This window comes from Allobosea psychrotolerans (assembly GCF_002917105.1).
GTDB lineage: Bacteria > Pseudomonadota > Alphaproteobacteria > Rhizobiales > Beijerinckiaceae > Allobosea > Allobosea psychrotolerans.
Genome location: NZ_PQFZ01000009.1, coordinates 1 through 113,717 on the forward strand (window position 1 = coordinate 1; position 113,717 = coordinate 113,717).

Sequence of the window (113,717 nt, forward strand, 5' to 3'; positions counted from 1 at the left end):
GAACGTCGAGGCGATCCTTGGATACGTCGATGCCGACGAAAACAGCGAGAGCTTCATCCATGACCCATCCTTGCAAATGCGGGCTCGGGCCCAAGCGGCTGTCCGGGTTCGGGACAAAAAGGCGGAAGCCGCACCTCGCTCATCCACGGGCTCAACTCACCCAAGGGGGGACCGGGCTGACTTCCGCCTCAAACCTCGCCGGTACAAAACCGACTGGCAAATCAAAGATACAAGGGGGCGCCGTGCCTTACCCGGCTGGCGTCGTGTTCGGTTAGTCGGAAAGCTCACAGCACCCCCTCATCCGTCTCAGCTGCGCCGATCCACCTTCTCCCGCGAGGGGAGAAGGGATTTCCGCACCTCATCCCGACGGGAAACACCAGACTGCTGACAGGCTTTTGCGTTGGCCACGCCAACAAGCATGGACCGGCTCGCCCTGCCCGAATAAGGTCCGCGCCATGAGCGAGACAGCCCCGAAGACCACCGCCCCCGACCTGAAGCCCGGCGACCACCTCTTCCTGGTCGATGGCTCAAACTTCATCTTCCGCGCCTATTTCCAGTCGATCAACCAGGACCGGAAATACAATGCGCGCTCGGACGGCCTGCCTTCCGGCGCGGTGCGATTGTTTGCGACGAAAATGTTCCAGTTCGTGCGCGAGGGCGTGCTCGGGGTGAAGCCGACCCATCTCGCCATCGTCTTCGACAAGACCGAGAACTCGTTCCGCAAGGCGCTCTACCCCGCCTATAAGGGCAACCGCTCCGAGCCGCCGCCGGACCTGATCCCGCAATTCCCACTGATGCGCGAGGCCGTGCGCGCCTTCGGGCTGATCCCGGTCGAGCAGGATGTGTACGAGGCTGACGACCTGATCGCGACCTATGCCAGACAGGCGCGCGAGGCCGGGGCCGACGTGCTGATCGTCTCGGCCGACAAGGATCTGATGCAGCTCGTGGGCCCGGGCGTGGCGATGTATGACCCGGCCTCGGGCGACGCCAAGAAGGGCGCCGGCTTCCGGGCCGAACGCCGGATCGGCGAGCCCGAAGTGGTCGAGTATTTCGGCGTGATGCCGAACAGGGTTGTGGATGTGCAGGCGCTGGCCGGCGATGCGACCGATAATGTGCCGGGCGCGCCCGGCATCGGCATCAAGACGGCGGCCCAGCTCATCGGTGAATATGGCGACCTGGAGACGCTGCTGGCGCGGGCCGGCGAGATCAAGCAGCCCAAGCGCCGGGAGACCCTGACCAATCCCGAGGTGATCGAGAAGATACGCATCTCGCACAAGCTCGTGACGCTGGTCGACGACGTAAAGGTCGAGACACCGCTCTCGCATCTGACGCTGGCCGATCCCGATCCGGCCAGGCTCGTCGCCTTCCTCAAGGCGATGGAGTTCACCACCATCACCAAGCGCGTCGCCGAGGCCTATGGGGCCGATGTCGCGGCGATCGACGCCGACGAAGCGCTGGCCCCGGGCGGCGCGCGCGCGGCTGAATTGAAGGCGCTCTATGTCGGCGCCGATGCCGCCGAAGGCGGCTTCGCAGCGCCGACCACGGCCTCTGACGCCGGCGCCGAACCCGCCAGCGCACAGCCATCGAACGGCGACGGCTGGATGAAGCCGTCCGACCTCGCAGCCGCCCGCAAGAACGAAGCCATCGGCGGGAAGATCGGCCGCACCGCTTACGAATGCGTGCGCACGCTCGCCGATCTCGAGCGCTGGATCGGCTGGGCCTATGAGGCCGGCCAGGTCGCACTCGACACCGAGACCAATTCGCTCGACGCGATGCAGGCCGATCTCGTCGGCGTCTCGCTTGCAGTCGCGCCCGGACGCGCCTGCTACATCCCGCTGCAGCATCGCGGCGGCACCGATTTGTTCGGCAGCGGCATGGTCGAGGGCCAGATTCCGCTCGACCAGGCGGTGGCAGCCCTCAAGCCGCTTCTGGTCGATCCAGGCGTCCTGAAGATCGGCCAGAACCTGAAATACGACCTGCTGATCCTCGAACGGCACGGGCTTTCCGTCGCGCCGATCGAGGACACGATGCTGATTTCCTATGCGCTCGACGCCGGCAACAACAATCACGGCATGGACCGGCTCTCCGAGCTCCATCTCGGCCATGAGACGATCCCGTTCTCGCAAGTCGCGGGCACCGGCAAGGCGCAGGTGACCTTCGACAAGATCGCGCTCGACAAGGCGACGGATTATGCCGCCGAGGATGCCGATGTGACGCTGCGGCTCTGGCGCGCGCTCAAGCCCAGGCTCGCGGCGGAGGGCAAGACCACCGTCTACGAGACGCTTGAGCGGCCATTGATCGCCGTGCTCGCCCGCATGGAGCAGCGCGGCATCGCCATCGACCGGCAGATCCTGTCGCGGCTCTCTGGCGAGTTCGCGCAATCGCTCGCCCGGCTGGAAGACGAGATCTACGAGGTGGCGGGCGAGAAATTCCTGATCGGCAGCCCAAAACAGCTCGGCGACATCCTGTTCGGCAAGATGGGGCTTTCCGGCGCCAAGAAGACCGCGACCGGACAATGGGCGACCGGGGCCGGCGTGCTCGAGGAGCTCGCCGAGCAGGGCCACCCACTGCCCTCGAAGATCCTGGAATGGCGCCAGCTCGCCAAGCTGAAATCGACCTATACCGACTCGCTGCCGACCTATCTGCACCCGCAGACCAACCGGGTGCACACCTCCTATGCGCTGGCGGCAACGACGACGGGGCGGCTCTCCTCCTCCGAGCCCAATCTGCAGAACATCCCGATCCGCACCGAGGCCGGCCGCAAGATCAGGACCGCCTTCGTGGCCGAAAAGGGCCACAAGCTGATCTCGGCCGATTACAGCCAGATCGAGCTGCGCCTGCTCGCCCATATCGCCGACATACCGCAGCTCCGGCAGGCCTTCGCCGACGGCATCGACATCCATGCGATGACGGCCTCGGAAATGTTCGGCGTGCCGGTCCAGGGCATGCCGAGCGAGGTGCGTCGCCGCGCCAAGGCGATCAATTTCGGCATCATCTACGGCATTTCCGCCTTCGGCCTCGCCAACCAGCTCGCCATCAGCCGTGAGGAGGCCGGCGCCTATATCCGGAAGTATTTCGAACGTTTCCCGGGCATCCGCGACTACATGGACCAGACCAAGACCTTCGTGCGGGCCAACGGCCATGTCACGACGATCTTCGGCCGGGTCTGCCATTTCCCGGCGGTCGCCTCGAAGAACCCTTCCGAGCGCGCCTTCGTCGAGCGCCAGGCGATCAATGCGCCGATCCAGGGCTCGGCCGCCGACATCATCCGCCGCGCCATGATCCGGATGGAGGGCGCGCTCGCCGCCGCCAGGCTCGACGCCCGCATGCTGCTGCAGGTGCATGACGAACTCGTCTTCGAGGTGCCCGAAGCCCAGGTCGAGGCGACATTGCCGGTGGTCCGCCAGGTGATGGTGGAGGCACCGCACCCGGCCGTGCAATTGCGCGTGCCCCTGCAAGTCGATGCGCGGGCGGCGAATAACTGGGACGAGGCGCATTGAGGCGCCGACGTTTCGACCCCAGAAACCTGGCCTGCAGGAACCTTGCCGGCCAGTGCCACGTTATAGGTCTGACGCGCCGGGGGGCGCGCTTTGCGCGTTGGATATCGTCACATGCTCAGTTCGTCCGCCTGGAGACCGTTTCCGCGCTATATGGCGGAACCCGAGATCGAGGAGATCCAGGACGAGGTCACGCCCTATGAGCATGATCTCATCGTCCGCTACGCCACTGTCGGCATCTTCGTCATCCTGGCGACCACGACGCTCTATCTGACCAAGGTTATCGCCCTGCCGGTGACGGCGGGCGTCATCTTCGGCCTGGTGCTGGGACCGCTGGTCGACTGGCTGGTGCGCCGCGGGATACCTCAGCATCTGGCCGCAGCCATGGTGGTCCTGCTCGGGCTCGGCCTGATTCTCTTCGCGATCACCCTGCTCGCCGTGCCGATCGCCGGCTGGAGCGACCAGGCTCCCGCGATGATGGCGGCGTTGAAGGCCAAGCTCGCCAGCGTCTTCGTCTTCATGGACGAATTCAAGCGGGCCGCCGCTACGCTGACCGGCAAGAGCGGGGCGGAACTCAACGTCTCGCAAGGGAATCCGCTGCTCGATATCGCGGTCTCGTCTTCGGCGGCGGCGGGCGGCCTGCTGATCTTCGTCGCGACGGTGTATTTCTGGCTGGCCACGCGGCGCCATCTCAAGGCGCGCGCACTGCGGTTTTGCCTCGGCCGCGGGGCGCGAAAATCCGCCGGCGCCTTCTTCGAAGAAATCGAGACGCGGGTCGCGCGCTATTTCGGGCTGGTGACGCTGATCAATCTCGGCATGGGCTTGATGAGCCTGGCGATCGCTACCCTCGCAGGGCTGCCATTCCCCATATTCTGGGGCGCGCTCGCCTTCCTGCTGAACTATCTCGCCTTCATCGGGCCGATCATCGTCACCGTGCTGCTGCTTGCAGGGGCGCTGCTGGACGCACCCTCTCTCCTCGCCGCGATCTGGCCGGCAGCGGCGTATTTCGTCCTGCATCTGATCGAAGGCAATGTCGTGACCCCGGTTTTCGTTGGGCGCAGGCTCACCGTCTCGCCATTCCTGGTCTTCATCTGCTTCATCTTCTGGCTTTGGCTCTGGGGGCCCGTCGGCGCGGTGCTCTCGACTCCGATCCTGCTGGTAGCCATGGTGGCGCAGGAGGAATTCGCCGCATACCGCAAGGCGCAGCAGGACGAGGCCACGCCCCAGGACGAGCCCGCCCAGCCGCAAGTGGCCGGTGCAGGCTAGAACGTTTGCGAGCAAAGAGGACATCGGTTCGCGTGACGAAGACAGGTTAAGGCAAGGGGCGAGAACGGGCGAACGATCCAACGAGATCGGAAACCGCTCTAGCCGGGTACAAGGAACCCGCGCGCCATGCGTGCGTTAGGTCACCAAGCTCCGGTTTCATTCGGAGCGCACCCATCCATTCGCAGTATCGAGAGGGGGACATCAGACATGGCCAGCACCACTTCCGCGAAACGCCAGGCGGCTTCGGCGGTCAAACGCGCCAAGGATGAAGCCGTCGCGGGCGCCGAGGACATCGCTGCTGACGCCAAGGCCTCCGCGCAGAAGACCAGCCGGCGCGTCAAGCGCGAGACGAGCGAACTCGAAGCCAGTCTGACGCGCAGCGCCGAGGACCTGGCTGCAACGGTCACCGAAACGCTTCGCGCCGTCGGCGTCGACACCGACAAGATGGTCGGCGTCGCCAAGGAACAGGCGACCGATCTGCAGCGGATCATTGTCCAGGAGATCCAGGAGCGGCCGCTGCGCGCGCTCGGGGTGGCCGCGGCGGTCGGCCTGTTCGTCGGCTTCCTGTCGGCGCGATAAGCCATGTTTGGGGGGCTGGGAAACTTCATTACGTCGGAAATCTCCGGCGCGGTCAGGCGGAATGTCATCATCTACGGCCTGTACGGGTTTTCGGCCCTGCTGGTGCTGTGCGCCGCGGGCTATGCCCTGAACGCGCTGCACACCGTTCTGGCGCTGCGCTACGACCCGATCACTGCGAGCCTCTGGATCGCGGGCGGACTGTTCCTCGCCGCCTTGCTGAGCCTGGGCGTCGCGACCTATGTCAAGAATCGCCGGCGACCGCCGCGGCCGCTGGCGACCACGGCCTTGGCCGCCGCGCCGATCGCAGCCAAGCTGCTCGGATCGTCGCGCTTGGGCTGGCGCACGGCCGTCATCGGAAGCGTCGCCATCCTCGGCGCCCTGATCGGCTGGCAGTTCTTCAACCGCGACGGGGGCGACGAGGACGAAGCGTGACGGTCAGGGCAAGGCGCTAGAACAATTGCTCTATTCCTTTGTTTTGGCGCGTTTTCTTCACACGAACCGGTGTCCGCTTCGCTCGAAAGCGCTCCAAGGCGAATGCGGAGATCGCTCGACCGCCCCTGTCTTTTTACATAGGGATTGCGGATTCCGTCCTGTATCACGGTATCCATGTCCACTGAGGTAAGGCCCCGCAGCCGCTTGGCGCTGCCCAGCATTCCCGCCCTAGGCGCCCGCCTGCGATCGGCCACGACGACGATCATCGCGATCGGCGTCGTTGGCGTGGCGGTCATCCTGGCGGCCTGGATCAATGCGCAAGCGCGCGCCACGGCGGAGCGCGTCTCCCATTCGATCGAGATCCGCGAGCGTTCCGAGCGGTTCCTGGGTCATATGCGCGACGCCGAGACCGGACAGCGCGGCTATCTCCTGACCCATGATCCAGCCTATCTCGGCCCCTACACGAACGGCCGAGCCGCCGCCCTCCCGGAACTCGACGCCCTGACGCAACTCGTCGAAGGCGATGCCGCGCAGACCGAACGCGTCGCCAAGGCGCGCAGCGAGGCTATCGCCAAGCTGGACGAGCTCGACTCCACGATCGCGCTCGCGCGGGCAGGCCAGTTTGATAGGGCTATCGCACGCGTGAAGGGCGGCAATGGCTTCTCCGTCATGGACGCGTTGCGCGGCACCGTGCAGCAGCTTCAACTCGGCGAGAACATCCGCCTCGTCGCGCTGAATCGCAGCGAGGAGCGCAGGCGGCTTTTGGCCAGTATCGGCATCGTCGTCGCGCTGGCCGGACTTGCCTTCGCCGCCTGGCAGCAATTGCGCACGCGGCAGCGCCGCAGCACCCTGCTGGCCTCCAGCAACGCGCAGCTCGAGCGGATCGTGAGCGAGCGAACCCAGCAGCTCGAGAACGAGCGGCTGCGCATCGAGGCGTTGCTGCGCGACGTCAACCACCGCGTCGGCAACAATCTGGCCATGGTCTCGGCGCTGCTCAACGTCCAGAGCCGGCAGACGCGCGAGCCTGCCGTGCGCGACGCCCTCTCCCAGGCGCAATCGCGCATCCAGGCGATCGCCGCCGGGCAACGCCGCCTGCGCCTCGACATCGAGACCGACGAGATCGACGCCCAGCCCTATATGGAGGATCTCCTCGCCGAGATCGGCAAGGCGGCCGAGGGCCGGCCGATCGAGATTGTATTGGAGATGGATTCGATCCGCCTGCCTGGACGCGACGCGGTGTCATTCGTCGTGATCGTCAACGAGCTCGTGACGAACGCAATCAAACACGCCTTCCCCGACAATGCGCCGGGGCGAATCGTCATCCGTTTCAGCGAGCATGAGGAGGACGGGGCGACCAGGCTTGTGCTGACGGTCGAGGATGACGGCGTCGGACTGCCGGTGGTCGAACCGGATACCAAGGGTCTGGGTCAGACGGTGATCGCCAGCCTGTTGCGCAGCATGCGGGCAACGATGACCAGCGAACCGCTTTCTCCCGGTTCCGCGCGCCCCGGCTCCAAGATCACGTTGACCTTCCCGAAACGGGACTGAGTGCGGCCTGAGGGCCAGCCGTCAACGCGCTTTCTTCGTCGGACCGGCATCCATTTCGCTCGAAGACGCTCTAAGCCACCTTGATCGCGCTCGACACGAAGCTCGCGATCTCGCGCGTGGAAAAGGGCTTGCGCAGGAAGCGTACGTCCCGCAGCGATTTGGGCACATCGTTTGGGAGCGAGCCCGAGACGAACGCGAAGGGGGTACCGCTCTGGAGCAGGCTGGCGGCGACATCGAAGGTCTTGCCACCGACGACGTCGATATCGAGCAAGGCGCAGGACAGCTGCGACGCAGCCGCCACGCGCGCGCCGGCAACCGATTCGACGACGATCAACTCGGCGCTTTCACCGAGTTGTTCCGCCACGGCGGCTTCGATGTCCATTGCGATGAACGGGTCGTCTTCGACGATCAGGATGCGGATATCGGACATCAATCCAGCCTCCCTTCCTCTACTCTCTTGTCGTAACATGCCGAGAGAACGTCAGAATGCTTGCGATGTTCCGACAGTGTCCTCCGATGAGGTTGGGAAATCGTCAAATACGACTCAAATTGCAGCGATAAGGTTAGCGAATCGTTGCGAACCTTCGCAGGCGCCAGTCATTTGGACCTCAGCGACTGCGACCTCAGCGACGTCTGGACTTCGCCAGCGTGAGCTCGAATCCGGTCACGCCGATCGCCACATTGATCCCGCGGGTGCCCTGAAGCGAAAGCGGCTGCAGGGTGACATCGCCGTCATTGCCGCCGACGAGCAGATTGCCGGAGCCGCCCGTCCCTACGGAGCCGCCTACCGCCGCTCCGCCATAGCGGCCGGCAAGCGCGCCCAGCGGCGCCCGGGCATAAGGACCATAGACCCGCCACGACATCGTGCTGCTGCGGATCGTGCCGAGATCGAGGCCGAAACTCCTGACGACGCCGACATAGCGCTGCACCGGACCGCGGCGCGGCGTGAAGCGGCACTCCATCGGGCGTTGCGATGTCACCACCAGCCCCAGCCCCGCGCCGACGCTGCAGTTGAGGCGCCCCGCCGGCGGGCCTGACTGAGCGAAGGCCGGAGCCTGGAATGCGAGCAGGCCCGCAGCCGCGGCAGCAAGGATCGCAACAGTTTGAAACCGGGGAAGCGGGGCAGCCATATTGAAACTCCTCACGATCGAATGACGCTGAAACGCCGCAAACGCTCCACAGTTCCTCATTAGACGGAACCTGCTCGGAGATGTTGCGTTATGCTCGGCGTCGAGACGGAAAACCCACATGCTCATCAGCTTCCTCCAGGATGATGCGTCTGCCAAGGGACTAGCCTGCAAGGGACTGGCTTGGCGAGGCGAGTTGGGCACGCCGCCGTTCTGGGAATTGGAAGAGCTGATCGCACAGGGGCATGACACCGGGACGGCTCTGGAGATCATCGCGGTGCGGCGCAGCGAAGCCGAAGGGCAGGACCGCCCACCCGCTTGCGACGCAGCCTCCCCCGCGCGCATTCCCGCCTGAAGCCAGCGGGTTCCAAATCCCTCCTGGTGCAGGACACAAAAAAGCGCGAGCCGGCTTTTAGCATCCTCCTCCAACGCTTTGCCCAGAGACGGATTCATTGGCAGAACCGTGTCGACGGCGAACGGCGCGCCTGGATGTCCAGATGCAGGTGATTGGCATGGGCAGCATCCGCACCGGGCCCTATGCTGGTGGTGAATGCACCGCAGGCGGCCTGCCTCACAGCCGAGAGGAACCGCTGCTGGACGCCATCCTCGGGCCGTTCGACGCCGACCGTCAGGCCGCCAGCCTCCCCCGCCAGGACAAAGGCGAAGACATCGAGCGCCCGACCTGTCGCATGCTCGCTCAGCGGCCCAGTTGCCGCCCTGTTGCGACGCCGGCATTCCTGACCGCCTCCAACCCGCAGGCCAACCAGATCCCGGCCGAAATAGCCTTTCGCCAGCGGCTGGACGCTGCTGGCGAGAAATTCAGCCGCCCTTGTCGCCATCTCGCAACTCAAGGTGACAGGTGGCTCGAAGACGACCGGCACCGACCCCATCTCGAGCGCCTCGACCAGGACGGGGCTCTCGACGCGGCAGGCGGGATCCTCGGATTTGGCGGCGTCGGCATCAGCTGCACGCACACGCGTGCCATAAAGCGCGCGCAGCTCCGCCAGGCAGGCGGCGCCATCGTTAGAATTCGGCAGCTCCGCTGGGCTCGCGCCAGTGGGGAGCGCAGGGGGGTCGGCGGGCTTCGACGGCTGCTGCGGGCGCAGATCAACCGGTCGCGGAGGCGGCAAGGCCTTGATCCCTGCCTCGCTTTGGCTGTTGTTTTCCACGCCATGAACGTCCGGGGCATGGACTTCCGCGCCATGAACGCCACCTGCCCAGATCGCGACGGTCAGGACGCCCAAGGCGAGCCGGCCAACGCTTCGAGGCCATAGAGCATTGCGCGAAGAAGCGGGTCCCGGTTTTTCGCGGGAACAATGCTCTAAACTGCAGGAATCGATGACGTTTTTCGCATTCGGACGGAACCGTCCGAATGCGACGTGATCTAGCGATGGATGTGCCCGCACCGCCCCGGATGACGCGCCTATCCCGGCCAGGTCGCGGAGGGCTGTGATGTGCGGATTCAGCTGTCGAGGGCGGCTGCGCTGAGCACGGCCAGGACCGTGGTAGCCGCCAAAGCGAGCGACAGGGCTTCCCCCGTCAGCGCGCCGGCTGACACGGCGCCACCAAACAGAACCAACGCCATCGAACCGCCCGTGATCAGGGCTGCAACAAACGTCGTCGCCATGGACCAAGACCTCCCGAAAGGCGGCCGGTTTGGTCCAGCCTGCCGTTGCGCGTAACGCCGGAGGGACCCGCCGGTTCCCGCCTGGTTCATGCGTCTTGATCGGCTCACCTATGCTTCCCGGGTCGGCCTGGAGCAGGATGCGAAAAAATGGGAACCGGTTTTCGCAGCCTGCACTCGCCCTGAGATGAGAGCAGGCAAGCCCGAACGACAAAAAGCCGGCGGCATGAGGATACCGCCGGCCCCCCGGATCGTGGACGCCGAGAGCCCGCTCAGGCTGCCTTGCGGCCGGCCCGGCGATCGAAGAACAGCGCCTGGCTGATCGCAGCCTTCACCGCCTCGGGCTGGAACGGCTTGGTGATCAGAAAGGCCGGTTCCGGCCGGTCGCCGGTCAGCAGGCGCTCCGGATAGGCGGTGATGAAGATCACCGGCACATCGATCGAAGAGAGGATCTCGTTGACGGCGTCGAGGCCCGAGCTGCCATCGGCGAGCTGGATGTCGGCGAGGACGAGGCCGGGGCGCTTCTTGGCGACGAGCGCGATCGCCTCGCGATGCGTGCGGGCAACGCCGGTCACGGTATGGCCGAGCTCCTCCACCATGGTCTCGATGTCGAGCGCGATGATCGGCTCGTCCTCGATGATCAGCACATCGGTCGCGACCTGCTCGGCGATCTCCTGACCTGCCGCCTGGATCAGGTCGGCGGCGTCGGGCGCTGAAATACCCATGATCGTGGCGACCTCCTCGATCGAGAAACCTTCGACGGTGCGCAACAGGAAGGCCTGGCGCGGCCGCGGCGTCAGCGCTTCGAGATTGCGCTCGGCCGAAGGCCGGTCGGGCTCGGCGGAGCCGGTGCTGGCGGCGTTGAGGCTGACCGAAGACCACAGCTTCAGAAACGTATGATAGAGCCCCAGCCTGGGATCGAACCCGCGCGGGAATGAAGAGGGATCGGCGACGAGCGCTTCAAGCATCGCGACGACATAGGCGTCTCCGCTCGCCTGCGTCCCGCTCAGCGCCCGGGCAAACCGGCGCAGATAAGGCAGGTGCGGTGCAATTTCTTTCGCAATCGACATGCAAGGGTCCCTTGTAACGTGCCGAAAATGAGCACCCGCAGCGGCTTTCTGACAAGCGTTTTATTTTTTGTTCTTCCTGGAACCTTTTCGGGCGAAGCCTGTTATCAGGCCGTATGAATGCCTGCTTGGGCGAGCCGGCATGATCAAGCGCGAGACCCGCTGGAAAAGCAGGCTCGCTTTCGTTGCGAGGGCTGAGATGAACAACGCGAGCGTCCCGATGACGGAACCCGGTGGGAGTGACAATGACGAGGCCGAACTGATCCTCGATCCCAGGGTGCAGGAATCGATCGGGCGGTCGCTGAAGGCGCATTACGACGATATCGTCAACGCGCCGGTGCCCGACAAATTCCTCGTGCTGCTCGCCCAGCTCGAAGCTCAGGAAATCCGCGCCGCTTCCGGGGACATGTCCGATGAGCGCCTCTGATTTCAAGGACGGGCTGATCAAGGAGATCCCGAATCTGCGCGCCTTCGCGGCCTCGCTCTCGGGCTCGATGCAGCTCGCCGACGATCTCGTGCAGGATACGCTGCTCAAGGCCTGGGGCAATTCGGAAAAATTCGAGCCCGGCACGAGCCTGCGCGCCTGGCTCTTCACGATCCTGCGCAACACCTACTACTCGCTCTACCGCAAGCGCGGTCGGGAGGTTCAGGACAGCGAGGGCACCTATGCCGAGCGCATGGCGACACATGGCAACCAGGAAAGCCATCTAGACCTCGCCGATTTCCGCAAGGCGCTCGCCAAGCTGCCCGAAGAACAGCGCGAAGTGCTGATCATGGTCGGCGCGACCGGGCTCTCCTATGAGGAAACCGCCGAGATCTGCGGCGTCGCCATCGGCACGATCAAGAGCCGGGTCAACCGCGCCCGGACGAAGCTGGCCGAACTGCTTTCGATCGGCGGACTCGACGATCTCGGGCCAGACCGCAAGACCGCCGCCGCCATCCAAAGGGTCGGTTCCGAAATCGTCGGTCTCTGATGCGGCTGGCGCGCTTCAAGACCGTCAGAGGGCGCCTGCTCGCACTGCTGATCGGCATAGCGCTGCCAATCGCCGGCCTGACCGCGATCACCGCCATCACCACCTACCAGACCGTCACCGCCGCGATCCGCACATCCCAGATGCGCACGGTCGAGGACTACGCCGTGCGCACCCGCGTCTGGTACCGCGGCGCCTTGCGGTCGCTGCTCGCCGGCGGGTCCGCACTGGCCCTGACCGCTCGCGATAGCAGCGATTGCGGCAAGGTCGGCGGCCAGACGCTCGCTCGGGTCGCCGGCTATCGCGCCATCCATGTCCTGCCGCGGGGCGGGGACGCCTGCGCCTTCTCGCTCGATCCCGAGGTCAGCGCTGCCGATCTCGCCGCAGCAGCGGCAATGTTGCAGGCAAAACCTCCGGTCCAGAGCTGGGCCGGGACGGAGCTCGCCCAGGTGCGCTACGACCATGTGACGCTGGGCGGCAAGCGCTATCTCGCCGTCTACGCGCAAAGCGACGAAACCGGCAGCCCGCTGCGGGAAGGCCTGCTGCTGGTCGATCCGGAGTTGCTGGACCAGGTCTTCGACCTGGGTGACGGCGAACCCGGGCTCGTCGTCGCCCTGGTCGGCCGCGGCGGCGACATCATCGTCTCGCGCGGCACCGCGCAGCCAGATGACGCGTCCTGGCTGCCGGCGCGGGACCTGGCGCCGGCGGCGAAGGAGCCCTCGCAGGTGCAAAGCCGCGCCGGCGTCTCGCGCGTCTACGCCACCCGCATCGTCGCCGACCCCGATTTCTACATCATCGCCAGCTTCGACGATGCGCTGGGGCAGGCGGCCCGGACACAGTTTCTGGTGCTGCTGCTGGCGCCGCTGCTGACGCTGGCTCTGCTCTGCGTTGTCTATCTGCGCGCGATCGACAAGCATTGCGTGCGCTGGCTGCGCGGCATCGAGGCGGCGGCCAGGACACGCTCGACCCTGACGACGGCACGCGCGGTGATCGCCGACGACATGCCAAGCGACATCCGCAGCGTCGCGGAAGCCTTCAACACCATGGTCGAGGAGCAGGAGGTCAGGCAGCGCAAGCTGCAGACCGCGCTCGACGACAACCGTTTCCTCGTTCGCGAACTGCATCACCGCGTAAAGAACAGCCTGCAGGTGGTGCAGAGCTATATCGGCCTGACCAAGCGCGACTACCGCGGCGATGCGCGGATGGCCTTGGCCGACGCCGAATGCCGCGTTCACGTGCTCTCGGCCGCCTATCGCTTCACGCTCGCCGATGGCGAGATGCAGCCCGTGCGCATCGACCTCTTCGTCGACGATGTCGTGACGATGATCTCGAACCTGCTGCGCCGCCGCGACCAATGGGTCACCAGCATCGTCGACACGCGCGCCTCGCTCTCGGTCGACCGGATCATCCCGCTCGGATTCCTGATCGTCGACGTGATGTCGCGTGCGCTGCGCAGCACGCCGGGCGTCAGCATTCAGATCTCCGTCTCCGACATCGACGACGGCACGGTCGAGATCGCCATCGAGGCCGATCGCGAGATCGCCCATAGCGCGCCGCCCAAGCTCTTCGCCGGCCTCGTCACCCAGATCGAGGCGATTCAGGCGGGTGCGCCGGAAGGAGCGCGGCTCGGCGCCTGGAGGGTCGCCCATTTCACCTAAAGCAATTGTTTTGACGCGTTTTCTCCGCGCAAACGCTTCGCGTTTGTCGCGATGGAACCGGTATCCATTCGCCCGAAAACGCTCAAGATCCGGATGATTTCAGATGGAACCACAAAGTGATCCCATCTGAAATCTGAATCCGTCTCTCATCTAAGAGTGAGAGCAGGATTGATGCGAAAAACCGGTTTCCACTTTTTCGCATCCTGCTCTGAGGAGCGCCGCGCCATCAGGCAGGCTTGTCGATCGGTTCGATATTGACACCGACGCTCAGCCCGAGGAACGAACCCGTCCCCCCGGTGAAACTGCCGGAGACGGGCGAGGCGTCCTCGGGCACGCGCGCGACGGCGACGCGCAGAAGCTGCCTGTCGGCGACGAGATCATTGGTCGGGTCGAATTCCACCCAGCCATCGCCGGGGATGAAGACATCGGCCCAGGCATGGGTCAGACCGATGCTGGAGACCAGCCCGGCCGCGTCGGGCGAGCGGTCGTGGATATATCCCGTCACGAAACGCGAGGCGAAGCCCATGCGCCGGGCGAGCTCGATGAAAAGCCAGGCATAGTCGCGGCAGGAGCCGGCCAGTGAGCGCAGCGTATCGGCGGGGTGCTGCGTGCCTTCGTCGAAGCGCACCGCATAACTCAGCCCAGTATAGATCGCATGGGCAAGGTCGCGCAGCAGATGCCCGGACCCATGGCCGATGCGGGCGCGAAAATCCGCCAGCCATTGGTCGAGCAGGCCGTCAGGGTCGGCGGCAGCGAGATCGAGATAGGGCTGGAGCACGGCACGCTCCGCTTCGCTGTAGACCACGCCGGTCACGCCAGCGGAATGCTCGATCTCGGTACGCAGCAGGGCCGAACCGAAGCGCTGGATCACCAACTCGCTGACGATGTCGAGCGTATTGGCGGGCGCGTCGAAATTCGCGATCGCGACCGAATTGCCGTAGGCGTCGTGCATCCAGCGCAGCCGCGCCCGGGGAGCGATCGACAGGGCCGTGTCGACAACCCGCAGATCGAAGGAATCGCGCGGGCGCAGCATCAGCCGATGCGGCCCGAATTGCACCGGAGCGGCATAGCGATAGGTGGTGGCGTGGCGGATGCGCAGATACATCGGTCCCCCCAGGCGTTTTCGTCAGCAAATCCGCGCCGGCCTCCGCGACGACCAAAAAACAAGCCGCCCGGAGGCGGCTCGAAGTGCATCGCGCGAGGGAGCGCTGGATTGTCAACGTGCAATCTTGAGAACGGTTCCCGCCGCGAGAACAAATCGGTTCAGCGGATGATCACCCTTGGGCCGCTCTCCAGCATGGCCTGCTGCGAACTGGCGATGGCGCGCTTGGTGCGATCGACGACCTTCTGGCCGGAATCCACGGAAGCGAAACGGATATCGGTCGGCTCATGGCGCTGAATCTTGACCTGCGCGACCGTGCTCGAGCTCTGGTCGTCGAGGTGCTGCCAATCCGCAGCCATTGTCAGGCTGGCGACGGCCACGCCCATGAAGCCGAAGAAGAGGCCAGCGCGTTTGATGGGGGCAAGGCTGTCATTCAACATCTGTCTCTCCCAACGCCACAACCAGCCACCATCAGCCGGCTTCTGCAGGAGTTAACGCAGGGATCGCCTCGCAGTTCCATTTCGGCACGATCGGGGCGCGAACCGGCGATCACGTCGACGTGAACCGTCTTCGCTCAAGCCGCATCGTCATTGGCGGAGTTGCGGCTGCGGAATAGCCGCCAGAGCGACTTGCCCAGTCGCCGCGAGCTCAGATGAGCGCCGGCCAGGCGCTTCTCCAGCGTGATCTTGCGGTCATGGAACTCCTCGAGACCGACCCGGTGGCCGACGCTGATCACCGTCGCATGGGCAAGGTCGCCCTCGAACAGACCCAACAGCGAATTCTGGCTGTCCTCGTCCAGCGCCGAAGTCGCCTCGTCCATGATGACGATATCGGGCTTCTGGATAAGCAGACGGGTGAAGGCGACGCGCTGACGCTCGCCGCCGGAGAGGATCTGATCCCATCGATCCTCGTCATCGAGGCGCTTGGCCATATAAGCCAGCCCGCAGCGCTTCATGGCGGCGACGACGACATCGTCGGGAACCGGCAGATCCGCTTGCGGATAGAGCAGCACGGTGCGGAAGCTGCCCATCGGCAGATAGGGCTTCTGCGGCACGAAGGCGATCGACTTGCCACGCGGCACCTCGATCCTTCCAGAACCCCAGGGCCACAGCCCCGCCAAGGCCCGGATCAGCGTGCTCTTGCCGGAACCGCTTTCACCGACGATCAGCACCTTCTCTCCCAATTCGATCACCACCGAGGCATCGGCGATGACCACGCGGCCATTGCTGTGGGCGATCGAGAGATTCTCGATATGGATCGCGCCATCTTCGCTCTCGCCGAGGCTGATCTGGGTTTCGCCCTCCATGATCGTGCCGACATCGAGCGCTTCCAGCGCCTCCTGGAGCTCGTCGACGCGGGCCACGGAGGCAAACCACTCGGCCAGCCGCACGAAATTGTCGACGAACCAGATCAGGGCCGCTTGCACGGCGCTGAAGGCCGCGACGACCTGCATCACGGCGCCCAGCGTGACCTCGCCCGAAAGATATTTCGGCGCGATCAGCAGCAGCGGCACGATCGGAAACAGCGCGCCATTGGTGTTGAGCACCAGCGCGATGACGCCTTGCTGGCGGATGACGCCCAGCCAGGCCGCGACGACGCGGCCATAATTCTCGCCGACGGAGGTCCGTTCGTCAGCGTCGCCGCGGATCAGCGCGATGCTCTCGGCGTTCTCGCGCAGCCTTGTCATCTCGGCGCGAAACTGCGCCTCCGCCTCGTTCTTCGCCGAGATGCGGCCGACCAGCGGCCGGCCGGCAAAATAGGCGGCGAGCGAGGCGATGATCGCATAAAGGATCGCCGCGATCGCCATATAGCTCGGGATCACGATGTCCGCACCGCCAAGCACGAAGTGGGCCGAGCCTGCGACATGCCAGAGGATGGTGGCGAAGGTCGCGGCGGTGACGGCCGCGCTGATCAGGCCGATCGCGAATTCGACGAGCGGTTCGACGGAGAGGCGGACATCCTCCGCGATACGATATTCCGGTGCGCTCTGCTCCCTGGCGGTGAACTGCATCCGGTAATAGCGCTGGTCGGCGATCCACCAGCCGGCGATGCGGCGCGTCAGATCTTCACGCCAGCGCATCTGCAGCAGCATGCGGCTGATCACCAGCGCCGACAGCGTCAATGCCGAGACCGCGATGAGCAGCGGCAACCAGGCGATCGTGGCCCAGACCGCAGCGACATCGCGCTTTTCGAGAGCGTCGAAGAACAGCCGGTTCCAGGCATTGATTCCGACGGCGGTCGCAATCTGCGCCGCGACGAAGACGAGTACGACGATCGTCAGCCCCCAGGCGCGCAGCCGGGTTTTGCCTGTCCAGAATTTCAATGCCGTCGCGAAAAAGCTGCGCATACGCGAGCGTTGCGGCGCACTCAGCGTGTCAGACATGCACCGGCCACTCCAGAATCGTCACGGCACCATGACGGACGCTGATCGAGAACGTCCTGCTGCGGCGCAAGTTCCCTTGCCACTTCATGCATGCAGCGCCGCGCAAGATCGAGAATTCGAGCGGGAAATATCTGCAAGACGGGAACAAGTGGCGGGATGCCGGGTTGTCTTGTCCGGCCAGACGCGTATGCCGGCAGCCATTGCAAGAACGGATCAATCGAGACGATGGCGACGAGCGCGAATCCGAGCCGCATCGGCGTGCCCTGCCTGGCCTGCCCGCTCAGGCTCAAGCCGGCCTTCAAGGACAAGACCGACGACGAGGTGCGCTTCATCCAGGCGATGAAGATGGAGCATCGCCAGTTGCCGGCCGGCGCCGACATCATCCAACCCGGACAGGAGGACGCGGCGCTGTACACGCTCTTCTCCGGCTGGGCATTCCGCTACAAATCCCTGCCCGACGGCCGGCGCCAGATCCTGAACTTCCTGCTGCCGGGCGACCTCGTCGGCTTGCAGGCCTCGCTGCTGAGCGCCGCTCAGCACGGCATCGAGGCCTTGACCGAGGTCGAGCTCTGCGCATTTCCGCGCAAGCGGGTCTGGGACCTGTTCGTGCGGATGCCGAGCCTGTCCTATGAGATCGCCTGGCTCGGCTCGCGCGAGGAGAGCTTGATCGACGAGAACCTGACCTCTGTCGGCCAGCGCAATGCCGCCGAGCGCATCGCGGCGCTGCTGATCTCGCTCCATCGCCGCGCCGACGCGCTTGGCCTGGTCAGCGAGAACAGCTTCCGGTTCCCGCTCTCGCAGCAGCAGCTCGCCGACGCGCTCGGATTGTCGCTCGTCCACACCAGCAAGACATGGTCGAAGCTGCGCCGGGCCGGCCTTTTTGCGATCTCGGGCGGACGATTGACCTTGCTCAATCCGCGCCTGACCGCCCGCATGGCCTCGCTTTTCGAGCGGGAACTCGAGCCGAGACCGCTGATCTGAGGCACCTCCTGCCTCGGCGAGTGGCACATCTTCGTGCCCTCAAGGCTCTTGAACCCTATATGTCTGGCAGGTAACGTCATTATTTCGTCATGGTTGCCGCATGTTGCGTCAACACCAGGGGTCAAATGTCTCAAACTCTCCACCATCGTCGCCCGCGCACCGGCTCTCTAGCTGCAAGGCTAGGCCAGTCGAGCATGGCGGTGCGTATCGAGGATGAGGTGCGCGTGACCGCTGCCGACCTCGTCGACAGCATGGCCGAGGCACGCTTGAGGGTCGCCGCCGTCCGCTACAAGGTCGAAGGCGAGGTTCGCCAGAAGGCCGAGAAGTTCAAGACCCATGTGTCCAGGGTCGCCGGCGAAGCCAAATCGAAGCTGAGCGACGAAGCCCGTTTCATCAGGTCCTGGATCGACGACCCCGGCCGTACCGGCTCCGTGACGCCGTCCAGCCCGTTCCTGGCGCGGCGCATGGCGTCCTTCGTCGACCCCGCCATTCCCGGACCGGTGATCGAGATCGGCCCCGGTACCGGGCCGGTGACCGAGGCGCTGATCGAACGCGGCATCAGCGAGGACCGGCTCATCCTGGTCGAGTACAGCCCGGAATTCTGCGCGCTGCTGCGCCAGCGCTTTCCACGCGCGACCGTGGTGGAGGGCGACGCCTATGCGCTTTCGACGACGCTGGCGGGCCATCTCCAGGAGAAGGCCATCGCCGTGGTCTCGAGCCTGCCCCTGTTCAACCGGCCGCCGGCGATGCGCAGCGCGCTCGCCAAGGACGCCTTCACCTTGCTGGTCGACGGCGCGCCCCTGATCCAGTTCACCTATTCGGTGATCTCGCCCGTGCCTCGCAAGGGCTCCGGGTTGAAGGCCTTCGCCTCGGATTGGGTCTTGCGCAATATCCCGCCCGCGCGCGTCTGGGTCTATCGCCAGGCGACATAGGGCTCGGGAGGCGGCCCTCCACGACGATCTGATCGCTCGGACATGAGCACGCCTTCATTGCACCTGCGCAATCGTGGCATCGCACTCGGCGGTCTTGGCGTCGCGGGCGCAACGGCATAGCCTCCGTGCCAGTCGCTCCCGACCGTCCTGATCCGACCGAGGCCGTCATGTCCGCACCCAAGATTCTCGTTTTTTCCGGCTCGTCGCGCCCCGGCTCGCTCAATGCGAAGCTCGCGGCCCTGGCGGCAAAGAAGCTCACGGCGGCGGGAGCGCAGGTCACGCTGATCTCGCTCGCCGATTATCCCCTGCCGCTGGTCGATGCGACAGGTTTCGGCAACGCGCCGCAGCCGGCCCATGATCTGCGTGCCCAGATCGACGCTCATGCCGGCCTGTTCATCGCCAGCCCCGAGTATAATGCGGGCTATGCGCCGGCGCTGAAGAATGCGCTGGACTGGGCGAGCGTCGCCAAGCCCGGAGCGCCTGCAACCGGCCTCGCCGGCAAAGTCGTGGCGCTCGGCGGCGCCTCGCCGGGCGCTCTGGGAAGCTATCGCGGTCTGACGCAGTTGCGCACCGTGCTGGAGCTCGGTTTCGGCGCGCTGCTGATCCCGGAAATGGTCGCGGTCGGCGGCGCCGACAAAGCCTTTGGCGAGGATGGCGAGATCACCGACGGCCGCACCAGCGGCTTCCTCGACGCGGCTCTGGAACGATTGATCAAGCTGTCCAGCCAGGCGGTCTGAGCCCTACCGTCTCCACTGCAACTCGCAAAATCTCTTTCGCGAGCGAGAGCCGCCAGAGCATGTCGCCGGGCTTGCGCGGAATCTTGGCCGCCTTGTCCGCGCTTTCTTCGGCATCATAGCGGTCGGGGGGCGACGATGCCGTCGCCTCTGACGTCAAGCGTGCCGCCGGGGCCGGCATCGATGCGCGAGGACCCGACCTCCCATTCCGGCCGGCAGCACAGGCCCTTGCCGTTTGGCCGGCAGAAGCCGCCGAGCTGATAATCCCAGCCTGTCGCCGCAATGCTCCGGCGCAGGTTGATGTAGAACTGGACCGAGCTGCCGCCTGGTTCCGGCGGTACGGCACCGGGCAGGTGAACCAGCCGGGCGCTCGCCACGGCTGCGCCGGATGCGCCATGAGATCGGCAGCGTCGGAGTCTCGCTCCCGGCAAGTGGGCGCTGTGTGCTTTCCACCTGGCCGAACACGATGCCAACCTGACAGGGCTGGCGCCCCCTTATTCAACGCCCGATTACCCCCGGCATTCCGCCAGCAGCCTGCGCATGAAAGCCTCGCCGGCGGCGAACTGCTCCAGCGTGATGAACTCGTCGGGCTGATGGGCCTGGTCGATCGAGCCCGGGCCGCAGACGATCGTCGGCAGTCCGGCGCGCTGGAAATGGCCGGCCTCGGTGGCATAGGCGACCGCGATGGTGCTGTTGCGGCCGGCGAGGCGCATCACCAGCGTCTCGGCTTCCGACCCCGGATCGGGCGCGAGGCCCGGCACATCCGAGCTCATCACCGTCTCGATGGTCGCCGAGGGCGCGGTCTTGCGCATGCGGCCGAGAACCTCGTCCGAAAGGGTCTTGAAGCGCGCCGGCACATCGTCTGGATCCGAGCCCGGCAAGGTGCGCACCTCCCAGGACAGGTCGCAGCGATCGGCCAGGATGTTGCGGGCGATGCCGCCATGGAATTTTCCGACATGGACGGTGTCGTAGGGCGGATCGAAGCGGCCGCTCGGGTCGAGCCTGCCTTCCCGCTCATCGGCCATCGCCACCAGCCCGGCCGCCAATCGCGTGCCGGCATGGACGGCGCTGGCGCCCAGATGCGGCTTCGACGAATGCGCCGCGACACCGGTGATCGTGGTGAAGAAGGTGCGGATGCCCTTATGCGCATCGGCGAGGTCGAGCGAGGTCGGCTCGCCGACGATGACGGCGCGCGGCCGCGGCAAGTCCTGACCCATGCGCGCGATGCCGTCGACAACGCCGAGGCACGTGACCTCCTCGTCATAGGAGAAGAACAGATGGATCGGCGTCTTGAGATCGGCGGCGAGGAAATCCGGCACCAGCGCCAGCGCCAGCGCGATGAAGCCCTTCATGTCGACGGCGCCGCGGCCATAGGCCCGGCCGTCCGCGACATGCAGCGTGAACGGATCGCGGCTCCAGGCCTGACCCTCGACCGGCACGACATCGGTATGGCCCGAGAGCAGGACGCCGCCGCGATCCTGCGGGCCGATGGTGGCGAAGAGCGCCGCCTTGTCCCCGCTCGCATTGGGGATGCGCACGGAGGTGACGCCCCAGCCGGCGAGGTAGTCCTCGACGAAGGCGATCAGATCGAGATTGGATTTATGGCTGACCGTGTCGAAGGCGACGAGGCGGGCAAGCATGTCGAGCGGCGCATAACGCTGCCCGGTCGGCTGGGAGGAAGCAGTCAATGCAGAACCTTCTTCACATAGGGCGAATCGAGCGGAAAGAGCGGCACGACGACATCGAAGATCGCGCCGTCCTCGCCAAGCATGGCGTAAAAGCCGCTCATCGAGCCATCCGGCGTCGTCAAGGGGCAGCCGGAGGTATAGCTGAAGCTCTCGCCCGGGCGCAGCACCGGCTGCTGGCCGATGACGCCGTCGCCACGCACTTCATGAACCTCGCCGCGGCCGTCGGTGATGAACCAGTGCCGGGTCATCAATTGTACGGTTTGAAGCGACAGATTCACGATCTCGATGGAATAGGCCCAGAAATAGCGGCGCTGTTCATGCGAGGATTCCCCCTCCATGAATTTCGGCGCGGCGGTCACGCGCACGCCATGCGTCTCCGCTTGATACATCGTGACGGCTCCCTCGACGACGCGGGCGCCGCGCGGCCCGATCGTGGCCGGCGGGCGATGCCCCTGTTATGAACCGGGCGACGGCGGCGTCAATCCTGACGCGGCCGAACAGGCAAGCGCAAGCCCGCAGCCACGCCCAAGGAGCGGTTCACAGCACCGGCAGCCAGGCCGGGCGATGCCGATCCAGGACCCAGCAGGCGCATTCAAGCGCCGATTTGCCGCGTCGAGACGCCCAAAACAGCCAGGACAGCCAAACAGCACTGTGGATGGCTGCGCGGGAAGCACGGATTGCGCTTTGCTTTCGCTGTAAGCTCTCGCCGAGCCCTTGAACGGACATCTGAGTATGAATTACGGAATTTGGCCCTCGCAGACCATTCGCTCGGCGATCGCGAACGGGACCATACGTGCGAGTTCTCCGATCCATGAGGATCTGATCCAGCCCGCGAGTCTCGATCTGCGGCTCGGCGCCACGGCGTTCAGGGTTCCGACCAGCTTCCTGCCGGGCAAGGGCAAAGCGGTCTCGGAGAGGCTGAAGGATCTCGCGACGCATGAGGTCGACCTGTCCAAGCCGCAGGTGCTCGAACGCAACTGCGTCCACATCATCCCGCTGCAGGAGCGCGTCTCGCTGGGGGCGGATACGAGCGCCCGCGCCAATCCCAAGAGCTCGTCCGGCCGCCTCGACATCTTCGTCCGCTTGATCGCCGATGGCGGCACGTCCTTCGACGAGATCCCGGCGGGCTATGACGGGCCGCTCTATGCGGAGGTCGTGCCGCGCTCGTTTCCGATCATCGCGCGCGCCGGCGACACGCTGAGCCAGTTGCGCTTCCGACACCACGCCTCCGACGCGGCGCAGCCGGCGAACCGGACGATCTCCGTCTCCATCGACCTGGAGGGCGCGGCGGCCGACGGGGTCATCGCCTACCGGGCCCGCAAGACCACCGGCCTGATCGATCTGCAAAAGGTCGGGGAATACGATCGGAACGATTTCTGGGAGCCGATCAAATGCCGCCCGGGCCGGCGCGAACTCGTCCTGGTCCCGGACGAATTCTACATCATGGCCTCGCTCGAGGACATCGTCATCAATGAGAACGAGGCGGCCGAGATGATCGCCTATGACACGGCGGTCGGAGAAGTGCGGGTGCATTATGCCGGCTTCCTGGACCCGTTCTTCGGCCGGATCACCGATTCTTCCGGCAAGAGCAAGATCGTCCTCGAGATCAGAAGCCACGACGTTCCGTTCATGCTCGACCATGGCCAGAGGGTCGGCACGATCGTCTTCGAGAACATGATCGAGCGCCCCGACAAGCTCTATGGACAGTCGATCAAGTCGAACTATCAGGGCCAGGGGCTGAAGCTCGCGAAGCAGTTTTTCTAAGCTCCTGGGATTCGCCTGTTGAATCATGCTGGGAGCCAACAGGGCGGTCCTATTTGGACAGCCTGCCCTCGTCGTCGATCAGGATGAGTTGGGCAGGTGGGGCATCGCTCCAAGCCCAGAGTACGAGGTTGAGATCATTCGCTCCGGCCCCGGCAGCGAAGCTGCGGACCAAGAGCCCGCGATAGCCCTTCGCCATCAATCGCTGCGCGAAGGATTGCGTTCGAGACTTGCCATTCGCCTTCACCTCGTCGCGCCAGCTTGGCGCCGCGAGCAGATCGGCGTCGAAGTCCTCTGCAGCGATTGCCGGGGTGTCGCGCGTGTCGAAGACCTGCTCGATCGCTGCTTCATAGGAAACGAGCGTGGTTGGTTGGAGGCTCCCGACCTGGTTGGCCTCGCGCAGTGCTGTCATGACAGACAACGAGGTATAAAGCGCCGGCACGCCCTTTGGGTTGAACCGTCCGCCGTATAATTCCGCTCCACGGCCGGACAGCGGTTCGCGCGCATAAAGCGGATTGAGCGCGCGATAGAGCTTCCCCTGGTAGTTGAGCGCCATCGTCAGGCGTGGACGCCTGCATCCACAGCGTCGACGTAGTCGAGAACATCTTCGGCACGACCCGCGCGCACAAGCTGCATGGCGGTCTGGCCGGAAAACCCGGGCAGTGGTTCCGAACGATACCAGGCATAGGCGATCAGCGCTGAGCCAAAGCGCGGCTCGACCTTGTTGATCACCTCGATCATCTCGCGCAGCCGGCTTTGCGTCCGGTCCGATTGAATCCGGTCACGGCGCTGGACGGCGTCCTTGCCGAGACCAGCGGTGCGGGCAACCTCTTCACTGGTGGTGCGGAAAACGTCGGCGATTTTGCGAGGAGCAAAAATGCCGTCATCTGCATACTGCGCGAGACCCATGACGCTCTCCCTTTCTCCGCTTATTCTGACGCTATATTGCGTCAGAATAAGCGGAATGCAAGAGCGTCGGGCCGTCCATCCTATAGAAACCCGATCGAGATCCACGGGATGAAGGTGATCAGCAGCAGGCCGAGGAAGAGCCAGGCCAGGTAGATCCAGATGCGGCGCATGCCGGCGTCGGGCGGCACGTCGCCGATGATGCAGGCGGCGTAGTAGCAAAGTCCGAAAGGCGGCGCGAACAGCCCGAGCCCCATCGCGAGGATGACGACCATGCTGTAATGCACCTCGTGGATGCCGAACTGCTTGGCGATCGGGAACAGCAGCGGTCCGAACAGCACTATCGCGGGAATGCCTTCCAGCACGCTGCCGAGCACGATGAAGGCGATCACCGAGATCAGCAGGAAGCCGTTGGCGCCGCCGGGCACGCCGGCCATGCGGGCCGCGAGTTCATGCGAGAAGCCCGATTGCGCCAGGGCCCAAGCCATGGCGCTGGCTGCGCCGACGATGAACAGGATCGCGCCCGACAGCGAGGCCGTCTGCACCAGCATCGGCAAGGCGTTCCGCCAGACCAGGCCGCCGCGATAGATCAGGAGGCCGAGCACGAGGCTGTAGGCAATGCCGATGGTCGAGACTTCCGTGGCAGTGGCGACGCCCTCGACCACGGCGCTGCGGATCAGGAAGGGCAGGATCAGCGCGGGAATCGCGATCCAGAGCGTCTTGGCCACGAGCGACATCGGCGCACGCTCGATCTTGACGCTGGCATCGTCCTCCTTGCCGGCGCGATAGCGTGCCACCAGCGCCAGCACGAAGGCGAGCACCAAGGCCGGCAGGATGCCGGCGGTGAACAGCGCCGCGATCGAGACGCCGGTGACCGAGGCGATCGCGATCAGCACGATCGAGGGCGGGATCGTCTCGCTCATCGCGCCGGAGGCGGCAAGCAGCGAGACCAGCTCGCCGTCCTTCATGCCGCGCTTGCGCATCTCCGGAAACAGCACCGGGGCGATCGCCGCCATGTCGGCGGTCTTCGAGCCTGAAATGCCCGAGACCAGCAGCATCGCGCCGAGCATGACATAGGACATGCCGCCGCGGACATGGCCGAGCACCGAGGCCAGGAAGGCGACCATCACGCGCGCCATGCCGGTCGCCTCGACCAGTTGCCCGAGCAAGACGAAGAGCGGCACCGCAAGCAAGATGAGCGAGCTCATGCCCTCGTCGATGCGCCCGACCACGACCAGCAATGGCGTCCGCGTCGTGATCAAAAGGAAGGCCGCCGTCGCCAGGCAGAAGGAAAAGGCGATCGGCACGCCCGCCATGACGGCAAGCCCGAGCAGCCCGACGAAGAAGATCAGCAGGTTCCAGTTGCCGAGCCCCTTGAGCGAGGGGCCGATGAGATAGAGCGCACCGGCGATCAGCGCATAGAGCGCCGCAACTGAGAGTACGTCGCGCCAGGAATGCCGCGCCAGGCTCAGGAGCACGCTGACCAGCGCGATCAGGCAGCCCACCGGAATGGCGGCGGCGCGGATGGTGCCGGGCCAGCCGAGCGCGGGCGTCTCAACAAAGGACTGGTCCTCCATATACTCCCAGGTCGGATGCAGGATCAGGGCGAGGAAGATCGCCACGCCGCCGGCGGCGAGCGTCGCCGCCCAGGCCTCGGCGCGCGGTGAGAGGAAGGAGACGAAGAAGGTCAGCCGCATATGCGAGGCGCGCTGGACGGCGATGGCGCTGCCCAGCATGGCGAGCCAGAGGAACAGGATCGAGGCCAGTTCGTCCGACCAGATCAATGGCTGGTGGAAGGTGCGGGCGAGAATGCCCAGGAACAGGATCACGACCTCGGCGACGACGACCGCCGCGGCTGGGATTTCGACGAGCAGGCGCAAGCCGCGCTCGATCCTCCCGATCAACCCGGAGCTGCGCCCCGGGTTGAGTGCGACCAAATGCGGATCGCCGGTCGCCGCGCTCATGCCAGCGCCCCGACCACGGCCTCGAGCGCCTTCCAGTTGTCCTCGCCGAACTTAGCCCGCCACTCCTTGTAGAAGCCGGCCGCGCTGAGGCCCTTGCGGAAAGCCTCCTTGTCGGCAGCCTCGAAGGTCAGGCCCTTGGCGACAAGCTCACCCTTCAGCGTGGTGTTGAGCTTGGTCGTATCCTCGCGCTGTTCCAGCGCGGCGCGGTCGAGTTCGCGCCTGACGACCTCCTGCAGTGCGTCGGGCAAGGCTTTCATCGAGCGCCGGTTGCCGAGGATGAAGAACGGATCCCAGATGTGGTTGGTCTCGGAAACGTATTTCTGGACCTCGTAGATCTTGCCGGCCTCGATGGTGACGAGCCCGTTTTCCTGGCCGTCGACGAGGCGGGTCTGCAGTGCCGTGTAGAGCTCGTTGAAATTGATCGAGGTCGGGCTGGCGCCGAGCGACTTGAACAGCGAGGTGAAGATCGGCGAGACCGGCACGCGGATGCGATAGCCGGCGAGGTCGGCCGGCGTCCTGATCGGCTTGGCCGAGGAGGTAATCTGCCGGAAGGTGTTGTCGGCCGGCTTGGCGACGACGAGCGCGCCGGTCTTCTCGATCTGCGTGGCGATCAGCTTGCCGAGATCGCCATCCATCGTCTTCCAGACCTGGCCGTAATCGGCGAAGGCGAACCCGACATTGGCGATGCCCGCCAGCGGCGCGACGGTCGAGAGCACCGAGCCGGCAATGTTGAGGAAATCGACGCCGCCGCTCCTGATCTGCGTCAGCAGATCGGTATCGGAACCGAGCTGCGAGGCGGGGAAGAAGCGGATCTCGATCCGGCCGCCGCTCGCTTCCTTGATCCGCAGCGCGGCTTCGCCGAGCCGGGTGTTGATCGGCTGCGTCAGGGATTGTCCGGTTGCGAGCTTGTACTCGAATTCGGCAGCGCGCGCCGGCCCGGTGCGGATGGCGACGAGCGGGATGGCGGCCGCGCCGGCGAGGAGGCTGCGCCGGGTCAGCGTCGCGCATGGCGACGATGCGGGTGTGGATGACGGCTTCTGGTGATCTGGCATGGACGGTCCTCCTGAATATTGTCTCCAACGTCGCTGATGCGCGTCGGTATCCTGTTCGAGTCTGGCTGCGCCTGGCCTGAAACCCACGCCCCGACTGAGCGCCGGCCGCGTCGAGCGGCGCGCATGGCGGCGCCGGCACATCCCGCAGCGGGACATGCGCGTATTCGGCTATGACGGGGGCTGTTCGAGCGGTCCTCTTCCTTGGGCGGTCCGACCTTTGGCCGGTATCCAGCGTTCCTGACGCCTCTCTGACCGGAGGCTTTCCCTTCTGGCGCCGACCTTGCGGCCGTCTCCAGCAGCGTCAGCCTAGATTGCTGGCCACTGCGCACAATTGAGTTATATTTCGCGTCCTTTTAGCTGACCTTAAAGGTTCGCGATGCAGATTCCGTTCCGCTCGATCATCGTCTTCCATGCGGTGGCACGCGCCGGCAGCGTCTCGCGCGCCGCCGAGGAACTGCGCGTCACGCCGTCTGCCGTCAGCCAGCAGATCCAGGCGCTGGAGCTGCATCTGGGAACGGCGCTGACCCTGAAGGTCGGCCGCAACATCACGCTGACCGAAGCCGGCGAGCGCTATTTCCAGATGGTCGGGCGCGAGATCGAGCATATCGCCGATGTGACGCAGCATGTGCGCGGCATCCGCTCGGCCACGACCCTGACGGTACGGGCCGCGCCCAGCGTGTCGAGCAAATGGCTCCTGCCGCGCCTCCACAGCTTCGTCGACGCCAACCCGGATATCGAGTTGCGGCTCGACGGCACCAATGAACCGACCGATTTCAGCAAGGAGAACGTCGATATCGAGATCCGGCATGGCGAAGGCGTCTGGCCCGGCCTGTTCATCGAGGGGCTCGGCAAGGAGCGCTTCTTCCCGCTCTGCTCGCCCGCGCTGCTGCCGGCTGCCAGCATCACCGCCGCGGATCTGCCCGAGCAGCGCCTGATCCACTCCGTCAAGTCGCAGATGCAATGGCCGCGCTGGTTCGCCGAGGCCGGCGTCGAGCCGGAGCGGCGCTGGCATCGCGTCCTCTTCGACCGCAGCCATATGGCGATCGATGCCGCTGCCAGCGGCATGGGCATCGCGCTCGAAAGCGAATTGCTCGCCTGGCGCGAGCTTGCCGACGGCTCCCTGATCCGCCCGGTCCGTGACGCCCCCGAGGTCATGGTCGCGACGCAATGGATCGTCTGCCCGCACAATCATCTGCGGCACCGCAAGACCCGCACCTTCCTCGACTGGCTCCGGGCCGAGCGGGAGCGTTCGCTAGAGCCGGATGATTTCAGACGGAGTCACAAAGTGGCTCCGTCTGAAATCTGAATCCGTCTCTCACCAAAGTGTTAGAGCAGGATCGATCGCGAAAAACCGGTTCCCACTTTTTCGTATCCTGCTCTAGTGCAGCATGCGGAAACGGCGACAGTTTAGCCGTTCTACATCGTTGGTGCAGATAATCTGAATTGCCCCGATGCCGGCCGCTCCCTAACCTCAGGGTCGTAGCAAGGCGGGGCATATTGACCTCTGGTCGCGACAACCCGCCGCTCGACAGGGAAGCGCAATGACCAAAGAGGATGTCGCCTCAAGCCCGGCGACGGCCGCGGCGGCTGTCTGCGCCTCTCCCGGCCGAGCCTTCGCGACGCTTTTCCCGAAGACCGCTCGCGATCCGGCCTTGCGGCCGGCGCGGTTGAATCCGCTCTAGGCCTTTGTTTTAACGCGTTTTCTTCACGCGAACCGGTACCCGCTTCGCTCGAAAACGCTCTGGAGGACACGTCATGAATCTGCATCGCATGCTGCTGGAGCGTCAGGCCGCGGGTAAGCCGGTCACCGTCGGACTGATCGGAGCGGGCAAGTTCGGCCTGATGTTCCTGTCGCAGGTCCGCTCGACCGACGGCATGCATCTCGTCTGCGTCGCCGATCTGAACCCCGCCCGCGCCCGCTCGCAGCTCAAGCTCGGCTGCTGGCCCGAGCAGCAATACGCCGCGACCTCTGTCGAAGACGCGCTCAAGAACGGCTCAACGATCGTCACCGACAATGCCGAGGCGCTGATCACGCATCCCGGCATCGAGGTGATCATCGAGGCGACGGGCGATCCCGGCGCGGGCATCCGCTTCGCGCTCAAGGCGATCGAGCACGGCAAGCATATCATCATGGTCAATGTCGAGGCCGACGCGGTCGCCGGGCCGCTCCTGGCGCGCAAGGCGAAGCAGGCCGGCGTGGTCTATTCGCTCGCCTGGGGCGACCAGCCGGCCCTGATCGCCGACCATGTCGACTGGGCCCGCGCCGCCGGTTTCAAGGTGGTCTCCGCCGGCAAGGGCACGCGCTACCACCCAACCTACCACCAGTCGACGCCCGACACGGTCTGGGACATCCTCGACAAATACATGAAGATCAAGGATCGCAATTCGATCAATCCGAAGATGTTCAACTCCTTCGTCGACGGCACGAAGTCGGGCATCGAGATGACGGCGGTCTGCAACGCCACGGGGCTGCATTCACAGGCCGACGGCCTGTCCTTCCCGCCGGCGACGCGCTTCGAGCATGCCGAGATCTGCAAGCCCAAGGCGGATGGCGGCGTATTGGAGCGCAAAGGCGTCACCGAGGTCACCTCCTCGGTCTATCGCGACGGCAGCGACGTGCCGCACTCGCTGGTCATGGGCACCTATGTCGTCTTCGAGAGCGACAGCGCCTATAGCGAGGAGTGCTTCCGCGAATACAGCATGCTGCCCGACAAGACCGGCAAATACGCCTCGCTCTATCGCCCCATCCATATGATCGGCCTGGAGCTCGGCATCTCGGTGGCCTCGGCCGCGCTGCGCAAGGAGCCGACCGGCGCCCCGATCTGCTTCAACTCCGACGTCGTCGCCACCGCCAAGCGCAAGCTCGCGCCCGGTGAGATGCTCGATGGCGAAGGCGGCTTCTGCGTCTGGGGCAAGCAGACCCCGGCCGATGCCTCGCTGAAGGAGGGTTATCTGCCGCTCGGCCTGGCTCACAACGTCAAGCTGAAGACCGAGATCGCCGAGGGCCAGCGGATCAAATGGGACGATGTCGTCTATGATCCCGACAGCCAGGCCGTGCGCGTCCGGCGCGAGATGGAGGCGGCTTTCCGCCAGCCCAACGCCGTGTGACGGCCATTCGAGCATGGCGGGCGCTAGCCCTGCACAGCGCCGGGCCCTGTCGAGAGACGGGGCCCGGTCTGCATGTGATCAGCTGCTATGCTCGAACGCCGCATCGATGATGTCGCAGCCCATCCGCGTCAGGGCTTCGTCCGCATAGGCCGAGCGGTCCCATGTGCCCGACGCGATGCTTTCGCGAGTCTTGAGCTCCTTGGCGAGCTTGCCCTTGGCGCGCTCGAGGATGGCCTGCGCCTCGCGCGGCGGAACGATCAGGACGCCGTCGCCATCGCCGAGCACGATATCGCCGGGATTGACGACGACACCGCCGCAGGAGATCGGCACATTGATCTCGCCCGGCCCGTTGCGATGCGGGCCGCGAGGGGTGGCGCCGCGCGCATAGACCGGAAAATCCAGCTCGCGGATGGCGTCGACATCGCGCATCGCGCCATCGATCACCAGGCCGGCGAGGCCGCGTTTGCGCGCCCAGAGCACCATATTCTCGCCGGCGAGCGCCGTCGTGAGATCGCCGCCATCCTCGACGATCACGACATCCCCGGGCGCGGCCATGTCCAGCGCCTTGTGGACCAGGAGGTTGCAGCCTGGCCGGGCCCGCACCGTGAAGGCACAGCCCGCCATCAGCGCCCGGTTCCACGGCCGGATCGCGGCATCCAGACAGAACAGCCGGTTCATCTCGTCGGCGATGTTGGCGACCGGGATCACGGCCAGTGCTCGGACCAGGCCCGGATCGGGGCGGTTGATCCTTCGGAAAATCCGGAAGCCGACATTGCTCATAGCGGGGTGCCCAGTCTCAAGGGGTTGTGAAGCGAAATGGCTGCGATCTCAGCCGAAACCATAAAGCTCTGCGGGATTGTCGACGAGGATGCGCCTGCGCACCGCCTCGGCGCCGGACCAGCCGTCGAGGAGATCGAGCAGGACGGCGTCATCGGGCTTGTGCCCGGCCGGCTCCGTGACATGCGGCCAGTCGCTGCCCCAGACGAGCCGCTCGGGCGCGAGACCGACGAAGGCGCGCGCGATCGCGCCGGCGTCGGGGTAATCCGGCGCGCCGATCTGCGTGTTGAGATAGGCGCCGGCGAGCTTGACCCAGGCCCGGCCCGCGGCGAGCAGATCGCCGATCACCGCGAAGGCTGCGTGCTGCGGTCCCAGTGACGGCGGCAGCCTGCCCATATGGTCGAAGACGATCGCGCATGGCAGGCGCTTGAGCAGCGCGGCATGCGCGACGATCTGGTCGCCCATCATATGCAGCTGCGCATGCCAGCCGAGATCGGCAATGCGCCGGGCCAGCGGCTCGATCATCGCGATGGTCGTGACGGTGTCGGCCGGATTCCAGACGCTGAAGCGCAGACCGCGCACGCCGCCCGCGTCGAGTCGCTTCAGCTCGGCGTCGCTGACGCCGGGATCGAGCACGCCGATACCGCGACCGGTCCCATCGAAGCGGCGCAAGGCGTCGAGCAGGCAGGCATGGTCCTGGCGATGGAACTTGGACTGCACGACCACCGCCCGCTGCGTGCCGAGACGCACCTGCAGCAGCCGGTAGTCGTCGAACGTCATGCCGGACGGCTTTTCCGCATCCGGGCTCGGAAAGCGCGGATCCAGGATATGGCAATGCGCGTCGCAGGCGCCGGCCGGCACGGCGGAGCGAGGCGCCGCCATGCCTGCGGAGTTGGGGACCGGACCATCATCCGCCATCGGCGGCTCCTCCGCGTAATCGATGGGCTTCAATCGAGCTTGATGTTGCGGGATTTGACGGTGGCGGCGGCGCGGCCGATCTCGTCGTCGAGGAAGCGTGCAAAGGCGTCTGGCTTGTTGCCGACCGGCTCGAGCCCGAGCTTTTCAAGCTTCGCCTTGATCTCCGGATTGGCGACCGCAGCGACGATTTCGCGCGAGAGACGCTCGACGATCGCCGGCGGCGTGCCCTTCGGCGCGAACAGCCCGTTCCATTCCTGCGTCTCGAAATCCTTGAGACCGCTTTCGATCAGCGTGGGAACCTCGGGCAGCAATGGCGAGCGCTTCGGGGAGCCGATGGCGAGCGCCCGCACGGAGCCCGACGTGACCTGGCCGAGCGTGGAGGCCGTGTTGCCGAAATAGAGCGAGACGCGGTCGCCGATGACATCGTTGAGCGCCGGCGCCCCGCCGCGATAGGGCACATGCACGATGTTGAGACCCGCAGTGTGGTTCAGCGCCTCACCGGCCAGATGAGAGGCCGATCCCGCGCCTGCCGAGGCGTAGGTCGCCTTCTCCGGGTTCTTGCGCGCGAAGTCGAGCAGCTCCGCAACCGTCTTGTACGGCGCCTTGGGGCTGGCGACGAGAATGTTGGGCGCGATCACGACCAGCGAGACCGGGATGAAATCCGCCTTGGGGTCGAAGGGCAATTTGCGCAGGGTCGGATTGGCGGCGAAGGCCGAGGCATCGAAGAGCAGCGTGTAGCCGTCGGCCGGGGCCTTGGCGACGAAATCAGCGCCGATCACGCCGCCGGCGCCCGGACGGTTCTCGATCACGATCTGCTGGCCGAGCGCCTGGCTCATCTGCTGGCCGACGATGCGGGCGGTGCTGTCGGCGCCGCCGCCGGCCGCATAGGGCACGACCATCTTGATCGGCCTGTCCGGATATTGCGCGAGCGTCGGCACTGGCGACAGGGCAAGGAGTACAGCGGCGATACGGAGCAGCGTCTGATTCATTCTGGATGTCCTTGCTGGATCTGCATGGTCTGGGAATATCGACGGGCTGGGATCAGCCGCTATGGAGCACGCCGGCCTGCGCCAACTCGGCCAGGGCGTCCTCGGTCAGGCCGAGCCCTGCCAGGATCTCGCGGTTGTGCTCGCCCAGGCGCGGCGCCTTGGTGCGGATCGAACCCGGCGTGCCCAGCAGGCGCGGAACGACATGGTGCATGGGCAATTGGCCCATCTCCTCATCGGGATAATCGGCTACGAGTTCGCGGGCGATCACATGCGGATCGGCCATGATCTGCGGCGTGTCGTAGATCGGGCCGATCGTGACCTCGGCCTTCTCGAAGAAGGCGACGTTCTCGGCCTGGCTTCGCTGCGCGATGAAGGCGCCGATGATGGCGTCCAGCTCCTCGACATGGCGCAATCGGTCGGCATTGCTGCGGAAGCGGGGGTCCTCGATCAAGTCCGGCCGGCCGATCGCGCGGAAGAGCCGCTCGGTCATTTTCTGGATCGAGCCGGACAGGCTGACATAGGCGCCGTCGCTGCAGCGATAGGCATTGCGCGGGGCGGAGTTGGTCGAGCGGCTGCCGGTGCGCGGCTTGACCTTGCCGCTCAGGCGGTAATTCGCGGCTTGCGGGCTCAGGATCGCAAAGAGCGGGTCGAGCAACGGCAGGTCGACGACCTGGCCCTTGCCGCCATTGATCTCGACCTCGCGCAACGCGATCATCGCTGCCGAGACGCCATAGAGCCCGGCGATGCCGTCAGCGAGATACATCGGCGGCAGCACGGGCTCGCGATCGGCAAAGCCGTTGATCGCGGCGAAGCCCGAAGCGCCCTCGATGACCGTGCCGAAGCCGGGGCGCTGCGCATAAGGCCCGTCCTGCCCCCAGCCGGAAATGCGGATGATGACGAGGCTGGGATTGATCGCGAGCAGCGCTTGCGGCGAGAGCCCCATCTTCTCCAGCACGCCGGGCCGGAAGCTCTCGATCAGGACCTGGGCGCTCGGGACCAGGTCGCGGATCAGCGCGCAGGCGCGCGGGTCGCGCAGGTTGAGGCAGAGGCTCTTCTTGTTGCGCGCATAGACCTTCCAATGCGTCTCGACGCCCTCGGTCTTCCAGGCGCGCAAGGTGTCGCCCTCGGGCGGCTCGACCTTGATGACCTCGGCGCCGAAATCGCCGAGCACCTGGGTCAGCACATTGCCGGCGAAGAGGCGTGACAGATCGAGGATGCGGATGCCGTCGAGGCTGCCTTTGGCAGCCGGCTCATAATCGCGGCGATGAAGTTCGCTCATGTCTCAGATGTCCGGACTGGTTTGCGCTTGCTCGGCCGCATCGGCCAGGGCGACGATGGCGCGGGCGCGGATCAGGAAGGGCGCATCGATCATCTGGCCATCGACCAGATAGGCGCCGACGCCTTTGGCTTGCGCCTCCTCGGCTGCCGCCAGGATCGTCCGGGCGCGGGCGATCTCGGCGGCCGCAGGCATGAAGCTCTCATTGGCGATCGCGATCTGGCTCGGATGAATGCAGCTCTTGCCGGCGAAGCCATGGCGCCGGGCCGCCGCGCATTCGGCGCGATATCCGTCGGGGTCATTGACCGCGCCGAAGGCGCCGTCATAGGCCGCAACGCCCGCTTCGGCGGCGGCGAGGCGGACGGCGATGCGGATATGCGCCAGCGCCGCCTCGTCGCGCCGGTCGATCCCGGTCGGTTCGAGCAGATCGGCATAGCCGATCTGAAGCCCGGCGACGCGGGGATGGGCTGTTGCGAGCTCGGCCGCCCGGCGCAAGGCCTTCGGCGTCTCGATATTGACCAGCAGCCCGGTGGGCTCGCCACGACCGGCCGCAGCGTCAAGCGTGTCGAGCAGCAGGGCAGCCTGCCGCACCGTCTCGGCATCCTCGACCATCGGCAGATTGACGAGGTGCACGCCGGGCATGACCATCGCCGCCATATCCGCCTGGAAATGACGGGTGCCGAGCGCATTGACGCGGACGACAACCGTCTTGCCGCGCAAGGCCTCGGGAGCGCGCAGGAACGCCGCGAGCTGGGCCCGGGCCTCGTCCTTGCGCTCCTCGGCGACGGCATCCTCCAGATCGAAGGACAGCGAATCCGCGGCCGAGGCGGCCGCCTTGGCGAAGAGCTCCGGCCGCGAGCCGGGGACGAAGAGCTTGCTGCGCATCAGCATGACGATGATCCCTTGTTCAAAGCGGGTCCCTTGTTCAAAGCGCCTGGGGGCCGTTCTGGAAGATCATGATCGCCTCCGGCGGGATGCGGACCAGCACCTCGGGAGAGCTCACCGCCCGGCTGGTCTGGACCCGCAGCCTGAAGCCTTGCCCGGCCATTTCGTGCTCATGGACCGAGCCGAGATAGGCGCTGTGCGTGATCCGCGCCCCGAGCACATTCGCACCGGGAGCATCGGTCAGTTCGATTCGCTCGGGCCTGATGGCCAGGACGAGCTTGCCGCTAACCGCGTCGGGGCAGGAGCTGGCGACGAGCTGCGTGCCGTCGCCGAGCCGCAATTGCGCCTGCCCGGCGGAGCGGCCGACAAGCTCCGCCTCGATGAAATTGGCCGAGCCGATGAAGTCGGCGACGAAGGCATTGGCCGGGCGCTCATAGATGTCGGTGGGCGTACCCAGTTGCTGGATCTTGCCCATGCTCATCACCGCGATGCGATCGGACACCGCGAGCGCCTCCGACTGGTCGTGAGTGACGTAGATCGTCGTGACGTTGAGGCGCTCCTGCAATTCGCGCAGCCAGATTCGGGCCCGCTCGCGCAGTTTGGCGTCGAGATTGGACAAGGGCTCGTCCAGCAACAGCAGCCGCGGCCGGTAGACCAAGGCGCGCGCCAGCGCGACGCGCTGCTGCTGGCCGCCGGAGAGCTCGAAGGGATAGCGCTCGGCATATTTGCCCATCTCGACGAGCTCGAGCCCTTCCTTGATGCGGCTGTCGCGCTCGGCGCGCCCGACCTTGCGCAGCTCCAGCGGGAAGGAGAGGTTCTCGGCGACCGTCTTGTGCGGCCAGAGCGCGTAGCTCTGGAAGACGAGGCCGATATTGCGCGCCTCCGGCGGCACGGCGATGCCCCTGGCGCCGTCGAAGAAGACCTTGTCGCCGATGCGGATCGTGCCGGAGGTCGCTTCATTCAGGCCCGAGATCGCAAACAATGTCGTCGATTTGCCGCAGCCGGAGGGGCCGAGCAGCGTCAGGAACTCGCCGGAGGGGACGGTGAGCGAGATGTCGTCGACGGCGTTGACGTTGCCATAGGCGATGGTGAGACGGTCGAGAACGAGATCAGCCATAGATTTTGGCTCCCAGGACGCGGCGTGCGACGAGCACGAAGATGGCGGTGATGACGACCTGGATGGTCGCGAGAGCCGAGACGGGGCCGTTATCGCCCTGGGCCCAGAGCTGCAGCATCGTCGTGCCGATGATCTCGGAGCCCGGCTGGAACAGGAAGACGGCCGTCACATACTCCTTGAAGAAGTGGATGAAGAGCAGCGCGAAGGTCGAGAACAGCGCCGGCTTGAGCAGCGGTGCGATGATCCGCGTCACGGTCGTCCACCAGTCGGCGCCGGAGATGCGGGCGCCGCGATCGAGCTCGTCGCCGATCTGGGCCAGCGCCGGCGCGATCGTGCCGAAGCCGACCGGGATGTAGCGCACCATGAAGGCGAGGATCAGGATCCAGATCGTGCCGCGGATCGCATCGAGCCCCGGCACCCAGATCACCGCGTAGAAGAAGCCGAGGCCGGCGATGATGCCGGGCAGCGAGCGCGGGAACAGCGCGATATATTCCAGCGGGCGCGCACCCTTGAACTCGGAACGGCGCGAGACCAGCGTGATGATCGCGACCAGGACGGTGCCGATGACGCCGCCGATCAGCGAGATCAGCACCGAATTGCCGATCGAGCGCATATAGTTCGGCGTCTGCAGGATCAGGTCGAAATTCTTCGTCGTCAGCAGCGTCCAGAACGGCACGAGCGGGGTCAGGAAGCTGACGCTCGCACGCATCAGCGTGCCGGCGAAGACAAGGACGATGGTGAAGAAGACATAGGCGAACACCGCCGCGAAGACGAACCAGCGCCAGCGGCCGAGATCAAGCAGAGCAGGCCGGCTCGCCTTGCCGCGCACGGTGACGAAGCGGTTGCTGCCGACCATGAGGCGGCCCTGGAGCCAGACCAGGAAGGCAACGATCGCCAGCAGGATCAGCGCGGCAGCGCCGACGATGCCGTAATCGGGCTGGACGGCGGCGTTGATGCCCTTGTCATAGAGGAAGCTGGTGATGGTCTCGATCTTGTTGGGAGCGCCGAACAAAAGCGGGATCGAGAGCATCTCGATCGCGACGACGAAGTTCAGCACGGTCGAATAGATCAGGGCCGGGCGCATCATCGGCACGGTGACGCTCCACAGCGCTCGGAACGGACCGGCGCCGACCGAGCGCGCGGCAGCCTCGAGCTGCGCATCGGCCTTGCTGACGGCGCCCAGGCACATGAGATAGGCGAGCGGCGCCTGCGACAGCCCGGCGACGACGCCCATGCCGGAGAGGGAATAGAGATCCCACGGCGTCACACCGGTCCAGCTGCGCACCGCGAGCGTGACGTAGCCCGAGGGGCCGTACATGGTGAGCCAGCCGAAGGCGATGACGAGATGGCTGACGAAGAGCGGCCAGACCAGGACCTCGCCGAGCCAGCCCCGGCCCGGCAGATTGGTGCGCCCGATCACGACGGCAGCGAGCGCCCCGAAGACCTGGGCGAAGATGGTGGAGAGAACCGCGAAGATCACCGTGTTGAGCGCGATCTCGCCGATGCCGGCCTCGGTGACGAGGCGGCCGAAATTGGCCGCGGTCAGCGTGGCCGAAGCGTCATAGAGCGGCTTGTTCAGAAAAGCCTGCATCGCGATCGGCGCGATCGGCCCGATGACGAGCAGCGTCGTCAGCGCGGCGACGCTCCAGAAGATCAGGCGCGAACGGTCGAAGCCCGTTCGCTCGAGGGCGGCATCCATGATGGGGCGAACCTTGTGATCGGCAACCTTGCGGTCGGCAACCTTGTGATCGGAGAGTGTGGCCGCAGCCACCGGGGCGGCTGCGGCGTGCGGACGGCCTCAGCGGCCCTGCATGGCGGCGTTCCATTTCTCGACGAAGGGCTTGGCCTCATCGATCAGCGCCTTGCCGAAGCCGACGACGATCATGTTCTTTTCGCCGACCTTCTGAGCGATGCCCTGATAGGTGTAGCGGACCTCACTCTCCGCCACGTCCTCGCGATAGGGCACGAGACCGCCCTTGCCGAGCAGGGTCTGGCCCTTGTTGCTGAGCAGGAAATCGAGAAACAGCTTGGCGGAATTGATGTTGGCCGCCTGCTTGGGAATGCCCATGCCGCGCAGCATCACCGGCGTGCCGTCATCGGGGAAGGCGAAGCCGAGGATCTTGCCGCCCGGTTCGTCGAGGCGCGGGAAGATGGTGATGCCGGAGACCGCGATGCCGACGACATATTCGCCGGCCGCGATCTTCTCGTTCATCGGCCCGCCCGAGACCTCTCCGCGGATCATCGGCCCGATCGTGCGCAAGGCCGTCCAGCCGGCATCGCCCTTCTCGTGCAAGGTCTGCCACCAGGCCGCGAGGCCGAAGGAGTTGCGCGCCGCGTCATAGGTGGTGATCCGGCCCTTGTAGGTTCCGGGATCGGCCGCGGCCATCTTGGCGAGCGAGGCGAGGCCGGTCGGCCGCTGGCCCTCCTTCAGGAGAGCCGTGTTATAGGTCAGGACCAGCGGATCGGACGAGGCCACGAACACGCCGGGATAGGGCTTGCCGAAGGCGGGCAGTTTCTCGGCCTCGGGGCTCCTGTAGTCGAGCATGCGCCCGTCCAGGCCATAGGCGGCCCAGCGGTCATTGGCGCCGGAGACCAGCAGATCGGCCGTGCGCGCGCCGCTGCCGGCCTCGGCCTCCCAGCGCGAATGCACGGTGCCCGAACCGAGATCGAGCGTCTCGACCTTGATCCAGGGATAGCTCTGGCGGAAGCCGTCGAGCACCGGCTTCCAGTTGTTGTTCGCCATGTTGGAATAGATGACGAGCCCGTTTTCCTTGCGCGACGCCTCGATCGTCGCGCCGTAGTCGGCGGGGTAATAGCTCGGCGTGGCAGGCGCCTGCGCCGAGCCGATGCCGGGCGAGGCCACCAGCGCGGCGGCAGCGAGCAAGCTAGTCAGAAGGCCCTTGATCACGGTCGTTTCTCCCTGTGTTTTTCGCAAAGGACGCCGAGCGCTTCGCAAGCTCGTGGCTTGCCTGCGCGGCGGCGGCGATGGTCAGCGCCTTCAGGCGCTCTTGGTCTTGCGCGATCCGCTCACGCGGTCCCGAGATGTTGAGGGCGGCGACGACCCTGCCGTCCTGCGACAGGATCGGCGCCGCAATTCCGGCTGCGCCTTCGACGACGCCCTTGAGATTGACGAAGGCGCCGTCGCGCTGGGCGGCTTCGACATGCGCCCGCACGGTTGACGCCGTCGCCTCATCGAGCCCGGCGAGATAGGCCTCGCGCTCGCCTTGGCTCATTCCAGCCAAGAGGACGATGCCGCTGGCGACTTCGTGCAGGGTGCGCGCATGCGAGATATCCCGGTCGTAGCGGATCTCGCGCATGGGCAGGAGCTTGTTGAGGTAACGGACCTTGCCTTCGGTCAGGATGGCGATGAAGCCCGACTCGCGCGCGGCGTCGACGGCTTCACGCAGGACGGGTTCGACGACCCGCAGGATCGTGCCCCAGCCCTGCTGCCCGGGAGAAGGCTCGCCCGGCAGGCGGATGAGCACATAAAGCCCGTCGGGCTGCCGCAGCACATAGCCGGCCGAAACCAGCGAGCGCAGCAGCAGCAGGGCGCTGCTCTTGGGCACCGCCATCGCCTGCGTGATCTCGGCAAGCGTCGCCGGCTCGTAGCGGCGCGCCAGCCATTCGATGAATTCGAGGATGCGCTCGGCGCCTCGCCCACTCATCTGTCGCCTCGTCCCATCGTTCAGTATTTTGAACGTGTTTTATTTTATGAATGAGGCATAGCGCCCTGATGCCGGGGCTGTCAAACCCCGCGAGATCGGAAGCGCCTCGGTTGCCGGCGTGGCGCAGGGCGTCTTCTCGGCCTTGTCGTCCTGGTTGTGGGAACGCGCATGATCGTGAGGGCTTTGAGCGCCCCATCGCGATGTCACAGGCCTGCAGGCCAGCGAGAAGCGCGCTAGACGAGACGTTTCGTCTCGTCTAGCCTTGGCTCATGACCTCCGCCGCCGTCACCGCTCCCCGCCGATCGGCACAGTCCCATGAGGCCGTGCTTGCGGCCGCAGCCGAGATCGCTGGCCGGCGCGGCTATGGCCTTGCTCGGATCGAGGACATCGCCGCGCAGGCTGGCGTCGGCAAGCAGACGATCTATCGCTGGTGGCCCAACAAGGCCGCGCTCTTCATCGAGGTCTATGGCAGGCTCGTCCCTACCGGCCTTGGGGCCGAGAATGCGGGCAGCCTGGCCAACGACCTCACGAGGCTCCTGCAGCGACTATCGGCGTTGTATGCGGACACGCCTGCCGGCAACATCCTCTCCGGGCTGATCGCCGAAGCCCAGACCGATCCCCGCCTCGCCAGCCAATTGCACGACGCCTATGTCGCGCCGCGCCGCGAGATTCTGCGCTCCATCCTGAAGCGGGCCGCCGCGCGCGGGGACATCGCCTTTCCCGACAATGCCGACTTCGTCATCGATCTGTTCTCGGGCGCCGTCTGGTTCCGGATCCTGCTCGGCACGCGCCGGCTGGACCCGGCATTCATACAGCAGCTCGTCGATGCGCTGCTGCGCATGGTCCAGCGCGCTGAGCCTGCCCCGGCGATGCTGGCGGATATCCAGGCGAAGGATTGATCAGGGAGGGTTTGTGCCATGGCGCGCATCGATCCGCTCAATGTAACCCATTACTGGCGGGACCAGCGCCTGGATGGCCTGAGCCTGATGCGCGCCGACTTCCGGACGCAGCACTACGCCCCGCATCGCCACGAGGCTTTCGTCATCGCCGCAACCGAGTTCGGCGGCTCCGTCTTCAGGAGCAGGGGGCTTGTCGAGCAGGCGAGCGCCTCCACCTTGCTGGCCTTCAACCCCGCCGAGCCGCATTCGGGCGGGATGGGAGCGAGCCGGAGATGGCGCTACCGCTCGCTCTATCTCGAGCAAGCGGCGATCGACGCCGTGGCGCGAGGGCTCGGCATCCAAGCGGTGCCCTATTTCACCCGCAACCTGCTCCCCGATCTCGACCTCATCTCGCGCTTCCTCCTGCTGCACGGCGTGCTTCAGGATGGGCGCGACGTGCTCCGGGCCAATGAGCTGATGATCTCGACCTTCGCGCTGCTGTTTACGCGCCATGGCAGCGGCGGCGGCCGCATCGAGCCCGCACCGCGCGATCGCGCCCGGCTGAAGACGGCCCTCGACATGATCCGGGCGCGGCTGAACGAGGCCCTGTCCCTGTCCGACCTCAGCCAGACGCTGGCGCTGACCCAGTATCAGGTCATCAGCCTGTTCAAGCGGACGACGGGGCTGACACCCCATGCCTATGTCACGCAGCTTCGCCTGGACGTGGCTTGCCGCCGCCTCGCCCAAGGCGCTGGTATCGCCGATGTCGCGGTCGATTGCGGCTTCTACGATCAGAGCGCCCTGACCCGGCATTTCAAGCGCTGCTTCGGCCTGACCCCGCTGCAATTCGCCGCTGCGACCCGCAGCTGAATGGGCCGGGAGGCTCGCCCCTCGGCCCTTGATCGATATCAGCCTTCGCGACCGGCCGAGACCGGTGTCAGGATCGGATCGGGCACACCGCGGCCTATCGAGGTCCGCGGGCGGCCATGCAGCGCCAGGATGATCGCGGCGCTGAACGCCACCGCCGCAGTCACGTACCAGGCCGGCGACAGGCCGTTGCCGGTCCTGGCGATCAGCCAGGTGGCGATGAACGGCGCAAAGCCGCCGAATATCGTGACGGCAAGGTTGTAGGCGATCGAGGTCCCGGTCGAACGGATCTCTGCCGGGCATATTTCCGCGATCGCGGCCGGCGCCGTTCCGGTGAAAGCCGCGATCAGGGTGGCGAAGACGAGCTGGAAGGCGAGCAGCGACCCTAGCGCCGGCGACGCGCTGAGGAGCGCGAGCAAGGGATAGGTCAAGACCACGATGGCCAAAGCGGGACCGAGCAGAAGCGGGCGGCGGCCGATGCGATCCGACAAGGCTCCGAAGACCGGCGCCAGCACGAGCAGCACGACCAGGCTGACCGCATTGGCCAGGAAGGCCGTGCTCTGCGGCAGGTGGAGCTGGCGCACCGCATAGGTCGGCATGTAGATCAGGAAGAAATAGGTGCAGACGGTCCAGGTGATCGTGATGCCGAAGCCCGTGGCGATGCTGCGTTTATGGAAGCGCAGCGCCTCGCCAAGCGGCGAACCAGGCAACTTGCTGGCAGCCTGGGTGAACTCCTCGGCCTCCTCGGTCTGTGCGCGGATATAGAAGCCGACGGGACCGATCAGCAGGCCGAGCAGAAAGGGGATGCGCCAGCCCCAGCTCTCCAGCGCCTCCTGGGAGAGCAGGCCGGTGACGGCGGCGCCCAAGAGCGAGCCGAGCAGCAGGGCGCAGGCCTGGCTGGCCTGCTGCCAGCTTGCGAAGAAGCCCCGGCAACCGGGTGGCGCGTGCTCGACCAGGAAAGCCGTCGCGGCGCCGATCTCGCCCCCGGCGGAGAAGCCCTGGATCAGGCGCGCGAGCACGATGATGGCGGGAGCCCAGGCGCCGATGCTGGCATAGGTCGGCGCGAACCCGATCATGGCGGTGCCCAGCGCCATCAGCAGGATCGTCACAGACAGCGCGAATTTGCGCCCCCTGCTATCGGCCATGCTGCCGAGCACGATCGCGCCGACAGGCCGCATGAAGAAGCCGACGCCGAAGGTCGCGACCGTGAGAAGCAGCGACACCGTCTCGTCGCCGGCGGGAAAGAAAAGCCTGGAGATGATGATCGCGAAGAAGCCATAGACCGCGAAATCATAGGTTTCGAGCATATTGCCGATCGTCGCCGCGACGATGGCGCGACGGGATTTGGCGTGCATGGTCGCCGATACCGGCCCGGACTGCCCGAGGCCCGCTTGCATCTGTTCTGCCGACATGAAGATCCCCTTGTGCTTTTGTTGCCTTAAGCCTCGGCCCACTGCGTCGCGCGAGCGAGGAAGCGGGTCGCTCCCTCCAGCTGTTCCGCCGCGATCCATTCATCCGCCTGATGCGCCTGCTCGATCGAGCCCGGGCCGCAAACGACCGTCGGGATGCCCGCCGCCTGGAAGAAGCCGGCCTCGGTGCCGAAAGGCAGGTCCAGCAGCGGCAAGGCGCCGCCGAGTTCCTGCGCGATCGCAAGCGCCGGATTGTCCGGCTCCGGCCGCAGCGGCGGGATCGTCACGGTTTCCCGGGTTTCAGGCGGCAGGCCCGGCGGTGCGGCGCGCGCAATGAAAGCCTCGGTCGTGCTCCTCAATGCGGCGATGTCGGCGCTCGCAGCCGGCCTTATCTCCCAAAGGACCTCGCAGCGGCCCGGCACGATATTGATGCCGGTCCCACCGGAGATCTGGCCGACATTGAACGTCGTCCGGTCGTCGCCTTCGGCGTCGTGAGCCCCATGCCCGTCGAGAAGGCCGACGAAACGCGCCGCGGCCGCGATGGCGCTCACCCCCTTGCCGGGATTGCCGGAATGCACGGCATGGCCGTGGAAAACCGTCCGGAAGCCGAGATAGCCGCGATGGCGATCGCCGATGCGCATGCCGGTGGGTTCGCCGACGACGACGAGGGCCGGCCTGGACAGGTTCGCGACGAGATCGGCGACGAGGCTGGGCACGCCGAGGCAGCCGATCTCCTCGTCATAGCTCAGGGCCAGATGGACCGGGCGCTTCAACCTTGCCTGCCCCCATTGCGGCGCGAAAGCCAGGCAGCAGGCGACGAAGCCTTTCATGTCGGTCGCGCCGCGCCCGTAGAAGCGGCCGTCGCGCGGCGTCAGCTCGAAAGGGTTGCTGCTCCAGCTCTGGCCGTCGACGGGCACCGTGTCGGTATGGGCGGAGAGCACGATTCCGCCCGGCACGTCCGGACCGAAGCTGGCCAGCAGATTGGCCTTGGCGCCACCGGCGTCATGCGTGAGCCGGATCCTGGCGCCGGACGTTTCGAGCAGGGCCGCCGCCCAGCCCACGAGCGCCAGATTGGAGTTGCGCGAGGTCGTGTCGAAGGCGACGAGGCAATGGAGCAAGCCGGCGGGCGTCATCGGGTCGCTCATGCCGCGCGCGCCCTGGCCGATGTCAGTCGCGCCTTTGATCCTCCGGGCAGGGCGCAGCCGGAGCCGACGCCCAAGAGCTTTGCAGCCGGTCTCGGCTTATCGAGGTCGCGATGGTGGAAACTGTGCGCCATGCCCTGCCAGCCATTTCGAGTGTGCCGGGCAGCGTGATGCGGAGACGCCTGATGCTATTGGCGAAAATCGAGGGTTTCAGAAAAGAAGCGCCGCCGCGTCATCTCCCTGGCGAACCGGCGATGCTGCTTTGCCAGGGAGATGACCGCGCGAATCGAGATCGTGCATTGGCGCTTATTGGGAGATGACTCGCGCCGGCGATCCCGCTATGGAGGGCAATGTCGGCGGCAGGCGCATGCCCGCGAGCCGGCATGCGGGCGTAGTTCAGTGGTAGAACGTCAGCTTCCCAAGCTGAATGTCGTCGGTTCGATCCCGATCGCCCGCTCCAACATTTCAATGATTCAGCTTAGCCTCGACCGCGAGACGGTCCGCGGGAGCTACAAGCGCGAGCCACTCGTCGCCAGGCCGCGCTCTCTCGGCAATCGCGCAAAATTCTCCCTGATCAGGTTGCGCCTGTCCATGCGCCTGGAGCTGGCAAGATCCGAGGCGCTCGATACGCGCTTCCTTCTGCGGCCTCACCCAGGCAGCGCGCGCATGGCCGCGCCGATACAGATGATCAGCATCATCGCCGGCAGCGCCCAGCGCAGATGCCAGCGCAGATCGGCCGCATGGCCACGCCAGCGGGAGCTCGGCTGGGCGATGGCCACCGACAGGGCGATCTCGAACATCAGGACCGCGACAAGATAGAGGTAGCCGAGCGAGATCATCTCCGCCACGGGCGTATTGAGGGAGATCGAGCCCGGGAAGGAGGATTCGAAGGTGAAGCTGATCGCGGCCAGGGCCAGCAGCGAGGAGAAGATCAGCCCGCCCTTGTCCTGTTCCTTCAGCCCCGGAGACCAGAGCACGAACAGCGAGACCGCCAGCACGGCGATGATGGGGACGAAAATGCGCAGCAGGTAGCGCTCTGCATAGCGCGCGATCGTCACCGTTGCGTTGAGACGCGAGTAGGAGCGCGCGTTCCAGCCGATCACCTGGTCATTGGCGAAACGCAGTCCGATGGGGCGCCAGTCGACGACCGAGAGTGTGCTTTCGATGCCGGAGAAGGGGCGATCGGCTTCCGTGGTCAGGACGATCGCCTCCTGCTGCGCATAACGCGGCAGCGAAAGGCCGATCGTCAGATTCTGCCTGTCGAAGGGAAAGGCGTCCATGTTCATCCGGAAGCGGAAATCGCTTTCGAAGCGCTCGATCAGGACGGCTTCGCCGTCGGCATGCACGGAGAACGCAACGGTGCGCGCGTCCTTCTCCCCGATCTGGTTGTCGAGCGAAAGCCCGGGCGACCAGATGGTCTTGAGGCTGTCGTCGGCCTCGTCGCCCACCTTGTCCTCGCGTGCGAGGCCGCGCGCGACGGCGTCGAAGGCGAGGCGTGGATCTCGCCAGCGCTGGGTCAATTCGAGGTGGAGGCGCCCCTGCCCGGACACCTCCTTGATCTCCAGGATGTTGAGGACGCGCAGGGCCACGTGAACGCGCACGGGCAGGCCGGCGGCTTGGGGCAGGCTGGTCTTGCCGCCATTTGGCGGTTCGTCGGCCGAGGCTCCGCGCATGAGGCCGATGAGCAGCAGAAGCGTCAGGGTGAGGAGGCGAGTCATGCGTCGAGCCGTCGCCTTTGACCCGACAGCACGAGAAATCCGACGAAGGCCAGTATCCCGCCGCAAAGAGCGATGACCCAAAGCTCCGTGCCGAGGCGGCGCCAGTCGGACTGGGAATCCTCCTTGAGCATCAGGACCGTCCCGACGAGCTTCCCGGAGAAGTCGACGAGCGGCTGGCTCATGAACGCATAGCTGCGCTCGCCGATCTGCTTCTGTCCGATCTCCACATCCCGCAGCGGCTTGATCGTCTGGGAACGCAGCAAGGCCAGAAATATCGGATCATCAGTCGATGCCATGATCGTCAGCTCGCCGACCGAGGGCAGCTTCGGATCGAGCGCAACGCCGGTCAGGGACGCGGCTGCTATCACCGCGATCTCGCTATTGGTGGTGGTTTTGACGAGTTCGATCAGCGGGCGCAGGTCGAAACCGATCTCCATCGTGCCGAGAAAGTCTTCGCCGCGCTGGACGAGCGCGACGCCGCGGATGCCGATGCCCGCGATGCCGATCTCGACCCCGGTCTGGGCCCGCCGAAGCCGATTGGCCGCAACGATCATCGCGCGAAAGGCGGAGATGTCGTCGCCGTGCTGATCCGGTCGATGCATGCGGAGCAGATAGCGCAGGTCTTTGCCGTGATAGCCGAAGATCTGTACGTTCGCCTGGCGGCCCAGATACTGGTAGGCCTCGTTCGACAAGGCCTGCAATCGGGCGCGATCTTCGGCCGCCAGCGCGTCGCGGATCTCGGCGTTGCGTGCGAAGGATTCGGCGAGCGACAGCGAGAATTTGGCGGCCTGTTCGAAGCTGGAGCTCAGCAAGGTTCCAACCAGCCGCATCTGCGCCTCGCGACCGCGCGACGCTGCGCCTTCGAGGCTGCGCTGCTGGTGCCACAGCATCGCCCCGAGAATCAGGGCGATGAGAAGCGCTGGCAGCCCTGCGATCAGCAGGCGCTTCCTGGAAACCGATAGCATTGAGATGCCCCCACATCTTTTGCGCGGGGCTGGACACTCTGCCAGCCGGCCGGCGCATTACGTGGCGATATGGCAGCCTCTGACGCGAGGCAAGGGGCGGTCCGCGCCTTCCCGCGGATTTTGCCAGGCTCGCTCACCGCGGGCGGTTCGGGCGAGGCCCGGCTCGACGCCGCGCGCGACGTATATCTGCGTCAACTCGGCGAGTTCGGTCTCGGGCTGCCCGGCGAGCTCACGGCGTTCTTGGCCGCGGCCGCGACGCGGACGGCCAGCCTCGGCGTCGAGATGATGCCGTCATTGGCGCCCAGCACAGCAGCACGAAGCCGGCCGATCCGCTCGACGGGGTGATTGTCGCGGTGGAGTCGATGCATGATGGCGGTCATTCCGGCTCGTCGCAGGCGTCAGGCGCCAGGGCTGGAGCGGCGCGGCGTCACGAAGGGCACCATCCGCGCGAGCGTGGCATCCCTGAGGACGAGATGATGCCCGATCGCAGCCAGCGCATGTCCGCCGGCCAGGATCATAAAGGCATGCGCGGCGACGCCATGGGCGTCCTCGAGCGTCTTGGCCAGGGCGATATCGAGTGCGAACGGAGAAGGGATGACGACCAAGGAAAACAAACCGACCACACGGCCCTTCATCCAGGCTGCAGAGAGCCCGATCAAGGGTATGGCGAACATGGCGCCGTAGAGGCCAAGATGCGCCATCCTGGCAGCGAAAGCGGCCATTGGCGCTGCCGCGATCGCCTTCGGCGCAGGCGTCATCGCGCGCCATCCGATACGCATGATCGTCAACGCGATCACGAGCAAGCCGATCGACATGTGCAGCGTGAGCAGCCCCGCTCGAAAATCGCCCTTGGGCAGCTCTTCGCGCACAAGACCGATCGCATAGGCCGCGAAGACTGCGAGCGCGATGATCCAGTGCAGGCTTATGGTGACGGGGTCGTAACGGCGGGTCGGCATGGGGTATTCCTTCTCGTGAAAGGGGCGTGGCCGAAGACGGCGGGTCAGTCGTCATCGCCGTCCCGCGCGACCCGTTCCAGCGTTGCGGGATCGAACTTCGCCTTGATCCGTCGCCCCTGGGCATCGGTGGCGCGAACCTTGTAGCAACCGTCGTCGGTCTTGATCCGGCGGATGGTCCAGCCTTCGGCGTGCAGCTTTTCGACCAGCGCTTCGCGCGGCTTCCACTCTGTCATGGGCGCGGAACAGCGCTGGCTGGCGATCGCGGGAGCCGCCACGCCGACGATGATCGTCAGCGCTGCAATTGGCAGGATGCGCTTCATGGGATCTGTCCTCCCCGGACGGCGATGAATGGCCCTTTTCATCATGCCAGGCTGACACCCACCTGAATGGCAGGCGCGATTGCGTTCAGCCTGCTGTCAGCTTCGTGCCATAAGCGGGCGACGGCTCCCGGAGGTTGCCCCCTGCCATGCGCGTGCTACTCGTCGAGGACGATCCGATCCTGGGGCCGGCGGTGCGCGACCAGGTCGCAGCCGATGGGAACGGTGTCGATTGGGCGACACGGCTTGACGATGCGGCCGAATTCGTCCGCCTAGCGGCCTATGATTTGATCCTGCTCGACCTGATGCTGCCCGATGGCCGCGGCCTCGATTTCCTGCGCGCGCGGCGACAGGCCGGCGACACGACCGCGGTGATCATCCTGACGGCGCGCGACCAGGTTTCCGACCGTATCGCGGGGCTCAATGCCGGCGCCGACGACTATCTGGTCAAGCCCTTCGACCTTGCCGAACTGTCCGCACGCCTGAGCGCCGTGGCGCGCCGCTATGGCGGCAACCCGAACCCGCTGATGCAGATCGGCGGGCTGACGGTCGATCTGGCAGCGCGCAGCATCGTCAGGGACGGCCGCTCCGTCTCCCTGACCTCGCGCGAATGGGCCCTGTTTGACGCCTTCATCCAGCGCCCGACCATGCTGCTCTCCAAGGCGCTGCTAGAAGAGCGGCTCTACACCTTCGACTCCCAGGTCGAAAGCAACACGATCGAGGTCTATGTCGGGCGCCTGCGCAAGAAGCTCGGCGCGGGGGTGATCGAGACCGTGCGCGGCATGGGCTACCGGCTCGGCGCCGTCGCCGTGGCGGGGTCGAGCCGGAGCCGGCCATGATGCGCATCGCCGTGCCGCCCAAGGGAAGCTTGCAGCGCCGGCTTGCCTTCGCGCTCACGGGTGGGGTCATGGCGTTGTGGCTCCTGGCGACGGTGGGCGCAGGCCTGCTCCTGCGCCGTGAGATCGACGAGGTCTTCGACAGCGCCCTGCAGGAGGTGGTGCAGCGCGTGCTGCCGCTGGCCTATGCCGAGGTTCTCAACCGCGAGGCGGACGCGGAGCCGGGCCTGCAGCAGGTCGCATCGGTCGGCGCCCATCGCGAATACATCACCTATTTGGTGCGTGACGCGGCAGGCCGCAGCCTGCTCCAGTCCCATGACGCAGACCCGGCGCAGTTTCCGCCGAATCCGCCCCATGGTTTCAGCGACGGGCCAAGCTCGCGGCTCTACACGGAGGTGGCTGTCAGCGGGACGCTGGTCGTCACGGCCGCCGAGCGTCCGGGCCATCGCCAGAAGGCGGTGCGCGATGCCATCAAGGTGCTCGCCTGGCCGCTGCTCCTGCTGCTGCCGCTCGGCATTGCCGGAACCTGGGCGCTGGTCGCAGTCACCTTGCGTCCGATCGCGGCGTTCAGGCGCGAGATCGAGGCGCGCGGGGACGGTCATCTGGCACCGGTCTCCGTCGCCGCCTTGCCCTCCGAGATCGCTCCGGTGGCGGAAGCGGTGAACGCGCTGATGGCGCGGGTGCGGCGGGTGCTAGACGCCGAGCGCAGCTTCACGGCCAACAGCGCTCATGAACTGCGTACTCCGGTCGCTGCCGCCCTCGCACAGGCCCAGCGCCTCAAGGCGGAGCTTCCCGAGGGGCCGGCTCGCGCCCGGACAGTCGAGATCGAGACGGCCTTACAACGGCTGGCGCGCCTGTCCGAGAAGCTGCTTCAACTCGCCAAGGCCGAAGGCGCCGGGGTGCGGTCGGAGGTGCCCCAGGACCTCGTGCCGGCGCTTCGCATCGTCCTGCATGACCTCGAGGCCCAAGGCCTGGTCGAGGTCTCGTTACCGAGACGAGGCCGGTTCTTCTCGACACTGGACATGGACGCGTTTGCGATCCTCGCGCGCAACCTGATCGAGAATGCGCTCAAGCACGGCGATTCCAGCCGGCCGGTGGGCGTGAGACTGACGGATGACGGGCGCTTCAGCGTGACCAGTCCCGGCCCGGTGCTGTCGCCGGAGATTATCGCCGGCATGACACAGCGCTTCGTGCGTGGCGCGACCACGGCCGATGGCGCAGGCCTGGGCCTCTCGATCGTGCAGGCGATCATGCGCGGTGTCGGCGGCGAGATCGCGCTCTCCTCGCCTGCCTCGGGGCAGGCAGATGGCCTCGAGGTCTGGGTGCAACTCCCCGTCTCGAAGCTGGCAGCCGGCTGAACACCTTTCGCCACCGTCTTCAGGTCCCTGTCAGCTTCGCGGCGCATCTCTCCTCGCATCGTTTCCGCAATCCGGAGAGTTGCCATGAGACATCTCGCACGCGCTTTTGCCTTAGCCGTTCCGCTTGGCCTCGCCGGCGCCATCACGCAGAGCGCCGTCGTCGAGGCGCGGCCGGTCCGGATTGCCACGACCCTGAAGCCCTATGGCGGCAACGGCGCCTATCTCGCGATCTACATCACCGACCCGCAGGGCAAGCTCCACAAGACGGTCAGGATCGCCGGCGGCAAGGCCAAGTACTACAAGCATCTCAGCGCCTGGAACCGGCTCTCGGGCGGCCGTATCGACGGCACGACCGGCGCCAGCGTCGGCAGCGGGCAGTCGCTTTCGGTCAGCGTCGAAATCGCCGATGCGCTCATCGACGCCGGCTACCAGATCCGCGTCGACAGCGCCGTCGAGGACGGGAACGACGTCCCCGGTGACGCGGTCGCGCCGCTCGCCCAGTCCGATGCGGGCAAGCCCGTCGCTGGCAGGGGTTATGTGAAGTCCCTGACCTTCGACATGTGATCGGGGCCAGGTGTCACATGCTGCGCCAGATCCACTCCTTGCCCGGCCTGATCGCCGCATTGCTCGTAGCGGTACTGGCGCTGACCGGTGCGATCCTCTCCGTCCAGCCCGCGCTGGAACATGTCGCGGCGCCGTCGGTCGCCACAGATACGATCAGCGTCGCCGCCCTGGCGGGAGCCGCGCAGGCGCAGCACGCCGAAATCGACAAGATCGTCAAGACAGCCTCCGGCTCGGTCCTCGTCAGCTATTTCGAGGGCGACAAGGCCGGCGTCGATCTCGTGGACCGCGCCACGGGCCAGGTCATCGGCCCGCATACGCCGTCCGCGACCATCCGCTTCGTCACCGACCTGCACCGCTCGCTGCTGCTGGGTACGGCTGGCCGCGTCGCGGCGGGGCTGGGCGCGCTGGCCATGGTGATCCTCACCATCACTGGCGCCATGATGCTTGCCGCGCGCCTTGGCGGCTGGGCCGCGCTGCTGAAGCCGATCCGCGGCCGTTCGCGCCAGCGCTGGCATGCACAGGCGGGGCGGCTGGCCATGGTCGGGCTGCTGCTCACGGCCCTGACGGGCTGCTACTTGTCCCTGACGAGCTTCGAACTGGTTCCTGACGGCTCGACCCAGCAGTCGCCGGCGGCATCTGGAAGCGGCGCCGACCGCGCTCCCGTCGGCAGTCTTGCCGCATTGAAGGCCATCGACCTCGCCGATCTGCGCGAACTCGCCTTTCCTTACGCGGCGGATCCGACCGACACCTACCGGCTGACCACGGCGGCTGGTGTCACGCAGATCGATGCCGCCACGGGCGAGGCCCTGTCGTTCCAGCCGCATTCGGCGGCCAGGCAGATCTACGAGCTGATCTACATGCTCCATACCGGCCAGGGCCTGTGGCCGCTGGGCCTGCTGCTGGGGTTGTCCGCGCTGGCTGTGCCGGTCTTCGCGGTCACGGGCGCGATGATCTGGTGGCAGCGCCGCCGGTTCCTGCCGCGCTTCGAGAGCAACAGTCCTGCCTCCGCGGCCGACACGATCATCCTGGTCGGGAGCGAGGGAGGCAGCACATGGGGTTTCGCAAAGACGCTCCATGTCGCCCTCACGCGAGCCGGATACAAGGCGCATGCGGCTTCCATGAACGCACTGGCACCTTCCTATCCGAAGGCGGCGCGCATGCTGATCCTGACCGCGACCTATGGCGACGGGACGGCCCCGGCCAATGCCAACGCCTTCCTGACCCGTCTTGCTCGGCACAAGGCGAAGCTTCCCGTCGCTGTGCTCGGCTTCGGCGACCGCTGCTTCCCGAAATTCTGCCGGTTCGCCGATGACGTCGCGGCTGCCCTCGCCACCAAAGGCTGGCCGGCACTGATCGAGACCGACCGCATAGACCGCCAGTCGGCACAGTCCTTCGCGCTCTGGGGCGAACAGCTCGGGGCGGTGCTCGGCCACAAGCTGGCGCTCGCCCATGTCGCGGAACGACCCAGGACCACGGCGCTCGAACTGGTGAAGCGCCTCGATTTCGGTTCCGAAGTCCAGGCTCCGACGGCGATCTTGACGTTCGCTCTGCCGAGTCTCCCGGCTGAGCGAACGGTCTGGAGACGCCTTTTCCCTGCGTCGCTCCCGCACTTCGATGCCGGCGACCTCGTCGGCATCGTCCCGCCGGGAAGCACAGTGCCGCGCTATTATTCGCTCGCCTCGTCCTCGCGCGACGGCTTTCTCGAGATCTGCGTGCGCAAGCAGCCCGGCGGCCTCTGCTCGGGCTTCCTCAACGACCTTCCGTTCGGCGGGCGGATCGACGCCTTCATCAAGAGCAACCCAGCCTTCCGGCCGAATGCGAGCGCCGCTCCTCTGATCCTGATCGGGGCCGGTGCGGGAATAGCGCCTCTGATGGGCTTTCTGCGCGCGAACCGACCGCGGCGCGAAGCCCATCTCTACTGGGGCGGACGTTCGCCGGCGTCCGACTTCCTCTACCGCGACGAACTCGCCTCATGTGTCGCCGACGGGCGACTGACCGGACTGAACGCCGTCTTTTCGCGCGTCGCCGATGGCGGCCATGTGCAGGACAGGCTGACCGATGACGCCCAGTCCCTCTCTGCACTCCTGCGGCGCGGCGCGCAAATCATGGTCTGCGGCGGGCGCGACATGGCCGACGGCGTCTCCCTCGCCCTCGACGCGATCCTGGCCCAGATGGGACTGAGCACGGCCGAGCTGAGGGCCAGCGGGCTCTATCTCGAAGATGTCTATTGAGCCGCCGGCGCTGGAGCGCCGCACCCTCAACGGGCCGACCATGGGAACGCGCTATTCGGCCGTCTTCTTCGTCTCCAACGATGTGGACCAGGAGAAGCTGGCCGCGGCCCTGTTCGAGGCCGTCGATCGCGTCGACCATCAGATGTCGACATGGAAGCCCGATTCGGACCTCAATCGGCTCAATCGCGCTGCCACCGACATCTGGGTGCCGATTCCCGCCGAGCTGATGAGCGTCCTGCAGGCGTCCCTGCGGATCGGCCGGCAGTCGCAGGGCGCATTCGACATCGGCATCGGCGATCTCGTCTGCGCCTGGGGCTTCGGCGCCAGGGCGGCCGCCTCCGACAGCGTGCTACCGGGTCCGGTCGTGCCGCAACGGATGACGACCACCGAGGCGCTCGAACTTGATCCGTCCCTGCGCCGGGCCCGTAAGCATGCTCCCCTCGCGCTTGATCTGTCGGGGATCGCCAAGGGCTACGCCGTCGATGAGATGGCGCGCGTCATGCGCCGGTTCGCGGTTCCTGCCTGGCTGGTCGGCATCGACGGCGAGATGCGTGCCGCGGGTGTGAAGCGTGACGGAACGCCCTGGGTCGTCGCCCACGAGCGCCCCGTGCGCGGCGCGCGAGAAGCCATGGGCGTCATCGAACTCGAGGACCGCGCGGTCGCGACCTCGGGCAATTATCGTCGGTTTCGCGACATCGGCACGCGAACGATCTCCCACACCATGGATCCCCGGATCGGTCTGCCGCTGGAGAACGGCCTCGCCTCCGTGACGGTGCTCGCTGCGACATGCATGGAGGCCGACGCCTGGGCGTCGGCCTATCTGGTCATGGGCGAGGTCGCCGGGCCATGGCTGGCCCAGGTGATGGACATGGATGCGATCTTCGTGCTCGCAAACGGGACCGTCCTGGGGCGGCCTTAGGATGAGCGGCTCTTCATCGAGGGCAGCTCGGTCAGCGTGCCATCAAGTCGAATAGCAGGAGCAGCAGACTCGTCCCCAGGCCGGCAAACGGAACCCAGCCCGGACACAGGAAGATATCCGGCGGAGGTTCGCCTTCCTGACGCTTGATCCGGATCAGGGCGATGTTGACGATGGCGAAGATGATGAGCGTGAAACGCGATGTGAAATCGGCGAGCCCCGCCAGCGGGACCGAGAGCGACAGGACGAGGATGGCCGAGACGCCGAGCGCCGTCGCCAGGAGCGGCGTGCCAGTCGTGGTGTTCAGTTTCGTCAGCGCGCGTGGAAGATTGCCCTGCTCGGCCATGCCGTAGACCACGCGCGCGATCATGATCATGTGGACGATGATGCCGTTCAGGGTGGCAACCACGGCGATGGCACTCATCGTCACGAGCGGCAACCCGGTCTGGCGCTCGAAGACGAGCGCCAACGGCGCCGAGGAGAGCGCCAGTTCCTGCGGAGGGACTGCGACGACGGCGACCCAGACCACGACCGCATAGATCAGCGCCGTGAGGCCGAGGGTCAGGAACAGGGCCCGTGGCAGCGTACGGCGCGGCTCTTTCATCTCCTCGGCGACGTTCACGATGTGCTCGAATCCGATGAAGGCGAAGACGGCGATCAGCGTCGTGCTGGAGAGTCCGACCCAGGCCGACATGTCGTCGAAGCCAGGCCACGCTTCCGGCAACCGCGTCAGCAACTTGCTGCCCGAACCTAAGCCGGCAACGATGATCAGGAGGAGGCCCCCCACCTCGATCAGGGTCATGATCCCGGCGAAGGTGACCGACTGGACCGTTGCGAGACAGGCGATGAGGCCCATCGCGAGCACGACCCCGGTGATGATCCAGGGGGCGGGCCAGTCCAGGAAAATGGCGACGTAGCCCGCGCTCCCCACGCTGATCGTCGCTGCGGAGATCGTGGCGGTGGCGACGACGAGAAGCCCGACGGCAAGGCTGAGCCAACGCCGCTTGAAGGCCGTCTCGACATAGGCCGCCTCGCTCGCGCTGACGGGCATGCGCGTGCCGAGTTCGGCAAAAGTGGCCGCGGTGAAGGCCATGACGAGCGCCGCGCCCAGGAAGGCGAGCGGCGCGTGCATCCCGCTGCGGCCGGCGGCCGTGCCGACCAGGACATAGATTCCGGCGCCGATGGTGACGCCAAGGCCATAGAGGACGGCGTGTGCGAGAGTCAGCGTCCGGAGCAGGCCGTCGGGGCCAGCGGAACCGCCCTGCACTTCATCGCTGGGCAAGGCTCGGCTCCGTGGGTTGGGACTCGGCATCAGTGGTTCATCTGCGACACGGAGCGAGCCAGACGCCTTGGAGAGGCGGGACAGCGGACGTGAAACGACCGCATCCGCAGCTTTGGGCCTCCAGATGCCGCGGCGCAAGCGAGGACGTCCGGGGTGCCCGTGGGGACCGGCGTCGTCGTCCCGTGGTCAGGTCGGCATTCTGGTCGCCGTCGACGCCCCCGCATCGGCTCGCGGCATCCTGGGAGACAACCTCATCTTGTCCGCGGCTGGGAGCAGCCGCGCCGAGTTGGAGATGAAGATCAATTCCGATGAGACATGGATGAAGGCGGCCAAGAGCGGGTTCAGGAAGCCGAACGCGGCAAGGGCGATGCCGAGAGCATCGACGGCGATCGTGCCGGAGAAGTTCTGCCAGATGACGCCGCGCGTGCGCTGGGCGATCCGAACCGTCTCGACGAGGCGCTCCAGGTTGTTGGCAAGCAGGACGATGTCGGCGCTCTCCTTGGCGACATCCGTACCCGAGCCCATCGCGATCCCGACGCTCGCGGCCGTCAAAGCCGGCGCGTCGTTGATGCCGTCGCCAAGCATGGCGACCTTGGCGCCGGACGCCGCCAGCGCCCGCACGCGCTCCAGCTTTTGCTCGGGCAGCATGCCGGCCTCGACCGTCCCGATCCCAAGGCTGGCGCCGACGCGCTCGGCCACCTTGGCGTTGTCGCCGGTCAGCAGGATGGTGCGGATCTTCATCGCGTGCAGGGCCCGGATAGCGTCTGCGGCCTCCGGACGCACCTCGTCGGCGACGGCGAAGGCCCCGGCATAGAGCCCGTTGACCGCGACGCAGATCTCGGAGGAGAGGGCGTCGCCCGCGCGGCCGGCGGGAACGTCGATCCCCTCGGCCTGCAGCAGCTTGACGCTGCCGATCAGGATGCGGTCATCGCCCAGCCTTGCCGTGACACCACGTCCGAGCGTGTAGTCGAAGCTGTCGGGCTCCGGCACCGCGATATCTCGAAGGCGGGCCTCCGCCACGATCGCCTTGGCGAGCGGGTGCTCGGAGCGGAGTTCCGCCGATGCCGCCAGCCTGAGCAGGTCGGCCTCCGTGCGGCCGGCCGCCGGATGGATCGCCGAGACGCGCGGTTCGCCGAAGGTCAGGGTGCCCGTCTTGTCGAGCACGATCGTGTCGATGCGGCCGAGCATCTCGAGATGCATGCCGCCCTTGATGATTGCACCGTTGCGCGCCGCGCGGCCGATGCCGCCCAGTACCGCCAGAGGCGTTCCTGCCGCGACGCCGCAGGCGCCGGCGACGATGATCACCGAGATCGTGTCGCGGATGTTGCCGGTGAGCAGGTAGGTTACGATCGCCGCGGCGAAGGAGAAATAGACGAGATAGCCCGCCAGTTGATCGGCGAGGCGCTGGACCGGAGCGCGCGACTGCTCGGCGTTCTCGATCGCATCGATGATGCGCCCGAAGCTGGTGTCGCGACCGATCCGGTCGACCTGGATGTCGAGCGCGCCAGACTGATTGATGGAGCCGGCGAAGACGGCATCCCCTGCGCTACGCTTGACCGGCATGGATTCGCCGGTGATGCGCGCCTGATCGACATAGGAGAGGCCCGACTTCACGACACCGTCGACAGGAATGTTCTCGCCGGGCGCGACAAGGACGCGGTCGCCGACGACGATCATGTCGATCGGGACCAGCGAGATGATGCCGTTGCGGCGCACGGTCGCCTCATGCGGCATGACGTCGATGAGGTCGGCGATCGCGGCCCGCCCGCGATCGACAGTCAGATGCTCCAATTCCTCGGCTACGAGCACGAAGAAGGTCACGACCAGTGCCGTGAAGAACTCCGAGATCGTGGCGGCGGCCAGGATGGCAATCGACATGGAGAGTTCCATGGTCATCCGCCGCTCTTTGATGTTCTCAAAAGCCTCGCGCAGGATCGGCCAGGCGCCAAACAGCAGGCCCGCCGAGCCCACGACATCGACGCCGGCCACGCTCCCGCTCAGCCCGAACCAGACCAGCGCCGCCGAGACCGCGACGACCGCAACCCGCAAGACCTCGACGGTCTCGACATCATGGCCAAACAGGCTGAGCGCCCGTGGAATCCGGTCTCCGATCCAGCCGGGCGAGTGCTTGGCTTGCTCGGCCGCGCTCGCCGAGCAGGTCGATTCGAAGGGCCGGAAGCAGGTGCAGGGCCGCGCGCTGGCGGGGCAGAGCGGGACGGAAGCAGCGACGGTCGTCATGGCGGAATCATCCTGGTCGAAAGGATGCCTGGCTGGCTCACGCAACCTAGTTTGGAATTATTCTAATTACAAGGAGTGCTTCACTTTGACGAGGCCTCCTCGCATTGTGGCGATCGCTGGCGCGCGGTCACCACAGAGGAGAGAACCGATGAAAGAGGGAGGCTTGATTTTTGCCGGTGCCGTCGCGGCGCTGACGTTTTGCACGATGAATCCGGCCTATGCGGATGCGATCGACGGTGCCTGGTGCTCCGAGAATGGGCGGCGCTTCACAATCGAGGGCTCCGCCGTGACGACGACCAAGGGAGTGAGGCTGTCGGGGAACTACACGCGACATACGTTCAATTTCATCCTGCCGCCCGAAGAGGCCGATGCCGGCGCTGCCGTCGATATGGTGCTGCAAGGCGAGACGCAGGTGCGCGTCACGATCGGTTCAGCCAGCGCCCAGACATGGCGCCGTTGCTCGCCCGGCATAAGTTAACGCGCCAGAATCGTCGTGATTTGAGATGGGATAGGTTGGTACAGCCGACTGCCGATTGCCCCTTCGGAGTTCTCACTCGGGCACGGAAGCAATGACGGCGTCTTCCTTGTTTTTCAGAGCGTTCAGGACCGTTCGTCAGGTTCGAATCCTCTCCCGGACAGCCTGGGGATAAGCAAGCCACGAGTTGGTGCATTGTGACGGCACGCCATTGTCCCAGCATTTCACCAGCTTGATGCGGCCGTTCTCACCGGCTCTCGTGAGCGTCAGGGACCGCACGCGTTTCGCATCGAACACTCGGCATCGTTTCCCAAGCCGAATGTCGTCGGTTCGATCCCGATCGCCTGCTCCAATCCTCCCTAAACGCTCATGACCTGCGTCACGGACGCCGCTTCCGGCAGCGGCCGCGCGGGGGTATGAGTCAGCGCATGACGCAAGCGCAGGACGATCCGCAGCAGGATACGGCCCCGCCGTCGCGAGCGGGCATCCTGCTGCTCGCCGGCGGCGCGCTCGGCCTGCTTTTGACCGGGCTCTTGCTGTGGTGGCGCGAAGGCGACCGGCTTTTCACCGACGGTCTCATCGCCGCCCTCGTCGCCTGCTTCTGAGCCCCTCCCAAACGCCCTGAAACCGGATCGCCCGCCGTGCAACGCCGCCTCATCCTGCCCCTGATCGTCTTTCTTCTGGGGGCGCTTGCGCTCGCTGCGGCTGCGATTCTCACCTTTTCGCCGACACGGCAGAATCAGACGGGAACGGCGAGCGTCGGCGGGCCATTCTCGCTGACGACCCCGGACGGCAAGACGCTGACCGACAAGGAGCTGCGCGGCGCGCCCTTCCTGGTCTTCTTCGGCTTCACCCATTGCCCCGACATCTGCCCGACCAAGCTGTTCGAGATTTCGGAGACGCTGCGCGCCGCCGGTCCCAAGGGCGAGAAGCTGCGCGCGCTCTTCATCAGCGTCGATCCCGCGCGCGACACGCCGGAGACCCTGAAGAGCTATCTCGGCAGCTTCGACCCGCGCATCATCGGACTGACCGGCGACCAGGCGGCGATCGACGCCACGGTCAAGGCCTATCGCGCCTATGCCAAGAAGGTCCCGCTCAAGGATGGCGACTACACCATGGACCATACCGCGCTGGTCTATCTGATGGGCAAGGACGGCAGCTTCATCGGCGCCTTCAACAGCGAGCGGCCGCCGGCGGAGGCCGCGGCGGAGTGGCTGCGGCATCTCTAAGGCTCGCGCCGCTGCGCGCGGCCATGGGCGACCCTGTTCCGGACGAAGCGGTCGGCCCAATACGCCTGGAACGCCCGCCGGGCTCAACCTTCGGCGCGTCGGCTGAAACTAGGCCGGCAGCTTGTTCATGAGTTCCAGCTGAGCCAGGTGCTCTTTGACATGGCCGCGAATCAACATCGCGATCGAGCGATGAGTCTGATTCTTGCCATTGGTCAGATAGACCTCCTGAATCTGCAGAAGCCGCTGGTGCCCCTCGACCTGCCCTTTCACATAGGCCTTGTCGAATTCCGGACCGGACGGCATCGCCTTCAGAATCTCGACCATGGCTTTCGCCTCGGCCGTCAGGGGTGGCGGAGCGGTTTCCGACATGCCGGTGGCCGCCTTGACCACGGATGCCACCACCTCTTGCTCCGCCGACTCGAACTGGGCAAATCGCCGGACATACGCATCGACGCCCTTGGTGGCAGCCGCGCGGCTTGCCTCCAGCGACATCGCGCTCGCTTCCAGGGTTTCCGCCGCATGCTTCTGTTCAGGTGAAATCCCGGCCGGCGCTCCTTGTCCAAACGCCGCCGAGGGGAGAGCAGACACCATGGCTGCTTGCAGAAATGACCGGCGATCCATGAAACGCTCCCCAGATTAGCTAAAACTCAAAAGGGCTGAACGTCCGCCGGCGCTTAATGTTCATTTGCGCGCGAAACCTGGCATCCGCAGGTTCCGGTCCTGCCCAACCCGACCTCAACTGGTGAGGCTGCCTGATTGCGACGGATGCCGCCCCGGCCACCATTGGGAGGGGACGGACCGGGGCGGCAAGGCTGCGCAAACGCGACGCCCGATCGGCTAGTCGCGGCAGAACCGGAACAGGTTCACAAGGCACGCCACATTCTGGAGCCGGCGCCTGAAGCGCTTTCGAGCGAAGTGGGCACCGGTTCGCGTGAAGGAAGCGCCTTCAATGAAGGGCTGGCGGCCATGCCGAGCGTCGTGGCCGCACAGGCTGCTGCCTCAAACGTGCCAGCATCGATGTAGCCTTTCGACATAAGGCTGCCTTCGAGGGGCGGGAGGATGCCGGGCGAAACTCCAGAACCGAACGTTGTCGAACATGCTGCTCGCCATGCTGACACTGATGATGAAAGCCGTCAGGCGCCGGCGGGCGCGGTCCAACCGGCGGCGCCGGCGTTAGAACGCTTTCGCGCGAGCGACCCTGCCGGATCGGAGATTGCTCCAGATCCTTGTTTTGACGCGTTTTCTTCAGGCGAACCGGTATCCACTTCGCTCGAAGAACGCTCCAGCCGCAGCCAGGCACCCGCCGTGAAGACGGCGTTGGCTCGGGATTTGCTGCTGATGCCCGGCGAGGCTTCTTAAGGCTCGGGTAACCATGAAGCGTCACTTTTGAGCGGATAGAGGCCACCCCCGGCGCAGAGCCACCTTGGGAGTGAAGTCATGGATGCCTTTACGATGGTCATCATGGCCTGCGTGTCGGGGGAGCCGACCTGCACGGCAACGCGAATCAGCGAGATGGGCTTCACCAGCGTCGAAGCCTGCGAAGCGCGGATCGACGACATCACGCGCTCCATGACCAAGCAGCTCGCCACTCATGCGGAATTCAAGGGGCGCGAAGTGACCTATGATGTCTCCTGCCTGGACAGGACGCAGCTCTGGCGCAAGCTCGGTGTCGCGCAGGCCGATACCTAGCCGCGGACGTGAGGCGCGCGGCGTGCCGGCTGATTCTCCGGAAACCTTCACCAATCTTGATCGGTCGAGGGTAAAGGCTGGAATAGTCCCGGTTGATCCCGGGCAATCCCGCCGCGTTCCAGCTATTCAGCCTGGAGAAGAGATGGTGGAGCCAGGCGGAATCGAACCGCCGACCTCTTGAATGCCATTCAAGCGCTCTCCCAACTGAGCTATGGCCCCACGCTAGCCGGCTGATTTGGGGGTCAGCCGGGATATTCCCGGGCGGTCATTCCTCACCTTTGCGGCGATCGACCGTCCCGTCCTTGTCGCCGCTGCGAGCGGCGAAGCGCTCTATAGGCAGGAGTGCGGGAAGACTCAAGCGCAGAATGTCGCGCGATCGTCATTTCTTCACAGCCCCCGCCAGGCGGGCAGACTCCTCAGACGTCCTCGTCGCCCTCGATGTCGCCATCGATCAGGTCGGCGACGTCGTCATCGCCTTCCTCGTCTTCCTCGAGGAAGGTGTCGTCCTCGGCGGCGATGTCGTCGTCCTCGACTTCGATATCGTCCTCGCTGGTGACGACGGCCTCCTTCTCGGTGGCTTCCGCATCGGCCTCGTCGAGCGAAACGAGTTCGACTGCGCCGTCGGCGACCTCGATCTCGTCCTCGTCATCGGCGGGCTTGGCGGCAACGGCCGCCGCCTTCGCCTGGGGCTCGAACATGGAACGCGGGAACGCCTGCCCGGTATAGGGCGAGACGATCGGATCCTTGTTCAGGTCGTAGAATTTGCGGCCCGTCGTCGGGCAAACGCGCTTAGTGCCAAGTTCCGGTTTCGCCACTGCGTCGGACCTTCAATCATTCATGTTCTGAAAAGCAGGCGCGTCCGTTAGTCGGGGCAGGCGGCCCTGTCAAATGTTGATTTCGCCCCGAGGGGCGCGTGACGCCTGGCCAAGGCTCATGCTAGGCAGCCCGCGCTTCCCTCAGACCAGCCGGCAGAGACCAAAGTGGCCCACGCGCAGCCCCAGATCCCCGTCACCGCACGCAGCAGGGGCCCGCTTGCAGGGCGCGTGCGCGTGCCCGGCGACAAGTCGATCTCGCATCGCTCGCTCATCTTCGGCCTGCTCGCGATCGGCGAGACGGTGATCAGCGGCCTGCTCGAGGGCGAGGACGTGATGCGCACGGCCGATGCCGCGCGCGCGCTCGGCGCGATCGTCCATCATGACAGGCCGGGCAGCTGGCGCGTCCGCGGCGTCGGCGTCGGTGGCTTGCGCGAACCCCGTGGCGTGCTCGATTTCGGCAATGCCGGCACCGGCTCGCGCTTAATGATGGGCGTCTGCGGCGCCCACCCGATCACCACGATTTTCGACGGCGACGCCTCGCTGCGCAAGCGCCCGATGCGGCGCATCCTCGACCCGCTCGAACTGATGGGCACGACGATCGTCGCGCAGGAGGAGGGCGGGCGCGTGCCGCTGACCCTGCGCGGGCCGAAGGAGGCCGTGCCGATCACCTATCGCACGCCGGTCGCCTCGGCGCAGATCAAATCCGCCGTGCTGCTGGCGGGCCTTGCCGCTCCCGGCGAAACCACCGTGATCGAGACGGAGGCGACGCGCGACCACACCGAGACGATGCTGAGGCATTTTGGCGCGGATGTCTCGGTTTCGCCGGATGGCGCGCATGGACGGCGCATCGTGCTCAAGGGCCAGCCCGAATTGCAGGCGGCGCCGATCGTGGTGCCGGCAGACCCCTCCTCGGCCGCCTTTCCGCTGGTCGCGGCCCTGATCGTGCCCGGTTCGGACATCCTGATCGGGAGCGTGATGACCAATCCGCTGCGCAGCGGGCTCTTGACCACCTTGCGCGAGATGGGCGCGGATATCAGCGTCGAGAGCGAGGCGAATGAGGGTGGCGAGGCGGTCGCGACGCTGCGCGTGCGGGCCGGCGCCCTGAACGGCGTCACGGTTCCGCCCGAACGCGCGCCCGCGATGATCGACGAATATCCGGTGCTGGCGGTCGCGGCCTCCTTCGCCACGGGCACGACGCGGATGCGCGGCCTGCAGGAGCTGCGCGTCAAGGAATCCGATCGTCTGGCCGCCGTCGAGGCCGGGCTGAAGGCCGCCGGCGTCACCTGCGCGATCGAAGGCGATGATCTCGTCGTCGAGGGCCGCGGCGGCGAGGTTGCCGGCGGCGGCCTGGTCGCGACCCATCTCGACCACCGCATCGCGATGAGTTTCCTGGTGATGGGGCTGGCGACGCGGCGACCGATGACGGTCGATGACGGTGCGATGATCGCGACGAGCTTTCCGAGCTTCGTCGCCCTGATGAACGGGCTTGGAGGCGACATCGCATGAGCCGCAACGATGGGCGGGAGCGGCTTGTCATCGCGGTCGACGGTCCCGCCGCCTCCGGCAAGGGCACGCTGGCGCGCCGGCTCGCCGCGCATTACGGCCTGCCCTATCTCGATACCGGACTGCTCTACCGCATGGTCGCCAGGGCCGTGCTCGATGCAGGCCACGACATCCAGGACGCGGATGCCGCCGCGGCGATCGTCGCGAGCTTCGATGAAGCCGCCTTTCCCGAAGACAGCCTGCGCGGGCGCGAGATCGGCGAGGCCGCCTCCGTCGTCGCGGCGATGCCGGCCGTGCGCAGCGGCTTGATCGCGCGCCAGCGCCGCTTCGCCGGGCAAGCCGGCGGCGCGGTGCTGGACGGGCGCGATATCGGCACGGTGATCTGCCCGGAGGCGCGGGCGAAACTCTTCGTCACCGCTACGCCCGAAGTGCGCGCCGCCCGCCGCCATCGCGAGCTGGCGGGACGCGGCGAGCCTGCCACTTTCGAAGGCATCCTGGCCGATATCCGCCGGCGCGACGCGCGCGATTCCGGCCGCAGCGACGCTCCCCTCAAGCTGGCGGAGGACGCCGTCCTGCTCGACACCTCGGCCCTGACCATCGAGGAAGCGGCCGCGGCCGCGATCGGCATCGTCGATGCCCGTCGCGCCAATCCAGGTCACGAGAATGCGATAATAAGCGACTGAGCCTGCCCAGCTTTCGCCCTTGGCGGGAATAGAAACGAAGCGCACACTGCCGTCAGCATAAGATGACGGAGGTGGCGATGCGGCGTTGGCTGTTCGGTCTCTTGAGTCTCGCGGCGGCGGGTCTGCTGACCGGCACGGCGCCCAGGGCGCAGCAAGCCGCCGCGCCCGCCGAGGAGGTCGATGTCGCGCTCGTCCTGGCGCTCGACGTGTCCTATTCGATGGATATCGACGAGCTCGCCCTGCAGCGAAACGGCTATATCGAGGCCTTCCGCTCGAAGGAGCTGCACAATGCCATCGCCAAGGGGGCGATCGGCAAGATCGCCGTGACCTATTTCGAATGGGCCGGCGGCGACTTCCAGCACATCGTCAAATCCTGGACCATCATCGACACGCCGCAATCGGCGCTGGCCTTCGCCGAGGAGCTGGGCGAGGCGCCGACGCGGCGCGGCCGGCGCACCTCGATCTCAGGGGCGATCGACCTCGGCATGGCGCTTCTGGAAAAGTCCAACGTCACGGCGATGCGCCGGGTCATCGACATCTCCGGCGACGGCGCCAACAATGACGGGCGGCCCGTCACCGCCGCGCGCGATGAAGCCGCGGCCAAGGGCGTCAACATCAACGGCCTGCCGATCATGCTGAAGCAGGCGAGCTATTTCGATATCGACAACCTCGACGTCTACTACAAGGACTGCGTGGTCACCGGTATCGGCGCCTTCGTGATCCCGATTCGCGAGCGCCATCAATTCGTCGATGCGACGCGGACCAAGCTGGTGCGCGAGATCGCCGAGATGCCGCGTGATGGCGAGGCGCTCGTCCAGAAGGCGCAGTCGACTGGCCAGAATCCGAGCTGCCTGGCGGGCGAGCGGCAATGGCGCGACCGCATGGGGAATTGAGGCGGCCGTCTCACGTCCCGCGCGGCTTCGCCCTTGTCGTCGGCGGAGCGGCGGCCGGGTCGTCCGGCCAGGGATGGCGCGGATAGCGGCCCTTCATCTCGGACTTCACCGCTGACCATGAGCCGCGCCAGAAGCCAGGCAGATCGCGGGTGATCTGGATGGGCTTGTGCCCCGGCGACAGCAATTCCAGCACCAGCGGCACGCGCCCGCCGGCCAGCGCGGGGTGGACGGCGAGCCCGAAGAGCTCCTGCACCCGCACCGAGATCGTCGGGCCGGCCTCGGCGGCATAGTCGACCGCGAGGTTGGAGCCAGTCGGCGCAACGAAATGCGTCGGGGCTTCGGCATCGAGCCGGCGTTTCAGGTCCCAGGGCAAAAGCTCGGCCAGCGCCGCATCGAGATCGGAGGCCTGGATCGCCGCAAGCGAGGCGCGTCCCAGAAGGTGCGGCGCGAGCCATGTCGCGGCGTCGGGGCCTAGACCCTCATCCGTCAGGTCGGGCCAGGGATTGTCGCCGCCCGAGGCGAGCATCGCCCTGCGCAGGAAGTCGACGCGCTCGCGCAGTTGCATTTGCGCCTTCGTCCAGGGCAGGAGCCCGATGCCGAGCGTGGCGATGCCCGCGGCGAGCGCCGTGGCATTGTCCAGGGATGCGTCGACCGGCAATGGCCGTTCCGCCAGCAGCAGCGCGCCATAGCGCCTCACGGCGCGGACACGCAGCGCCCGCGCAGCCCGCTCGAACGTGACCTCGCTGCGCTCCTCGATGGTGAAAGGCGCGAGCCCCTCGCCCGCGAGCCAGAGGATGTCCGCCTCCGTAATCGCCACAGCCGCCATGATCCGCGCCTGCTGGGCGGCCCCGGTCATCTCCGCCACCACGAGCCAGGGCTCGCGCGCCAGCCGCTGGGTGGACTCCAGCGCCGCACCGCGGCCATTGGCGAGCAGATACTGGCCGGAGCCCGCGTTGCGCGCCTTGGCGATGCGGTCAGGATAGGCCAGCGCCAGCAGGAGGCCAGGCGACAGCGCCAGCTCCCGCAACTTCGGCCTCGCTTTCTCCGCGCCGCGCGCCCAGCCTTCGGCGAGCCGGCGCATATCGGCGGCGCGGCCGCCGCGCTCGCGGCCAAGGCGCTCCAGGCGCTCGGCAAGATCGATCGCATCGCCGCCCAGCCCGCGCTCGACCAGCAGCGCGGCGAGCTCGGCCGCCGGGCTCGCCTGGCCGAAGCCCGCGGCGGCCACGACCATGCGCGCCAGCCTGGGCGGCAGCGGCAGCGCCTGAAGCGCCTTGCCCTCCGGCGTGATGCGGCCATCGCCGTCGAGCGCATGCAGCGTCGTCAGCAGGGCGCGCGCCTCCTTCTGGGCGGGTGCGGGCGGCGCATCGAGGAAGGCGAGGCTCGTCGGGTCGGTCACACCCCAGGCGGCGCAATCGAGCAGCAGGGGAGCAAGGTCGGCGGAGAGGATTTCGGGCCGAGCGAAGGCCTCCAGCGCGCCGGTGCCGGCCTCCTCCCAGAGCCGGTAGCAGATGCCGGGCTCAGTGCGTCCGGCGCGGCCGCGACGCTGGTCCGCCGCCGCGCGGCTGACGCGGCGCGTCTCCAGTCGCGTCACGCCGATATCGGGCTCATAGACCGGCACGCGAGCAAGGCCTGAATCGATCACCACGCGCACGCCCTCGATCGTGAGCGAGGTCTCGGCGATGGCGGTCGCCAGCACGACCTTGCGGCGGCCCTTGGGCGCAGGCAGCACGGCGCGGTCCTGCTCGGCCTGATCGAGCGCGCCATAGAGCGGCGCGATCTCGACGGAAGCATCGCGGATGCGTTCGCGCAGGCGCTCCTCGACGCGGCGGATCTCGCCCTGCCCGGGCAGGAAGACGAGCAGCGAGCCCGCCTGCTCGTTCAGCGCCAGAAGCACGGCCTCCGTGACCTGGTCCTCGATGCGCTTCAGCGGATCGCGGCCGCGATAGCGGGTCTCGACGGGAAAGGCCCGCCCCTGGCTCTCGATCACGGGTGCTTCGCCGAGCAATCGCGCCACGCGCGCGCCGTCGAGCGTCGCCGACATCACCAGGATGCGCAGATCCTCGCGCAGGCCCGCTTGCGCATCGAGCGCCAGCGCCAGGCCGAAATCGGCATCGAGCGAGCGCTCGTGGAACTCGTCGAAGAGCACGGCCGCGACGCCGTCGAGCCCGGGATCGTCGAGGATCATCCGGGCGAAGACGCCCTCGGTGACGACCTCGATGCGGGTTTTCGGGCCGATCCTGGAGCCGAGCCGGACGCGCAGCCCGACCGTCTCGCCAACGCGCTCGCCCAGCGTCTGCGCCATGCGGTTGGCGGCGCCGCGCGCCGCCAGACGGCGCGGCTCCAGCAGGATCAGCTTGCCGCCCTTCGCCCAGGGCTCGTCGAGCAAGGCGAGCGGCACGCGCGTGGTCTTGCCCGCGCCGGGCGGCGCGACGAGGACGGCGTTGGGCCGCGCCCGCAGCGAGGCTGCGAGCGCGTCCAGGACGGCATCGATGGGGAGCTTCGTGTCGAAGGCGCGCATGACGCCTCGCCTGTGGCGCGACGGGAGGCGAAGCGCAAGCCTTGAAGCCGCGGCCGTCGAGCGAAACGCGGCATCCGGGCTTCCGGCAAGGCCTGAGGCTCGACCCTTGCTTGCAACAGGATGGGATTGCCCAAGGTCGGCAGGATCGCGCTTTCCGCTGAAGCCGGCCCGGCCTTCGAGAGATCAGATGTGTCCCAGAGCATTTTCTTCACGCGAACCGATGTCCACTTCGCTCGAAAATGCTCTGGCGTCAGGCCGCCTGCTTCAACCCGACCTCGAAGGGCGACAGCACGACTGCGCCGCTGCGCACCGTGACCAGCGTGTTGGCCGGCAGCGCCTGCCAGCAATCGCGCGCGGCATCGACCGGCTCGGAAGCGATGATGACGCTGTCGCCGCGGTCGCAAAGATAGAGCGTCGGCGGCTTGGGGTCGGAGGACCAGCGCACCGCATGGATGCTGTCGCCATCGGCAAGCGCCGCGGCGCAGCGCAAGGGCTCGCGAATGCCGGCCTGCTGCATCAGGGCGAGCGCTTCGCCCAGCGCCCAGGCCAGCGCTTCTCCAGGCGCCATTCCGTCAGTCATGCCGGCCAGGGTGAGCAGGAAGATCGCCTCGGAATCGGTCGTGCCGACGCGGACGCCATAGAGTGCATCCGGAATCAGGCTCTCCAGCTTGCGGCGGATCAGGCCGTAGCCGCCGATCTGGCCGTTATGCATGAAGAGGTGGTGGCCATGGGCGAAGGGGTGGCAATTGGCCCGCGTCGTCGCGGTGCCGGTCGCAGCACGGACATGGGCGAAGAAGAGACGCGAGCGGACCTGGCGCGCGATCGAGAGCAGGTTCTCATCCGCCCAGGCGGGCCTGACCTCGCGGTAGAGCCCGGGCTCGCGCCTGTCGCCATACCAGCCGACGCCGAAACCGTCGCCATTCGTGCCGGTCTTGGTTTCCTCGGCATGGAGCGACTGATGGATGAGCGAATGGCAGGGAGCCGCGACGAGATCCTCAAGAAAGACGGGCGCGCCTGAATAGGCGAGGAAACGGCACATGATCGGTCCCGAATCGGCCGCGGCCGGGATGCCGCTAGGAGGAGATTATTCTACAGAAATGAATGCCGGCATAACAATCGACCCATGCAGGCCATTCCGCACGCGCAGTGTCGCTGCGCAGATGCGGAACCGCGGACGAGAGGGTGTCCCGTCCTGACGACGGCCCCGCATCTGCACCGCACCAAGCTGAGCTGCGGCTGGCACGGGGCGACGACAGGCTACTCTCCGCAGGTGAAATCGAGCTTCGCGCTCTTGGTGCTGCGGCCGACCTTGACCTCGATATCGAGCGGCGCGCAGGTCGCATTGTCGAGCAGGAAGGCCTTGTGGATGCGCCCGCTCTCGCCGAACAGAAAGCCGCCATAAACGCGCCGCAGCAGGGTCTTCTCGCCGGTCCTGGCCCGCTGCTTGACCGTGATGGAGGCAAGGTCGCGGGCGATCTTGTCGGAGGATCTGGTGTTCTTCGCGCCGGTGAACACCAATGTCACCAGAACCGCATCTGCCGGCTCGCCGGCATCGCCTTCGCCGATGACCGTGTTGTGCAGCGCCTTGTTGGCGCCGATGAGATTATCCGAGAGCTTGCCGGAGCGTTCGAGGAAGATCTGGGCCCTGATCTCGGCGACCGAGACCTGGGCGAAGACCGGCCTGGCCAGGACCGGGACGAAGACAAGGGCCAGCACCACTGGCAGAAGCGCTCGCATCCTCGCAATCCCCTCGTCATCTGTCGTTGCGTCAACCGGGCCTATACTGATTTGGCCCTCGGTTGCTAGGCCTTCGGTCCTCGTCTAACCAGCTAGCGGCCGCTATGAGCCATGGGGCCGATGTGATGATGACAACCACGCGAAAAGCGGGCGGGGGATGGCCTTGGCGAGCTTTCTGACACGAACCGGCGCGGTGCTCGCGCTATGCCTGATCTCCAGCGCGGCGCTGGCGGCAGGCGATATCGGCGGCGCGACGATGGGAGCGGCCTGGGCGCTGCCCTTCGCCGGCATGCTGCTCTCGATCGCACTCGGCCCCGTGCTGTTCCCGCATTTCTGGGAGCTGAACTACGGCAAGTTCGCGGCTTTCTGGTCGGTGCTGGTGCTGGCGCCATTGGTTCTGTCGCGCGGCTTCGACCCGGCGCTGGGCGCGCTCCTTCATATGGGGCTGCTCGACTATATCCCCTTCATCATCCTGCTCTTCGCCCTGTTCACGATCGCCGGCGGCATCCTGATCATGGGCAATCTGCACGGCACGCCCGCGACCAACACGGTTCTTCTGGCGATCGGCACGCTGATGGCGAGCTTCGTCGGCACCACCGGCGCTTCGATCATCATGATCCGCCCGATCCTGCGCGCCAATGACGCGCGGCGCTTCAACGTCCATGTCATCGTGTTCTTCATCTTCCTGGTCTCCAATATCGGCGGCTCGCTGACGCCGCTCGGCGACCCGCCATTGTTCCTCGGCTTCCTGCGCGGGGTGAGCTTCTTCTGGACGACCACGCATCTGCTGCCGGAGACCGGCTTTGCCGTCATCGTGCTGCTGGCGCTGTTCTATGCGCTCGACAGCTGGTTCTACCGCAAGGAGGAGGGCCTGCCGCCGCTCAAGGACCCGACGCCGGACCGCGACATCAAGCTCTATGGCAAGATCAACATCGCCCTTCTGGGCGGCGTCATCCTCGCCATCCTGATGTCGGCAAGCTGGAAGCCGGGCATCGCCTTCACCGTGCACGGCATTTCGGTGGAATGGCAGAACCTGGCGCGCGACGTCATCCTGCTCGCGCTGGCGGGACTTTCGCTGAAGCTGACGCCGGGCCCCGTGCGCGCCGGCAATGAATTCAGCTGGGGGCCGATCAAGGAGGTCGCGAAACTCTTCGCCGGCATCTTCATCTGCATCATTCCGGTGCTGGCGATGCTGCAGGCGGGCCGGAACGGAGCCTTCGCGCCGCTGGTCGCGCTGGTCAGCCATGCCGACGGCACGCCCAACACCATCGCCTATTTCTGGCTGACCGGGGCGCTGTCCTCCTTCCTCGACAACGCGCCGACCTATCTCGTCTTCTTCGAGCTCGCCGGCGGCGATCCCAAGGCGCTGATGACGACGGGTGCACTGACCCTGGCGGCGATCTCGGCCGGCGCGGTCTTCATGGGCGCCAACAGCTATATCGGCAACGCGCCGAACTTCATGGTCTATGCCATCGCCAAGGACCGGAAGGTCGCGATGCCGAGCTTCTTCGGCTACATGCTCTGGTCGGGCGCGATCCTGATCCCGCTGTTCCTGGTGCAGACGCTGATTTTCTTCAGGTGAAGCGGCGATCTCGCCAGGCTCGGACTTGACCCGAGCGGCTCTTGCCGGGGGGCTCGGATCCCCGCGGCGTGTGCGTCGATCAACGCCACGCATGGCTGATGTCACCGTCTCTGACTTGAAGCGTGGCTGCCTGTGCTGGCAGATAGGGTTGAGACGATCACGCCGCAGGACAGATTTCCATGACCGACGCAGCCGCCAGCAAGCCCTCCCTGCCGACCTATGCCGATGTCGAGGCGGCGGCGCTGCGCATCAAGGGCGTCGCCCACCATACCCCGGTTCTGACCTCGGCCACCGCCAACAGGCGCACCGACGCCAGCCTCGTCTTCAAGGCCGAGAACCTGCAGCGCATGGGCGCCTTCAAGTTCCGCGGCGGCTATAATGCGATCGCCGCATTGTCACCGGAGCAGAAGCGCGCCGGCGTCGTGACCTATTCCTCGGGCAATCACGCCCAGGCGATCGCGCTGGCGGGCAAGCTGCTCGGCGTGCCCACCACGATCATCATGCCGGAGGATGCACCGGTGGCGAAGGTCGAGGCGACGCAGGCCTATGGCGGCGAGATCGTGCGCTATGACCGCTACAGCCAGGACCGTCTCGCGATCGGCGGCAGGCTCGCAGCCGAGCGCGGCCTGACCGTGATCCCGCCCTACGACCACCCTCATGTCATCGCCGGACAGGGCACGGCGACCAAGGAGCTGATCGAGGATGCCGGCCCCCTCGACATCCTGCTGGTCTGCCTCGGCGGCGGCGGCCTGCTGGCCGGGGCGGCCCTGGCGGCCAAGGCGCTGAATCCGGGCTGTCGCGTCTTCGGCGTCGAGCCCGAGGCCGGCAATGACGGCCAGCAATCCTTCCGCTCCGGCAAGATCGTCAAGATCGCGGTGCCCAAGACGATCGCCGACGGGGCGCAGACCTCCTTCCTGGGCGATCTCACCTTCCCGATCATCCAGGCCCTGGTCGAGGACATCGTCACCGTCAGCGACGCTGCGCTGGTCGAGGCGATGCGCTTCTTCGCCGAGCGGATGAAGCTCGTGGTCGAGCCGACCGGATGCCTGGCGGCCGCCGCCGCATTCACCGGCGCGGTGCCGGTCGCCGGCAAGCGCGTCGGCGTGATTCTGAGCGGCGGCAACGTCGATCTGGCGAGCTTTGCCCGTTTCATCGCGCCAGCCAGCTAAAACCTGCGGTCGTGCGCCATTCCGGCGTTGACGCCGGGCGCGGCAGCGACTATACGCCTGCCTCTCGCGACGGTCCGCGCAAGCAACGGCCGCCGCCCACGCATTTTCCATCACGGTCGCGGTCCGACCCCGCCAGGCATGTAGCCTGAGGCGAACGGACGCGATGAGAACGAGGACGTTTCGATGGCCAATACGACGTCGGCCAAGAAGGCCACGCGCAAGATCGCGCGTCGCACCGAGGTCAATAAGGCGCGCCGCTCGCGCATGCGCACCTTCCTGCGCAAGGTCGAGGAGGCGATCGCCTCCGGCGACAAGAGCGCCGCTGCCGACGCTCTGAAGGCTGCCCAGCCGGAGATCATGCGGGCTGCTCAGAAGGGCATCGTTCACAAGAATACCGCGTCCCGGAAGGTCTCGCGCCTGGCGCATCGGGTCGGCGCTCTCGCCTCCTGATTTTCGCTACTCCGCAGAGCGGATTTTCGACTGAAAAACCCGGCCGTGAGGCCGGGTTTTTTCGTTGGCTGCAAACCGGGCTGTGACCCGGCTGCTACAGCGTAGGGAATGATTGATTCGGATTGCTTGTCAGCAGGATTCTGCAATCTTTCCACGGCTTTGCGGGGTTGACTCTGGCGGCGCTCTGAGGGCGCAAAATCGACCTCTCCGGCGCTTTTGACCGCGCAGCGAAAGCGCTTATTTTTCATGAGTTTAGCGGGCAAAGGATTTGGCCCTCGGGATTCCCTCCGACTCTCCTCGGGCGGATCGCGCATTTGGAAAAAAAAGATTCGCCCCCGACGGCATGGGGCATCCGTAAAGAAAATCTTAAGTTCCACAACCAATTGCGCGGTGAATGCCGGTAGGTCAGGACCCCCGTTCCGGGCCTCGACTCTCGGAAGCCGGCTGAAGGGGATGTTGATCCCTTTCGAGAGCGCCCTGTAAGGTCATTTTCATCGCCGGGCGGACAGCAATGGCCACCGGGGATTTCCATAAGAAATGAGAGTGTTTTGGCTCGCAACCTAAGGGGGGTTGGAGGATGCGGCTCTTTGTCTTGTCAGGTTGAGATGAAGTGCGGCTTCGTCTCACGGCGGGCTTTCCAAGCGTAATCGACAAGAGCGAAGGCAGGTCCCCTGCGAGCGCGCAGCGTTCGTGGGAAGCCTGATCTATCGACCGGACAGTAGCGCCGGCGAGGCTGCCGCATTGCGGCGGTTCTCGCTCACGCGCGCCAAATTTTTCAAGAACGGGGCAACACACATGTTTGAACGGCAGGAGACGGCGGAAGCGATCGAGGCAGTGGCGGCGCCACTTCCTTTGGTTGCGGCCACGATCACGGAGACGACAGCCCCCCTGCAGGGTTCGCTCGGGGAGGCCTGGGATCGCGTTCGCCGCCGCCTGCGTGCGGAGCTTGGCGAGGACGTGTTCTCGAGCTGGTTCGCCCGGGTCGAGATCGGCGGGCTCGTCGACAGCGTCGCCTACCTGACCGTGCCGACCCGTTTTCTGAAGAGCTGGCTCGAGGCGCATTACGCCGAGCGCCTTCAGGTCAATTGCGAGGCCGAACTCGGCGCTGTGAACGGCGTCATCCTGTCCGTCCGCCAGGTATCGCGTGACAATGCGCCGGCCCCGGTGCGGGAGACGGTCGCCGCGCGTCCGCGCTCTGCGGTGGCTGCACCCGCGGCGGCTTCCGCCGAGGTCCGCCATGGCGAAACCGCGACGCCGTGCGAGCGCGACATCGTCGACGCTTGCGGCACGGTGCTCGACCGGCGCCTGACCTTCGAGAACTTCATCGTCGGCAAGTCGAACCAGCTCGCTTTCGCGGCTGCCGAGCGTATCGCTGCGGCTCCGGCCGGTTCGACGCCCTACAACCCGCTCTACCTTCATGCCGGCGTCGGCTTGGGCAAGACACATCTGCTGCAGGCGATCGCCCAGGAAGCGCGCCGCCAGGGCAAGCGCGTCGCTTATTTCACCGCCGACCGGTTCATGTACGGCTTCGTCGCCGCGCTGAAATCGCAGACCGCGCTCGCCTTCAAGGAGAAGTTGCGCGGCATCGACCTGCTCGTGGTCGACGATGTGCAGTTCATCCAGGGCAAGTCGATCCAGCAGGAGTTCGGCCATACGATCAATGCGCTGATCGACGCCGGCAAGCAGATCGTCGTGGCCGGTGACAGGCTCGCCAATGACCTCGAGGCCCTCGACGAGCGCATCCGCTCGCGCCTTGGCGGCGGACTCGTGGTCGAGGTCGGCGATCTCGACGAGACGCTGCGCGGCAAGATCCTCGGCGGCCGGCTGGCGGCGCTGCACGCGGCCCATCCGAATTTCCACGTCAATCCCGATGTCGTCGCCTATGTCGCTTGCGTCGTCGCCACCAATGGCCGCGATCTCGACGGTGCCGCCAACCGCTTGCTTGCCCATGCCACGCTGTCTGGCCAGGCGGTCACCCTGGAAACCGCCGAGGCCGCGATCCGCGATCTGGTGCGCACCCGCGAACCGCGCCGCGTCAAGATCGAGGACATCCAGAAGCTGGTCGCGACGCGCTACAATGTCAGCCGGGCCGATATCCTTTCGGAGCGGCGGACGGCGGCGGTAGTGAAGCCGCGCCAGATCGCGATGTATCTCTCCAAGGCGCTGACCCCGCGCTCCCTGCCCGAGATCGGTCGCCGTTTCGGCGGGCGCGACCACACCACGGTGCTGCATGCGGTGCGCAAGATCGAAAAGGCGATCACCGAGGATCGCATGCTCCATGACGAGGTCGATCTCTTGAAGCGCATGCTGCAGGAGTGAGCCGCGGGCATTGAAGCCCCTCCGCCCGCTTTGATTGTGATTGCCGGCGCGCCTGCCCTTGCGCCGGTGGCGCGCCTCCGGCAATGTCGCGGGCCATTCCGCCGCCCGCGCCTCCTTGGCCGGGCGCAATCACGCCAGAAGACTAAGAGATATGAAGGTCACGGTCGAACGTTCCACGCTGCTGAAGTCGCTGGGCCACGTGCATCGCGTGGTGGAGCGCCGCAACACGATCCCGATCCTGTCGAACCTGCTGCTCAGCGGAGCGGAGGCCGGCCTGAGACTCAAGGCGACCGATCTCGATATCGAGGTCGTGGAAACGATCGCCGCCGATGTCGCCGAGCCCGGCGCGACGACCGTCCCGGCCCATACGCTGTACGATATCGTCCGCAAGCTGCCCGACGGCGCGCAGGTCTCGCTCGAGACGACCGGCGAGACCGGGCTGACCTTGCGCTCGGGCCGCTCGCGCTTCCAGCTCCAGACCTTGCCCGAAAGCGACTTCCCGGACATCACCGCCGGCGAAATGGCGCATCGCTTCGTGCTCCCGGCCGGCGAGTTCAAGCGCCTGATCGACAAGACGCAGTTCGCGATCTCGACCGAGGAGACGCGCTATTACCTGAACGGCATCTATCTCCACACGCTCGATGTCGAGGGCCGCAGCCTGCTGCGCGCGGTCGCCACTGATGGCCACCGCCTCGCCCGCGTCGACACCGCAGCGCCGGCCGGCGCTGCCGGCATGCCGGGCGTCATCATCCCGCGCAAGGCCGTCTCCGAAATCCAGAAACTGCTGGAGGACGGCGAGACCGAAGTGGCGATCGAATTGTCCGCGACCAAGATCCGCGTCGCGACTCAGGCCGTGGTGCTGACCTCGAAGCTGATCGACGGCACCTTCCCTGATTATCAGCGCGTCATCCCCAGCGGCAACGACAAGCGATTGACCGTCGACAAGGGTGATTTCGCGGCCTCGGTCGATCGGGTCTCGACGATCTCTTCCGAGCGCGGCCGGGCCGTGAAGCTCTCCATGGCCGATGGCCGCATGACGCTCTCGGTCACCAATCCCGATTCCGGCTCGGCGACCGAGGAGATCGAGGTCGACTATGATGCGAGCCCGCTCGATATCGGCTTCAATGCCCGCTATCTCATGGATATCGCCGCCCAGCTCGATGGCGATACGGCCCTGCTCAAGCTGGCCGATCCCGGCTCGCCGACCGTGATCCAGGACCGCGAAGGAGCGTCTGCGCTCTATGTGCTGATGCCGATGCGGGTTTAGGCGGCGTTCAGCGCCGTGACCGCTGTCGCGCGCCTGATCCTCCAGGATTTCCGTTCCTATGAGGCCCTCGATCTGACGATCGAGGGCCAAATCGTTGCGCTCGTCGGCGAGAACGGGGCAGGCAAGACCAATCTGCTGGAAGCGCTTTCGCTGTTCGCGCCCGGGCGCGGCCTGCGCCGCGTCGACCTTGCCGACATGGCGCGCCAGGGCGGGCCCGGCTCTTTCGCGGTCTCGATCGCGCTCGCCGAAGACGGGCCGCGCTTAGGTCTGGGGCTGACCGAGCGCGACGGCGAGGGCAAGCGCAGCCGCCTCTCGCGCATAGACGGTGTCCCGGTCGGCTCGGCGCTGGCCTTCAGCGAGCATGTGCGCCTGGTCTGGCTGACGCCGGATGTCGACGGGCTGTTCAGGGGTGCCGCCGGCGACCGCCGCCGCTTTCTCGACCGGCTGGTGCTGGCCGTCGACCCGACGCATGCGACCCGCTCGAACGCGCTGGAACGCGCCTTGCGCTCGCGCAACCGCATCCTCGAGGAGACGCCGCATCAGACGCAATGGCTCGACGCCGTCGAGCGCGAGGTCGCCGAGCTCGGCGTCGCGGTCGCGGCCGCGCGCGCCGAGACGGTGGCGCGATTGAGCGCGATCATCGCGGAAACCCGCGACGACGCCTCACCCTTCCCCTATGCGGCGCTGGCGCTGGCGGGCGAGCTCGACACTCTGGTGGCGCAGCTGCCGGCGCTCGATGCGGAGGACGCTTACCGGTCCCTGCTGCGCCAAGGCCGGGCTCGCGACCGCGCCGCCGGGCGAACGCTGATCGGGCCGCAGGCCTCGGATCTCGAAGTCCGCCATGCGCCCAAGGACATCCCCGCCGAGCTGGGGTCAACCGGCGAGCAGAAGGCGCTCCTGATCGGCCTCGTGCTCGCCCATGCCAGGCTGGTCGCGGCGATGAGCGGCATTGCCCCGCTCGTGCTGCTGGACGAGATCGCCGCCCATCTCGATCCGCGCCGGCGGGCGGCGCTCTACGACGCCTTGCTCGCGCTCGGCTGCCAGGTCTGGATGACCGGCGCCGACCCGGCGCTGTTCACTGACCTGCCGGATGGTTCCCAGCGGATCAGGGTCGAAGCCGGCCGGGCGTTGCCCATGGCGTGATCGAGATCAGACGTGCAAATTGTGATCGGCGTGGCGATGATTGCGCCTTGGGGAGCGTTCCTCGCCTGCAAGGACGTGCGCAAGTCTCGGTTCCAGAGCGTTGTCGAGCGAGGTGGACACCTGTCTGCGGATACGGCAAAGCCGTCGTCATGCTGGCTGGGGCCGCGCCTCATGGTTGATGGGCGGTTAACCATTCGGCGCTAATGTCATGGCCCATGCAGCCATCCCCGAACATGTTCTCTGCGTCGGAGAAGGAGATTGCGAGCCGTCTGCTCGCGCTCCTCGCACCGTATTTCGATGCCTCGATCGAGAAGCTCTACAGTTCGACCTTCGGCCGCGACAAGCTTAACCAGGATCGCCAGCTCCATCGTGACGAGCAGGCCAAATACCGGCTGCTTTTCGCCCTGCAATTCGATGCCGATTACATTGCCGCCAAGCGGCGCATCGTCAGCCGGGCCAACCAGCACGACATCACCTTGGCGGACTATCCGCTGTTCTTCCTTGAGGATTTCTCCAACTTCCTGTCAGTCATTTTCGCGCGCTGGAAGCGGCGCTGGGGGCCGGTCGACGAGGCGCTGCGCGTGTTCTGCAAATTGATGCTGACCGACATTGCCTATTCGATCGCCCGTTTCGACGAGGCGATCGACCTGCAGACGGGCGAGCGCCTCAAGCTGGTCGAACAGGCATTTCGCAGCGGCATCGCCGAGCGCATCTCGGCGATCGAGGTCAGCATGGGCGACATTTCCGGGTTCTCCAGCGAGCTGTCGGCCAAGGCCGGTGAAACCCTGTCGGCGGTGGCCGAGACCCAGCGCAAGCCCGAGCAGGTGGCGGCCTCCGTAGCCGAGATCGTCTCCGCCACGCGTGCCTTCGGCGCGTCCTGCGCCGAGATCACCGTCGAGACCGCAACCTCCAGCCAGGCCGCGGATGAGGCTGGGGCGGACTGCGAGGGGATCGCCAGCAATGTCGCCATGCTCCGGCAGGCCAATGGCCGTATCGGCAGCGTGGTCGAACTGATCCGTAATCTCGCGGCGCAAACCAATTTGCTGGCGCTCAATGCCACCATCGAGGCCGCCCGCGCGGGCGAGGCCGGGCGCGGCTTTGCGGTTGTCGCCGCCGAGGTGAAATCCCTCGCGACGGCGACCAACAGCGCCACGGAGACCATTCGTCAGGGCATCGACGAAGTGGTCAATGCGAGTCTCGCCATCGATGAAGCCGTTGCCCAGCTCGGCAGCACCATGCAAGCGATGCAGGCCAGCGCCCGCCTTGTGGCCGAATCCGCGGCCGGTCAGGCCGGGCGCATCGAAGCCATCGCCGCCCAGGCCGAAGCCTCGTCGCTCGGGGTCGATGCAATCGCCCGCCATGCGGCGCTGATCGAGGGGCTTGCCGGAGAGGCTGCGGCGCTCGCTTACCACACCGACGAACGCATAAAGGCAACCTCCCGGCTGGCCCAGGAACTCGAAAGCTCGATCGCCGTCTTCCTTGGCGAGGTCGCGCAGGTGCGCGCCGACAGGCATCACGCGGTCGTACGCGAAGCGGTCTGATCGATCAGACCACGCAATGCGATGGGACCGGATGCGGCAAGGCTGCTAACCTCGGGGCGCCATCACGATAAGCGGTCGCGCGCCCATGGATTTTTCCAGCCTTCTGATTTTCGCCGGTGTCTATTTCCTCGCCGTCGCCTCGCCGGGGCCGAGCATTGCGGCGCTGGTGGCGCGCTCGCTCGCCACCGGCTTTCGCCGCTCGCTGCCTTTCGCGGCCGGCATCGTCGCGGGCGATCTGATCTGGCTCTCGCTGACCGCGCTCGGGCTCGCCGTGCTGATGCAGAGCTTCCACGGGCTGTTCGTCGCGATCAAATATGCCGGCTGCGCCTATCTGCTCTATCTCGCCTTCAGGCTGTGGAGAGCGCCCGCGGGAGCGCTGGAGCAGGCTCCGGCGGCGCGCGGCGAAGGCTGGCGCCTGTTCCTGGGCGGCATCACGCTGACGATGGGCAATCCCAAAGTCATCGTCTTCTTCCTGTCGATCCTGCCGCTGGTCGTCGACCTCTCCGCCCTGACGCCGCTCGCCTTCGCTGAGATCGCGGCGCTGATCACGGCGATCATCGGTTCGACCCTGATCGCCTACGCCTATGCGGCCGATCGGGCGCGGCGGCTGGTGGCGAGCCCACGCGCGCTGCGCAGGATCAACCGATTGACCGGCGGCGTCATGGCGGGGGCCGCCGCCGCCATTGCCATGCGCGGCTGAACCTCCGTGCTGCTGCTGGCGGCGGCCTTGCTCGATCTCGGCTTCGCGCTGTTCCATGCGGCCTTCGCCCTGGCCGCCGCGCTTCATCTGTTGGCCGGGCTGTCCTGAGGCTGGCAATCCGCGCGGCGGTCGGGCACACCACTCGTCATGCCGCAATCCCGCGAATCAGACGCCCGCGCGATCCTCAAATCCGTCTTCGGCTATGACGAATTCCGTCCCGGCCAATGGGAGGTGATCGCGGCCGCCCTTGCCGGCGAAGACGTCTTCGCCGTGATGCCGACGGGCTCGGGCAAATCGATGTGCTATCAGCTCCCGGCGCTGGTCGCGGGTGGTCTGACGCTGGTGGTCTCGCCATTGATCGCGCTGATGCGCGACCAGGTCGGGCAATTGACGCGGGCCGGCGTCGCCGCCGCCTCGCTCAACTCGATGAACAGCGAAACGGAAGCCACTGAAGCCTGGGGCAAGCTCAATGCCGGCGAATTGCGCCTGCTCTTCGTTTCGCCGGAGCGCTTGGCGGGCGAGGGGCTGGTCTCGCGCCTGCGCCGGCTCGGCGTGACCCGGCTCGCCATCGACGAGGCGCATTGCGTCTCGCAATGGGGCCATGATTTCCGCCCTGAATATCGCCTTCTCGCCAAGGCGCGCGAGGCTCTGGGCGGCGTGCCGGTGACGGCCCTGACCGCGACCGCCGACCGGCAGACGCGCGAGGACATCGCCCAGCAGCTCTTTCCCAGGCCCCCGCACAGCGTCGTCCACTCCTTCGACCGCCCGAATCTGAAGCTCGCCTTCGCGCCCAAGGACCAGCCCAAGCGCCAGATCGCCGAGTTCCTGACGCGCCATCGTGGCGGCAGCGGCATCGTCTACTGCTCCTCGCGCGGCCGCACCGAGCGCTTGAGCGAGGGCCTGCGCGAGAAGGGCTACAATGCGCTGCCCTATCATGCGGGCATGGAGCAGGGCCTGCGCAACCGCAATCAGGACATCTTCCTGCAGGAGGACGGCGTCGTCGTCTGCGCCACCATCGCCTTCGGCATGGGCATCAACAAGCCCGATGTCCGCTTCGTCGTCCATGCCGACATGCCGGGCTCGATCGAGGGCTATTACCAGGAGATCGGCCGCGCCGGCCGCGATGGCCTGCCTGCCGACACGCTGACCCTCTACGGCATCGAGGACATGGCGCTGCGCCGCCGCCAGATCGAGGAGAAGGCGGTCGAGGACGAGCGCCGCCGGATCGAGCACAAGCGCCTGAACGCCATGATCGACCTGTGCGAATCCGCACTTTGCCGCAGGAGCGCGCTGCTCGCCTATTTCGGCGAGGAGACGCAGACCTGCCGGCATGGCAACGCGCCGATCCGCTGCGATCTCTGCGGCGGCGAAGCCGAGTTGACCGACGCCACGCTCGATGCGCGAAAGCTGCTCTCGGCGGTGGCGCGCTCGGGCCAGCGCTTCGGCGCAGGCCATCTCGCCGACATCCTGACCGGCACCATGTCCGAGACCATCCGCCGCCAGAACCATGATGGGCTGAAGACCTTCGGTGTCGGCCAGGACAAGCCCAAGAGCGCCTGGACCGCATTGACGCGAAAACTCTTCGCCGCCGGCGCCCTGGCCGAGGCCAGCGTCGAGCATGGCGGCTTCTGCCTGACCCCGAGGGGCGAGGATATCCTGTTCGGCCGCGAGGCGATCGCGCTTCGGGCCGATCTCCATGCCGATCGCCGGACGCGTCGCGCCGGGCGCGAGGCGGCCCGCGCCGACGGGCTCGACGAGGGCACGGCCGGGCTGTTCGAGCATCTCAGGCAGCTGCGTCTGTCGATCGCCCGCGAGGAGGGTGTCGCGGCCTACATCATCTTCACCGACCGCACCCTGATCGCGATGGCGCGCGAGCGGCCGCTCGGCCTGGAGGCGATGCGCGCGATCGAAGGCGTCGGCGAGCGCAAGCTCGCGCAATATGGCGAGGCCTTCCTGGAGGCGATCGCGGGGTTTGCGGGCTGATCCAAGCCCGACTCGCGCACGCACGCGTACACGCGTGAAAAAGCCGTCATTACACCCTATATTCAGCCATACGAATCAAGACGATCGCGGATGCCCGCGCCTCCGCCGAAGGACCACGACATGAGCAATGCAGCCCGCGACCTTGAAGATGCCGCCTATGGCGCAGATTCTATCAAGGTTCTCAAAGGCTTGGATGCGGTGCGCAAGCGCCCCGGCATGTATATCGGCGACACCGATGACGGCTCGGGCCTGCATCACATGGTCTATGAGGTGGTCGATAACGCGATCGACGAGGCGCTCGCCGGCCACGCCGACCTCGTCACCGTCACGCTGAACGCCGAGGGTTCGGTCACCGTCACCGATAATGGCCGCGGTATCCCGACCAATATCCACAGCGAGGAAGGCATCTCGGCGGCCGAGGTCATCATGACCCAGCTCCATGCCGGCGGTAAGTTCGACCAGAACTCCTACAAGGTCTCGGGCGGCCTGCACGGCGTCGGCGTCTCCGTGGTGAACGCGCTCTCGGTCTCGCTGAAGCTGCGCATCTGGCGCGGCGGCCAGGAGCATTTCATGGAGTTCCGCCATGGCGATGCGGTCGCGCCCCTCGCGGTCGTGGGGCCGGCCGGCGACAAGCGCGGCACGGAGGTGACCTTCACCCCGTCCCAAGAAACCTTCACCATGATCGAGTTCGACTACAAGACGCTCGAACATCGCCTGCGCGAACTCGCCTTCCTGAATTCGGGCGTCCGCATCGTCCTGACCGACGCCCGCCATGCCGAGGTGGTGCGCGAGGAGTTGATGTATGAGGGCGGCGTCGAGGCCTTCGTGCGCTATCTCGACCGGGCCAAGACCGCGATCATCACCCAGCCGGTGATGCTCTCGGCCGAAAAGGACGGTATCACCGTCGATGTCGCGCTGTGGTGGAACGACAGCTACCACGAGAACGTGCTCTGCTTCACCAACAACATCCCGCAGCGTGACGGCGGCACCCATCTCGCCGGCTTCCGGGCCGCGCTGACGCGCCAGATCACGGGCTATGCCGAGACCTCGGGCATCCTGAAGAAGGAGAAGGTCGCGCTCACCGGCGATGATTGCCGCGAGGGCCTGACCGCGATCGTTTCGGTCAAGGTGCCCGACCCGAAATTCTCCTCGCAGACCAAGGACAAGCTGGTCTCCTCGGAGGTGCGCCCCGTCGTCGAGAACGTCGTCAACCAGGCGCTCTCGACCTGGCTCGAAGAGCACCCGCCCGAAGCCAGGCTGATCGTCGGCAAGGTCGCCGAAGCCGCCGCGGCGCGCGAGGCCGCCCGCAAGGCGCGCGACCTCACCCGCCGTAAGGGCGCGCTCGACATCGCCTCGCTCCCGGGCAAGCTCGCCGACTGCCAGGAACGCGATCCGGCCAAGTCCGAACTCTTCATCGTCGAGGGCGACTCGGCCGGTGGTTCCGCCAAGCAGGGCCGCGCCCGCGAATACCAGGCCGTGCTGCCCTTGCGCGGCAAGATCCTCAATGTCGAGCGGGCCCGCGTCGACAAGATGCTCTCCTCCGAGCAGGTCGGCACGCTGATCATCGCGCTCGGTGCCGGCATCCGCGAAGAGTTCAATATCGAGAAGCTGCGCTACCACAAGATCATCATCATGACCGACGCGGACGTGGACGGCTCCCACATTCGCACCCTGCTCTTGACCTTCTTCTACCGGCAGATGCCGGAGGTGATCGAGCGCGGGCATCTCTTCATCGCCCAGCCGCCGCTCTACAAGGCGGCGCGCGGCAAATCGCAGACCTATCTCAAGGACGAGCGCGCGCTCGAGGATTACCTCGTCGAAACCGCGCTCGATGGCGCGGTCTTCAAGACGAGCGACAGCGCCGAGCGGGCGGGATCCGATCTGCGCGGCCTGATCGAGGAGGCGCGCGGCATCCGCTTCACTCTCGGGCAATTGCATTCGCGCTATGACCGCCGCGTCGTCGAGCAGATGGCGATCGCCGGTGCGCTTCATCCCTTCTCCGAGGACAGCGAAGCGCAGGCCAACGAAAAGGCGGCCGCCGTCGCGGCGCGTCTCGACGCGATCTCCGACGATCTCGAGCGCGGCTGGGAGGGCAAGGTCGCCGATGGCGGTTTCCTGTTCTCGCGGATGGTGCGCGGCGTGAAGCAGGTCGCAGCGATCGATGCCGGCCTGCTCGCCAGCGCAGAGGCACGCAAGCTCGATGCGGCGAGCGCCTCGCTGCAGGAGGCCTATGCCAAGCCCGGCCTGCTCACCCGCAAGGGCGACGACCATACCGTCAACGGCCCCACAGACCTGTTCGACGCCGTGACCGCCATCGGCAAGAAGGGCGTCTCGCTGCAGCGCTATAAAGGTCTCGGCGAGATGAACCCGGAACAGCTCTGGGAAACCACGCTTGATCGCGAAGCCCGCTCGCTGCTGCGCGTCAAGAACGACCAGAACGACGAGGCCGACGACCTCTTCGTCAAGCTGATGGGCGATGTCGTGGAGCCGCGCCGCGAGTTCATCCAGAGCAACGCCCTGACCGCGACGGTCGATACCTGAGCCGCGCTTATCCTACGCTGTCGGCCGACCCACCCTCAAAGGCTGCGATCTCCGTGCCATGCGGCAAGGAGATCGCGCCCGGTAGCGCAGCCGGCTCAATCTGGCCTGCCGGAGGGAACTCGAGGGCATGATCGGCAAGTCGTGCCGAAGATCACGGGTGGAGTTGCTTTCGGATCAGCACCAGGGCTGCATCGTCGGGATAGCTCACCGCAACGAAGCCTTGCTCCCGCTCGAGCTCGATAGCCTCGTGATTCTGGCGGTTTTCCACTGACTCGAGCGTCTTGACGCCTTTCGCCTCGGCGTATTTGGAAACATGGCGAAGCAGTTCCCAGCCCACGCCCCTGTGCTTGTATTCGGCGCGGATCGAGATCGCCACCTCGCCTTTCTCCAAGGCCGGATCGCAGGCCAGCATGGCTGTGGCGATGATCGTCTTTCCGTCCTCGGCAAAGGCGAGGAAGTTCTCGGTCTGCCGATGGTCGATATGCGTCATGGCGACGAGGCGATCATGGCTCACTTCGCGCACGCTGGCGAGAAACCGGAAGCGCAGGTCCTCCAGCGTGACATGGGTGAAGAACTCCGCCAAGCCCTGTTCGTCTTCAAGACGAGCCGGGCGCACGTGAAATGTTAAACCCGTTCGCGTGGTGATGTCGCAGCTCCAGTCAGCCGGCTTCATGTCTTTCTCCTTCACGGGCGCCCGAGCGCTTCCTGTGCATCACGAATCCAGCCGATCTTGGCGACAAGTAATCAGCCATGTCCGGCCGGTCCTGCCGAGCGCACGGTCTTGAACCTTCGTGCAAGAATATTGTAATCGGCCTGAGTTTGGATTGAGCGAGATCAACCCGGGTAGCGGCCATATATTCGAAATGGCTGTGTTTTGGCGCGCAAGCTCGGGTCTAATTCAATTCCACTGCAGACAGGCGGTGATCTGGCGCTGTTTCCCGGCAGTGGTCCGCGCCCAAAAAGAGGCTGCCGAAGGCTGCTGTCCTCGTAAGCCCCCGGCGCAGGAGCCAACTGCCCGCGCTCGCCGAGCGCATGAGAGCGCAGGCGGCCAGCTATCCGCTGGTCACATATGGGACGGTAAAGGGGTGCGTCAGACTTTTTCGACGTCATTCGATTGAGGCACTGATCCGTGTTGGCGGGTCAGTGATGCGCAGGCCGATGGGCTGCCGAGCCCAACGGCGAATCGAGCGAACTTTGAAAGGGAGAGTCTGGTTTACCGGCTGCTTCTCATGGCGAGGCAGAGGCGATCCCGTTTCAGCTGCGCGCGCCGGGCGGGCGCTCGAACTGCTCGCAGAGCGCTTCGCTCGCCCGGACCAGCATCGCCGCATCGACGCCCACGGCCGTGAAGGTGGTGCCGAGCTCGATGCAGCGTGCGGCGAAGGCGTTGTCGGGCGTCAGGATGCCGGCGGGCTTGCCGCAGGCCCTGATACGGCCGATCGCCTTCTCGATCACTGCCTTGACCTCCGGATGGCCGGGCTGGCCGACATGGCCGAGGCTCGCCGCCAGATCGGCAGGGCCGATGAAGACGCCGTCGACGCCATCGACCGAGGCGATCGCCTCCAATTGGTCGAGCGCCTCGCCGGTCTCGATCTGCACGAGCAGGCAGAGCTCTTCATGGGCGCGCCGGCCGTAATCCACGACGCGGCCGAAGCGGGTTGCCCGCGTCACGCCCGAGACGCCCCTGATGCCGTCGGGCGGGTAGCGCATCGCCGAGACCGCGGCCCGCGCCTCCTCGGCGTTCTGGACATAAGGGATCAGCAGGGTCTGCGCGCCGAAATCGAGCAAGCGCTTGATCAGCACCGCGTCGTTGCTGGCAGGGCGCACCACCGCCGAGACCGGATAGGGCGCGACCGCCTGAAGCTGCGCCAGCACAGTCAGCGGATCGCCGGGTGAATGCTCGGTGTCGAGCAGGAGCCAGTCGAAGCCGGAACCCGCGACCGCCTCGGCGGCATAGCTGCCGGGCAGGCTGCACCACAAGCCGATCTGCGAGCGGCCCTGGTTCAGGGCGCGCTTGAAGAGATTGGGCGGGAGTTCCATGGCGAACCTCAACTGAACGAGACGCCGATGGCGCCGAGCGGACCGTAATCGGCCTGGATGACGTCGCCGGCGGCAATGTCGACCGGCCGGGTGAAGGAGCCGGCGAGCACGATCTCGCCTTTCCTCAGCCCCGTTCCGACAGCGTGCAATTTGTCGACGAGCCAGGCAATCCCGGCGGCAGGGTGGCCCATGATCGCGGCCGAGACGCCGGATTCCTCGATGATGCCGTTCTTCGACAGCGTCGCGCCGACCCAGCGGATATCGACATCCATCGGGCGGATCGGCCGTCCACCGACCACGATCGCCCCGAAGGCGGCATTGTCGGCGATGGTGTCGGTGATCGCGCGCGGAACCTCGGTGCGGTAATCGATGATCTCGAGCGCCGGCAGCACCATCTCGGTCGCGCGCATGACGTCGTAGATGCGCGCGCCCGGGCCTTCCAGGTCCTGCCCCATGACGAAGGCGAGTTCGACTTCCAGGCGCGGCTTGATGAAGTCGCTCGCCTTGATCCGGGCGCCGTCATTGTAGAGCGCGTCGTCGAGGATGCAGCCATAATCCGGCTCGGTCATCTTCGACGCCATCTGCATGGCGCGCGAGGTCAGGCCGATCTTGTGGCCGACCATGCGGGCGCCATTGGCAATCCGCGCCTGCGCCCAGAGACCCTGGATGCGGTAGGCGTCCTCGATCTCGATGCCGGGATAGGTCTTGCTGAGCTGGGGGATCGCCTGGCGCGTGCACTCCGCCTGGAGCAATGCGTCCGCGCCCTGCTGGCGCTCACCTTCGGTCAGCATGATGGTCTCCTGTGCGGCTCGTCGGGCTGGCTTGTCGGGCTGGCTTGCGGAATGAAGCGGCGGGTTCGCTACTTGATCGGCGGGCGCGGCAGCACGGTTTCGCCGGGCTCCATCACATAGGTGTAATCCAGCGCGTACCAGGGCGTGGCGATGCCGGCATCGGACGGGTGGGGCTCGTCATGGCGGACATAGTCGCCGAGCAAGGCCCTGGTGACGCCGAACTGAACGTCCGTGTCGATATGCGGATCCTTGGGGTCGTAGACCTGCGAGATCAGCACCTTGAAGCCCGGCTTGACGATCAGCGCATGCAGATGCGCCGGGCGATAGGGATGCCGGTCCTGCGCCGCCAGCAGCCGGCCGACGACGCCGTCGGTCGGGATCGGATAACCGACCATCTTCACGGTTCTGAACCAGAAGCGGCCATCCGCATCGGTGGTGAATTTGCCGCGCAGGTTCATCTCGGCCTGTTCGGGATCCTGATTCTCGTAAAGCCCGACCGGCGAGGCGTGCCAGACATCGACCTCGGCGCCAGCGATGGGTGCGCCGGCCTGGTCGACGACGCGGGCCGTCACCAGCAGCGGATCGCCTGGCGTATCCGAGCGGATGATCGTGCCGCCATTCGCGACACGCGGCGCGTTCAACCGCCAGAACGGGCCGAGCAGCGATTGCGAGGTTTCGGTGTTGCCGCCATCGCCATTGTTGAGCAGGCAGACCAGGGAGGAGACGCCGAGCGAGCCGGCCATCAGCACCATCTCGTTATGGCTGTCGCTGGCGAGCTTGCCGATCTCGTTCAGGAGCGCGGTCGCTTCGCGAAACTCGACTTCGGTCAGGCGCACGTCGCGGATGAAGGCATGGAGATGGGTCACGAGCGAGGCCAGGATTTCGCGCTGCCGCGGGTCTTTCGTGCGCGCCATCACCGCCAGCGCATCGCGCGTCACATCGTGGTGGTTCTCGATGATCATGGCGTCCTCCTTGCGCGCCTCCATCAATTAAAATCGATTATCTGTCAACTCGAAAGACCCGAGCGGGAGTTGCGGAGCTCGTGCCCGCCAGGTGCACCTCGTCAGGTTTTCGGATAAATGGTTTATTTCATACGCCAATTTCGATCGCCTTGCCGCTTTCCGATGACACGGATCGCATCTCCTGGCTTTTCAGGGTTCAGAATTTGACATTAATAATCGATTATTATAGCTATCGGCGATGGCTGAACCGGCATGGCCGAGAGGGGGTGGCAGCATGAGTTTTGTCGCCGATGAGTTGGCCGATGCATTGGCGTCGAGGGCAGGATTTGCCAGAGGTGGGAGTTCCGCCTCCGAGGAACCCGCATCCATGCCCGGCTCACCGACCCATGGTTCAAGCGAGAGCAAGAACACGAAGGCATCGCGTCTGGTCGACCGGCTGCGCGAGGCGATCTTGTCGGGCGAGCTGCGCCCCGGAACCAAGATCAATCTCGACGCGGTCCGGCGTGAACTCGATGTCTCGCTGAGCCCATTGCGCGAGGCGCTGGCTCGCTTGATCGCGGTCGGCCTCGTCGAACTGCACGACAACAAGGGCTATTCGGTCGCGCCGGTTTCATTGAGCAATCTGGCGGAGATCACTCGGCTACGGGTCGAGTTCGAGAGCCTCGCGCTCTCCTCGGCCATCGCCCATGGCGATCTCAGCTGGGAGAGCGATGTCATGCGCGCGCTCCATCGCCTCAACCGCACCGAGCGGGTCGCAGGCGACCCGGCGACGCTGGAAGCCTGGGAACACGCCCATCGCGACTTCCACATGACGCTGATCGCGGGCTGCGGCATGCCGCTGCTGCTGAATTTCTGCGCCATGCTGCATAATCTGAACGATCGCTATCGCAGGGTTTTTCTGGTGGCGCAGGGTGGCGATCGCAATGTCGCCGCCGAACACAGCGAGATCGCGCAGGGCGCGGTGGCGCGCGACGGGAGTTACGCCTGCGAGAAGCTGCGCGAGCATATCCTGCGCACCGGCACCAATCTGCGCGCCCGCCTGTCCGACCAGCTTCAGCCCTGAACCGAGAGGGGCGCTATCCTCATGCAGCTGACATCCGCTTCGCCGCCAGCGCTCGGGATCGCGCATTTCACCACGATCGATGCCGCGCCGCTCGATTTCGTCGCTCTTGCCGCGAAGATCGGCTACGCCACGGTGGGTTTGCGGCTCCACCCGGCTTTCCCGGGCGCCCCGTTCTACGAGATCCGGCCGGGCAGCGCGCTGATGGCCTCGATGCGGGCTTTGCTCGCGAATACGGGCCTGCGCGTCCACGATATCGAATTCGTCGTCATCGACGGCAGCTTCTCGCCGGCCGGTCTGGCGCAGGTTCTCGAAAGCGCGGCCGAACTCGGAGCGAAGCGGCTGAGCGTCTGCGGTGACGATCCCGAGCATGGCCGGCTTGTCGCCAATTTCGCCGCGCTCTGCGATCTGGCGGCCGGCTTCGGCCTGGGCGTCGATCTTGAAAACATGCCCTGGCGGCACGTGGCAAGCATACAGGATGCAGTGCGGGTCGTGCTGGAGGCAGAACGCGCCAATGGCGGCGTGCTCGTCGATGCGCTGCATCTCGCGCGCGGCGGCGGGAGTCCGGCCGATCTGCGGGACATGCCGCGACAGCTCATCAGGAGCGCCCAGCTTTGCGATGCAGCCGCCGGGCGGCCCGCATCGGTCGAGGCGATCATCCAGGAGGCGCGCGGCGGGCGGTTATTGCCGGGGCAAGGCGTCCTGCCCTTGCAGACTCTGCTGGCCGAGCTCCCGGCCGACGCGGTGCTCTCGGTCGAGGTGCCCAATCACGGCGCCCCGGCGCAGGAGCATGCACAGGCCGTCTTCGACGCAGCGATGACGGTGATGGCGGTCCGCGATCTGCCTGGATCGGCCTGAGGCGATGACACAGGCGCCAGATCACGTCCCATCAGCGGCAGACCATCCGCAGCACGGTCTCGATGGCGCTTCGGCGACGGCGCTCGCGCGCCGCGGGGGCCGCCATGTCGTGGCCGAAGACCTGGCGGATGCTGGCCTGGTTCGAGACGTTGTAGAAGCTCAGCGCGCTGATCGTCAGGTGGATGTCGATCGGGTCGAGCCCCTCCCGGAACACGCCTTCCGCCAGCCCGCGCTCATAGACCTCGCGGATCATGTCGATCGCCGAGAGGTTCAGCACGCTGATCTTGGTGGAGGTCGCGAGATGGCGGGCGTGGTGGATATTCTCGATCATGACAAGGCGGACAAAATCCGGATTGTCGGCGTGGTAGTCGAAGGTGAAGCCCGTCAGCGTGGCGATCGCCTCGCGCGGCGGCAGGGCCGCGAGATCCAGGCTGCGCTCGAAGGTGCGGATGCGGGCATAGGCCTCCTCCAGCACGGCCCGGTAGAGACCCTCCTTGTCGCCGAAATAGTAGTAGATCATCCGCTTGCTGTTGGAGGTCTTGGCCGCGATCTCGTCGACGCGAGCGCCGCTGAGGCCGTTCTCCACGAATTCGGCGCGCGCCACCGCGAGGATGTCGCGGCGCACGCCTTCGGGATCCTGCGTCCAGCTCGCCGATTTGCGGCGCTTCGCCGGCACGGGCGGGGCGGTCACCATCCGATTCATCTCGCAACGTTCCAAACCGGTCGCGACCCTAGCGCGCTGCGCGCGGCTGTAAATGGACCAGGCGGTTAATTTTGCTTGACCAATTGAACTATCCCGTACAATTGGAATCGCGGATTGCTGCCAGGCAGGGCGCGCGCCATGCGCGCCGAGCTTTAGACACACGCCAAGGCTCCCGATCAGAGGCGCCGGACATGACGATATAGTGCTCGGACCGACCCGTTCAGAAGGTTGGCCGCTCCAGGGAAAACGCCGTGAACTACACGCTCGACTTCTTGCCCGTCATCGACGGGCTGCCCAGCTTGCTGGCGGCCTGTCTCGGCACGCTCGGATTGGCCCTGGGCGGCATGATCCTCGCGATCATCATCGGGGTCGGCGGCGTGATGCTGCGCGATTCCGGCATCAGGCAGGTGCGCTGGCTCGTCATCGCCTTCGTCGAGCTGATCCGCAACACGCCCTTCCTGGTCCAGATCTATTTCATCTATTTCGCCCTGCCGCTCGCCGGCATCCGGCTCGATCCGACGCCGACGGCGATCATCGCGCTCGGCATCAATGGCGGCGCCTATGCGATCGAGATCATCCGCGGCGGCGTGCAATCGATCGGCAAGGGCCAGATCGAGGCCGGCCTCGCGCTCGGCCTGCACAAGACCCAGGTCTTCCGCCTCATCGTGCTGAAGCCGGCGCTGCGCGCGATCTACCCCTCGCTCACCAGCCAGTTCATCCTGCTCACCCTGACCACGAGCGTGGCCTCGGCGATCGCGGCCTATGAACTGACCTCGGTCGCCCAGAGGATCGAATCCGACAGCTTCCGCAGCTTCGAGGTCTATGGCGCGGTGACGCTGTTCTACCTCGTCATGTCCTGGCTCTTGATGCGGATCTTCGGGCTGATCCAGTCGCGCTATCTCAGCTATCCGGTCAAGTGAGGGAGGGCGTCATGGGTCTCAACGAATTCCTCTTCCTCCTCGCCGGCTTGAAATGGACGCTGGCCCTGTCGGCCATCGGCTTCGTCGGCGGCGGCGTTGCCGGCCTCGTCGTCGCGCTGGCGCGGACCTCCGGCATCGCCCCGCTGGAGCGCGTCGCAGCGAGCTATATCGGCCTGTTCCAGGGCACGCCGCTCCTGATGCAGCTTTTCGTGGTCTACTACGGGCTGGCGCTTGTCGGGCTGAAGCTCGACGCCTGGGTCGCGGTCGCGATCGGCTTCACGCTGCATGCCAGCGCCTATCTCGGCGAGATCTGGCGCGGCTCGATCGAGGCGGTGCCGCGCGGCCAGACCGAGGCCGCCAAGGCATTGAGCCTGAACTACGTCTCGCGGATGAAGGACGTCATCCTGCCGCAGGCGATCCGCATCTCGCTGCCGGCGACGATCGGCTTCCTGGTGCAACTGATCAAGGGCACCTCGCTGGCGGCCATCGTCGGCTTCACCGAATTGGCGCGTGCCGGCAGCATCGTCTCGAACCAGATTTTCCAGCCCCTGCTCGTCTTCGGCATCGTCGGGGCTCTCTACTTCGCCATGTGCTGGCCGCTGTCGCTCTACGGCGCCTGGCTCGAACGCCGCCTCGCCACGGCCACGCGGTGAAGGGGGCCGGCACAACGCTCCACCACGCCTGACTCAAGATGCCTACCCCACAAGAAGCCAACCCAGGGAGAGAGACCATGACTGACTTGACCCGCACGACTCTGAACCGCCGTCACCTGCTGCTCGGCGCTTCGGTCGCCCTTGCCGCGCCCGCCCTTCTGACCCGGCCCGCGCGGGCGATCACGCCAGCCGAGATCAAGAGCAAGGGCAAGCTCGTCATCGGCATCCAGGGCGACAACCCGCCCTTCGGCTTCGTCAACACCAGCGGCAAGCAGGAAGGGTTTGACGCCGATGTCGGCGAGCTGTTCGCCAAGGAGCTCGGCGTTACCGTCGAATTCGTGCCGCTCGCCGTGGCCAACCGCATTCCCGCGCTGACCGCCGGCCGCGTCGACATCCTGTTCGCGACCATGGCGATGCTGCCGGAGCGCGCCAAGGCGGTGCAGTTCTCCAAGCCCTATGTCGCGAACTACATCACGCTGGTCGCGCCGAAGGCGACCGTGGTGAAGACCAATGCCGATATGGGCAAGCTCGTCATCGGCGTGCCGCGCGCCAGTGTCCAGGACGCGCAGATCACCAAGAATGCTCCAGAAGGCACGACGATCCGCCGCTTCGACGACGATGCCGCGACCATCCAGTCGCTGCTTTCGGGCCAGGTCCAGGCCGTCGGCGGCAACATGTTCTATGTCCAGCGGCTCAACGCGCAGAAGCCCGATGGATTCGAAGACAAGCTCGAATTCACCCGGCTCTACAACGGCGCCTGCACGCGGCTCGGCGAGAAGGAGATCAATGCGGCGACGAACGCCTTCATCGACAAGATCGTGGGCAATGGCGAGCTTGCGAAGATCTATGCGAAGTGGATGAAGGTTCCGATGCCGAGCTTTCCCAACAGCGTTGAAGGCGTCTCCTTCGTCGTCAGCTGACGCCCTCTCCCGCAGCCGGAGCCCTCAGTCATGACCAACCATGCCACGACCCCGCCCGCCGCCACGGACACGCCCATGATCGTGATGGAGAGCGTCGAGAAATGGTATGGCGGGTTCAAGGCCCTGACCGGCATCAACCTCTCGGTCCGCGCAGGCGAGAAGATCGTCCTGTGCGGGCCGTCAGGGTCGGGTAAATCGACCCTGATCCGCTGCATCAACCATCTCGAAGCCTATGAGAAGGGCGCCATCCGTGTCGATGGCATCACGCTCGGCGATGATTCCAGCACGATCGACGCCGTCCGGCGCGAGGTCGGCATGGTCTTCCAGAACTTCAACCTGTTTCCGCATCTGACCGTGCTGCAGAACTGCACGCTCGCTCCGATGCGCACGCTGCGCCAGGGCCGGAAAGAAGCCGAAGCCACGGCGCGTCGCCTGCTCGACCGGGTCAAGATCCTCGAGCAGGCCGACAAATACCCGGCCCAGCTCTCGGGCGGTCAGCAGCAGCGCGTTGCGATTGCGCGCGCGCTCTGCATGGGTCCCAAGGTGATGCTCTTCGACGAACCGACCTCGGCGCTCGACCCCGAGATGGTCAAGGAGGTGCTCGACACCATGGTCGCGCTCGCCGAGGAGGGCATGACCATGATCTGCGTCACCCATGAGATGGGTTTTGCCCGCCAGGTCGCCGACCGCGTCATCTTCATGGCTTCAGGCGAGATCGTCGAGGAGGCCCCGCCCGAGGTCTTCTTCAGCAAACCCAGCCACGCCCGCACCAAGCAGTTTCTCGGCGAGATCCTGCGTGGGCATTAGAGCTTTGCGCGCCAGCTACCGGAGCCGATGATGAGCCGCCTCGTCTATGTCCTGAACGGACCCAATCTCAACCTGCTCGGAAAGAGGCAGCCGCACATCTACGGCCATGTCACATTGGCCGATGTCGAAGCCGAATGCCGCGAGCTTGCCGGCGAATTGAAGCTCGACCTCCGCTTCCATCAGAGCAACCGCGAATACGAGATCATCGACTGGATCCACGCGGCCCGGGAGGAGGCTGGCGGCATCGTCATCAACCCGGCCGCCTTCACCCATACCTCGGTGGCGATCCTCGATGCGCTCAACACCTTCGAGCCGCCGGTCGTCGAGGTGCACATCTCCAATGTCCATAAACGCGAGGCCTTCCGGCACCATTCCTATGTCTCGCTGCGGGCCGATGGCGTCATCGCCGGCTTCGGTACGCAGGGCTACTCGCTCGCCTTGCAGCGGGTCGCGCGATTGATCGACGAGAAGGCGGCCTGATCGGCAAGCGCCATGCCGAACATGTCGCGACGGGCGCGATCGACTGAAGTATCCGGTTCTCGCGGCCGAACAACTCAACTCTCCGAGGAGATGCATGATGGATGACACGGGATCGCGGCCGCTGCGCATCGGCGTGCTGGGCGCGGCGAACATCGCGCGCGCCTTTACCAGCGGGGTTGCGCCTTCAAAGACCGTGACGGTCGCGGCGGTTGCGAGCCGCGATGCCGGCAAGGCGCAGCGCTTCGCGCAGGAATGCGGGATCCCGCGGTCGCACGGCTCCTATGAGGCCCTGCTGGCGGATCCGGAGATCGACGCGATCTACAATCCGCTGCCGAATTCGCTCCATGCGGAATGGTCGATCCGCGCCATGGAAGCGGGCAAGCATGTGCTCTGCGAAAAGCCGCTGGCGATGACGGCGGTCGAGGCGCGCGCCATGTTCGCAGCCGCGAGGCGGCTGGGACGCCATCTCGTCGAGGCCTATCCCTATCGCGCCCAGCCACAGACCCTGAAGCTGCGCGATTTGCTGGCGGAGGGCGCGATCGGCAAGGTCCAGTTGATCCGCTCCAGCTTCGGCGTCGCCTTTTCCGACCCGAGCAATATCCGCCTGAAGCCGGAGGTCGGCGGTGGCGCGCTGCTCGATGCCGGCAGCTATGCCGTCAGCCTCGCGCTGCTGGCCGCGGGCGAACGACCCGAACGCGTCAGCGCCATGGCGCGCTGGAGCGAGACCGGCGTCGATCTCAGCGTCGTGGCGTCATTGGAATTCCCGAACGGCGCGCTGGCGCAGATCTCCTGCAGCTTCGCCACGGCCTATCACCGCCACGCCCTGATCGCCGGCGACGCCGGGACGATCGAGACCAGCTACCTCAACCATCCCCCGGCCGGCGGCCCGCCGATCCTGACGCTGCGGCGTGGAACCACCATCGCGGCTGTGCCTGAGATCATCGAAGTCGCGCCCGGCAACGGCTTCCTGGCCGAAGCCGAATCCTTCCAGCGCCTCGTGACGCAAGGGCCCGCCTATTGGACCGGTGCGACACCCGCCGAATCCATCGACATCGCCCTCACCCTGGACGCGATCGGCCAGAGCGCGCGCTCGGGCGCGGCCGTGACGATCACGGGATGAGGAGCCGGCATCGGCCAAGCCAGACCATGAAAGCCAGTTCGCCATGATACGCGGCACGACGAAGCTCATCGCCCATCTCGGCTACCCGACCGAGTCCTTCAAGGCGCCGATGATCTACAATCCCTATTTCGAGCAGCACGGCATCGATGCCGTCGTCGTGCCGATGGGCTGCAAGGCGCAGGATTATGCCGCCTTTCTCAAGCCGCTGTTCAGGCTCTCCAACATTCATGGCGCACTCGTCACCATGCCGCACAAGGTCGCGACGATCGCGCTCCTGGACGAGGTCATGACCACGGCGAAGGTCGCGGGCGCCTGCAACGCGATCCGCCTTGGTCCCGATGGATCGCTTATCGGCGACATGTTCGACGGCGAAGGCTTCGTGCGCGGCGTCCTGCGCAAGGGCCGCACGCTCCTGGGCGCGCGCGCGCTCGTGGTCGGCGCGGGCGGTGTCGGCTCCGCCATCGCGGCCTCGCTGGCCAGGGCGGGCGTCGCCGAGCTTGCCTTGTTCGACGCCTATACTCCCATGGCGGAGGGGCTCGGCGAGCGCCTGCGGGTCCATTATCCCAGGCTCGAGGTCTCGGTCGGCTCCAACGACCCCGCCGGCTACGATATCGTCGTCAATGCGACGCCGCTCGGCATGAAGGAGGGCGATCCGCTGCCGGTCGACGTCGAGCGCATCGCGCCCTCGGCCTTTGTCGGCGAGGTCGTGATGAAGCAGGAGATCACGCCCTTCCTGGCGGCGGCCCGCGCCCGTGGCTGCGCCTTCCAGATCGGCACCGACATGCTGTTCGAGCAGATCCCGGCCTATCTGGAGTTCTTCGGATTTCCCGCGGCCACTGCGGACGAACTCCGGGCGGTTTCACGGATCGCCTATTGAGCAGGCCATGCGAAGGCCTCAACTCATCGCGCTGAAAACCGACCAGCCCGTCGCTTCGGCCACGCGTTCCAGCGCCAGCGTGCCCAGCTTGGAGTTGCCATTGGCGTTCAGCCCGGGCGACCAGACCGCGATCGAGGCCTTTCCCGGCGCGATCGCCAGAATTCCGCCGCCGACACCCGATTTCCCCGGCAATCCGACGCGGAAGGCGAAGTCGCCCGAGGCGTCGTAATGGCCACAGGTCAGCATCAGCGCGTTGATGCGGCGCGCCCGCTGGGCCGAGACGACCCGCGCACCGCCGGGCTGGTAGAGCCCGCCATGCATCAGATAGCGCCCGGCCATGGCGAGCTGCCGGCACGTCATCGCGATGGCGCATTGATGGAAATAGACGCCCAGCGTCAGCTCCGGCGCGTGCTGGATGTTGCCGAAGGCCTTCATATAGTTGGCCAGAGCGACATTGCGGAATCCGGTCGCCTGCTCGGCGCGCGCCACCGCCTCGTCGATGGTGATCATGTCGTCATCAGCGAGATAGCGCACGAAGCGCAGCAATTCGCCGATGGCCACGCGCGGCTCATGGCCGGCGAGGTTGATGTCGGCGACGACCAGCGCGCCCGCATTGATGAAGGGGTTGCGCGGAATGCCCTGTTCGCGTTCGAGCTGGACGATCGAGTTAAAGGGCGTGCCGGAGGGCTCGCGGCCGACGCGACGCCAGAGCGTGTCGCCGACCTTGCCGAGCGCCTGCGTCAGCGCGAACACCTTCGAGACGCTCTGGATCGAGAAGGCCTGCTCGGCGTCGCCAGCGGCATGGATCGCGCCATCCGCCGTGACGATGCAGAGCCCGAAGCGGCTGGGGTCGATCATGGCCAGAGGGGGAATATAGGTCGCGACCGCGCCGCGATCCTCGGCTGCCGCCATCTCCTGGGCGATATCGCGGACCAATCGGGTTATGTCCGTCACGCTTTCCACCCCCGCCGGCCTTGCGGCCCGTCCGGGCGCAACAAGCCCGAGCGAACCGGATGGGTCAAGCGCGCCGCGGGATGACGGCCGTTGCGCTGCGCCGGGATCTGTCGTGACCTTCAGCGCGGGAAAATAGACCGCCGGGAGCCGATGCGACACAGATGGCCGCAATCTCTGCCCTGGTGCTGCGGTCTTGTCTCACCCTGCTCGCCGCAGCGCGCCCGCTCGAACGCGAGCTGCCGCCAAGACAGGCCGCGCATCCGTCACGGCTTCGCCGATCCACGTTCCCCCAGCAGGGGGAAAGGAATCGCGCGCGCCGAAAGTCCCGCCGGCTCATCGCCGGGAGGGTATCGGGTCTGGCTTTGTGCGCATCCTGAAGGGTGCGCGGGGCCGTTTGACGCTTTGGCCCGCACCCTATTCCGCCGCCGGCAATCCCGCCTCGACCTCCGACGCCTCGAAGGTATAGCGCCGCGAGCAGAATTCGCAGGTCACGCCGAGCGTGCCGTCATCGGCGACCATCGCCATGCGGTCCTCGGCCGAGAAGCCGCGCAGCATGCCGAGCACGCGCTCGCGTGAGCAGCGGCAGGCCTCCTGCACCACGACCGGCTCGAAGACGCGCGCGCCGCGCTCATGGAACAGCCGGTAGAGCAGGCGTTCGCTCTCCAGCATCGGGTCGAGCAATTCATGGTCCTCGACCGTCTCGACCAGCGAGCGCGCCTCGGCCCAGGAATCGTCGCTGATGCCGTCCGGGTCGGTGCTGGTCAAGATCTCATGGCCCTCGGGCGCATCGCCGGGATGCAGGTCGGCAGCGCGCAGCCGATCGGGCGAATGCGGCATGAACTGCACCAGCAATCCGCCGGCGCGCCATTCCCGGCCCGCGCCGGTGACGACGCTGCCGACGCCGAGCCGGATGCGGCTGGGAATCTGCTCCGACTGGCGGAAATACTGGTGCGCCGCCTCTTCCAGGCTCTGCCGGTTCAGCGCCACGACGCCCTGATAGCGCGTGGTCTGCGAGCCCTGGTCGACCGTCATGGCGAGATGGCCTTCGCCGAGCAGGTCGCCGGTGCTCAGATTGCCCGAGGCCACCGCCTGTTCCAGCTTGGCCTCGTCGATATGCGCGACGGCGCGATAAGTGTCGGGCGCGTTGAAATCGACGACCATCATCGAGATCGGCCCGTCGCTCTTGGTCTGGAGCTGAAAGCGGCCCTCGAACTTCAACGCCGTCCCGAGCAGCACGGTCAGCGCCGCCGCCTCGCCGAGCACGCGCGCGACGACTTCCGGATAGTCGTGCCGGCCGAGAATGGTGTCGATCGAGGGGCCGAGCCGCACGACGCGACCGCGCACATCGAGATCGGGCACCGTGAACGGCACCACCCGGTCGTCGAGCAGGGCGACGCCTGCCCCCAGATCATCGGCCGCCATCAGGCGGAAACTCCGCCGAAGCACCAGGCCAGGATGCCCTTCTGCGCGTGCAGTCGGTTCTCGGCCTCGTCGAACACGGCCGATTGCGGCCCGTCCATCACGGAATCGGTGACCTCCTCGCCGCGGCTCGCCGGCAGGCAATGCATGAAGATCGCATCCTTCCCGGCGCGGTCGAGCAGGCGGTCATCGACCTGGTAGGGCCGCAGCAGGTTGTGGCGCGTGCCTTCCTCGTCGCCCATCGAGACCCAGCAATCGGTGATGACGCAATCGGCGCCCTCGACCGCCGCTTCCGGCCGCGTCGTCAGCTTCAGCTTCGCACCCTGGTCGCGGGCCCAGTCGAGCAGCGCCGGAGGAGGGGCGAGCTCGTCGGGCGTCGCGATGGCAAGCTCGAAATCGAGCCGGCCCGCGGCATGGATCCAGGAGGTCAGGACATTGTTGGTGTCGCCGGTCCAGGCGATGCGCTTGCCCTTGATCGGGCCCTTGCGCTCCTCGAAGGTCATGACGTCGGCCATGACCTGGCAGGGATGCTGGCGCTTGGTCAGCCCGTTGATCACCGGCACGGTGGCGTATTTCGACATCTCGACCACGGCGTCATGGTCGAGCATGCGGATCATGATCGCGTCGACATAGCGCGAGAGCACGCGGGCCGTATCGGCGATGGTTTCGCGCTCGCCGAGCTCGATCTCCTGGCCGGTCACCATCATCGGCGAGCCGCCGAGTTCGCGGATGCCGACATCGAAGGAGACGCGCGTGCGCAGGGAGGGCTGCTCGAAGATCATGGCGATGACCTTGCCCTCGAGCAGACGATCCCCGGCCGCATCAGGAGTGCGCCGGCGCGCCTTGATCTCTTCGCCGGCGCGCAGGATGGCACGCAGTTCCTTGGTCGAGAAATCGGAGATGTCGAGGAAATGGCGCGTCACGGGCGCTTCCTTCACGTCGTGGGTCATGGCAGGTCTTGGGTCATGAAAAGAGCAGGGCTTATTCGGCGGCGGGGCGCTTCAGCGTGGCCTCAACGCCGCGCGCGGCCTGGTCGAGCCGCGAGACCGCCTCGGAGACCTCGGCATCGCTGATGATCAAGGGCGGCAGCAGGCGTACGACATTGTCGCCGGCGGCGACGACGAGCAGGCCGGCGGCGCGCGCTTCCGCAACGAAATCGGTGTTCGGCGTGCGCAGCTTCAGCCCGAGCATCAGCCCCTCCCCGCGAATCTCCTCGATCACGTCGGGATGCTGGTCCTTGAGCTGGGCCAGCGACTGGCGCAGCCGCAGGCTGGTCTGCGCGACCTTTTCGATGAAGCCATCGCCGAGAATGACATCGAGCACGGCGTTGCCGACCGCCATGGCGAGCGGGTTGCCGCCAAAAGTGGTGCCATGCGTGCCGAGCGTCATGCCCGAGGCCGCCTCTTCGGTCGCCAGGCAGGCGCCCATCGGGAAACCACCACCGATGCCCTTGGCGATCGACATGATGTCGGGCGCCACGCCGGCATGCTCATAGGCGAAGAACTTGCCGGTGCGGCCGACGCCGGTCTGGATCTCGTCGAAGATCAGCATCAGCCCGTGCTCGTCGCAGAGCTCGCGCAACCGCCGCAGCATGCGCGGCGGCACCGAGCGCAGGCCGCCCTCGCCCTGGATCGGCTCGATCATCAGGGCTGCGGTCTCGGGGCCGATCGCGGCCTTCAGCGCGGCCTCGTCGTCGAACGGCACCTGGTCGAAACCGTCGACCTTGGGGCCGAAGCCGTCGATGTATTTCTGCTGGCCGCCGGCGGCGATGGTCGCCAGCGTCCGGCCATGGAAGGCACCCTCGAAGGTGATGATGCGGTAGCGCTCGGGATGGCCCTTCGCCGCATGGTACTTCCGCGCCATCTTGATGGCGCACTCATTCGCCTCGGCGCCTGAATTGGTGAAGAAGACGCGCTCCGCGAAGGTCGCCTCGCAGAGCCGGCGCGCCAGCTTCTCGCCATCGGGCATCGTGTAGAGGTTGGAGGTGTGCCAGATCTTGCCCGCCTGCTCGGTCAGGGCCTTGACCAGATGCGGATGGGCGTGGCCGAGCGAATTGACGGCGATGCCGGCGCCGAAATCGAGATAGCGCGTGCCGTCACTGGTGATCGCCCAGGCGCCTTCGCCACGCTCGAAGGCGACGGGGGCGCGGGCATAGGTCGGCAACAATACGGACGGGGCAGTGGAAACAGGAACGGCGGATGACATGGAGACGGTCCTCGCGACGGGGCGGATGAGAACGGAAGGGCGCTGAGCTTGAACGACAATCTGGGCGCGAGCCGGCATCTTGCCAGCATCATGCGACCCGACGGCGACGTTATCGTCGCAGCCAGTTCCTGATCTCTCGTCGCGCCGTCATCCGCATCGCAGGAAGACCCTGATCCGTCAAAAACATAAGCGCCGCCCAAAGGGGCGGCTCGACATGGCTGACTATGCAAAAGCGGTCGGGCGCTGTCAATTGCGCCGCAAGCGGATTCATGCCGCTGCGTCAGCGTTGCCGAATGGATTCACTTGACGAGACATTCACGAATGGCCTGGGGAAAAGCCGTTTTCCGATTCGCAGACTCTTGTCGCCGAGTCCCGCCATCTTGTATGATCTCAACAGTCAGATACGACATCTCGTGCGGCGTCCCCTGTACCGTCAGTTCCGGGTGTAACAGCTTCCGTTGAGCAACGGGCGCTGCCGGTCATGGATTCCGTCATGAGCCACCCTGGCCCGGGCCCGCAAGGGGCTGGGCGGAGACGATAGGTGAAGCCGATGAACGAAGCCGGAGCATGGACGGAAGAACGCGTCGAGCTTCTCAAGAAGCTCTGGAGCGACGGCCTGAGCGCCAGCCAGATCGCGGGTGAGCTCGGCAGCGTCACGCGCAATGCCGTGATCGGAAAAGTCCACCGTCTCGGCCTGTCCGGCCGGGCCAAGAACCCTGCTGCGGCAAGCACGCCGCGCGCCAGCACGCCGCGCAAGGCGCCGACCCGCTCGCCGAGCCATCCGATGGCTGGCGCTCATGCCGGCATGACCCGCGGCAACAATGCGCTCGCTCCGCAATATGCCGCCGAAGCGGATGCCGAGGCCGAGCAGGAGACCGTCCTCTCCGAGGATGTGGTGGTGCCGTTCTCCGAACGTGTCACCATCATGGACCTGCGCGAATATATGTGCCGCTGGCCGATGGGCGATCCGACGACGCCGGAATTCCGCTTCTGCGGCGGCCGCTCGCAGACCGGCATGCCCTATTGCACCTACCACTCGCGCATCGCCTACCAGCCGGCGGCGGATCGCAGGCGCGACCGCAGCAAGATGGCCGGACGAGGCTGAGACTCAACAGCAATCCAGGCGCTCGATTTTGCCGAGCGCCTCACGCTCTCCCGATACCGCCCGCCGCCCGACTTTCTCCTTGTCTTCGGCGGGCGGCGACTTTTCCGGCCGGATGTCCCTGTCAACCAGGGCTTGTCGCACTGGTGGTTCCGACGCCAAGCTTGCGGTCTCTAAGACCGAGCGGCCCCGGCCGAGAGGCGCACAGCTTCGGAAATCTGCGAAAACTGCTTGGATAGCGGGCTCGTCTTGCGCCAGACCATGCCGATCGTGCGCGACGGCTGGGGCGGTTTGAAGCGTGTGACGGATACCGAAGCCGAACGTGTCTCGACCGCTACGGCCATCTCCGGAAGCAAGGTCACCCCCAGCCCCGCATCGACCATCTGCACCAGGGTCGACAGCGAGCTTGCATCCAGCAGATCGCGCGACTGCACCGCACGCGGGTTCTTGTTGCAGAATGAGAGGGCCTGCTCGCGAAAGCAGTGTCCTTCTTCGAGCAGCAGCAAACGCATTTCGCGAAGCGCTTCGGGATTGGGAGCGGGTTTGCCCGCGTCCTCGCCGGGCCGGACGAGGACGAAGCTTTCCGTGAACAGGGTGGTTTCGGTCAATGAAGGCTCCGATACCGGCAAGGCGACGATCGCCATGTCGAGCCGGCCTTCATTCAGTTCCTGAACCAGCTTCGGCGTCAGCGTCTCCCGCACATGCAGGTCAAGGCCGTTATAAAGACGGTTCAGCTCGCCGATAAGGCTCGGCAGCAGATAGGGCGCGACCGTCGGTATCACGCCGATGCGCAGCCTCTCGACCAGCCCGCCGCGGGAGCTGCGCGCATAGTCTTCCAGCTCCTCGAGCGAACGCAGGATGTCCTTGCTGCGCAGGGCGATCTCCTCGCCGAAGCTCGTCAACCGGAGCTGACGCCTGTCTCTCTCGAAGAGCTCGGCGCCGAGCTCCTCCTCGAAGGCCTTGATCTGCATGGACAGGGCCGGCTGGGAGATCGCGCAGCTCTCCGCCGCGCGCCCGAAGTGACCGTGGCGCGTCAGCGCCTCGAAATAGCGCAGCTGCTTCAGTGTCAGGTTCGTCATAATCTCAGCTTATCGCTACAATCAGAAAATCAGAATTAATATAATGAAGCTCCTTTGCTAAGAGGCTCTCAGCGGCGTTCCGCGCGTCCGACCCTCACTCGTCTAACAGGCCACGACATCGGATCGCGTGCCTGGGCCCCGATCCGCTTGTCGAGAGCACCGCGCAACCGGCGTAACGTGAACTGGAGAGAAGCATGAATGCGAAAACTGAAGCGGGCGCGGGAAAATGCCCGGTCGCTCACGGGACCAGCGGGACCCAGAGCCGCGACTGGTGGCCCAATCAGCTGCGCGTCGATCTGCTGAACCAGCACTCGTCCAAATCCGACCCGCTGGGCCAGGCCTTCGATTACCGCCAGGAATTCGGCAAGCTCGACTATGAAGAGCTGAAGAACGACCTGCGCAAGCTGATGACCGACTCGCAGGACTGGTGGCCCGCCGATTTCGGCCATTACGGCCCGTTGTTCATTCGCATGGCCTGGCATAGCGCCGGCACCTATCGCCTCGCCGATGGCCGGGGCGGCGGCGGCCGCGGCCAGCAGCGCTTCGCTCCGCTCAACAGCTGGCCGGACAATGTCAGCCTCGACAAGGCCCGCCGCCTGCTCTGGCCGATCAAGCAGAAATACGGCCAGCGGATTTCCTGGGCGGACCTCATGATCCTCACCGGCAACGTCGCGCTCGAGACCATGGGCTTCCGGACTTTCGGCTTCGCCGCTGGCCGCGCCGACACCTGGGAACCCGACCAGGATGTCTACTGGGGCCGTGAAACCACCTGGCTCGGCGGCGATGTGCGTTATGCTCACGGTTCGGAAGGCGTGGCGAAGCCAGCCGACGAAGCCGTGCTCGTGTCGGACGACCATGCCGACCGCGACGTGCATTCGCGCAAGCTCGAAAACCCTCTCGCCGCAACGCAGATGGGCCTGATCTACGTCAATCCGGAAGGTCCGGACGGCAATCCCGACCCGTTGCTGGCCGCCAGGGACATTCGCGACACCTTCGCCCGCATGGCGATGGACGACGAGGAGACCGTGGCGCTGATCGCGGGCGGCCACACCTTCGGCAAGACCCACGGCGCCGCCCCGGCCGACAATGTCGGCGCGGATCCGGAAGCTGCGGATCTGGAAGAGCAGGGCTTGGGCTGGCACAACCGCTTTGGCTCCGGCAGAGGCGGCGACACCATCACCAGCGGTATCGAGGTCACCTGGACGCAGACGCCGGCGCAGTGGAGCAACCACTTCTTCGAGAATCTGTTCAAGTTCGAATGGGTGCAGACCCGCAGCCCCGCCGGCGCGATCCAGTGGGAGGCCAAGGACGCCGAGGCCGTCATACCCGACGCCCATGATCCGTCGAAGAAGCGCAAGCCGACCATGCTGACGACCGACCTGTCGCTGCGTTTCGACCCGGCTTATGAGAAGATCTCGCGCCGCTTCCTGAACAACCCGCAGGCCTTCGCCGAGGCCTTCGCCCGCGCCTGGTTCAAGCTGACCCATCGCGATCTCGGCCCGCGCTCGCGCTATCTAGGGCCGGAAGTTCCGAGGGAAGAGCTGATCTGGCAGGATCCGGTTCCCGCCGTCGATCATCCCTTGGTCAATGACGCGGATGTCGCCGCGCTCAAGGCCAGGCTCGCGGCCTCGGGCCTGACCGTGTCGGAACTCGTCGGCACGGCCTGGGCCTCGGCCTCGACCTTCCGTGGCGGCGACAAGCGCGGCGGCGCCAATGGCGCGCGCCTGCGCCTGGCTCCGCAGAAGGACTGGGCAGTCAACCAGCCCCAGCAGCTCGCCAGGGTGATCAGGGCGCTCGAGGACATCCAGATCGCCTTCAACAGGGAAGCGAGCGGCGGCAAGACGATCTCGCTGGCCGACCTGATCGTGCTGGCCGGCAATGTCGGCGTCGAGCTGGCGGCGAAGGCCGCGGGCCATGACGTGACCGTGCCGTTTGCGCCCGGCCGCACCGACGCCTCGCAGGCGCAGACCGACATCCATTCCTTCGAGGTCATGGAGCCGGCCGCTGACGGCTTCCGCAACTACCGGAAGGCGGCACTCGGGCTGCCTGCCGAGGCGGCGCTGATCGACAAGGCGCAGTTGCTGACGCTGACCGCGCCCGAGCTGACCGTGCTGATCGGCGGCCTGCGCGCGATCAACATCAATGTCAACGGGGCCACGCATGGCGTCCTGACCCACCGGCCCGGCATGCTGACCAACGACTTCTTCGTCAACCTGCTCGACATGGGGACGCAGTGGAAGGCGGTCTCCGAGGCCAAGGACGTGTTCGAGGGCACCGATCGCAAGAGCGGCGCTCCGAAATGGACCGGCACGCGCGTCGATCTCGTCTTCGGTTCGAACTCGGTGCTGCGCGCTTTGGCCGAGGTCTATGCCAGCTCGGACGCGCAGGAGAAGTTCGTCAAGGACTTCGTCGCGGCCTGGACCAAGGTGATGAACCTCGATCGTTTCGACCTGGTCTGATCCAGGCAGAAAAAGCCTTCAGCGACCGTCCTTGACGGCCGCTGAAGGCACACTCGATTTGAAAGTCTATGCGCCTCGAACCTGATGGTGCTGGCTCATTGAAGACGGGGCCATTCACTTCGCGCGAAAACGCTCTTGGCTTCAGCGCTGCCTCTGGCGGCCGCGACGTTCCAGCGCCCGGCTCCAGCGCGACAGGCCGTAGCAGATCAGCCAGTAGATCCCGCCGGAGAAGAAATAGGCCTCCATGTTCATGCCGACCCAGGCCGGGTCGGCGAGCGAGGCCTGCGCGATGCCGAGCAGGTCGAGGATCGAGACCACCAGCACCAGCGTGGTGTTCTTCACCAGGGCGATGAACTCGTTCGTCATCGCCGGCAGCGAGATGCGCAGGGCCTGAGGCAGGATGATCAGCCCGGTCGCCTTCCAATAGGTCAGGCCAAGCGCGGTCGCCGCCTCGCGCTGGCCCGAGGGCAGCGCCTGCAGGCCGCCGCGCACCGCTTCCGCCATATAGGCAGCGATGACGAGGCCGAGCCCGATCACGGCGCGCGCCAGCCTGTCGATGCCGACGCCGCTCGGCAGGATCAATGGCAGCAGCAGCGAGGCGAGGAAGATCACCGCGATGATCGGCACGCCGCGCCAGAATTCGATGAACAGGATGCTGACGAGGCGGACGACCTTGAGCTCGGATTGCCGCCCGAGCGCGAACAGAATGCCGAGCGGGATCGCGATCAGGCTGGAATAGACCGAGATGAACAGGGTCAGCATCAACCCGCCCCATTCACGCGTCTCGACCGGCCTGAGGCCGAATCCGCCGGCCAGGAGCCAGATGCCGAGCGGCGGCAGGATGACGAGGGCAGACAAGCCCAGCCGCAATTGCAGGCGTTTCGGCGCGAAGACGATGGCCAGGACCGAGAGCAGGAACAGGATGCCGGTCAGATCGACGCGCCAGCGCTGATCGACGGGATAGAGGCCGTACATGAACTGGCCGAAGCGGGCGCGGATGAAGACCCAGCAGGCGCCGCCGGCCGTGCAGTCATTGCGCGAGGTGCCCACCCAATTCGCATCGATCAAGGCCCAGCGCAGGAACGGCACCGCGATCCAGGCGATGCAGAACGCGATGACGAGCGTGCCGATAGCCGTCGCGGGCGTGCCGAACAGGCGCTTGCGCCAGAGCGGAAGGGTGGCCTCGCTCATCGCGTCACCAGCGCGATCCTGGCATTGTACCAGTTCATCAGGGCGGAGACGGCGAGCCCGATGACGAGATAGACCGCCAGCGTCATGGCGATGATCTCGATCGCCTGGCCGGTGTTGTTCAGCGCCGAGCCCATGAACAGGCTGACCACGTCGGGATAGGCGATCGCCGCGCCGAAGGAGGAGTTCTTCAGCACGTTGAGATATTGGTTGGTCATCGGCGGCATCATCACCCGCAGCGCCTGGGGAATGGTGACGAAGCGCAGGATCGGCCCACGCCGCAGGCCGAGCGCCGAGGCGGCCTCGGTCTGGCCATGCGGCACCGCCTGGATGCCACCTCGGACGATCTCGGCGATGAAGCCCGCCGTATAGGTCACCAGCGCCGCCAGCAGCGCGACGAATTCCGGGATCACGACGAAGCCGCCGCGATAGTTGAAGCCGCGCAGGATCGGGATGTCCCAGCGCGTCGCCAGGCTCGCCCAGGCGATGGCGAGGATGGGGACCAGGATGACCAGCACGAGGCCGATGGCGACGACAGGCGCATCGCGGCCGGTGCGGTCCTTGCGCCTGCGCGCCCAGAACGCGACCAGCCACTGCGCCAGCCAGGCCAGCAGGATCGCGGCGATAGCCCAGCGGAAATTGGCGGGCGCATCCGGCAGCGGAATCGTCAGCCCGCGATTGTTGAGGAAGGCGATGCCGAAGACGCTCAGGCTGTCGCGCGGCGCCGGCAAAGCGGCGATCACGCCGAAATACCAGAACAGCACGAAGAACAGCAGCGGGATATTGCGGACGAACTCGATATAGGCCCCAGCCAGCGTCGAGAGCAGCCAATGCGAGGATAGCCTTGCGATGCCGAGCACGAAGCCGAGCAGCGTCGCCAGCGCGATCGCGATCACCGTCACCAGCATGGTGTTGGCGACGCCGGCCCAGAACAGGCCAAGGATATTGTCGGCCTGGGTATAGCTCGTCAGCACGAAGGGCACGTCGATGCCCGAGGTGCGCCAGAGGAAATCGAAGCCCGAGGCGATGCCGGCCTTGACCATGTTCTGCGAGGCGTTGCGCACGAAATAGACGGTCAGGGCGACAAGCCCGACGATGAGCGCGAGCTGGTAGATCCAGTCGCGCACGCGCTTGTCGTTGATGAGGGCGAGGGCTTTGGTCAAGGGCACGGCATCTTATTGGCTGGCGATGTCATTCCGGGGCTTCGCGAAGCGAAGAACCCGGAACCCACGACCGGGTGAGCGCCGGAAACGGTTAATGGCCGGACGGCCCAGTCGTGGGTTCCGGGTTCACGCCTGCGGCATGCCCCGGAATGACGTTGAGGTTTGCTCTCACTGGAACGGCGGGGTGAAGAGCAGGCCGCCCTTGGTCCAGAGCTGGTTCTGGCCGCGCTCCAGCTTCAGCGTCGAGCCCATGCCGACTGTGCGCTCGAAGCTCTCGCCATAATTCCCGACCTGCTTGATGACCTTGTACATCCAGTCGTCCGGCAGCCCCATCATCGCGCCGAAGCCGCCTTCCACGCCGAGCAGGCGGCGGACTTCGGTGTTCTTGGAGTTGGCCTTCATCTCGTCGACATTGGCGGAGGTGACGCCGAGCGCCTCGGCGGCGATGGTGCCGTTCAGCACCCAGCGCACGATCAACTGCCAGCGCTCGTCGCCCCAGCGCGTCACCGGCCCCTGCGGATCGTTCGAGATCGGCTGGGTCAGGATGACGTGATCGTCAGGCACCTTGAGCTTGACGCGCTGGCCGGCGAGCGCGCCGACGCCGGCGGTGTAGGCGTCGCAGCGGCCGGTATCATAGGCGGTGATGGCGTCGTCGTTCTTCTGGAAATTGGTGATTGTGACCTTGAGATTGCGCTCGCGGAACCAGTCGGCGGCGTTCTTCTCCTCGGTCGAGCCGGCGGCGACGCAGACCGAGGCGCCATCGAGATCGGCCGCCGTTTTCACATTGGCCTTCTTGCGGACGATGAAGGTCTGGCCCTCGTAGAAATTGATGCCCTGGAAGTTGAGGCCGAGCGTCGCGTTGCGCGAGAAGGTGATGGTCGAATTGCGCGCGAGCAGGTCGACCTGGCCCGATTGCAGGATCGGCCAGCGCTGCTGCACCGAGGTCGGGGTGAACTTGACCTTGGTCGCGTCGCCGAGCACGGCGGCCGCCAGCGCCTTGCAGTAGTCGACATCCAGCCCGGTCCACTCACCCTTGTCATTGGCGAAGGAGAAGCCGGGCAGGCCGAGATGCACGCCGCATTCGATATTGCCGCGCGCCTTGATCGCATCGAGCGTCGGGCTCGGAGCGAGTTGCTGGGCATTGGCAAACGAGGCCCCTGCGGCCAGCGCTGCCGCGGCTAGAATTGTCGTCTTCATGATCGTCGCTCTCCCCGAAGCCGTGAGCGGCCTTCTGCGTTGAAGACGCGACTATGCAACAGACGAAGAGAGAGTGGTAGCGGGGGTGGCGATGGCTTCGGGTGGGAAGCGGACAATAGAAGCCTGCCTGGAAGCAGACTTCTGGGCATGTGCCGGCCGCCGCTTCATTTCTGTTTTATTTCTGCGGGTGCATCGCGCGGAAGGGCGAGGTGTCCCGCGTTTCATGCAACCCTCCAATGCTTCAAGCAAGTAACGTCTCAACATTCCCTTGTTTGGCATAATCTAGTTATGGTGACGCGCCACCAGAATCAGTTAGGTGGCGCCGCCTACTGGAGGATCGGATGCGAGCTGGTCTGTCTTATTTTAATAATACTGTAGTATTTATTTTTATATTTGGTATATCTGCCTTTGCACTGAGCGGCACAACCGGCCTCGCAGCAGATTTTACAGCAGGGACCGATCAAGAACTGCGCAACGCCATCGCCGCGGCCAATGCCAGCGCCGATACCAGCTCGACCATCACCCTGACCGGCAATTTTACCATGGGAACCACTGCGCTTCCCGTTCCAACCAAGTCAATTACGATCGACGCCCAGGGCTTTACTCTGAGCGGCCCTCCCGGGGTGAACAGCAGCGGCGCGCCCCAGTTCAGAAATCTAAATGGCAGCAACATTACGCTGCTCGGCAACTATGTTGGCGGCACCGGCACAGCGGGGGCCAATTCCACAGGCGGTTATGGGCTTTTCGCCCTCGGAACCGGCACAAGCCCGCTGATCGTGAACAACGGCACGCTCACCGGTGGCGTTGGTTACATAGCTGGCGGTCGAGGCGGCGCAGGTGCCCGAGTGCAGAGCGGAATCTTTATCAACAACGGCACAGCCCAAGGTGGCTCGGGACGTGGAGCCTTGCAGGGAGGCGTCGGCGTCGAAATCAGTACTGCTTCTCTGACCAATAGCGGCCGCATTCAGGGCGGATCGGGGCCGACGGGCGGAGCTGGCGTACAGGCAATCGGTGGAACAACGAACTCACTGGTCAATACGGGCACGATCCGCGGCGGCACCGGTGTGAGCGGCTCAGTGCTCGCCTCCGGCGTCTTGTGGGGCACCGGCTTCGCGACACTCGACAACCAGGGCACCATTGAGGGCGGCACGGGTGGAGCGGGCATCTGGAGCGGCACGAGCATCACGGCCACGAACAGCGGAACGATCAGGGCAGGCTCCGGACAAGCCAACGCAATCATGGTTGGCAGCGGTGCGACCGCCTTCCTGAATCTCACGCTGAAGGCCGGATCGGTCATCGAAGGGAATGTGGTCGGAAGTTCGGCGGGGACCAACGATGTCCTGCGCTTCGGCGGCGCTGCCGATGCCGGTTTCGACGTTTCCGCCCTCGGCCCGACGGCCCAGTACCGCAATTTCGACATGCTGGAGAAAGCCGACACCGGCACATGGACACTGAGCGGCAGCAGCGACTTCGCCGGCCCGACCAACATTCTCGCCGGCAAGCTCGTCGTGAACGGCGCGCTGGCCGGTTCGGCCGTGACGGTTGCGGCAGGCGCCACACTCGCCGGCTCAGGCACGGTCGGCGCGACGACGATTGCCGCCGGCGGCACCATTGCTCCAGGCAATTCGATCGGCACGATAACCGTGAATGGAGCGTTCGTGCAGCAGGCGGGCTCGACCTATCAGGTCGAGGTCGATCCTGGCACGATGACGTCGGATCTGATCAAGGTGAACGGCACGGCGACACTGGCGAACGGAGCCACGGTCTCTGTGGTGAACTACACCGGCGCGGCTTATGCCGCCGGTCAGCGCTACACGATCCTGACCTCGACAGGGCTGACCGGCACCTATGGCTTTCCCGAGCAGGTCCTGACACCGTTCCTGAGCCTGCGTGACAGCTACGACACCCGCAATGCCTATCTGACCGTGGTCCAGACGCGCAGCGTCGGCGAGGTCGGCACGACCCCCAACGAGATCGCGGTCGGCAAGAGCGTCGACAGCCTGCCGGCCGGCGATCCGATCCAGAGCGGCATGCTCAACCAACCCAGCATCGATGCGGCGCAGCGCGCCCTGAACCAGCTTTCCGGCGAGATTCACGCCTCCGCCAAGACGGCCCTGATCGAGGAGAGCTGGCTGCTGCGCGCGGCGATCAACGACCGGCTGCGCGCGGCCTTCGGCAGCGTCGGCTCGGCCGCGCTGAACTATGGCTACAGCGCGGATCTGGCGCCTGGCGCCAGGGGACCGATGCCCCTGCCGCAGACGAACCGCTTCGCGGTCTGGGGCCAGGGCTATGGTTCGTGGGGCCGGGCCGACAGCGACGGCAACGCGGCCAGGCTCAAGCGTTCGACCGGCGGCTTCCTGCTCGGCGCCGATGCGGCGGTCTTCGACAAGCTGCGCTTCGGCGTGGTCGCCGGCTACAGCCGCAGCGACTTCGACGTAGACAGCCGCTTGTCCTCCGGCGAGAGCGACAATTACCATCTCGGCCTCTATGGCGGCGGCCAGTGGGGCGCGCTCAACCTGCGGGCCGGCGCCAGCTACACCTGGCACGATGTCGAGACGCGCCGCGCCCTGACCTCGGCCTATATCGGCGGCACCCCACATGCGAGCTACAATGCCGCGACCGCACAGGCCTTCGGCGAGGTCGGCTATCGCCTCGAGCTTGGTCGCGCCGCGCTGGAGCCCTTCGCCGGCCTGGCCTATGTCGATCTGCACAGCGACGGATTCAGCGAGACCGGCGCCACGGCTGCCCTCACCAGTCAGGGCGGCGATACCCGCGTCGGCTACTCCACGCTCGGGCTGCGGTCCTCGACCCAATTCGATCTCCAGGGTATGGCCATGACGCTGCGCGGCGGCCTGGCCTGGCGCCACGCCTTCGGAGACGTCGATCCCAAGGCGACGCTCGCCTTCGCCGGGTCCAGCGCGTTCACGATCGCGGGCCTGCCAATCGCGCGCGATGCAGCCATGGCTGAAGCCGGGCTCGATCTTGCCATCGGCCGGAACGCAACCCTCGGCGTGAGCTATGCCGGCCAGCTCGCCGAGGACGCTCAGGACCATTCCTTCAAGGGCGTACTGGCCGTCAGATTCTGAGGGCTTAGTCGCAAGCAAGGCCACAATTCAGCCCCCGCCTCTCCGGCCGGCGGGGCCTTCCTTACGTTTGCCGTGAGCACGGACATCACGCGGCTACATTGAAGCGATCGTTGCTGGCACGCTCACAAGCAGGCGCATGGATCTCCCCAATGGGTCGGGAGCGGCCCCTCCGACCAGGCCGCGCCGGGCCGCACCCTCACCCCCCGAACACCGTGTTCAGCTGGCTGCCGACCATGATGAAGGTGGTGCGCTTGGGCACCTCCTTGAGGCGGACCGCGCCGATATAGGTCATCGCCGAGCGCACCCCGCCCATCAATTCCGACATCGTGCCTTCGACCGGGCCGCGATAGGGCACCTCGACGGTCTTGCCCTCGGAGGCGCGGTATTTGGCGACGCCGCCGGCATAGCGCTTCATCGCCGTGTCCGAAGACATGCCGTAGAAGGTCATGCCGACGGCGACCTTTTCGCCATCGCGCTCCTCATAGCGGATCTCGCCCTCACATTCGTCATGGCCGGCGAGCATGCCGCCCAGCATGACGAAATCGGCGCCCGCGCCATAGGCCTTGGCAAGGTCGCCCGGCACGGTGCAGCCGCCATCGCCGCAGACCAGCCCCTTCAGCCCATGCGCCGCGTCCGCACATTCGATGATGGCCGAGAGCTGCGGATAGCCGACCCCGGTCATCTTGCGCGTGGTGCAGACCGAGCCCGGCCCGATGCCGACCTTGACGATGTCGGCGCCGGCCAGGATCAGCGCCTCCGTCATGTCGCCGGTGACGACATTGCCGGCCATAATCGCGGCATCGGGAAAGGCGGCGCGCGTCGCCTTGACCGTATCGACGAATTTCTCGGTGTAGCCATTGGCGACATCGAGGCAAATCTTGCCGATCGGCGCCTTGGCATGGACGGCCTTGAGCTTGTCATGGTCGCTCGCGGTGGTGCCCAGCGAATAGAAGGCGTTGGCGGATTCGGGCTCCCTGAAGAAGGCGATCAGCTCGTCGACGCCGTAGTGCTTGTGCAGGGCGGCCATGGCGCCGTGCTTGAGCAGCGCGCGCGCCATCGCCATGGTGCCGACCACGTCCATATTGGCCGCGATGAGCGGAAAACCGCTCCATTCCGTGCCGGTATGGGCGAAACGGAAGGTTCGATTGACGTCGACATGGGCGCGGCTGCCCAGCGTCGAGCGCTTGGGCCTGATCAGCACATCGCGGAAGTCGAGCTTTGGATCGTTCTCGATGCGCATGGGGCCTCCGACGGCAACTCGGCGCACGCAGAGGGTCGCGTGCATCGATTCATAGCCGCTCGGGGCCGCGCGAGGCAATCCAGACCGTAGCGCCCGACATTCCCTGGATGGCTTCGGCTCACGCCACCAGGCTCTTCGCCAGCATGCAGTGCACGCCCTTGGAGCCGTTGACCGTCTGGGTCACGCGCAGATCGGCGGCGAGGCTGCACAGCATATAGGCCTCCTCGCGCGCGAGCTTCGTGCGCCCGACGATCAGCGCGATCATCTCGCGCAGCGCCTTCTGGGCGCAGATGTCGAGATCGGGATCGATGCCCATGGTGATGTGGTGGGTCGGCGTCTCCGCCCGGGGCGTCGTGAAGGACAGGTCCTCGCGCAGGATGAACTCGAAGGTGCCTTCGAGCGCGGTCTCGATCGCGGTGACGCAGACCTCGCCATCGCCCTGCGCGCCATGGCCGTCGCCGCAGGAGAACAGCCCGCCCTCGACGAAAACGGGCAGATAGAGCGTCGAGCCCGCGA

104 protein-coding genes, 2 tRNA genes and 1 pseudogene (1 of these 107 running past the window's edge) are annotated in these 113,717 nt (G+C 66.1%); 53 read left to right on the top strand and 54 right to left on the bottom strand.

Going from position 1 to position 113,717, the window contains the following annotated elements; translation table 11 throughout:
* The first annotated feature begins 455 nt into the window (after window positions 1-455).
* The 5 genes from polA (at window position 456) to CYD53_RS15965 (ending at window position 7,322) form a co-directional block, all read left to right on the top strand.
* Window positions 456-3,500: a DNA polymerase I gene (polA, locus tag CYD53_RS15945; RefSeq protein ID WP_103719090.1), complete on the top strand. Its 3,045-nt coding sequence runs from the start codon at window positions 456-458 to the stop codon at window positions 3,498-3,500.
* Between the two features lie 111 nt (window positions 3,501-3,611).
* Window positions 3,612-4,763 (top strand): AI-2E family transporter, encoded by a 1,152-nt coding sequence (locus CYD53_RS15950; RefSeq protein ID WP_103719091.1) that lies wholly within the window; start codon window positions 3,612-3,614, stop codon window positions 4,761-4,763.
* Window positions 4,764-4,889: 126 nt separating this feature from the next.
* Window positions 4,890-5,342, top strand: a complete 453-nt coding sequence (locus CYD53_RS15955) for a DUF883 C-terminal domain-containing protein (RefSeq protein WP_146055937.1) — start codon at window positions 4,890-4,892, stop codon at window positions 5,340-5,342.
* Between the two features lie 3 nt (window positions 5,343-5,345).
* Window positions 5,346-5,774 carry a hypothetical protein gene (locus tag CYD53_RS15960; protein ID WP_103719093.1) on the top strand — a complete coding sequence of 143 codons (429 nt, stop codon included), beginning with the start codon at window positions 5,346-5,348 and terminating at the stop codon, window positions 5,772-5,774.
* 204 nt (window positions 5,775-5,978) lie between these two features.
* Entirely contained in the window at window positions 5,979-7,322 is a 1,344-nt protein-coding gene (locus CYD53_RS15965) for a sensor histidine kinase (protein ID WP_181011900.1), read from the top strand.
* Between the two features lie 70 nt (window positions 7,323-7,392).
* Here CYD53_RS15965 and CYD53_RS15970 read toward each other — a convergent pair whose 3' ends face one another.
* Window positions 7,393-7,752, bottom strand: a complete 360-nt coding sequence (locus CYD53_RS15970; protein ID WP_103719095.1) for a response regulator — start codon at window positions 7,750-7,752, stop codon at window positions 7,393-7,395.
* Between the two features lie 193 nt (window positions 7,753-7,945).
* Window positions 7,946-8,452 (bottom strand): DUF992 domain-containing protein, encoded by a 507-nt coding sequence (locus CYD53_RS30335; protein ID WP_181011901.1) that lies wholly within the window; start codon window positions 8,450-8,452, stop codon window positions 7,946-7,948.
* 118 nt (window positions 8,453-8,570) lie between these two features.
* On the opposite strand from CYD53_RS30335, the gene CYD53_RS30340 reads away from it, so the two are divergent.
* Window positions 8,571-8,804 (top strand): hypothetical protein, encoded by a 234-nt coding sequence (locus tag CYD53_RS30340; RefSeq protein ID WP_181011902.1) that lies wholly within the window; start codon window positions 8,571-8,573, stop codon window positions 8,802-8,804.
* 94 nt (window positions 8,805-8,898) lie between these two features.
* Here the strand turns inward: CYD53_RS30340 and CYD53_RS31035 are convergent, their stop codons facing one another.
* The 3 genes from CYD53_RS31035 to CYD53_RS15985 all read right to left on the bottom strand — a co-directional run bounded on the left by CYD53_RS31035 (window position 8,899) and on the right by CYD53_RS15985 (window position 11,143).
* Complete coding sequence (locus CYD53_RS31035; RefSeq protein ID WP_181011903.1) at window positions 8,899-9,855, bottom strand: extensin-like domain-containing protein; 957 nt, start codon at window positions 9,853-9,855, stop codon at window positions 8,899-8,901.
* Between the two features lie 56 nt (window positions 9,856-9,911).
* On the bottom strand, window positions 9,912-10,076 hold the full coding sequence (locus CYD53_RS30350) for a hypothetical protein (RefSeq protein ID WP_181011904.1): 165 nt from the start codon (window positions 10,074-10,076) through the stop codon (window positions 9,912-9,914).
* Between the two features lie 269 nt (window positions 10,077-10,345).
* A complete protein-coding gene (locus CYD53_RS15985) occupies window positions 10,346-11,143 on the bottom strand; it encodes a response regulator (protein ID WP_103719098.1) in 798 nt (265 codons plus the stop codon).
* Window positions 11,144-11,339: 196 nt separating this feature from the next.
* On the opposite strand from CYD53_RS15985, the gene CYD53_RS15990 reads away from it, so the two are divergent.
* Genes CYD53_RS15990 through CYD53_RS16000 form a run of 3 tightly spaced genes read left to right on the top strand, consistent with a single transcriptional unit; the run spans window position 11,340 to window position 13,769 of the window.
* Window positions 11,340-11,567: a NepR family anti-sigma factor gene (locus CYD53_RS15990; protein WP_245928267.1), complete on the top strand. Its 228-nt coding sequence runs from the start codon at window positions 11,340-11,342 to the stop codon at window positions 11,565-11,567.
* Entirely contained in the window at window positions 11,554-12,114 is a 561-nt protein-coding gene (locus CYD53_RS15995) for a sigma-70 family RNA polymerase sigma factor (protein WP_103719099.1), read from the top strand. Before CYD53_RS15990 ends, CYD53_RS15995 begins: the two co-directional genes overlap by 14 nt.
* Window positions 12,114-13,769 (top strand): sensor histidine kinase, encoded by a 1,656-nt coding sequence (locus tag CYD53_RS16000; RefSeq protein WP_103719100.1) that lies wholly within the window; start codon window positions 12,114-12,116, stop codon window positions 13,767-13,769. Before CYD53_RS15995 ends, CYD53_RS16000 begins: the two co-directional genes overlap by 1 nt.
* A gap of 226 nt (window positions 13,770-13,995) precedes the next feature.
* Here the strand turns inward: CYD53_RS16000 and CYD53_RS16005 are convergent, their stop codons facing one another.
* The 3 genes from CYD53_RS16005 to CYD53_RS16015 form a co-directional block, all read right to left on the bottom strand.
* Complete coding sequence (locus CYD53_RS16005) at window positions 13,996-14,874, bottom strand: transglutaminase family protein (protein ID WP_103719101.1); 879 nt, start codon at window positions 14,872-14,874, stop codon at window positions 13,996-13,998.
* 158 nt (window positions 14,875-15,032) lie between these two features.
* Window positions 15,033-15,311, bottom strand: coding sequence for a hypothetical protein (locus tag CYD53_RS16010; protein ID WP_103719102.1), 279 nt, complete (start codon window positions 15,309-15,311; stop codon window positions 15,033-15,035).
* Between the two features lie 134 nt (window positions 15,312-15,445).
* Entirely contained in the window at window positions 15,446-17,254 is a 1,809-nt protein-coding gene (locus CYD53_RS16015; RefSeq protein ID WP_103719103.1) for an ABC transporter ATP-binding protein/permease, read from the bottom strand.
* Window positions 17,255-17,479: 225 nt separating this feature from the next.
* Between CYD53_RS16015 and CYD53_RS16020 the strand changes: the two genes are divergently transcribed.
* The 3 genes from CYD53_RS16020 (at window position 17,480) to CYD53_RS16030 (ending at window position 19,904) form a co-directional block, all read left to right on the top strand.
* The gene (locus CYD53_RS16020) at window positions 17,480-18,235 is read left to right on the top strand and encodes a Crp/Fnr family transcriptional regulator (protein ID WP_103719104.1); all 756 of its coding nucleotides are present in this window, start codon (window positions 17,480-17,482) and stop codon (window positions 18,233-18,235) included.
* 194 nt (window positions 18,236-18,429) lie between these two features.
* A complete protein-coding gene (locus CYD53_RS16025; RefSeq protein WP_245928268.1) occupies window positions 18,430-19,167 on the top strand; it encodes a class I SAM-dependent methyltransferase in 738 nt (245 codons plus the stop codon).
* A 167-nt stretch (window positions 19,168-19,334) separates the two neighbouring features.
* Complete coding sequence (locus tag CYD53_RS16030; RefSeq protein ID WP_103719105.1) at window positions 19,335-19,904, top strand: NADPH-dependent FMN reductase; 570 nt, start codon at window positions 19,335-19,337, stop codon at window positions 19,902-19,904.
* 113 nt (window positions 19,905-20,017) lie between these two features.
* On the opposite strand, the gene CYD53_RS16035 is transcribed toward CYD53_RS16030, so the two are convergent.
* From CYD53_RS16035 to apaG, 3 genes are all read right to left on the bottom strand, one after another.
* Window positions 20,018-20,278 (bottom strand): hypothetical protein, encoded by a 261-nt coding sequence (locus CYD53_RS16035; RefSeq protein WP_103719106.1) that lies wholly within the window; start codon window positions 20,276-20,278, stop codon window positions 20,018-20,020.
* A 132-nt stretch (window positions 20,279-20,410) separates the two neighbouring features.
* Entirely contained in the window at window positions 20,411-21,589 is a 1,179-nt protein-coding gene (gene argE, locus CYD53_RS16040) for an acetylornithine deacetylase (RefSeq protein WP_281261265.1), read from the bottom strand.
* Window positions 21,586-21,978 carry a Co2+/Mg2+ efflux protein ApaG gene (gene apaG / locus CYD53_RS16045; protein ID WP_103719107.1) on the bottom strand — a complete coding sequence of 131 codons (393 nt, stop codon included), beginning with the start codon at window positions 21,976-21,978 and terminating at the stop codon, window positions 21,586-21,588. Before apaG ends, argE (CYD53_RS16040) begins: the two co-directional genes overlap by 4 nt.
* 343 nt (window positions 21,979-22,321) lie before the next feature.
* On the opposite strand from apaG, the gene CYD53_RS16050 reads away from it, so the two are divergent.
* The gene (locus CYD53_RS16050; RefSeq protein ID WP_103719108.1) at window positions 22,322-23,353 is read left to right on the top strand and encodes a 2'-deoxycytidine 5'-triphosphate deaminase; all 1,032 of its coding nucleotides are present in this window, start codon (window positions 22,322-22,324) and stop codon (window positions 23,351-23,353) included.
* A gap of 49 nt (window positions 23,354-23,402) precedes the next feature.
* Here the strand turns inward: CYD53_RS16050 and CYD53_RS16055 are convergent, their stop codons facing one another.
* The 4 genes from CYD53_RS16055 to CYD53_RS16070 form a co-directional block, all read right to left on the bottom strand.
* Window positions 23,403-23,906 (bottom strand): RES family NAD+ phosphorylase, encoded by a 504-nt coding sequence (locus CYD53_RS16055; protein ID WP_103719109.1) that lies wholly within the window; start codon window positions 23,904-23,906, stop codon window positions 23,403-23,405.
* A 2-nt stretch (window positions 23,907-23,908) separates the two neighbouring features.
* Entirely contained in the window at window positions 23,909-24,259 is a 351-nt protein-coding gene (locus CYD53_RS16060; RefSeq protein WP_103719110.1) for an antitoxin Xre/MbcA/ParS toxin-binding domain-containing protein, read from the bottom strand.
* 80 nt (window positions 24,260-24,339) lie between these two features.
* Window positions 24,340-26,220 carry a TRAP transporter large permease gene (locus CYD53_RS16065; protein ID WP_103719111.1) on the bottom strand — a complete coding sequence of 627 codons (1,881 nt, stop codon included), beginning with the start codon at window positions 26,218-26,220 and terminating at the stop codon, window positions 24,340-24,342.
* Window positions 26,217-27,272, bottom strand: coding sequence for a TRAP transporter substrate-binding protein (locus tag CYD53_RS16070; RefSeq protein WP_103719112.1), 1,056 nt, complete (start codon window positions 27,270-27,272; stop codon window positions 26,217-26,219). The genes CYD53_RS16065 and CYD53_RS16070 overlap by 4 nt, the downstream gene beginning before the upstream one ends.
* 376 nt (window positions 27,273-27,648) lie before the next feature.
* Between CYD53_RS16070 and CYD53_RS16075 the strand changes: the two genes are divergently transcribed.
* Together CYD53_RS16075 and CYD53_RS16080 are read left to right on the top strand one after the other, a co-directional pair.
* A complete protein-coding gene (locus tag CYD53_RS16075; RefSeq protein WP_103719113.1) occupies window positions 27,649-28,578 on the top strand; it encodes a LysR substrate-binding domain-containing protein in 930 nt (309 codons plus the stop codon).
* A 449-nt stretch (window positions 28,579-29,027) separates the two neighbouring features.
* The gene (locus CYD53_RS16080) at window positions 29,028-30,380 is read left to right on the top strand and encodes an NAD(P)H-dependent oxidoreductase (protein ID WP_103719114.1); all 1,353 of its coding nucleotides are present in this window, start codon (window positions 29,028-29,030) and stop codon (window positions 30,378-30,380) included.
* Between the two features lie 78 nt (window positions 30,381-30,458).
* Here the strand turns inward: CYD53_RS16080 and CYD53_RS16085 are convergent, their stop codons facing one another.
* The 9 genes from CYD53_RS16085 to CYD53_RS16125 form a co-directional block, all read right to left on the bottom strand.
* Complete coding sequence (locus tag CYD53_RS16085; protein ID WP_103719115.1) at window positions 30,459-31,160, bottom strand: RraA family protein; 702 nt, start codon at window positions 31,158-31,160, stop codon at window positions 30,459-30,461.
* 48 nt (window positions 31,161-31,208) lie between these two features.
* Window positions 31,209-32,075: an amidohydrolase family protein gene (locus CYD53_RS16090; RefSeq protein WP_103719268.1), complete on the bottom strand. Its 867-nt coding sequence runs from the start codon at window positions 32,073-32,075 to the stop codon at window positions 31,209-31,211.
* 29 nt (window positions 32,076-32,104) lie between these two features.
* Window positions 32,105-33,064, bottom strand: a complete 960-nt coding sequence (locus CYD53_RS16095) for a Bug family tripartite tricarboxylate transporter substrate binding protein (RefSeq protein ID WP_103719116.1) — start codon at window positions 33,062-33,064, stop codon at window positions 32,105-32,107.
* A 52-nt stretch (window positions 33,065-33,116) separates the two neighbouring features.
* Window positions 33,117-34,343: a CaiB/BaiF CoA transferase family protein gene (locus CYD53_RS16100; protein ID WP_103719117.1), complete on the bottom strand. Its 1,227-nt coding sequence runs from the start codon at window positions 34,341-34,343 to the stop codon at window positions 33,117-33,119.
* A 3-nt stretch (window positions 34,344-34,346) separates the two neighbouring features.
* Window positions 34,347-35,231 carry an HpcH/HpaI aldolase/citrate lyase family protein gene (locus tag CYD53_RS16105; RefSeq protein ID WP_245928269.1) on the bottom strand — a complete coding sequence of 295 codons (885 nt, stop codon included), beginning with the start codon at window positions 35,229-35,231 and terminating at the stop codon, window positions 34,347-34,349.
* A 34-nt stretch (window positions 35,232-35,265) separates the two neighbouring features.
* A complete protein-coding gene (locus CYD53_RS16110) occupies window positions 35,266-36,342 on the bottom strand; it encodes an ABC transporter ATP-binding protein (RefSeq protein ID WP_103719118.1) in 1,077 nt (358 codons plus the stop codon).
* A complete protein-coding gene (locus tag CYD53_RS16115) occupies window positions 36,335-38,041 on the bottom strand; it encodes an ABC transporter permease (protein ID WP_103719270.1) in 1,707 nt (568 codons plus the stop codon). Before CYD53_RS16115 ends, CYD53_RS16110 begins: the two co-directional genes overlap by 8 nt.
* Window positions 38,042-38,140: 99 nt before the next feature.
* Complete coding sequence (locus tag CYD53_RS16120; RefSeq protein WP_210202356.1) at window positions 38,141-39,250, bottom strand: ABC transporter substrate-binding protein; 1,110 nt, start codon at window positions 39,248-39,250, stop codon at window positions 38,141-38,143.
* Window positions 39,228-40,007 carry an IclR family transcriptional regulator domain-containing protein gene (locus CYD53_RS16125; protein WP_103719119.1) on the bottom strand — a complete coding sequence of 260 codons (780 nt, stop codon included), beginning with the start codon at window positions 40,005-40,007 and terminating at the stop codon, window positions 39,228-39,230. The genes CYD53_RS16120 and CYD53_RS16125 overlap by 23 nt, the downstream gene beginning before the upstream one ends.
* Before the next feature lie 269 nt (window positions 40,008-40,276).
* On the opposite strand from CYD53_RS16125, the gene CYD53_RS16130 reads away from it, so the two are divergent.
* Both CYD53_RS16130 and CYD53_RS16135 read left to right on the top strand, forming a co-directional pair.
* Entirely contained in the window at window positions 40,277-40,906 is a 630-nt protein-coding gene (locus tag CYD53_RS16130; protein WP_103719120.1) for a TetR/AcrR family transcriptional regulator, read from the top strand.
* 18 nt (window positions 40,907-40,924) lie between these two features.
* On the top strand, window positions 40,925-41,755 hold the full coding sequence (locus CYD53_RS16135) for an AraC family transcriptional regulator (RefSeq protein WP_103719121.1): 831 nt from the start codon (window positions 40,925-40,927) through the stop codon (window positions 41,753-41,755).
* Window positions 41,756-41,793: 38 nt separating this feature from the next.
* On the opposite strand, the gene CYD53_RS16140 is transcribed toward CYD53_RS16135, so the two are convergent.
* Entirely contained in the window at window positions 41,794-43,164 is a 1,371-nt protein-coding gene (locus tag CYD53_RS16140) for an MFS transporter (RefSeq protein ID WP_103719122.1), read from the bottom strand.
* Window positions 43,165-43,190: 26 nt separating this feature from the next.
* Window positions 43,191-44,306 carry an acetylornithine deacetylase gene (gene argE, locus CYD53_RS16145; protein ID WP_103719123.1) on the bottom strand — a complete coding sequence of 372 codons (1,116 nt, stop codon included), beginning with the start codon at window positions 44,304-44,306 and terminating at the stop codon, window positions 43,191-43,193.
* A gap of 382 nt (window positions 44,307-44,688) precedes the next feature.
* On the opposite strand from argE (CYD53_RS16145), the gene CYD53_RS16150 reads away from it, so the two are divergent.
* Window positions 44,689-44,763 (top strand) — tRNA-Gly (locus CYD53_RS16150).
* A gap of 187 nt (window positions 44,764-44,950) precedes the next feature.
* Here the strand turns inward: CYD53_RS16150 and CYD53_RS16155 are convergent.
* From CYD53_RS16155 to CYD53_RS16175, 5 genes and pseudogenes are all read right to left on the bottom strand, one after another.
* Entirely contained in the window at window positions 44,951-46,021 is a 1,071-nt protein-coding gene (locus CYD53_RS16155; protein ID WP_103719124.1) for a ligand-gated ion channel, read from the bottom strand.
* A complete protein-coding gene (locus CYD53_RS16160; protein WP_103719125.1) occupies window positions 46,018-46,986 on the bottom strand; it encodes a cache domain-containing protein in 969 nt (322 codons plus the stop codon). The genes CYD53_RS16155 and CYD53_RS16160 overlap by 4 nt, the downstream gene beginning before the upstream one ends.
* 147 nt (window positions 46,987-47,133) lie before the next feature.
* Window positions 47,134-47,354, bottom strand: a pseudogene (locus CYD53_RS16165) (VIT1/CCC1 transporter family protein); the annotation flags it as partial.
* A gap of 30 nt (window positions 47,355-47,384) precedes the next feature.
* Window positions 47,385-47,942 (bottom strand): cytochrome b, encoded by a 558-nt coding sequence (locus CYD53_RS16170; RefSeq protein WP_103719126.1) that lies wholly within the window; start codon window positions 47,940-47,942, stop codon window positions 47,385-47,387.
* A gap of 44 nt (window positions 47,943-47,986) precedes the next feature.
* A complete protein-coding gene (locus CYD53_RS16175; RefSeq protein WP_103719127.1) occupies window positions 47,987-48,262 on the bottom strand; it encodes a PepSY domain-containing protein in 276 nt (91 codons plus the stop codon).
* Window positions 48,263-48,408: 146 nt separating this feature from the next.
* On the opposite strand from CYD53_RS16175, the gene CYD53_RS16180 reads away from it, so the two are divergent.
* The 5 genes from CYD53_RS16180 (at window position 48,409) to CYD53_RS16200 (ending at window position 54,167) form a co-directional block, all read left to right on the top strand.
* Window positions 48,409-49,098, top strand: coding sequence for a response regulator (locus CYD53_RS16180; RefSeq protein ID WP_103719128.1), 690 nt, complete (start codon window positions 48,409-48,411; stop codon window positions 49,096-49,098).
* Entirely contained in the window at window positions 49,095-50,453 is a 1,359-nt protein-coding gene (locus tag CYD53_RS16185; protein WP_210202357.1) for a sensor histidine kinase, read from the top strand. The genes CYD53_RS16180 and CYD53_RS16185 overlap by 4 nt, the downstream gene beginning before the upstream one ends.
* A gap of 84 nt (window positions 50,454-50,537) precedes the next feature.
* On the top strand, window positions 50,538-51,017 hold the full coding sequence (locus tag CYD53_RS16190) for a DUF2271 domain-containing protein (RefSeq protein ID WP_103719129.1): 480 nt from the start codon (window positions 50,538-50,540) through the stop codon (window positions 51,015-51,017).
* A gap of 17 nt (window positions 51,018-51,034) precedes the next feature.
* Window positions 51,035-53,248, top strand: coding sequence for a PepSY domain-containing protein (locus CYD53_RS16195; protein ID WP_103719130.1), 2,214 nt, complete (start codon window positions 51,035-51,037; stop codon window positions 53,246-53,248).
* On the top strand, window positions 53,238-54,167 hold the full coding sequence (locus CYD53_RS16200) for an FAD:protein FMN transferase (RefSeq protein WP_103719131.1): 930 nt from the start codon (window positions 53,238-53,240) through the stop codon (window positions 54,165-54,167). Before CYD53_RS16195 ends, CYD53_RS16200 begins: the two co-directional genes overlap by 11 nt.
* 31 nt (window positions 54,168-54,198) lie before the next feature.
* On the opposite strand, the gene CYD53_RS16205 is transcribed toward CYD53_RS16200, so the two are convergent.
* Window positions 54,199-55,446 carry an APC family permease gene (locus CYD53_RS16205; protein WP_245928270.1) on the bottom strand — a complete coding sequence of 416 codons (1,248 nt, stop codon included), beginning with the start codon at window positions 55,444-55,446 and terminating at the stop codon, window positions 54,199-54,201.
* Between the two features lie 186 nt (window positions 55,447-55,632).
* A complete protein-coding gene (locus tag CYD53_RS16210) occupies window positions 55,633-57,684 on the bottom strand; it encodes a heavy metal translocating P-type ATPase (RefSeq protein ID WP_103719133.1) in 2,052 nt (683 codons plus the stop codon).
* A gap of 148 nt (window positions 57,685-57,832) precedes the next feature.
* Here CYD53_RS16210 and CYD53_RS16215 point away from each other — a divergent pair, with 148 nt between their 5' ends.
* The 3 genes from CYD53_RS16215 (at window position 57,833) to CYD53_RS16220 (ending at window position 59,388) form a co-directional block, all read left to right on the top strand.
* Complete coding sequence (locus tag CYD53_RS16215) at window positions 57,833-58,162, top strand: hypothetical protein (protein ID WP_103719134.1); 330 nt, start codon at window positions 57,833-57,835, stop codon at window positions 58,160-58,162.
* A gap of 425 nt (window positions 58,163-58,587) precedes the next feature.
* Entirely contained in the window at window positions 58,588-58,764 is a 177-nt protein-coding gene (locus CYD53_RS30355; RefSeq protein ID WP_158516160.1) for a hypothetical protein, read from the top strand.
* Between the two features lie 36 nt (window positions 58,765-58,800).
* Window positions 58,801-59,388: an SCO family protein gene (locus tag CYD53_RS16220; protein WP_103719135.1), complete on the top strand. Its 588-nt coding sequence runs from the start codon at window positions 58,801-58,803 to the stop codon at window positions 59,386-59,388.
* Between the two features lie 108 nt (window positions 59,389-59,496).
* Here CYD53_RS16220 and CYD53_RS16225 read toward each other — a convergent pair whose 3' ends face one another.
* Complete coding sequence (locus CYD53_RS16225; protein ID WP_103719136.1) at window positions 59,497-60,009, bottom strand: DUF4142 domain-containing protein; 513 nt, start codon at window positions 60,007-60,009, stop codon at window positions 59,497-59,499.
* A gap of 438 nt (window positions 60,010-60,447) precedes the next feature.
* Between CYD53_RS16225 and CYD53_RS29970 the strand changes: the two genes are divergently transcribed.
* Window positions 60,448-60,747, top strand: a complete 300-nt coding sequence (locus CYD53_RS29970) for a hypothetical protein (RefSeq protein ID WP_146055938.1) — start codon at window positions 60,448-60,450, stop codon at window positions 60,745-60,747.
* 78 nt (window positions 60,748-60,825) lie between these two features.
* A complete protein-coding gene (locus CYD53_RS16230) occupies window positions 60,826-61,077 on the top strand; it encodes a hypothetical protein (protein WP_103719137.1) in 252 nt (83 codons plus the stop codon).
* A 143-nt stretch (window positions 61,078-61,220) separates the two neighbouring features.
* On the opposite strand, the gene CYD53_RS16235 is transcribed toward CYD53_RS16230, so the two are convergent.
* Together CYD53_RS16235 and CYD53_RS16240 are read right to left on the bottom strand one after the other, a co-directional pair.
* Window positions 61,221-61,296, bottom strand: a tRNA-Ala gene (locus CYD53_RS16235).
* Window positions 61,297-61,493: 197 nt separating this feature from the next.
* Window positions 61,494-61,892 carry a TIGR02300 family protein gene (locus CYD53_RS16240; RefSeq protein ID WP_103719138.1) on the bottom strand — a complete coding sequence of 133 codons (399 nt, stop codon included), beginning with the start codon at window positions 61,890-61,892 and terminating at the stop codon, window positions 61,494-61,496.
* A 165-nt stretch (window positions 61,893-62,057) separates the two neighbouring features.
* Here CYD53_RS16240 and aroA point away from each other — a divergent pair, with 165 nt between their 5' ends.
* From aroA to CYD53_RS16255, 3 genes are all read left to right on the top strand, one after another.
* Window positions 62,058-63,398, top strand: coding sequence for a 3-phosphoshikimate 1-carboxyvinyltransferase (gene aroA, locus CYD53_RS16245; protein WP_103719139.1), 1,341 nt, complete (start codon window positions 62,058-62,060; stop codon window positions 63,396-63,398).
* Window positions 63,395-64,078 carry a (d)CMP kinase gene (cmk, locus tag CYD53_RS16250; RefSeq protein WP_103719140.1) on the top strand — a complete coding sequence of 228 codons (684 nt, stop codon included), beginning with the start codon at window positions 63,395-63,397 and terminating at the stop codon, window positions 64,076-64,078. The genes aroA and cmk overlap by 4 nt, the downstream gene beginning before the upstream one ends.
* A 77-nt stretch (window positions 64,079-64,155) precedes the next feature.
* Window positions 64,156-64,971, top strand: coding sequence for a DUF1194 domain-containing protein (locus CYD53_RS16255; protein ID WP_103719273.1), 816 nt, complete (start codon window positions 64,156-64,158; stop codon window positions 64,969-64,971).
* Between the two features lie 10 nt (window positions 64,972-64,981).
* Here CYD53_RS16255 and hrpB read toward each other — a convergent pair whose 3' ends face one another.
* From hrpB to CYD53_RS16270, 3 genes are all read right to left on the bottom strand, one after another.
* Complete coding sequence (gene hrpB / locus CYD53_RS16260) at window positions 64,982-67,489, bottom strand: ATP-dependent helicase HrpB (RefSeq protein ID WP_103719141.1); 2,508 nt, start codon at window positions 67,487-67,489, stop codon at window positions 64,982-64,984.
* Window positions 67,490-67,739: 250 nt separating this feature from the next.
* Entirely contained in the window at window positions 67,740-68,528 is a 789-nt protein-coding gene (locus tag CYD53_RS16265) for a class II glutamine amidotransferase (RefSeq protein ID WP_103719142.1), read from the bottom strand.
* A 218-nt stretch (window positions 68,529-68,746) separates the two neighbouring features.
* On the bottom strand, window positions 68,747-69,226 hold the full coding sequence (locus tag CYD53_RS16270; protein WP_146055939.1) for a hypothetical protein: 480 nt from the start codon (window positions 69,224-69,226) through the stop codon (window positions 68,747-68,749).
* 157 nt (window positions 69,227-69,383) lie between these two features.
* Between CYD53_RS16270 and CYD53_RS16275 the strand changes: the two genes are divergently transcribed.
* The 10 genes from CYD53_RS16275 to gyrB all read left to right on the top strand — a co-directional run bounded on the left by CYD53_RS16275 (window position 69,384) and on the right by gyrB (window position 83,921).
* Window positions 69,384-70,808 carry a sodium:proton antiporter gene (locus CYD53_RS16275; RefSeq protein WP_103719144.1) on the top strand — a complete coding sequence of 475 codons (1,425 nt, stop codon included), beginning with the start codon at window positions 69,384-69,386 and terminating at the stop codon, window positions 70,806-70,808.
* 179 nt (window positions 70,809-70,987) lie between these two features.
* The gene (locus CYD53_RS16280) at window positions 70,988-71,977 is read left to right on the top strand and encodes a threo-3-hydroxy-L-aspartate ammonia-lyase (RefSeq protein ID WP_103719145.1); all 990 of its coding nucleotides are present in this window, start codon (window positions 70,988-70,990) and stop codon (window positions 71,975-71,977) included.
* 183 nt (window positions 71,978-72,160) lie between these two features.
* Complete coding sequence (gene rpsT, locus CYD53_RS16285) at window positions 72,161-72,427, top strand: 30S ribosomal protein S20 (RefSeq protein WP_092173014.1); 267 nt, start codon at window positions 72,161-72,163, stop codon at window positions 72,425-72,427.
* A 795-nt stretch (window positions 72,428-73,222) separates the two neighbouring features.
* A complete protein-coding gene (gene dnaA / locus CYD53_RS16290) occupies window positions 73,223-74,746 on the top strand; it encodes a chromosomal replication initiator protein DnaA (protein ID WP_103719274.1) in 1,524 nt (507 codons plus the stop codon).
* A gap of 151 nt (window positions 74,747-74,897) precedes the next feature.
* Complete coding sequence (dnaN, locus tag CYD53_RS16295) at window positions 74,898-76,013, top strand: DNA polymerase III subunit beta (protein WP_092173020.1); 1,116 nt, start codon at window positions 74,898-74,900, stop codon at window positions 76,011-76,013.
* A gap of 15 nt (window positions 76,014-76,028) precedes the next feature.
* Window positions 76,029-77,156: a DNA replication/repair protein RecF gene (gene recF / locus CYD53_RS16300; RefSeq protein ID WP_103719146.1), complete on the top strand. Its 1,128-nt coding sequence runs from the start codon at window positions 76,029-76,031 to the stop codon at window positions 77,154-77,156.
* A gap of 215 nt (window positions 77,157-77,371) precedes the next feature.
* Complete coding sequence (locus CYD53_RS16305) at window positions 77,372-78,697, top strand: methyl-accepting chemotaxis protein (protein ID WP_210202358.1); 1,326 nt, start codon at window positions 77,372-77,374, stop codon at window positions 78,695-78,697.
* 85 nt (window positions 78,698-78,782) lie between these two features.
* A complete protein-coding gene (locus CYD53_RS16310) occupies window positions 78,783-79,397 on the top strand; it encodes a LysE family translocator (RefSeq protein WP_103719148.1) in 615 nt (204 codons plus the stop codon).
* Window positions 79,398-79,544: 147 nt separating this feature from the next.
* The gene (recQ, locus tag CYD53_RS16315) at window positions 79,545-81,380 is read left to right on the top strand and encodes a DNA helicase RecQ (RefSeq protein ID WP_103719149.1); all 1,836 of its coding nucleotides are present in this window, start codon (window positions 79,545-79,547) and stop codon (window positions 81,378-81,380) included.
* 120 nt (window positions 81,381-81,500) lie between these two features.
* Entirely contained in the window at window positions 81,501-83,921 is a 2,421-nt protein-coding gene (gene gyrB, locus CYD53_RS16320; RefSeq protein WP_103719275.1) for a DNA topoisomerase (ATP-hydrolyzing) subunit B, read from the top strand.
* A 151-nt stretch (window positions 83,922-84,072) separates the two neighbouring features.
* On the opposite strand, the gene CYD53_RS16325 is transcribed toward gyrB, so the two are convergent.
* The 4 genes from CYD53_RS16325 to CYD53_RS16340 all read right to left on the bottom strand — a co-directional run bounded on the left by CYD53_RS16325 (window position 84,073) and on the right by CYD53_RS16340 (window position 87,711).
* Window positions 84,073-84,594 carry a GNAT family N-acetyltransferase gene (locus tag CYD53_RS16325; protein WP_103719150.1) on the bottom strand — a complete coding sequence of 174 codons (522 nt, stop codon included), beginning with the start codon at window positions 84,592-84,594 and terminating at the stop codon, window positions 84,073-84,075.
* A gap of 581 nt (window positions 84,595-85,175) precedes the next feature.
* On the bottom strand, window positions 85,176-85,958 hold the full coding sequence (gene hpaI / locus CYD53_RS16330; protein ID WP_103719151.1) for a 4-hydroxy-2-oxoheptanedioate aldolase: 783 nt from the start codon (window positions 85,956-85,958) through the stop codon (window positions 85,176-85,178).
* 8 nt (window positions 85,959-85,966) lie between these two features.
* On the bottom strand, window positions 85,967-86,749 hold the full coding sequence (hpaH, locus tag CYD53_RS16335) for a 2-oxo-hept-4-ene-1,7-dioate hydratase (protein WP_103719152.1): 783 nt from the start codon (window positions 86,747-86,749) through the stop codon (window positions 85,967-85,969).
* A gap of 68 nt (window positions 86,750-86,817) precedes the next feature.
* The gene (locus CYD53_RS16340) at window positions 86,818-87,711 is read right to left on the bottom strand and encodes a dioxygenase family protein (RefSeq protein ID WP_103719276.1); all 894 of its coding nucleotides are present in this window, start codon (window positions 87,709-87,711) and stop codon (window positions 86,818-86,820) included.
* Window positions 87,712-88,078: 367 nt separating this feature from the next.
* On the opposite strand from CYD53_RS16340, the gene CYD53_RS16345 reads away from it, so the two are divergent.
* Together CYD53_RS16345 and CYD53_RS16350 are read left to right on the top strand one after the other, a co-directional pair.
* Window positions 88,079-88,774, top strand: a complete 696-nt coding sequence (locus CYD53_RS16345; RefSeq protein WP_103719153.1) for a GntR family transcriptional regulator — start codon at window positions 88,079-88,081, stop codon at window positions 88,772-88,774.
* A gap of 21 nt (window positions 88,775-88,795) precedes the next feature.
* Window positions 88,796-89,629, top strand: coding sequence for a sugar phosphate isomerase/epimerase family protein (locus tag CYD53_RS16350; protein ID WP_103719154.1), 834 nt, complete (start codon window positions 88,796-88,798; stop codon window positions 89,627-89,629).
* Window positions 89,630-89,660: 31 nt separating this feature from the next.
* On the opposite strand, the gene CYD53_RS16355 is transcribed toward CYD53_RS16350, so the two are convergent.
* Entirely contained in the window at window positions 89,661-90,332 is a 672-nt protein-coding gene (locus CYD53_RS16355) for a TetR/AcrR family transcriptional regulator (protein WP_342751711.1), read from the bottom strand.
* A gap of 251 nt (window positions 90,333-90,583) precedes the next feature.
* Between CYD53_RS16355 and CYD53_RS16360 the strand changes: the two genes are divergently transcribed.
* From CYD53_RS16360 to CYD53_RS16390, 7 genes are all read left to right on the top strand, one after another.
* Window positions 90,584-91,252, top strand: coding sequence for an amino acid ABC transporter permease (locus tag CYD53_RS16360; RefSeq protein ID WP_103719155.1), 669 nt, complete (start codon window positions 90,584-90,586; stop codon window positions 91,250-91,252).
* An 11-nt stretch (window positions 91,253-91,263) separates the two neighbouring features.
* Complete coding sequence (locus CYD53_RS16365; RefSeq protein ID WP_103719156.1) at window positions 91,264-91,905, top strand: amino acid ABC transporter permease; 642 nt, start codon at window positions 91,264-91,266, stop codon at window positions 91,903-91,905.
* A gap of 86 nt (window positions 91,906-91,991) precedes the next feature.
* The gene (locus CYD53_RS16370) at window positions 91,992-92,825 is read left to right on the top strand and encodes a transporter substrate-binding domain-containing protein (RefSeq protein WP_103719278.1); all 834 of its coding nucleotides are present in this window, start codon (window positions 91,992-91,994) and stop codon (window positions 92,823-92,825) included.
* 30 nt (window positions 92,826-92,855) lie between these two features.
* Window positions 92,856-93,632: an amino acid ABC transporter ATP-binding protein gene (locus CYD53_RS16375; protein ID WP_425428309.1), complete on the top strand. Its 777-nt coding sequence runs from the start codon at window positions 92,856-92,858 to the stop codon at window positions 93,630-93,632.
* Between the two features lie 30 nt (window positions 93,633-93,662).
* Window positions 93,663-94,112: a type II 3-dehydroquinate dehydratase gene (gene aroQ / locus CYD53_RS16380; RefSeq protein ID WP_103719280.1), complete on the top strand. Its 450-nt coding sequence runs from the start codon at window positions 93,663-93,665 to the stop codon at window positions 94,110-94,112.
* A 97-nt stretch (window positions 94,113-94,209) separates the two neighbouring features.
* On the top strand, window positions 94,210-95,232 hold the full coding sequence (locus CYD53_RS16385) for a Gfo/Idh/MocA family protein (RefSeq protein ID WP_210202359.1): 1,023 nt from the start codon (window positions 94,210-94,212) through the stop codon (window positions 95,230-95,232).
* 43 nt (window positions 95,233-95,275) lie between these two features.
* Window positions 95,276-96,109: a shikimate dehydrogenase family protein gene (locus CYD53_RS16390; RefSeq protein WP_103719158.1), complete on the top strand. Its 834-nt coding sequence runs from the start codon at window positions 95,276-95,278 to the stop codon at window positions 96,107-96,109.
* Window positions 96,110-96,127: 18 nt separating this feature from the next.
* Here CYD53_RS16390 and CYD53_RS16395 read toward each other — a convergent pair whose 3' ends face one another.
* The 4 genes from CYD53_RS16395 to CYD53_RS16410 form a co-directional block, all read right to left on the bottom strand.
* Window positions 96,128-97,063, bottom strand: coding sequence for a glutaminase (locus tag CYD53_RS16395; protein ID WP_103719281.1), 936 nt, complete (start codon window positions 97,061-97,063; stop codon window positions 96,128-96,130).
* 414 nt (window positions 97,064-97,477) lie between these two features.
* A complete protein-coding gene (locus CYD53_RS16400; protein ID WP_103719159.1) occupies window positions 97,478-98,485 on the bottom strand; it encodes an Hsp33 family molecular chaperone in 1,008 nt (335 codons plus the stop codon).
* Complete coding sequence (argF, locus tag CYD53_RS16405) at window positions 98,485-99,432, bottom strand: ornithine carbamoyltransferase (protein WP_103719160.1); 948 nt, start codon at window positions 99,430-99,432, stop codon at window positions 98,485-98,487. The genes CYD53_RS16400 and argF overlap by 1 nt, the downstream gene beginning before the upstream one ends.
* Before the next feature lie 31 nt (window positions 99,433-99,463).
* A complete protein-coding gene (locus tag CYD53_RS16410) occupies window positions 99,464-100,687 on the bottom strand; it encodes an aspartate aminotransferase family protein (protein WP_103719161.1) in 1,224 nt (407 codons plus the stop codon).
* A 550-nt stretch (window positions 100,688-101,237) separates the two neighbouring features.
* Here CYD53_RS16410 and CYD53_RS16415 point away from each other — a divergent pair.
* The gene (locus CYD53_RS16415; protein ID WP_103719162.1) at window positions 101,238-101,792 is read left to right on the top strand and encodes a GcrA family cell cycle regulator; all 555 of its coding nucleotides are present in this window, start codon (window positions 101,238-101,240) and stop codon (window positions 101,790-101,792) included.
* Between the two features lie 170 nt (window positions 101,793-101,962).
* On the opposite strand, the gene CYD53_RS16420 is transcribed toward CYD53_RS16415, so the two are convergent.
* Window positions 101,963-102,868 (bottom strand): hydrogen peroxide-inducible genes activator, encoded by a 906-nt coding sequence (locus CYD53_RS16420; protein ID WP_103719163.1) that lies wholly within the window; start codon window positions 102,866-102,868, stop codon window positions 101,963-101,965.
* 194 nt (window positions 102,869-103,062) lie between these two features.
* Here CYD53_RS16420 and katG point away from each other — a divergent pair, with 194 nt between their 5' ends.
* A complete protein-coding gene (katG, locus tag CYD53_RS16425; protein ID WP_103719164.1) occupies window positions 103,063-105,327 on the top strand; it encodes a catalase/peroxidase HPI in 2,265 nt (754 codons plus the stop codon).
* Window positions 105,328-105,468: 141 nt separating this feature from the next.
* Here katG and CYD53_RS16430 read toward each other — a convergent pair whose 3' ends face one another.
* The 3 genes from CYD53_RS16430 to CYD53_RS16440 all read right to left on the bottom strand — a co-directional run bounded on the left by CYD53_RS16430 (window position 105,469) and on the right by CYD53_RS16440 (window position 108,875).
* On the bottom strand, window positions 105,469-106,518 hold the full coding sequence (locus tag CYD53_RS16430) for an amino acid ABC transporter permease (RefSeq protein ID WP_103719165.1): 1,050 nt from the start codon (window positions 106,516-106,518) through the stop codon (window positions 105,469-105,471).
* A complete protein-coding gene (locus tag CYD53_RS16435) occupies window positions 106,515-107,678 on the bottom strand; it encodes an amino acid ABC transporter permease (RefSeq protein ID WP_245928271.1) in 1,164 nt (387 codons plus the stop codon). Before CYD53_RS16435 ends, CYD53_RS16430 begins: the two co-directional genes overlap by 4 nt.
* A 168-nt stretch (window positions 107,679-107,846) precedes the next feature.
* On the bottom strand, window positions 107,847-108,875 hold the full coding sequence (locus CYD53_RS16440; protein ID WP_103719167.1) for an amino acid ABC transporter substrate-binding protein: 1,029 nt from the start codon (window positions 108,873-108,875) through the stop codon (window positions 107,847-107,849).
* A 341-nt stretch (window positions 108,876-109,216) separates the two neighbouring features.
* Between CYD53_RS16440 and CYD53_RS16445 the strand changes: the two genes are divergently transcribed.
* Window positions 109,217-111,961, top strand: coding sequence for an autotransporter outer membrane beta-barrel domain-containing protein (locus CYD53_RS16445; protein WP_103719168.1), 2,745 nt, complete (start codon window positions 109,217-109,219; stop codon window positions 111,959-111,961).
* A gap of 196 nt (window positions 111,962-112,157) precedes the next feature.
* On the opposite strand, the gene CYD53_RS16450 is transcribed toward CYD53_RS16445, so the two are convergent.
* Both CYD53_RS16450 and CYD53_RS16455 read right to left on the bottom strand, forming a co-directional pair.
* Entirely contained in the window at window positions 112,158-113,201 is a 1,044-nt protein-coding gene (locus CYD53_RS16450; protein WP_103719169.1) for a GMP reductase, read from the bottom strand.
* 118 nt (window positions 113,202-113,319) lie between these two features.
* On the bottom strand, window positions 113,320-113,717 hold the final stretch of the coding sequence (locus tag CYD53_RS16455) for an acetamidase/formamidase family protein (protein ID WP_103719170.1). The gene runs 538 nt beyond the window's last position; 398 of the gene's 936 nt are visible here — the last part of the coding sequence; its start codon lies off the right edge, out of view; the stop codon is at window positions 113,320-113,322.

Coding starts and splice junctions, on each gene's coding strand:
- CYD53_RS15960 (WP_103719093.1), top strand. CDS start 5,346: ATGTTTGGGGGGCTGGGAAACTTCATTACGTCGGAAATCTCCGGCGCG.
- cmk (WP_103719140.1), top strand. CDS start 63,395: ATGAGCCGCAACGATGGGCGGGAGCGGCTTGTCATCGCGGTCGACGGT.
- CYD53_RS16185 (WP_210202357.1), top strand. CDS start 49,095: ATGATGCGCATCGCCGTGCCGCCCAAGGGAAGCTTGCAGCGCCGGCTT.
- CYD53_RS15985 (WP_103719098.1), bottom strand. CDS start 11,143: ATGTCGATTGCGAAAGAAATTGCACCGCACCTGCCTTATCTGCGCCGG.
- CYD53_RS16390 (WP_103719158.1), top strand. CDS start 95,276: ATGATACGCGGCACGACGAAGCTCATCGCCCATCTCGGCTACCCGACC.
- CYD53_RS16115 (WP_103719270.1), bottom strand. CDS start 38,041: ATGGATGCCGCCCTCGAGCGAACGGGCTTCGACCGTTCGCGCCTGATC.
- CYD53_RS30355 (WP_158516160.1), top strand. CDS start 58,588: ATGACGCAAGCGCAGGACGATCCGCAGCAGGATACGGCCCCGCCGTCG.
- CYD53_RS16175 (WP_103719127.1), bottom strand. CDS start 48,262: ATGAAGCGCATCCTGCCAATTGCAGCGCTGACGATCATCGTCGGCGTG.
- CYD53_RS16410 (WP_103719161.1), bottom strand. CDS start 100,687: ATGTCATCCGCCGTTCCTGTTTCCACTGCCCCGTCCGTATTGTTGCCG.
- CYD53_RS16450 (WP_103719169.1), bottom strand. CDS start 113,201: ATGCGCATCGAGAACGATCCAAAGCTCGACTTCCGCGATGTGCTGATC.
- CYD53_RS16275 (WP_103719144.1), top strand. CDS start 69,384: ATGGCCTTGGCGAGCTTTCTGACACGAACCGGCGCGGTGCTCGCGCTA.
- CYD53_RS16180 (WP_103719128.1), top strand. CDS start 48,409: ATGCGCGTGCTACTCGTCGAGGACGATCCGATCCTGGGGCCGGCGGTG.
- CYD53_RS16080 (WP_103719114.1), top strand. CDS start 29,028: ATGAATCTGCATCGCATGCTGCTGGAGCGTCAGGCCGCGGGTAAGCCG.
- CYD53_RS16090 (WP_103719268.1), bottom strand. CDS start 32,075: ATGGCGGATGATGGTCCGGTCCCCAACTCCGCAGGCATGGCGGCGCCT.
- aroQ (WP_103719280.1), top strand. CDS start 93,663: ATGAGCCGCCTCGTCTATGTCCTGAACGGACCCAATCTCAACCTGCTC.
- CYD53_RS16400 (WP_103719159.1), bottom strand. CDS start 98,485: ATGGCGGCCGATGATCTGGGGGCAGGCGTCGCCCTGCTCGACGACCGG.
- CYD53_RS16110 (WP_103719118.1), bottom strand. CDS start 36,342: ATGGCTGATCTCGTTCTCGACCGTCTCACCATCGCCTATGGCAACGTC.
- recQ (WP_103719149.1), top strand. CDS start 79,545: ATGCCGCAATCCCGCGAATCAGACGCCCGCGCGATCCTCAAATCCGTC.
- CYD53_RS16305 (WP_210202358.1), top strand. CDS start 77,372: ATGCAGCCATCCCCGAACATGTTCTCTGCGTCGGAGAAGGAGATTGCG.
- CYD53_RS16210 (WP_103719133.1), bottom strand. CDS start 57,684: ATGACGACCGTCGCTGCTTCCGTCCCGCTCTGCCCCGCCAGCGCGCGG.
- CYD53_RS16445 (WP_103719168.1), top strand. CDS start 109,217: ATGCGAGCTGGTCTGTCTTATTTTAATAATACTGTAGTATTTATTTTT.
- hrpB (WP_103719141.1), bottom strand. CDS start 67,489: ATGCGCGCCTTCGACACGAAGCTCCCCATCGATGCCGTCCTGGACGCG.
- CYD53_RS16195 (WP_103719130.1), top strand. CDS start 51,035: ATGCTGCGCCAGATCCACTCCTTGCCCGGCCTGATCGCCGCATTGCTC.
- CYD53_RS16225 (WP_103719136.1), bottom strand. CDS start 60,009: ATGGATCGCCGGTCATTTCTGCAAGCAGCCATGGTGTCTGCTCTCCCC.
- CYD53_RS16060 (WP_103719110.1), bottom strand. CDS start 24,259: ATGGGTCTCGCGCAGTATGCAGATGACGGCATTTTTGCTCCTCGCAAA.
- CYD53_RS16200 (WP_103719131.1), top strand. CDS start 53,238: ATGTCTATTGAGCCGCCGGCGCTGGAGCGCCGCACCCTCAACGGGCCG.
- CYD53_RS16345 (WP_103719153.1), top strand. CDS start 88,079: ATGCCCGGCTCACCGACCCATGGTTCAAGCGAGAGCAAGAACACGAAG.
- CYD53_RS15995 (WP_103719099.1), top strand. CDS start 11,554: ATGAGCGCCTCTGATTTCAAGGACGGGCTGATCAAGGAGATCCCGAAT.
- apaG (WP_103719107.1), bottom strand. CDS start 21,978: ATGTATCAAGCGGAGACGCATGGCGTGCGCGTGACCGCCGCGCCGAAA.
- CYD53_RS16375 (WP_425428309.1), top strand. CDS start 92,856: ATGACCAACCATGCCACGACCCCGCCCGCCGCCACGGACACGCCCATG.
- argF (WP_103719160.1), bottom strand. CDS start 99,432: ATGACCCACGACGTGAAGGAAGCGCCCGTGACGCGCCATTTCCTCGAC.
- CYD53_RS16325 (WP_103719150.1), bottom strand. CDS start 84,594: ATGAAGCCGGCTGACTGGAGCTGCGACATCACCACGCGAACGGGTTTA.
- CYD53_RS16055 (WP_103719109.1), bottom strand. CDS start 23,906: ATGGCGCTCAACTACCAGGGGAAGCTCTATCGCGCGCTCAATCCGCTT.
- CYD53_RS16005 (WP_103719101.1), bottom strand. CDS start 14,874: ATGTATCTGCGCATCCGCCACGCCACCACCTATCGCTATGCCGCTCCG.
- argE (WP_103719123.1), bottom strand. CDS start 44,306: ATGAGCGACCCGATGACGCCCGCCGGCTTGCTCCATTGCCTCGTCGCC.
- CYD53_RS16140 (WP_103719122.1), bottom strand. CDS start 43,164: ATGTCGGCAGAACAGATGCAAGCGGGCCTCGGGCAGTCCGGGCCGGTA.
- CYD53_RS16170 (WP_103719126.1), bottom strand. CDS start 47,942: ATGCCGACCCGCCGTTACGACCCCGTCACCATAAGCCTGCACTGGATC.
- CYD53_RS16190 (WP_103719129.1), top strand. CDS start 50,538: ATGAGACATCTCGCACGCGCTTTTGCCTTAGCCGTTCCGCTTGGCCTC.
- CYD53_RS16365 (WP_103719156.1), top strand. CDS start 91,264: ATGGGTCTCAACGAATTCCTCTTCCTCCTCGCCGGCTTGAAATGGACG.
- CYD53_RS16310 (WP_103719148.1), top strand. CDS start 78,783: ATGGATTTTTCCAGCCTTCTGATTTTCGCCGGTGTCTATTTCCTCGCC.
- CYD53_RS16125 (WP_103719119.1), bottom strand. CDS start 40,007: ATGAGTGGGCGAGGCGCCGAGCGCATCCTCGAATTCATCGAATGGCTG.
- CYD53_RS16100 (WP_103719117.1), bottom strand. CDS start 34,343: ATGAGCGAACTTCATCGCCGCGATTATGAGCCGGCTGCCAAAGGCAGC.
- CYD53_RS16015 (WP_103719103.1), bottom strand. CDS start 17,254: ATGTCTGACACGCTGAGTGCGCCGCAACGCTCGCGTATGCGCAGCTTT.
- CYD53_RS16230 (WP_103719137.1), top strand. CDS start 60,826: ATGGATGCCTTTACGATGGTCATCATGGCCTGCGTGTCGGGGGAGCCG.
- CYD53_RS16270 (WP_146055939.1), bottom strand. CDS start 69,226: ATGCGAGCGCTTCTGCCAGTGGTGCTGGCCCTTGTCTTCGTCCCGGTC.
- dnaN (WP_092173020.1), top strand. CDS start 74,898: ATGAAGGTCACGGTCGAACGTTCCACGCTGCTGAAGTCGCTGGGCCAC.
- CYD53_RS16075 (WP_103719113.1), top strand. CDS start 27,649: ATGCAGATTCCGTTCCGCTCGATCATCGTCTTCCATGCGGTGGCACGC.
- CYD53_RS16010 (WP_103719102.1), bottom strand. CDS start 15,311: ATGTTGAATGACAGCCTTGCCCCCATCAAACGCGCTGGCCTCTTCTTC.
- CYD53_RS15970 (WP_103719095.1), bottom strand. CDS start 7,752: ATGTCCGATATCCGCATCCTGATCGTCGAAGACGACCCGTTCATCGCA.
- CYD53_RS30335 (WP_181011901.1), bottom strand. CDS start 8,452: ATGGCTGCCCCGCTTCCCCGGTTTCAAACTGTTGCGATCCTTGCTGCC.
- CYD53_RS15955 (WP_146055937.1), top strand. CDS start 4,890: ATGCGTGCGTTAGGTCACCAAGCTCCGGTTTCATTCGGAGCGCACCCA.
- CYD53_RS16155 (WP_103719124.1), bottom strand. CDS start 46,021: ATGACTCGCCTCCTCACCCTGACGCTTCTGCTGCTCATCGGCCTCATG.
- CYD53_RS16420 (WP_103719163.1), bottom strand. CDS start 102,868: ATGACGAACCTGACACTGAAGCAGCTGCGCTATTTCGAGGCGCTGACG.
- CYD53_RS16065 (WP_103719111.1), bottom strand. CDS start 26,220: ATGAGCGCGGCGACCGGCGATCCGCATTTGGTCGCACTCAACCCGGGG.
- CYD53_RS16385 (WP_210202359.1), top strand. CDS start 94,210: ATGGATGACACGGGATCGCGGCCGCTGCGCATCGGCGTGCTGGGCGCG.
- CYD53_RS16070 (WP_103719112.1), bottom strand. CDS start 27,272: ATGCCAGATCACCAGAAGCCGTCATCCACACCCGCATCGTCGCCATGC.
- CYD53_RS16255 (WP_103719273.1), top strand. CDS start 64,156: ATGCGGCGTTGGCTGTTCGGTCTCTTGAGTCTCGCGGCGGCGGGTCTG.
- rpsT (WP_092173014.1), top strand. CDS start 72,161: ATGGCCAATACGACGTCGGCCAAGAAGGCCACGCGCAAGATCGCGCGT.
- CYD53_RS16340 (WP_103719276.1), bottom strand. CDS start 87,711: ATGATCATCGAGAACCACCACGATGTGACGCGCGATGCGCTGGCGGTG.
- polA (WP_103719090.1), top strand. CDS start 456: ATGAGCGAGACAGCCCCGAAGACCACCGCCCCCGACCTGAAGCCCGGC.
- CYD53_RS16135 (WP_103719121.1), top strand. CDS start 40,925: ATGGCGCGCATCGATCCGCTCAATGTAACCCATTACTGGCGGGACCAG.
- dnaA (WP_103719274.1), top strand. CDS start 73,223: ATGTTTGAACGGCAGGAGACGGCGGAAGCGATCGAGGCAGTGGCGGCG.
- CYD53_RS16050 (WP_103719108.1), top strand. CDS start 22,322: ATGAATTACGGAATTTGGCCCTCGCAGACCATTCGCTCGGCGATCGCG.
- gyrB (WP_103719275.1), top strand. CDS start 81,501: ATGAGCAATGCAGCCCGCGACCTTGAAGATGCCGCCTATGGCGCAGAT.
- CYD53_RS16215 (WP_103719134.1), top strand. CDS start 57,833: ATGAAAGAGGGAGGCTTGATTTTTGCCGGTGCCGTCGCGGCGCTGACG.
- CYD53_RS16415 (WP_103719162.1), top strand. CDS start 101,238: ATGAACGAAGCCGGAGCATGGACGGAAGAACGCGTCGAGCTTCTCAAG.
- CYD53_RS15990 (WP_245928267.1), top strand. CDS start 11,340: ATGAACAACGCGAGCGTCCCGATGACGGAACCCGGTGGGAGTGACAAT.
- CYD53_RS16105 (WP_245928269.1), bottom strand. CDS start 35,231: ATGCTGATGCGCAGCAAGCTCTTCGTCCCCGGCTCGCGGCCGGAGCTC.
- CYD53_RS16130 (WP_103719120.1), top strand. CDS start 40,277: ATGACCTCCGCCGCCGTCACCGCTCCCCGCCGATCGGCACAGTCCCAT.
- CYD53_RS16030 (WP_103719105.1), top strand. CDS start 19,335: ATGTCCGCACCCAAGATTCTCGTTTTTTCCGGCTCGTCGCGCCCCGGC.
- CYD53_RS16265 (WP_103719142.1), bottom strand. CDS start 68,528: ATGTGCCGTTTCCTCGCCTATTCAGGCGCGCCCGTCTTTCTTGAGGAT.
- katG (WP_103719164.1), top strand. CDS start 103,063: ATGAATGCGAAAACTGAAGCGGGCGCGGGAAAATGCCCGGTCGCTCAC.
- CYD53_RS16440 (WP_103719167.1), bottom strand. CDS start 108,875: ATGAAGACGACAATTCTAGCCGCGGCAGCGCTGGCCGCAGGGGCCTCG.
- CYD53_RS16095 (WP_103719116.1), bottom strand. CDS start 33,064: ATGAATCAGACGCTGCTCCGTATCGCCGCTGTACTCCTTGCCCTGTCG.
- CYD53_RS16085 (WP_103719115.1), bottom strand. CDS start 31,160: ATGAGCAATGTCGGCTTCCGGATTTTCCGAAGGATCAACCGCCCCGAT.
- CYD53_RS16000 (WP_103719100.1), top strand. CDS start 12,114: ATGCGGCTGGCGCGCTTCAAGACCGTCAGAGGGCGCCTGCTCGCACTG.
- CYD53_RS16020 (WP_103719104.1), top strand. CDS start 17,480: ATGGCGACGAGCGCGAATCCGAGCCGCATCGGCGTGCCCTGCCTGGCC.
- CYD53_RS29970 (WP_146055938.1), top strand. CDS start 60,448: ATGCCGGGCGAAACTCCAGAACCGAACGTTGTCGAACATGCTGCTCGC.
- CYD53_RS16280 (WP_103719145.1), top strand. CDS start 70,988: ATGACCGACGCAGCCGCCAGCAAGCCCTCCCTGCCGACCTATGCCGAT.
- CYD53_RS16350 (WP_103719154.1), top strand. CDS start 88,796: ATGCAGCTGACATCCGCTTCGCCGCCAGCGCTCGGGATCGCGCATTTC.
- hpaH (WP_103719152.1), bottom strand. CDS start 86,749: ATGCTGACCGAAGGTGAGCGCCAGCAGGGCGCGGACGCATTGCTCCAG.
- CYD53_RS15950 (WP_103719091.1), top strand. CDS start 3,612: ATGCTCAGTTCGTCCGCCTGGAGACCGTTTCCGCGCTATATGGCGGAA.
- CYD53_RS16160 (WP_103719125.1), bottom strand. CDS start 46,986: ATGCTATCGGTTTCCAGGAAGCGCCTGCTGATCGCAGGGCTGCCAGCG.
- CYD53_RS16025 (WP_245928268.1), top strand. CDS start 18,430: ATGGCGGTGCGTATCGAGGATGAGGTGCGCGTGACCGCTGCCGACCTC.
- CYD53_RS16430 (WP_103719165.1), bottom strand. CDS start 106,518: ATGAGCGAGGCCACCCTTCCGCTCTGGCGCAAGCGCCTGTTCGGCACG.
- hpaI (WP_103719151.1), bottom strand. CDS start 85,958: ATGGAACTCCCGCCCAATCTCTTCAAGCGCGCCCTGAACCAGGGCCGC.
- CYD53_RS30350 (WP_181011904.1), bottom strand. CDS start 10,076: ATGGCGACGACGTTTGTTGCAGCCCTGATCACGGGCGGTTCGATGGCG.
- CYD53_RS30340 (WP_181011902.1), top strand. CDS start 8,571: ATGCTCATCAGCTTCCTCCAGGATGATGCGTCTGCCAAGGGACTAGCC.
- CYD53_RS16355 (WP_342751711.1), bottom strand. CDS start 90,332: ATGAATCGGATGGTGACCGCCCCGCCCGTGCCGGCGAAGCGCCGCAAA.